This is a genomic window from Ferrimonas balearica (assembly GCF_019802085.1).
GTDB classification, from domain to species: Bacteria; Pseudomonadota; Gammaproteobacteria; order Enterobacterales; family Shewanellaceae; genus Ferrimonas; species Ferrimonas balearica_B.
Genome location: NZ_JAHVHV010000002.1, coordinates 111,244 through 222,939, shown reverse-complemented (window position 1 = coordinate 222,939; position 111,696 = coordinate 111,244). Strand labels below are relative to the sequence as shown.

Sequence of the window (111,696 nt, the reverse complement as noted above, 5' to 3'; positions counted from 1 at the left end):
ACCGACGCCGGTCGCTCGACCACTTCCCCGGCGGCGATCTGGTTGGCCAGCTGGGGGGGTAACACTTGAATCGCCATCTCGGCTCCTACAGGGTTGGAATCACCAGCTCTTGGCCGATGCGCACCGTGTCCGAGTTTAACCGGTTGGCCTGTTTAATGGCAGCCACCGTCACCTGGTAGCGGCGGGCGATCACCGACAGGGACTCACCCCGCTGCACCTTGTGGGTCTGCCGCTGTGCCAGCAGGGAATCCCGCGGCGGGTTGCTGCGAAAGTGCGCCGAGATCGCCTGGGAGAGGGCGTTGGCCAGGCGCTGCTGGTGGTTGCGATCCCGCAGCTGGCGTTCCTCCTTGGGATTGGAGATGAACCCGGTCTCCACCAGCAGTGAGGGGAAATCTGGCGACTTGAGCACCGCCAGGGAGGCGAACTGGGGCTTGGACTTGTGCAGCGAGGTGACCTTGCCCATCTCCTTGAGCATGCCGCTGGCCAGGGCCTGGCTCTCCATCATGGAGTTCTCCCGGGCCAGATCGAGGAAGGTGCGCTGCAGGTGGGGATCGTCCTGGCTGGACTGGGAGATCACCTCCCCGATCCCCCTAAGCTCCGACAGCTTGTCGTCCCGCTCCAGCCAACGACCCATCTCGGAGTTGGCCCGGCGCAGGGAGAGCACCCAGACGGAAGCCCCCCGGGGCTGGGGCGAGGTAAAGGCATCGGCGTGAATGGAGACCAGCAGATCGGCTCGCTTGCGCCGGGCCTTGGCACTGCGCTCATCGAGGCTGACAAAGTAGTCCCCATCGCGAATAAGAAAGGCTTCGAACCCCGGCAAGGCGTCGATACGGGCCTTGAGCTTCTGGGCGATGGGCAGCACCACGTGCTTTTCGTAGACGCCCGTGGGGCCGATGGAGCCCGGATCCTTGCCGCCGTGACCCGGATCGATGGCGATCACCACGTTGCGGCCCGGACGCGCCGTCGACTGCACCGGATTGCGACTGGTGGGCACCAGGTCCAGCACCAGGCGGTGGGAGTAGCGATCGTTGGGATCCAGGGTAAAGGTCTTGTGGCTGGCGGACTGCGTGAGATCCAGCACCAGGCGCAGCGCCCCGCCGCTTTGCGGGTTGCTGGTGCGGATGCGGCGGATCAGCGGCGACGCCTCCCCCAGTTTGTCCAGGTCCGCCTTCAGCGCGGTGTTGTTCAGGTCCACCACCAGGCGATCCGGACCGGTCAGGCGAAACGCCTTGTAGCTCGGCGCCGCGGTCAGATCCAGAACCACTCGGGTCTTGTCCTCCGAGTGACTGATGCGGATCCTGTCCACCTGGCTGGCCAGGGCGGGCAGGGTAAAGAGGGCCAGTAAAGCCCCCAGCAACCAGGTTTTCATCCAGGAAAATCGGTTCATTCTTCTCGCAGCGTTGCCAGCAGGGTGGCCCCCCGCTCACTGTGGCTGGTCAAGGTGACCTGCCGTCCCTCATCGTGGTACGCCAGCGTGATGCTCAGATCCGGTGCCGGCAGTACGCCCTCCCCTTTGCTGGGCCACTCCACCAACGCAAGGGTATTGTCGGCAAAATAATCACGGATACCCATAAATTCAAGTTCTTCCGCATCTGCCAGGCGGTAGAGATCGAAATGGTAGACCTGCCAGTCCCCCAGTTCATAGGGCTCAACCAGGGTATAGGTGGGGCTTTTCACCGCCCCGGTATGCCCCAACGCCTGAACAAGCCCCCGGGTCAGGGTGGTCTTGCCGGCGCCCAGATCCCCATGCAGGTGGATCACGAAGGGGGCCTGGAGCAGGCCAGCCAGGCGCTGGCCCAAAGCCAGGGTGTCGGACTCCCCGGCCAGAAAACAGTGATGAGACGTCATAGCACCTCTAGGGATTGACCAATCGACGGATGTGGGGCAGCAGATCCGAGGCCAGCATGCCCCGCTCACCCTGGACCGCCGCCTCATCCGCCGCTTCACCATGGACACAGACACCACAACACGCCGCGACGACCGGCGGCAGCCCCTGTGCCAACAGGCCGGCGATTATACCAGATAACAGATCGCCGCTGCCTCCGGTGGCCAACCCCGGGTTGCCCACCGGGGCCAGGTAGAGGGTTTCGCCGTCGTCGATCAACGTGCCCGCCCCCTTGAGCACCACCACACCGCCGTAGCGTTGCTGCAGGGCGCGGACCGCGGCAAAGCGATCCGCCTGCACTTCCTCGGTACTGCAACCGAGCAGGCGGGCCGCTTCTCCGGGGTGGGGGGTCAGGACCCAGTGGTCGAGGCGCTGCGGGTCCCGGGCCAACATGTTGAGGGCGTCGGCGTCCACCACCAGGGGCCGTTCACTCTTGACCGCCCCGATCAGCAGGTGGCGAGCCCAGTCGCTCTGTCCCATACCGGGCCCTAAGGCGATGGCGTGGGCCCAACCCAGTTGGGCGTACACCTCCATGTCGACGATCTCCACCCCCTTGGTCATCAGCTCCGGGCGCCCGGCCTGGATTTGGGCCAGGTTCTCCGGCCGCGATACGACGGAGACCAGGCCGGCCCCGGTACGCAGTGCCGCCTCGCCGGCCAGGCGCACCGCCCCCGCCATGCCTGGCTGGCCCCCCAGGATCACCACATGGCCATGGTCGCCCTTGTGGCTGTCGATGCGCCGGGGCCCCAGGTAATCGTGGTAGTCCTCCAGGGCGCACTTGCGCACCTGGGGTTGATCCTCGGCCAGCACCGCCCCCAACTGCAGCGGCGCCAGGGCCAACTCGCCGATGTGGGCCGGCGCAGCACCGGTCAGCAGCCCCGGCTTGGCCCCGACAAAGGTAAGGGTGGCGTCGGCCTTGACCGCCACCGGGCAGGCCTGGCCGGTGTTGCCGGCAATGCCGGAGGGGATGTCGAGGGCCAGCACCGGCAGGCGCAGGTCGTTGATGCGCTCGATAACGGACACCATCTCCTCGCTCAGCTCGCCCGCCAGGCCGGTGCCCAGCAGCCCGTCCACCAGCAGGTCCACCTGGGGCCAGGTTTCGGCCAGGTCGACCACGCTGCCACCGGCGTCGAAGAAGCGGTGCTGGGCTTCGGCGGCGTCACCACTTAAGGGCCGCTCCGGCTCCGCCTGGGCCACCCAGACGGTGCGCCCGGCGGCCTGGGCCAGCCGGGCCAGCACATAACCATCGCCGCCGTTGTTGCCCCGACCGCAGATCACCAAAAGCCGCGACGCCTCCGGCCAGCGCGCCTCGAGGCACTGCCAGGCGGCGGCACCGGCCGCCTCCATCACCTGGTAGAGCTCCAGCGACAACTGCGCCGCGATCTGCGGTTCCCGGGTGCGAATGTGGTCGGCGTCGTACAGGTGGGCAGGCAGTAGGGCAAGATCAGCGCGCATAGAGTGGGGTCCGGAGTCCAAAGTCAAATTGAGGAAAATTCAACTAGACTGTAGTTCCCGGATCGGAGGTCAGCATTGCGCTGGATCGGGTAAAAGCCGAAAACAACAAGGAATGTGTAACATTATGATGCTGATGACCTTGCTGTTGCTCTGCGTCACCGCGCTGCTGTTAACCCTGCCCATTCAGTCCACCCTGTTGATTCAGGCACTGATGGTGCTGGGGGTGGTGATGGTCACCCTCAACCTGGTGATGGTGATGTTGCCGCCGTCGGAGTCGGCCAACCGCAAAGAGCCCTGATGTCGAAACGGCGACCCTGAGGTCGCCGTTTTTGTTTACATGTCGTCCATTCGCATGGTGCTGTGCACGAACCGCTGCTGCCGCACCCGCTCCGCTTGAAGCAGGGACTCGATGGCGGATTTCACGTCCTGGGTGGGGGCCACTTCCAGCGCCGCGTGCAGCAGATCCAGCAGGCGGTTCTCCAGATCCAGCGCCTTACCCAGGATGTCCTGTTCGGTCATGGTGGCCGGCAGGGCCGTTTGCTGACACAGGGCGACGAAATCTTCGCCCTGGACGTTCTCAAACCAGGTGTCCAGCACCTTGATCGGCGCCTCGTCCAGGTAGGCGGTCAGCTTCTCGGTGACCTCTTTCTCATGGATCACCATGTACTCCAGCAACATCTTGGCCCGGGGGGAGTCGGCCTGGTGCTCCATCCGGCGATAGAGTTGCCCCAGCGCCTCGCGGCTGTCGATCAGATGTTCCAGGATCTCTTTTAACTGCTGAAAACGCATAGTCGGGCTCCAGAGAAGAACGGGAAATCACCCGTGATACAGAAAGTTTGATCTGATTATGGAAGCCTAGCCGAGGAAAAGATTTGAAGAGGGTCATCTTTTGGCGATAGCACCCGCCGCCTGGATCACAAAATCGCAACAGCGAGGATAAAGGCCGTTTCCTCTGAAAAGGCGATCCGGCAGGTGGGCAAAGCGCGGTTTCAGCCCGCGCCTGAACGCAAAAAAACCACCCGATGGGGTGGCTTTTTTGGCGATTTGGAGCGGCACACGAGGTTCGAACTCGTGACCTCAACCTTGGCAAGGTTGCGCTCTACCAGCTGAGCTAGTGCCGCTTAATTTTTTGCACTATTTAGTGTGCAGAGGGGCATCCCTTAGGTTGCGCTACGCTCTGTCACCACACTGAGCCAGTGCCGCTTCACAGGTGCTTCCCAGAGGAAGACTTGGAAATTGGAGCGGCACACGAGGTTCGAACTCGTGACCTCAACCTTGGCAAGGTTGCGCTCTACCAGCTGAGCTAGTGCCGCTTAATTCTTTGCACTATTTAGTGTGCAGAGGGGCATCCCTTAGGTTGCGCTACGCTCTGTCACCACACTGAGCCAGTGCCGCTTCACAGGTGCTTCCAGAGGAAGACTTGGAAATTGGAGCGGCACACGAGGTTCGAACTCGTGACCTCAACCTTGGCAAGGTTGCGCTCTACCAGCTGAGCTAGTGCCGCTTCACGGTGCTTCCAGAGGAAGACTTGGAAATTGGAGCGGCACACGAGGTTCGAACTCGTGACCTCAACCTTGGCAAGGTTGCGCTCTACCAGCTGAGCTAGTGCCGCTTCGAGGGTGCTTCCCAAAGGAAGGCTTGGAAACTGGAGCGGCACACGAGGTTCGAACTCGTGACCTCAACCTTGGCAAGGTTGCGCTCTACCAGCTGAGCTAGTGCCGCATCACAGGTGCCGGGACCATTTCGTCCCAAGCGAGGGCGCATTATAAGCAAAAACCTCTGCCCTGCAACCCCCCAATTTTTAATTTCAGCCCGACTGCTCAAATAGTGAAAACTTTGCGCCGATAAAACGCCAGTTCGGCAATGGATTCGCGAATATCCTCCAGTGCCTGGTGGGATCCGGACTTGCTGAACTCGTTCATCAGCGCCGGCTGCCAGCGCCGGACCAGCTCCTTGATGGTGCTGACATCCAGGTAGCGGTAATGGAAGTAGGCCTCCAGCTTTGGCATGTATTTGACCAGGAAGCGTCGGTCCTGACCCACGCTGTTGCCGCAGATGGGGGAGGCGCCCTCGGGCACCCACTGGGCCAGGAAGGCCAAAGTCTGGCGCTCCGCTTCGGCCAAGTCGACGGTGCTGGCCCGCACCCGCTCGACCAGCCCACTTTCACCGTGGGTGCGCTGGTTCCACTCGTCCATCTTGGCCAGTTCCGACTCCGGCTGGTGGACCGCCAGCACCGGTCCCTCCGCCAAGACATTCAGTTGGCTGTCGGTGACGATGGTGGCGATCTCGATGATGGTGTTCTCTTCCGGATCCAGACCGGTCATCTCCAGGTCGATCCAGATCAGATTGCTGGCATGCTGTGCCATCCAGGCCTCTCGCTACGGGCTTTTTGGTCAGAACGTAGTATCATACGGGTTTATTTGAGTGTCGACACAGGTTTCGCCAGGAGCGACGTGAGCAAAGGCAAGAAAAAGCTGACAAAAGGGCAGCTGAGACGGGTACGGGCCAACCAGAAAAAACGGCTCAAAGGGGAGAACGAGGTCGAGTGGGACAACGACGCCTTGGGCCCCCAGCTCAGCGGGCGCATCGTCAGCCGTTTCGGCCAGCACGCCGACGTCGAGGACCCCGAAGGGGCGATTTTCCGCTGTAACCTGCGCCGCGGCATCGACAGCCTGGTGGTGGGCGACGACGTGGCCTGGCGCAAGGGGGCCGAGCAGCTGGCCGGTATCGCCGGGGTGGTGGAAGCGGTCCACCCCCGTCGCAGTCAGCTCACCCGCCCCGATTACTACGATGGCCTCAAGGTGGTGGCCGCCAATGTCGACCAGATGTTGGTGGTGTCCGCCGTGGTGCCCGAGCTGTCGGCCCAGATCATCGACCGCTACCTGGTGGCCGCCGAGGACACCGGGATCCCGCCGGTGCTGGTGCTGAACAAGGTGGACCTGCTGGAGGAAGCCGACTGGCCCCAGGTGGAGGCCACTCTGGCCCCCTACCGGGCGATCGGCTACCCCATTTACCTGGTGAGCAGCCACAACGGTGAGGGGATGGCCGAGCTGGCCGAATGCCTCAAGGACAAGATCAGCATCTTTGTGGGTCAGTCCGGCGTCGGCAAGTCCTCGATGATCAACCAGCTGCTGCCGGACGCCGAGTTGCTCACCGGCGAGGTGTCCAGCAACTCCGGTCTGGGCCAGCACACCACCACCACCGCCCGGCTGCTGCACTTTACCGGCGGCGGCGACCTTATCGACTCCCCCGGGGTGCGCGAATTCGCCCTCTGGCACCTGGAGCCGGAGCGGGTCACCTGGGGCTTCAAGGAGTTTCGCGAGGTGCTGGGCAGTTGCAAGTTCCGCGACTGCAAGCACGGCGACGACCCCGGCTGTGCCCTGCGCGCCGCAGTGGAATCCGGCCAGATCAGCCGCCAACGATTTGACAATTACCACCGTATTCTGGACACCATGAATACGGACAAACCGAGCCGCCACTTCGGCAACCCGTTAACCGACAAGTAACTCCCAAGGTAACCCAGTGTCTCTGGACAAACTTAAAGTCAATCTGCAGTACATCCTGCCCAAGCACGCCCTGTCACGTCTGGTGGGCAAGTTTGCCGCGTCCGAAGCGGGCCCGGCGACCACCGCCTTCATCAAATGGTTCATCCGCCAGTACGACATCAAGATGGAAGAGGCGTTGATCGAAGATCCCAAGGCCTTCAAGACCTTCAACGACTTCTTTACCCGTGAGCTCAAGCCCGGGCTGCGGCCGCTGGCCGAGGGGGAGAATCTGCTGCTGCAACCGGTGGACGGCAAGGTCAGCCAGTGCGGTCCCATCCGGGACGAGCGCCTGTTCCAGGCCAAGGGCCACGATTTCGGCCTGAAGGAGCTGCTGGGCGGTTTCGAGCAGGACGCCGAGCCCTTCAAGGAGGGCCAGTTCGCCACCATCTACCTGTCGCCCCAGGATTACCATCGCATCCACATGCCGGTGGCCGGCACCCTGCGCCGCATGGTGTATGTCCCCGGCGATCTCTTCTCGGTCAACCCGCTGACCACCGAGAACGTTCCCGGCCTGTTTGCCCGCAATGAACGGGTGGTCACCATCTTCGACACCGAGCACGGCCCCTTGGCCATGGTGCTGGTGGGCGCCACCATCGTCGCCAGCATCGAGACTGTCTGGGCCGGCACCGTGACCCCGCCCACCGGTAGCCAGGTGTTTGCCTGGGATTACCCCGCCGAGGGCGATCAGGCGGTGCACCTGGCCAAGGGCGAGGAGATGGGCCGCTTCAAACTGGGCAGCACCGTGGTGGCCTGTTTCGGCCGCGACATGCTGGAGGCGTTCGACGACGACTTCGGTCCCGGCAGCACCACCCGCCTGGGCCGGGCCATGGCCAAGGTCAAGACCGACTGACCGGCCGCAACAGGGACGTTGCGATGACCCCAAGCCTGCAACTCCACCTGGCGGTGCTGCTGTTCAGCGGCACCGCCCTGTTCTCCAAGCTGATCCCCCTGCCCGCCACGGAGATCACCGCGCTGCGCTCGGTGCTCGCCGGCCTGGCCCTGTTCAGCCTGCTGCTGCTCACCCGCCAACGCACCCGCCTGCACCGCGCCCGGGACTACGGCATCGTGGTGGTGCTGGGCATGCTTATCGGTCTGCACTGGGCCACCTACTTTGCCGCCATGCAGTACTCCACGGTGGCCATCGGCATGATCGCCTTTTTCTGCTATCCGGTGATGACGGTGCTGGCCGAGCCCCTGCTGGCGGGTCAGCGGCCGGAAGGAGTAGACCTGCTCAGTGCCCTGACGGTGCTGCTGGGGGTGATCCTGCTGGTGCCCACCCCCAGCCTGGAGAGTGAGATCACCCGAGGGGTGCTGCTGGGGGTGCTCTCCGCCGCCCTGTTCACCGCCCGCAACCTGTTGCAGAAGCGCCACTTCAGCCACTACGGCGGCAGTCAGACCATGGCCTACCAGACCAGCGTGGCGGCGCTGATGCTGTTGCCCTGGTGCCAGTGGCCCGAGGGCAGCTTGAGTGGCGGCGATTGGGGCCTGTTGCTGCTGCTGGGGCTGGGCTTTACCGCCCTGCCCCATGCCCTGCTGTCCCAGTCGCTGAGGAGCTTAAGCGCCAAAACCATCAGCCTGGTCTCCTGCCTGCAACCCCTCTACGCCACCGCCCTGGCGGCGGCGCTTCTGGCGGAGTGGCCGGACTTCAAGACCCTGCTGGGGGGCACCCTGATCCTGGCCGCTGCCCTTTATGAGACCGCACGAGCACATCGACGCTAACGTCATAGGCACTCTAGGTTTTCTTGGTTACACTGAGCTAGCCTTGTAGCCAGTCCAGCAAAGTATTCATCACCATGCGGCGCCACCTTCTGCTCCTGCTTGCCCTGTTGTTCACCCTGAGCGCCCAAGCCAGCTCCCCCTTCTCGCTGGAGCGTCGCCTGGCGCCCTTCGGCAACCAGGAACCTACCCAGACCACGGCCCAGCAGTGGGCCGAGCAGCGCCGCCAGCTGGAGAACCAGCTCAGTCAGCATCAGGAGCTCATCGAGGAGTTCCCGGTGCTGCAGGCGCAGCTGCAGAGCCAGCTTAACCATGCGCTGCCCACCGCGGTGGACGACGACCAGCCGGTTACCCAGCAGATCTCCCTGGTCCACCTGGAGCTACAGGAGCTCAAATCCAGCGCCGCCGCCCTGGCCCAGATGCGCGCCCAATCCCGCAAGCGCATCGCCGATCTGCCGCAGATCGAGCAGCAGGCGGCCGCCCAGCTCAAGCTGGCCCTCAGCGCCGGCAAGGATCCCCTGGCCCGGGCCCGCCAGGCCTACTTCCAACAACTGGTGCAGACATTGCAGGCGGAGCAGAAGGCCCTGCCGCTGCAGCTGCAACTGGTGCAGCTGCGCGAACGCCTGGTGCACAACCAGCAGGGGGATCTGGAGCAGCGCCTGGCCAACCTCAACGACGCCGCCTCCGCCCAGCGCCAGGCCCAGAGCCGCACCGCCCTGACCACCACCCTGCCCCAGGCCAGTGCCGATCCCTCGCTTAGCAAACTCAGCGAAGAGAACGCCGAGTTGGCCCGAGCCCTGGCCCGGGTCAATGGACGACTGGAGCGTCTGGGTCGTCAGGTGGTGGACATTGAACAGCAATACCAGACACAGAGCACCCACCTGGTGGAAACCGAGGAGCAACTCCAGTGGGGGGTGGTCAGCGCCGCCTTCGGCGAGTCGCTGATCCGCAGGCTCAATCAGCTGGAACGCCAGAGCTTCGACACCGACACCGGTCGGCAACTGAGCCAGTCCCGACTGTCTCGTTACGACTACGAGCAGCAACGGGAGCAGCTGATGCGTCAGCTGCGTCGGGCGGACAACAACGAACCGCGCCGGGACCTGTGGGAGCGTCAGGCCCAGCTGCTGGAGCAGATCATCGCCGCCCACGAGGAGCTGGTGCTGGAGCTGACCCGCTACAAGCTGCAGCAGGATCAGCTGGAGCTTCAGTCGGATCGCTTCCGTCGCCTGATCACCGAGCACCTGTTCTGGCTGCCCAACAGCCGCCCGCTGGATCGCAACTGGAGCAAGGAGCTGGGGCTGAGCCTCGCCTGGCTGTTCGATACCCAACGGCTCAAGGAGCTGGCCGACGCGGTGGCTCAGAACCGCACCTGGTGGTCCCTCTACCTGGTGCTGCTGGTGCTGGTGGTGGTGCTCAGCGATCTGCTCAAGGGCCCCTACGCCCGGGCCCGGGCGCGCCAGGCCCGGCACATAGGTAACGTGACCCAGGACCGCTTCAGCGCCAGTTTCTTCGCCCTTTTGACCGCCGCCACCTACAGCCTGCTGGCCCCCCTGCCCCTGTGGGCCGCCGGGGGCCTGCTGAGCATGAGCACCGGCCACCTGTTCGCCCAGGCCCTGGGCAAGGCGCTGCTGTTCACCGCCCTGCTGGTGCAGATCTACTGGGTGATCCACCAGTTGGCCCGGGAGGACGGGTTGCTCATCGCCCACTTCCGTCGCCACCCACCGCTGGTGGCGCACATGCGCCGCTTCCTGCGCAAGTGCCTGATGGTGGTCTCCCCCATGGTGCTGCTGGTGGTGCTCACCGAGGCGCTGGACCTGGAGATGATCCGCGCCAGCCTGGGCCGGGGTGCCTTCCTGCTGCTCTGTCTGGCGCTGGCCTACTTCTACCGGCGCATGGCCCGCTTCGCCAGCCAGTACCACAAACACCACAGCCGCAACCGAACCAATCGGCGGCTGCTGGAGCGGCTGATCTGGCTGGTGCTGATCCTGGTGCCCCTGGTGGCCCTGGGGCTCGCCGCCCAGGGCTACTACTACAGCGCCATGCAGGTGCTCAGCCAGGCCCAACTGACGGTGCTGCTGGCCATCCTCTACCTGCTGGCCTACCTGATGGTAAAACGCTGGACCCTGATCGAGCGCCGCCGGCTGCAGTTCGAGCGGGCCAAGGCGCGCCGGGCCGACCTGCTGGCCCAGCGGGAGCGGGAGAAGGAGGAGGCGGTGCCGGCCAACAGCGCCGAGGGGCAGTTGGAGAGCATCGAGGAGCCGCAGATCGATCTGGACACCATCTCGACCCAGTCCCTGGGCCTGATGCGCAGCCTGATGATCCTCGCTTTCCTGCTGTCGCTCATCGCCCTGTGGAGCCAGACCCACTCCGCCATGTTCAGCTTCCTGGAGGGGATCACCCTGTGGTCCAGCACCCAGATGCTGGACGGGGTGGAGCAGGATCTGCCCATCACCCTGATGTCCTTCGCCACCGCCGCCCTGGTGGCGGTGTTCACCGGCATGATCGCCCGCAACCTGCCGGGCCTGTTGGAGCTGGTGCTGCTGCAGCGACTCGAGCTCAGCCCCGGCACCGGTTTTGCCATCACCACGGTCACCAAGTACCTGGTCTATATGGTCGGGGTGTTCATCACCTTCTCGCTGCTGGGGCTGGCCTGGAACAAGATGCAGTGGCTGATCGCCGCCCTCACCGTGGGCCTGGGCTTTGGCCTGCAGGAGATCTTCGCCAACTTCATCTCCGGCCTCATCATCCTGTTTGAGAAACCGATCCGCATCGGCGACACCGTCACCATCCGCGAGCTGACCGGCACCGTCTCCAAAATTCAGATCCGCGCCACCACCATCGTCGACTGGGACCGCAAGGAGATCATCGTCCCCAACAAGGCGTTCATCACCGAACAGCTGGTGAACTGGTCCCTCTCGGATCCCATCACCCGGGTCAGCATGCGGGTGGCGGTGGCCCGGGACTCGGATCCGGTGCTGGTGGAAGCCCTGCTGCACCAGGCCGTCAAGGAGTGCTCCCTGGCCCTGGAGCAGCCGGAGCCGGAGATCTACTTCGGTGGCTTTGGCAGCCACACCCAGGATTTCGAGCTGCGGGCCTACGCCGACGAGATGGGCAAACGCTGGCCCCTGCGCCACGATCTGCACATGCGCATCATCGCCAAGTTCCGCGAGGCCGGCGTGGTGCTGGCCTACCCGCAGATGGACCTGCACATCAAATCCGGCGACACCAAGGAGAGCGGACTCATCCGCTAAGGACGCGAGACCATGCTGATCTTTGCCCACCGGGGGGCCTCCGGGCAGGCCCCGGAGAACACCCTGGCGGCCATGGACCTGGCCCTGACCCAGGGCGCCGACGCCATCGAGCTGGACCTGCAACGGGTCGAGGACACCCTGGTGGTGCTCCACGACCGCTGGCTGCACAAGACCACCAATGGCCAGGGCCGGCTGCAGGATGCCTCCCTGGCCGCGCTGGCCCAACTGGATGCCGGCAACGGCGAGCCGGTGCCCACCCTGTGGCAGGTGCTCGAACGTGTCGCCGGGCGCTGCGATCTCAACCTGGAGCTCAAGGGCCACGACACCCTGGCGCCGCTGCTGGCCATCCTGGCCCGGGCCGAGCGGGAGCTGGGCTACCGGCCGGCGCAGTTTCTTATCTCCTCCTTCCACCACCCCCTGCTGGCCCAGCTCAAAGCCGAGCGGCCCGACCTGGCCATCGGCGCCCTCACCGCCAGCCTGCCGCAGGATTACGCGGCCTTTGGCAGCGCCCTGGGCGCCCACTCGGTGAACGTCGATGTGGATTTTGTCGATGCGGCTTTGGTGGCGGACGCCCACCGAAGGGGGCTCAAGGTGTACGTCTACACCGTGGATCAGCCCGAAGACATGAAGGCGATGCGGGCGCTGGGGGTGGATGGGATCTTCACCAACCACCCGGACCGGGCCCGGTCGGTGCTGGGGGGCGAGACCCGCCCCCCGGGAGGGTGCGGCTTCAGATCTGGCGGTGCCGCTCGGCCCACAGACCGATAAAGAGGAAGGTGGCCACCACCACCGCCAGCAGCCACTGGGCGGTCAGCAGCGCCAGCTTGCCCGCCAGCCAGGGGGCCGCGGCGGTGATCAGCAATCCGTAACCGAAGGCGATCAGCAGCACGTAGATCAGGGTGCGCATCACAAAGGGCCAGGTGCGGATCCGGGCACGCAGAAACCCCTGGAGATCGCCGTGCAGCACCACCAGGGTGCAGGCCACCATCGCGGTGGCGATGGAGCCCAGGTAGGGGTAGAGGGAGCCGCCCACCGCGGCAATCAAGTCGGACAACCAGGACATCCGTCCTCCTTTCACTTGTCAGCAATTGTTCGTATCTTACAGCGACAACAGGAACAAGAAGTTGGATTCCATGGAAAAAATTCTGCTGCTGACCGGTGATGACGCCGACTACCGGGCCCGGCTGTCCGGCTGTGAGATCAGCGAGGATCCCACACAGGCGAGCATTTGGCTGGCGGAGCCGGCCCGGGCTGCCACCCTGCTGCGCCAGGGGCACCGTCCCGCCTGGTTGGCCAGCACCTTTGCCGGGGTGGATCCGCTGATGGCGTCGGACCTGCCCAGGGACTACCGGCTCACCAACGTCCGGGGGATCTTCGGCCCCCTGATGGCCGAGTACGTCTTTGCCCACCTGCTGTCCCGACTGCGTCACCTGCCCCGCTACGCCGCCCAGCAGGACGCTGGCCAGTGGGCCCCCCACCCTTACGCCACCCTTGCCGGTCAAACCCTAGTGCTGCTGGGCACCGGCAGCATCGCCCAGAGCATCGCCCGGGTGGCCAATGCCTTCGGCATGACGGTGCTGGGAGTCAGCCGCAGCGGCGACGCCAAAGCGGGATTTGAGCGGGTGCATCCGGTGGCCGAGCTGACTGCAGCCCTGGGCCAGGCCGACGTGCTGGTGTCGGTGCTGCCCAACACGCCGCAAAGCCGGGGCCTGCTGGATGCGCACGCCCTGGCCGCCCTGCCGGCCCACGCCCTGCTGATCAACGTCGGCCGGGGCCACACCCTGGATCACCCGGCGTTGCTGGCCCAGCTGGATGCCGGGGCCCTGGGCCACGCGGTGCTGGACGTGTTCGAGCAGGAGCCACTGCCGCCGGCCTCCCCCCTGTGGTCACACCCGGGGATCACCCTGACGCCGCACATCGCCGCCACCAGTTTCGCCGAGCAGATCGCCCAGCAGTTTCTCGATAACCTGGCCCGCTACCGCCGGGGTGAGCCGCTGGCCCACCAGGTGGACTTCACTCGGGGCTATTGAGATCCAGGGTGCCGTCCAGCTTGTGCTCCAGCCCCAGCTCGGGGGCCTGCAGGGTCATGCTGACCTTGATGGGAGCCCCGGGCGCCAGCCGGCCCGCCTTCTCGGCTTCGGCGATCGCCTCGGCCAGGGCACGGTGGCTGGTGATCCCCACCTCCTTCAAAAAACGGCGAATCGCCATATCCATTTGTTCTTGCGTCATTTCTTCCTCCTGGGGCTTATCCCGGTCTGATCTAACTCACAGTTTTTTATAACCGCAACCCGCCCAACCGGCCAGAAATGCACTAAATTGCAATTAGACATGCGAATCGTTTGCATTTAGCATCAGCTTCACTGACAGGCAGTAATCTTCGAGGCAACGATGTACGTGTGTGTGTGCTACGGCGTGACGGACAAGCAGGTAAAACAGGCGGTGGACGACGGTGCCCTGGACCTGAAAACCCTGCAGAAGCGCCTGAACGTGGGCACCCAGTGCGGCAAGTGCATCAAGACCACCTTGGAGGTGATGCAGCAACAACTCGACGTGACGCCCAACTACTACGAAGTGGCCTGACGCCGATTGTCGTTTCCACCCACCCCCACTCCGGGGGAGGGCTTTTGGCGCGTTTCTCTCCCCTTGCCTAAGCTTGGCTAATCCCCACAGCCAAGGAACTGCGCCATGAAAGCGGACCCCAAAGTCATTGCCCACCTCAACAAGGTGCTGGGCAACGAACTGATCGCCATCAACCAGTACTTTCTTCACGCCCGGATGTACAAGGATTGGGGCTTGAAGCGGATCGCGGACAAGGAGTATCACGAGTCCATCGACGAGATGAACCACGCCGACCACCTGATCGAGCGCATCCTCTTCCTCGAAGGGCTGCCCAATCTTCAGAGCCTGGGTAAATTGCGGATCGGAGAGCACACCAAGGAGATGCTGGAGTGCGACCTCAGCCTGGAGATGGACGCCATTCCGGACCTGCGCGAAGGGATCGCCTACTGCGAATCGGTGCGGGATTTTGTCAGCCGCGACCTGATGCAGGACATCCTCGAAGACGAGGAGGAGCACGTGGATTGGCTGGAGACCCAGCTGGAGCTTATCGACAAGGTGGGCATTCAGAACTACCTGCAGACCCAGACCATCGACGAGGAGGAGGGTTAACCTCCGAACGCGTAAAAAAACAGGGACGCCTCGGCGTCCCTGTTTACGTTACCGGCCGGGCGGGGCAAGCACCCGCACCACCAAGGCGGTGACCGCCAGGGTACAGACGATGGTGGCCCCGGAGGGCAAGTCCAACCCGGCGGAGAGCCAGAGTCCGGCGCCGTAGCCCACCAGGCCGGTCAGGTAGCCCCAGACCAGGGCCCGGCGGCCGCTCAGGCGATTGACCGCGAGGGCCGGTAGGATCAGGCTGGAGAACACCAAGTAGACCCCCACCAGCTGCACCGACGCGGTGATCACCAGGGCAAAGAGCGCGTAGAAGGCGCTGCCGTTGAGCAGCCCCGGACGCCAGGCCAGCAGCCCCAGCACCACCAGGGTGATCAGCGCCGGCAGGCGCAGGCCCTCCCAGTCGGTCCAGAGTATCTGGCCCGAAAGCAGCTGCTTGAGCAGTTCACCGCCGTGGGGATCGTTGGCCAGCACCAGCATCGCCGCCACCGCGGAGAGCACGTAGAGGCAGCCGATCAGCGCCTCCAGCTCCGCCTTGTAGTGACGCTCCAGCACCGCGATCAGCGCCGCCCCGGCCAGGGCAAAGAGGGCCGGCAGCAGCCACTCCATCCCCGGCAGGTGCACCAGATCGTGCTGGGTGTGGGCCAGCACCGCCCCCAGCGCGGCGATCTGTGCCAGGGCCAGATCGATGAAGATGATGCCACGGGCCAGCACCTGGCGGCCCATCACCACGTGACTGGCCAGCACCAGGACACCGGCGGCCATGGCCGGCAAGAGGATACTGAGCAGGGTGGCATCAAACATCACTGGGCCTCCGCCACCGTCACCAGCTGAGCGATGACTCGGTCATAGAGAGCGAAGAGATCGGCGATCCCCTCCTCTCCTGGGCCAAACGGCAGACGAACCCGGGGCAGTGCTGCCCGGTCCGCCAGCCACTGGGCACCACGGCTGTCCTGGTAGCCGGTGTGGATCACCGCCATCAGGTCGCCCTCATCGGCCCGCTTGAGCAGGGTCGCCAGGTGACCGGTAGTGGGCGGCAGTCCGGGTTTGGGCTCCAGATCCCCCACCTGCTCCATCCCCAGCCAGTCGAACAGGTAACGGAAGCTGGTGTGGTAGGCGATCACCTTCTTACCCTTGAGCGGGGCCGCCTGAGCTTCCCAGCGTGGGATGGCGGCCTGCCAGCGGGCGCGGAAGTCCGCCAGGTTGGTCCGATAGGCCTCGGCGTTCTGCGGGTCGACCTGAGCCAGACGCTCGGTCAGCGCCTCGGCGATGGCCAGCATCCGACTCGGCGAGAACTGCAGATGGGGATTCCCGTCCGCGTGGACGTCCCCCATGGTGCGGTCCACCTGGGTCAGCTGGTCCAGGGTCTCCACCTGCTCGGCGGCGTAGAACATCCCCGGCTGGCCGTCGCGGGCCTTGGGGTTGTTGGCCTTCATCTGCAGCATCGGCAACCAGCCCACCTCCAGCTCGGCCCCGGCACAGACCAGCAGATCCGCCCGGCGCACCTTGGCGATGAGACTGGGCCGGGCCTGGATCTGGTGCGGGTCCTGCAGCGCCGTGGTGGCACTGTAGACCGACGCCTCCGGCGCCAATTCGCTCACCAGCGCCGCGTACTCCGGTTCGCAGGCGAACACCGACAGGGCCCAGCTGCGCGGGGCCCAGAGCAGCGCCACCGCCAGCAGGGCCAGCAGCGGCAGGGCGCTCAGTCGAGGCGAATCAGAATTGGTGTGCACCATGGGCCCCCAGGGTCATCACGTATTGCAGGGTAATGACGTGATCGTCGAAATCACCCAGCTCAGTCACGTCCTGATGGGTGTACTGCAGGCGCACCGCGGAGTAGTGGCTCGGGTGCCAGGCCACCATGGCTTCGGTTTCCTTCACCTTGGCGTCGTGGAAGTGGCCGTGGTCACCGTGCTCCTCCCACAGGGCCGCGCTCATCTCGCCGTAGCGCAGGCCGGCGGACCAGCTGGGGTTGAACTGGTAGACCCCGGACAGGTACCACCCATCGTAGTACTCCGGTGCGTGCTCGTCTTCGTCGTGGGCGTCATGGGCCTCTTCGAAGGGGGCATCCAGGTAGAAGTACTCGGCGCTCAGGGTCAGGTGGTTGTTCTTGTAGTTGCCTCCCGGGGCCCACTTGTACACCGCCGCGATGTTGTAGAGATCGCGACCGGTGAAGTTGGCGCCGTGGCCGTGGTCATGGTCGTGCTCGTTCAGGGCCTCGACATGGTCGTGATCATGCTCTTCCAGGTGGCCCTGACCGTTTTCATTGCGCAGCCAGGAGAGGCTGGCCTGCCAGCTGTGGGAGCGGCCGATGTCGCCACCGAGCTTGGTGTAGAGGTGGTAGACGCCCACGGTTTCGGCGTGCTCCAGATCTTCCGCCTGCAAGGGGTCGCCGCTGAACACCTCCCCCCCGAACTCGAGGTAGGTCTCGGTGGGGGCCACCCAATTCACCCGAATCCCGTCATCGAAGTAGTGGCCACCGAGGAAGGCGCGATAGGCGGCCGGACGCTCGACAAAGGCGTCGGTGTGCAGGTGCTGGTTGTTGAGGTAACCGATGTCGGAGAGGAAGCGACCGGCGCGAATGGAGAAGCCCGCCGGCATCGCCAGGGTCTGGATAAAGGCCTCTTCCAGGCCAATCTCGGTTTCGCCGTCGTGGGTTTCCAGCACGGCGGTCAGCTTGCCGTAGAACTTGTCGTCGATGGCGGCAGAGAGGGCCAGCTCGGTGTGCCCCAGGCCAAAGCCCTCTTCGCGCTCACCCATGGCACGCTCGCCGTCCTGGTAGTAGCCGTCCAGCACCACGGAGAGGTTGGGGTTGGTCAGGGTGCCCCTGGGGGCAGCGATGGCGGAGGTGGTCATGCCGCTCAGCACCAGGCCGACGGCAACAGCAATGCGGTTGTTCATTTTGTTGATCCTAAAACGGGGTCGAGTTCGGACACCGAGCAATCGGTGCCATTAGCAGTAGGGTTAAACTCGCGGATCAACAGGGGGGGCGCGGGCGCCGTAGAGGCGCTGCGGTAGGCGGGGCGAGGCTTCAGGCCGGACCGGGCCGGACCACGGCTCGGGAGCCAGAGAAGGCAGCGCCACATCGGCGTGACTCAGCAGCTGCTGCAGCTGGCTCTGATGGGCGAAGAAGTCACACTGCTCGGACAGGGTGACCTCGTCATGGACGTGACTGAGCTCGTGCGCCGGGGCCGCCAGCGATATCGCCAGCAGCCACAGGGCCATCAACAGTGCAAAAGCGCGCAGGCTCGAGGTCACGATCTCTCCATGGAAGTGCAAGCCGCCATCCGGGGCGGCCCCATACTACCTCAGGCGGAAAAAACTGGGAAGGGGATCACATCCTGTATCGATTCTGCGCCCAGGGCCAACATCAGCAGACGATCCACCCCCAGGGCCACGCCGGCGCAATCGGGCAGGCCGGCGGCCAGCGCGGCGATCAGCGCCTCGTCGATGGGACGCTCAGGCAGCCCCAGGGTCCGACGCTGCAGGTTGTCCTGCTCGAACCGGGCCCGCTGCTCGGCGGCGTCCGCCAGCTCGTGGAAACCGTTGGCCAGCTCCACCCCCTTGAAGTAGACCTCGAAGCGGCGGGCCACCCTGGGGTCGGCCTCATCAATGCGGGCCAGGGCCGCCTGGGAGGCGGGGAAGTGGTACACCATTGCCGGCACCCTCTGGCCGATCTTCGGCTCCACCACGGTGGCGAACAGCAGTTGCAGCAGGGTGTCGCCGTCGGTTTCCCGCTGCGCCAGATCGCCCATGCCGTGCTGCTGACACAGCTGACGTAAGGCATCCAGCGTGGCGGTCAGAGGATCCACCCCCAGCACCCCATAAAACGCCTCGGCATAGGTCATCCGCTGGGGCTCGCCGCAGTCGAGCACCCGCATCAGCAGCTCGGCCATCTCATCCATCAGGGCGTGATGGTCGAAGCCCACCCGGTACCACTCCAGCATGGTGAACTCCGGGTTGTGGAACCGCCCCGCCTCCTCGTTGCGGAAGCTGCGGCACAGCTGATAGATGGAACCGCTGCCGGCGCAGAGCAGCCGCTTCATGTGAAACTCCGGCGAGGTCATCAGGTAGAGGGGGATCCCCTGGGCCGCCCCCGGGCCCACAAAGCGGGTGTCGAAGTTGTGCAGGTGCACGTCGGTGACGGCCGCCTGGGACAGGCTGGGAGTGTCCACCTCCCACACGCCCCGCTCGGCAAAAAAGGCGCGGATCGTCGCGAGCAGTTCGGCGCGGCGTTGCAGATTGGCCATGGGCGCGGTCGGTTGCCAGCTCATTGCACCACCCCCGCCTCATCGCCACAGCGACAGGGCACCCCCACCGGGCTGTCCCCCCACAGGGGGCAATGCTGGCCGATGTGGGTACGGCATTCGCCCCCCACCGCCTGGGGTTGGCCCTGGGAGTCCAGGGTGCGGTTGGCGCCCTGCAGGGCGGCGGCTTCGGCCGCCATGCGGGCCTGGTGCTGCTCAGCCTGCTCCGGGGGCAGGCTCCCGGCGCAACCGGCCAGCAGGAGAATCAGTATCACGGGGCGCATTGCCGCTCCTTCAAAACGAAAAACAGTGGGCCGGGGCCCACTGTTTGTTGTCACTTGGCCACCCGGGGGGGCTTACTTGGCGCGCACGCGCTCGACGTACTCGCCGGTGCGGGTGTCCACCTTAACCACCTCACCGATGGCGATGAACAGGGGCACGCGCACCACGGCGCCGGTCACCAGGGTGGCAGGCTTGCCGCCGGTGCCCTGGGTGTCGCCCTTGAGGCCCGGATCGGTCTCGGTCACTTCCAGTTCCACGAAGTTCGGCGGAGTGACGGTGATGGGGTTGCCGTTCCACACGGTGATGGTGCAGACGTCCTGCTCCACCAGCCACTTCTCCGAGTCGCCCACCGCCTTGGCGTCGGCGGCGATCTGCTCGAAGGTGTCGTTGTTCATGAAGTGCCAGAACTCACCGTCGTTGTAGAGGTAGGCCAGCTCGTGGTCCATGACGTCCGCCGCTTCCACGGACTCACCGGATTTAAAGGTCTTTTCCAGCACCTTGCCGGTCAGCAGTTTGCGGATTTTCACTCGGTTAAAGGCTTGGCCTTTGCCCGGCTTAACGAACTCGTTCTCGATGATGTTGCACGGCTCGCCGTCCAGCATTATCTTTAGCCCGGAACGAAATTCGTTTGTTGCGTAAGAAGCCATCTTTACTCTCTTCCAGCCGTTCTGTTGAAGTTTAACCGCTCAATGATAACCCGAAATCCCGCCGCTGTGCAGGGTGTTGACCGTGCCTGGCAACGCGATCTGGCCGACGCCTACCGCACCCCCGAAGCCCTATTGGCCGATCTGGACCTGGATCCGGCCCAGTTTGGCGACGGCCTCAAGGCCCGTCGCCTGTTTCCCATGCTGGTGCCCCGGGCCTTTGCCGCCGCCATGACGCCGGGGGATCCCCAGGATCCCCTGCTGCGCCAGGTGCTGCCGGTGGGGGAGGAGTTCGCCCAGGTGGCCGGTTTTGGTGTCGACCCCATCGGCGAGCAGGACGGCCCCCAGCCGGGGCTGCTGCACAAGTACCAAAGCCGGGTGCTGCTGATGCTGCGCGGCGGCTGCGCGGTCAACTGCCGCTACTGTTTCCGCCGCCACTTCCCCTACGCCGATCACAAGGTGGGCCCGGCCGAGCTGGCCCAGGCCCGGGACTACATCGCCGCGGACCCGAACATCAACGAGCTGCTGCTCTCCGGGGGCGATCCCTTGATGGCACGGGACGACCAGCTGGCCGGCGTGCTGGAGTCGTTTCGAGACCTACCGCAGCTGAAACGGCTTAGGATCCACAGCCGATTGCCGGTGGTGCTGCCCAACCGAATCACCGACCAGCTGGTGCGGCTGTTGGCCAATGCTCCCTGGCAGGTGGTGCTGGTGCTGCACATCAACCACCCCAATGAGCTGCAGCCTGCCCTGGTGGCCGGGCTGGCGCGGCTAAAGGCCGCGGGGGTCACCCTGCTGAACCAATCGGTGCTGCTCAAGGGGATCAACGACGACGCCGACACCCAGGTGGCCCTGGCCGAAGCGCTGTTCGACGCCGGGGTGCTGCCCTACTACCTGCATCTGCTGGACCGGGTGCAGGGGGCCGCCCACTTCGAGGTGGCCGAAGCGCAGGCCCGAGATTTGATGGCCCAGCTGCTGACCCGGCTGCCGGGCTTCCTGGTGCCCCGACTGGTGCGGGAGATCGCCGGTCAGCCCAGCAAGACACCGGTGGATCTCAAACTGGTTTAACGGCGCGGGCTTGGGTAGGATTGGCGCCCGGATTGTTTGACCTGCAAGGAGGCCCCATGTCCCGCCATTGGCTGATCACCGACATCTGGGGGCAACACGCCACCCTGGATCCCTTCATTGAGCGCCTCGGGGCCGTTGCCCCCCATTGGCAGGTGCTGGATCCCTACAGCACCCAGCGTTTCCTCTTCGAGGATGAGGCTCAGGCCTACGACTATTTCCTGCGCCGCTGCAGCAAGGCCACCTACCAGAAGAAGGTGGAAGCTCTGCTGGAGCAGGCCGAGGAGCCCCTGACCCTGCTGGCCTGCAGCGCCGGGGCCAACGCCCTCTGGCCCCTGCTGTCCGGCCCCCTGGCCCACAAGGTGCGTAAGGCGGTGCTGGTTTACGGCAGCGCCCTGCCTGCCGAGCCGGTTCGTCCTCAGTGCGAGGTGGCGATGCTGCTGTGCGCCTCGGACCCAGGCGTCCAGGCCCAGCAGGCCACCTTGGGCCAATACGGCCCGCTGCAGACTGTTAAGGCCGACCACGGCTTTTTGAATCCCCGTGCCCCGGGCTACGACGCCCGGGCGGCGGCCGAAGCCGAGGCCTGGCTGCACCAGCAGCTGGCCTGAGCCGCACCGCTCAGCGGCAGCTGGCCTGCCAGCAATCGGTGACGGTGATCCCGGCGGCGCTCAGCTTGGCCGGGATCCCCTCTTCGCCCACCAGGTGGCCGGCGCCCACGGCGATGAAGATCTTGTCCTGCTGACCCAGCCAGTCACCGATCACCGAGGCCATCTGGTCGTTGCGCGACAGCATCAGTCGTTGCCACAGCTCCGGCGAGTCCGCCAGCCCCTCGCGCATCAAAGTGTCCAGCGCCGCGTGATCCCCGGCGCGCCAGGCGTCGATCAGCGCCCCGGCGTCTTCACCGGCCAGGGCCGCCTCCAGCATCTGGTGCTGCGCCTCGGTGGAGAGCTCGGTGAAGATCCCCAGTTGACGCTCCATCCCCTCCAGCTCCCACAGGGGGCGGGACTCCAGACGGGTCAGCAGGTGGGATTCCACCCCCATCTGCGGCTGGTAGCCGGCCTTGGCCATCTCAAACAGCGCCAGCTGGGCACTGAGCAGCCAGGCGCTGGCCCCCAGATCACAGTGGATCCCGAGACTCCGGCAGTGGCGCTGCACCCTAAGGGCCAGCTCCTCCGGCAGGGGCGCCTCGGCCCGGCCGTAGCGCTGCATCAAACCCGGCAGCTGGGGGTCGCTGGGGTTGGCTTCCAGGGCCAGCACCCGGGCGTCGCTCAGGGCCTGCTCCACCGGCGCGGGGAAGGGGTAGAAATCCGGCAAGCCGACGTGGATGCTGCCCAGCAGCCAGGCGGTGTGGCCCTGGTGATCCAGCCGGAAGAAGGGGGGGCGATCCTCGGGGGCGGCCGAGAGGGTGAGCGGGAAGAGCAGCAACAGGAGCAGGAGTCTGCGCATAGGGGCCTCACTTGGGGCCGACGGGGCATCGTCGGCCGGGTTGGGTTATAATCGGCGCCTTTCACAGGCCAAGGCACACAGGACAAACCATGTCATTTGACACCGTAATCGAGCAGTACCGCAACAGCTTGCAAACCGCCTACCGCCAAGCCGTCGATGCCGATGCCATGTTGGACGCCATGCAGCAGGAGGGCCAGGCCAAGTTCAGCGCCATCTTCCGCGAGGACGCCGGCTTCACCAGCCAGGCCAACCGCTTCGGCCCCTATGTCCAGGAGCTGGCCCAGGCCCTGACCCAGTTCGAGGCCGCCCCCGACGCCGAGGCCCTGCCCCAGATGGTGCAACAGCTCGAACTGCTGTTGACCACCTTGCATCAGCTGCGCCAGCAGCTCAAAGGCGCCTAACGAAAAAAGCCGCCCGAGGGCGGCTTTTCTGATCTGGGGTTAGAGCTGCGGGGCCAGGGTCTTGCTGACCCAGTCGTCCAGCATTCGCATCTCGAAGCGCAGGGCATCGTTGTGGTAACGGTTGGTGCTGCGGCTGTCGAAGCCAAGATCCGCCAGCTTCTCTTCGCCGGAGGCTTTAACGCTGCCGTCGGCGGCGGTGACCTCGTAGCTGAAGTTGATCCGCGGCGGGTAGACGCTCTTCACGATGCGGATGTCGTTGGGGGTGGCACCGAAGGAGGGGCGCACATCACCGGCCAGGTCCAGATCCGTCACCGTGATGGTGACCTTCTCCCCTTCGGCCAGCTTGGGCTCAATGCCCTTTTGCAGGTGCTTGCCCAGGGTGGCGAACACGTGGTTCTGGTATCGGGATTGCACCCCGGAACCGGTTTTTACGTCACGGTAGTTATCGGGCTCCTGCCAAATCACGGTCACATTGCCGTCCTGGGTCGGCCACTTGGGCGCATCCTCGGCCATCGCCGCGCCGCTAAACAGGGCCAACACCATCCACATCATTTTTTTCATTTGCCAACTCCTCAGTGCACAGCGTTTTGCTTTCATTGACTTAGAAGCAATAGAGCAAAAAAGATTCAAAAAATAATTGCACGAAACCGTGTCGATTCAAACTCCGTTCAGCCATGGAGTGGGCAAAAGCCACCGGAAAACAAAAACGGGCACCCAAGTGCCCGTTTTACTCATTCCCTTCAGAGCTGGGTGGCCGGCTCGTCCTGGGCCGCCTGCTCCGGTTCCGCCTCGGCGTCCAGCGCCTTCATCTGTTCCACCAGGGCCTCCTGCTGGGCCAGGATCCCCTCGACATCCAGCTGTCCGATCATCTGCCAGCTTTGCCCCAGGTCCTTGGACACCGCCAGCAGGCTGTCCTCGCAGCGCAGCACCAGCTTGTCCGCGGTGCTCAGTTCCGGCATCAGCAAGGTACACCCCTTGGGCACTTCACTGATGGGCTGCCAACGGCGATCGGCGCCGCGCTTCACCTCCCGGGGCCCGGACATCAGGTAGAGCTTCGGCAGCGTTTTGCGCTTGCGGGTTTTCTCGTTGAACTGGGTGGGGCTGACCAGGGCGTAGACCGAGGCCTCGTGCACCCACACCGGGCCGAACTTGGCGCGGTAGAAGTCCGAGTGCACCTTGCGCGAGACCGAGTGCCAGTTTTCGCCGCCGTCGGTGCTGAACTGGGGGTAACCGGCGCCGAAGAAGGTGTTCACCTTGGCCGCCACCAGGGTGCCATCGGGCTGATGCATCAGATAGGACCACTTCTGTCCCGACTCTGAGCGCCACTGCTGGCCGTCGAACTGCCAGTGCTGGTCGTTGTGGAACACCTCCAGGACCGCGCCTTTCATCCGGGCAAAGGTGCCGCCCTGGTAGGTCCAATAGCTCTCTTCCCGCTGGAAGCGTTTGAGCTCCTGCCAGGGGCGGTCGAAGCTGTCGATGCGGTAGAGGATGGACTCCTTGTCCGACAGGGCGACGGCGTAGCGGCCGCGGTCATCGTCTCCCAGCAGCAGCGAGACCGCCGCGTCCTTGTCCGGCCCGGGCAGGCTCTGCCAACCCTCGGCCCCCTGACGCAGTACCACGCCGCGCTCACCGCCCACCACCAGGCCCTGTTCGGTTTCGGTGACGGCCCCCAGCTCCACATAGGTGGGCAGCGACATCACCTGCCACTGGCCATCCTGCTCCAGGGTCAACTGCCCCAGCCGGCCCAGGCGCACCAGGCGACCATCGCTGAGCCGATGCTGTCGGCTGGCAAAGGCGTTGTCCCGCACCACCTCGAACATGCTCTGACGGAAGCTGTCCAGTTCGTCCGACTCCCAGCCCCGCGGCGTCTCCAGTTGCACCTTATCCGCCAGCTCACCGAAGTGGGCCCGGATAAAGGGGGCGATGGGGGTGCCCTGCTCACTGCGCACCACGGTGGCGCGCCGCTCGTAGCCGCTGGTCCAGAAGCCCGGTTCCGCCCGTTGATCGCCCAGCGGCTGGTAGACCAGGGTGCCCAGATCCGTCAGCTGGCCCGCGGCCACCTTGAACAGGCCCCCGTTCCAACCCACCGGCATTCTCAGGGTGGAGGTCAGATCCCCGTTGGAGTAGAAACTCCAGAGCAGGCCCACCACGTACTCCCCCTCCGGCACCACGCCCACAAAGGCCCGGCTATTGAGCACCCCGTGTTTCACCGCGCGCAAGCTATAGGCCTTCTCACCTTCCAGCGGCCAGAGGATCACCTCGGTCCAGTTGTCGTTGTGCTGCCCCAGGCGACCGACGTTGTTCACCACCTGGACGGCCACCATGCCGGAGTCCTCCTGCCACACCTGTGCCGGGGTCAGATCCGCGCTAACGATGTTGCTCGAGGCGCAGCCGGCCACCGATGCGATCAGCAGCAGGCCGGTAATCATGCGAAGCCAGTTCATAACTTTCCTTGTTATTCAGTGCATTAACCTTAACCCCTCATGTTGCCTGGGTTGCCCGACCAACGCCAGTTCGAGGCAATAAAAAACGGGCACCGAAGTGCCCGTTTTCTGTGCTTGGCGCGAGGCCGGCAGATTACATCATGCCGCCCATGCCGCCCATGCCACCCATACCACCCATGTCCGGGGCCGGCGCGGCCTCATCCTTGGGCAGTTCGGTCACCATGGCTTCGGTGGTGATCATCAGGCCCGCTACGGAAGCGGCGAACTGCAGGGCAGAGCGGGTCACCTTGGTCGGATCCAGGATGCCCATCTCCAGCATGTCACCGAACTCGCCGGTGCCGGCGTTGTAGCCGTAGTTGCCGGAACCGTCACGCACCTGGTTGGCGATCACGGAGGACTCAACACCGGCGTTGTAGGCGATCTGACGCAGCGGAGCTTCCATGGCGCGCAGAGCCAGCTTGATGCCGACGTTCTGCTCTTCGTTGTCGCCGGTCAGCTCCACGATCTTGGCCGCCACGCGCACCAGGGCGGTACCGCCACCGGCGACCACGCCCTCTTCCACCGCGGCGCGGGTGGCGTGCAGGGCGTCTTCAACGCGGGCTTTCTTCTCTTTCATCTCGACTTCGGTGGCAGCGCCCACCTTGATCACGGCAACACCGCCGGCCAGCTTGGCCATGCGCTCTTGCAGCTTCTCTTTGTCGTAGTCGGAGGTGGACTCTTCGATCTGCTGTTTGATCTGGGCCACGCGGCCTTTGATCTGATCCTCTTCACCCACACCGTCGATGATGGTGGTGTTGTCCTTGGAGATCACCACGCGCTTGGCGCTGCCCAGGTCTTCCAGGGTGGCCTTCTCCAGCTCCAGACCGATCTCCTCGGAGATCACGGTGCCGCCGGTCAGGATGGCGATGTCCTGCAGCATCGCCTTGCGACGGTCGCCGAAGCCCGGGGCTTTGACGGCGGCCACTTTCACGATGCCACGCATGTTGTTGACCACCAGGGTGGCCAGGGCTTCGCCTTCCACGTCCTCGGCCACGATCAGCAGCGGCTTGCCGGCCTTGGTCAGGCCTTCGAGGATCGGCAGCAGCTCACGGATGTTGGAAACCTTCTTGTCCACCAGCAGGATGAACGGGGAGTCCAGCTCAACGGTGCCGTTCTCGGCGTTGTTGATGAAGTAGGGAGACAGGTAGCCGCGGTCGAACTGCATGCCTTCAACCACGTCCAGCTCGTTCTCCAGGGCCTGACCTTCCTCAACGGTGATCACCCCTTCCTGGCCCACTTTCTCCATGGCGGTGGCGATGATCTCGCCCACGGCCACGTCGGAGTTGGCGGAGATGGTGCCCACCTGGGCGATCGCCTTGGAGTCGGTGCAGGGCACGGCCAGAGCCTTGAGCTCTTCAACGGCGGCCACAACGGCCTTGTCGATGCCGCGCTTCAGGTCCATGGGGTTCATGCCAGCGGCCACGGCCTTGAGGCCTTCGTTGACGATGGCCTGGGCCAGAACGGTGGCGGTGGTGGTGCCGTCACCGGCTTCGTCGTTGGCCTTGGAAGCCACTTCCTTCACCATCTGGGCGCCCATGTTCTCGAACTTGTCTTCCAGTTCGATCTCTTTGGCCACGGACACGCCGTCTTTGGTGATGGTGGGGGCACCGAAGGACTTGTCCAGTACCACGTTACGGCCTTTCGGGCCCAGGGTGACCTTTACCGCGTCCGCCAGGATGTTCACACCCTTGAGCATTTTTACGCGAGCGTCATTGCCAAACTTTACGTCTTTAGCTGCCATTAGCTTATCCCTCTAAAGAATTCGATAACGAATGAAATTACTCGACGATCGCCAGGATGTCGGACTCGGACATGATCAGCACTTCGTCGCCGTCAATCTTCTCGGACTTCACGCCGTAGCCTTCGTTGAAGATCACGGTGTCGCCCACTTTCACGTCCAGGGCTTTCACTTCGCCATTTTCCAGGATGCGGCCATTGCCTACGGCCAGCACTTCACCGCGGGTGGACTTTTCGGCGGCGCTGCCGGTCAGAACGATGCCACCGGCGGACTTGGATTCCACTTCGGTGCGCTTAACGATAACGCGATCGTGCAACGGACGGATGTTCATCTTTGAGCTCTCCTAAAAACGCTTCCGTGTTGGGTCTTTCAAACGAAATAGGTGCAGCTTGGGCTGCCGGTTGCTCATCTATATGGGGAAGCCCCTCCCCCTTTACAAGGGGGCCGGGCAAAATTTTTTTCTTTGGCGCGGCACAGGCCACTGTTACCCTACGCGCCTTGCAGTAGACTGGCGGCCTTCGTCAGTGAGTTGAACAGGAGTCAGGATGCATCGAGAGCACGATTTGCTCAGCGGATCCATCGCCGGCACCCTAGCCCGGTTGGCCCTGCCGAACCTGTTCGCCGTGCTGAGCCTGCTGCTCTATCACCTGACCGACACCTTCTTTATCAGCCGCCTGGGCACCCAGCCCCTGGCAGCCTTGAGCCTCACCTTCCCCGTCACCCTGGTGGTCTCCTCCGTGGCCCTGGGCCTGGGCGCCGCCATGAGCGCGCAACTGGGCCGCCTGCTGGGCGAGGGGGACCGCGCCCAGGGACGCCAGTTTGTCAGCCACGGTCTGCTGCTGACCATGGTGGTGGTGGGGGTGTTCGCCTTTGGCGGGGCGCTGACCATCGATCCCCTGTTCCGATTGCTGGGCGCCGACGAGGCGCTGATCGGCCTGGTCCACGACTACATGCTGATCTGGTACCTGGGGGTGGGCCTGCTGGTGCTGCCCATGGTGGGCAACCAGGCGCTGCGGGCCACCGGCAACACCTTTACTCCGGCACTGGTGACCGCGGTGGCGGCGTTGGTCAACGCCATCCTGGATCCTCTGCTGATCTTCGGCATCGGTCCCTTCCCTCGCCTGGAGATGCAGGGGGCGGCCATCGCCACGGTGATCTCCTGGATGCTCACCTTTGTGGTGGCCCTCTACATGCTGACCGGCCGACACCGCCTGCTGGCCCGGATCAACCCGGCGCGGCTGCGGGACCACTGGCGCAGGATGCTGCACATCGCCCGTCCGGCCACCCTCTCCAACCTGCTCAACCCGGTGGCCAACGGCGTGCTGATCGCCCTGCTGGCCCGGATGGACACCGACGCGGTGGCCGCCTTCGGCGCCGGCACCCGCATCGAGTCGCTGCTGCTGATCCTGGTCACCGCCCTGTGCGGCGCCCTGACCCCCTTTATCGCCCAGAATCTCGGCGCCGGTCAGCAGGTCCGGGCCGCCAAGGCGCTGATGGGCAGCATCCACGTGGTGCTGCTGGCCCAGCTGGGGATCTACCTGCTGCTGTGGCCCCTGGCGCCCCAGCTGGCGGCGCTGTTCAGCACCGATCCCAACGTGGTGCACTACCTCACCCTCTACCTGCGCTGGGTGCCCGCCGCTTACGGCACCCTGGGGGTGGTGATTCTGTTGGCGATGTCCCTCAACGCCTACCACCGCCCCATGAGCGCCCTGATGCTTAACCTGGCCCGACTGGCGCTGCTCCTGCTGCCCGGGGCCTGGCTCGGCAGCCAGTGGCTGGGTGTAGAGGGGGTCTTTATCGCCATCCCCCTGGCCAACCTGGCCATGGGCGGTGCCTGCTACCTGCTGGCTCGCCAGGTCGCCGAACCGGCCACCCTGCCCCAACAGCAGCGGGCCTGAACCCGGCCCTTAAAACAACACACCGGCGCCCTAGGGCGCCGGTGTGTTTTGCCTGCCAGCCGCGGGCTTACTCTTTGCGTTCGTAATCACCGTCGATGGTCTGCCCGCCCCGGTTGCTGCCCGGGGTCTGGGAGTCTTTCGGGGTAAAGCCGTCCTGGCCCTCGAAGCCGCCTTGGGGACCAAAACCGCCTTGGGCACCAAAGCCGCCGTGGAAACTTTGGCTGTGCACCACCTTGAGCTGCATCCGCTTGAGCAGCGCTGCGGCCATGGGCGCCCGGGTGGCGGGGGTGAGGATCAACAAGCCGATAAAGTCGGTGACAAAGCCCGGGGTCACCAGCAGTACCCCGGCCACCGCCAGCAGCATCCCCTCAACGATCTGCTGCCCCGGGATCTCGCCGCGGTTGAGGCGGGTCTGCACCGACATCAGGGTGCTCAGCCCCTGGCTGCGTACCAGGGAGGCACCGATGGCGGCGGTCAGCAGCACCAGGCCGATGGTGGTCAGGGCGCCGAAGGCGTTGCCCACCTGGATCAACACGTAGATCTCGACGATGGGCATCACCGCGAACAGGAGAAAGAGGTAAAACAGCACTGCGGCCTCACATTTTTGGCTGGGTATTGAAACTCTAATGGGGCAAAGGCGGTCTGTTTTCAAGCCGGGATCATGTCCTGTTACACAACCTTGTGCGCTTGACCACAAAGTCACGTACAGTAGTCACCCAGCGGAAAAGACGATCACCGGTGAGTGGGTTTCCCCACCGGAAATAAGCCTGTAAAGAGCCTGATGAGCGAACACCCCCTGGTGGTGCTCTGCACCTGCCCCGATAACGACAGCGCCGAGCGCCTGGCCCAACGTTTGTTGGCCGACCGCCTGGTGGCCTGCGCCAACCTGATCCCGGGGGTCACCTCCCTGTATCACTGGCAGGGCGAGCTGTGCCGGGACACCGAGGTGCAGCTGCTGCTCAAGACCCAGGCCGATTGTCTGCCCCGATTGGAAGCGACGCTTCGCGAGGCCCATCCTTATGATGTGCCTGAAATGATTGCCCTTCCCATAGAGTGGGGCCACCAACCCTACCTGGATTGGATGAAGTTACATTGCCAGCCATGACAAAAACACTGACTCGATTGCTGCTGCTCCCCTTGTTGGGGCTGTTCAGCCTGAACGCCGCCGCCACCTTCTCCTTTTTAAAGCAGGAGCCCCAGGTGCTGCCGGTGGACCAGGCCTACCTGTTCGATTTTGACCAAAAGGACAACGCCCTGGACCTCACCTGGACCATGGCGGGAGACCAGTACTACCTGTACCAGGAGAAGTTCGTTCTCCAGGTCGACGTCGAGGGGGAAGCCACCCTGGGGGCGATCCAGTTCCCGGCGCCGGTCAACCACTACGACGAGTTCTTCGGTGATCAGCCGGTGTACTTCAACGAGGTCACCCTCACCATCCCGGTACTGGAAGCCAAGAACAACGCGTCGGTGACGGTCACCTACCAGGGCTGCCTGGACAAGGTGCTCTGCTACCCGCCCACCAAGCAGACGGTGTTCCTCAGTGACGTGGCCGCCAACGACGGCTTCATCGCCCCCAGTGCCCCGGCGGCGCCGCAAACCCAGCAAGACGGCCTGGCGGCCCTGCTGGCCGGCGATGGCCTGCTGCTGCCGCTGATCACCTTCTTCGGCCTGGGGATCCTGCTGGCCTTCACCCCCTGCGTCTTCCCCATGTACCCCATTCTCACCGGCATCATCGGTGGCCAGGGCAAGCTCTCTACCGGTCGCGCCTTCGCCCTGTCGATGACCTACGTCCAGGGCATGGCGCTGACCTACACCGCCCTGGGCCTGGTGGTGGCCTCCGCCGGCATGAAGTACCAGGCGGCGCTGCAAAGCCCGGCGGTACTTATCGGCCTGGCGGTGCTGTTCGTGGTGCTCTCCCTGTCGATGTTCGGCCTCTATAACCTGCAGCTGCCCACCAGCTTGCAGGGCAAGCTGGCCAACGCCCAGAACAAGCAGAAGGGCGGCTCCTTCGTCGGCGTCTTCGTGATGGGCCTGATCTCCGGCCTGGTGGCCTCCCCCTGCACCACGGCACCCCTGTCCGGCGTGCTGATCTACGTGGCCCAAAGTGGCGACCTGGTGCTGGGCGGCGCCACCCTGTACGCCCTCTCCATGGGCATGGGCCTGCCCCTGCTGCTGCTGGGCACCTCCGGCGGCAAGCTGCTGCCCCGAGCCGGCGCCTGGATGGAAACCATCAAGCACGTGTTCGGCTTCCTGCTGATCGCCGTGGCCATCATGATGCTGGATCGCCTCTGGCCCGGCACCGTGCTGGATCTGCTGTGGGCCCTGTGGGGCGTCAGCCTGGCCGGCTACCTGCTGCACCAGAACAAGAAGACCCAGTTCAGCTGGATGCAGACGGTGCGCAACGTGGTGATCGTGCTGGGCCTGTTCGCCAGCGTCTCCTACGGCTTCCACTCGGTGATGAACCGCAACGAGTCCCTGGCCTCCAGCCAGCACGCCGTGGACTTTGTGAAGATCAAGACCCTGGCGGACCTGGAGCGCGAAGTGGCGGCGGCCAATGCCGCGGGCAAGCCGGTGATGCTGGATCTCTACGCCGACTGGTGTGTGGCCTGTAAGGAGTTCGAGCACAAGACCTTCCCGCAGCCCCAGGTGACCGAGCGCACCGACCGCATGGTGCTGTTGCAGGCGGACGTGACCCGCAACGACGCCCAGGACATCGAGCTGCTGGAAGCCTTCCAGGTACTGGGGCTGCCCACCCTGCTGTTCTTCGACGGCAACGGTGAGGAGCTCAGCCAGCTGCGGGTGACCGGCTTTATGGGGCCCAACCCCTTCGCCGAGCACCTGGACCTGGTGCTGGCCCAGTAACCCTCCCCACCCCGCCCGGCTTGTCCGGGCGGGGTTCGTTTTGGGGCAATGGCGCCCCCTGATGGGGCAGTCGTCCCGACGCGCTCCCCACTTCCCAACACGGCATCAATGGGTTAACCCCTGGCACGCTTCTGGCAGCACCGAACACGGAGGTGCGCCATGAAATACTACAGCCGCCGGGTGATCAAACCCGAGGATCTCAACCCCGGCCAGAGCCTGTTCGGTGGCCGGCTGCTCAGTTGGCTCGACGAGGAAGCGGGGATCTTCGCCGCCTGCCAGATGGGCAGCCAGCGTCTTGTGACCCGCCGCATCGGTGAGATCACCTTCCATCGGCCCGGACGCCAGGGCGAGGTGATCGAATTTGGCCTGGCACTCAGTCATTGGGGGCGCACCGCGGTGACCCTGCGCTGCGCGGTACGCAACAAGGCCGACCACAGCGTGCTGGCCACCGTGGAGGAGATGGTGTTCGTCAACCTCAATGACCGGGGCCGGCCCGCGCCCCACCGCCTGGCCCGACAGCCACTGCTGCCAATGCCGCGCCCGGGGGGCCGGTAATCACATTTGTGAGCCAGACCCGGCGCCCTGCCGGAATTAAGATTGGCAATCAAGGATCTGCAGCACGTAAAATGGAGGGAATTTGCCACCCCAAGATTCAGGATCTCCCCCGTCATGGACCCGATGCTGCTGTTGTTTCCCCTGCTGCTGGCCCTGCTGGCGACCCTGCTGGGCTTCCCTCCCCTGATCGGCTACCTGGCCGCCGGCTTCGCCCTCTATGGCAGCGGCGTCGAGGCCCTGCCCTTTCTGGAGCCCATCGCCGATCTGGGGGTGTTGCTGCTGCTGTTCGCCATCGGCTTGAAGCTGGATCTGCGCAGCCTGGCCCGGGCCGAGGTGTGGGCGGGCGCCAGCATCCACCTGCTGCTGACCATGGTGATCACCACCTCCGCCATCAAGCTGTTCGGCACCATGGGGATCGCCCTGTTCGGTGAGCTGGACCTGAACCAGGCCATACTGCTGGCCTTCGCCCTGGGCTTCTCCAGTACGGTGTTCGCCATCAAAGTGCTGGAGGAGCGCGGTGAAACCCAGTCTCTCTACGGGCGCACCGCCATCGGCATCCTCATCATGCAGGACCTGTTCGCGGTGCTGTACCTGACCGCCAGCAAGGGCGCCCTGCCCTCCCCCTGGGCCCTGCTGCTGCTGGGCCTGCCGCTGCTGCGGCCGCTGCTCTACCGTCTGCTGGACCGGGTGGGCCACGGCGAGATGCTGGTGCTGTTCGGGCTGGCGATGACCCTGGTGCTCGGCGCCGCCCTGTTTGAGGCCGTGGGGCTGAAACCGGATCTGGGCGCCCTGGTGCTGGGGCTCTTGCTGGCAGGCCACCCCAAGGCCTCGGAGCTGTCCAAGTCGCTGTTCCTGTTCAAGGAGCTGTTCCTGGTGGCCTTCTTCCTTACCATCGGCCAGCAGGGGCTGCCCTCCGGGGCCGAGGTGGTGACCGCCCTGGCGCTGCTGCTGTTGCTGCCCATCAAGCTGACCCTGTTCCTGGCCCTGCTGACCCGATTCCGGCTGCGCCTGCGCAGCGCCCTGATGGCCAGCCTCTCACTGGGCAACTTCAGTGAGTTCGGCCTCATTGTGCTGACCGCCGCCATCGCCGCCGGCAGCATGGATCCGAGCTGGTTGCGGGTGATGGCCCTGCTGGTGGCCTTCAGCTTCCTCATCGCCGCCCCCCTGTCCACCCACGGCCAGGGGATCTACCAGGCTCTGCGCAACCGGTTGCTGCGGCTTGAGCGCCACCCCCTGCACCCGGAAGATCAGCCCATTCGCCTGGGCCAGCCCCGGGTGCTGATCTTCGGCATGGGGCGCATCGGCTCCGGTGCCTACGACGATCTCATCCAGCACTACGGCGACAGCCTGCTGGGGATCGATCACAAGCAGGAGATCATCGAGCGGCATCAGAACGAGGGCCGCCGGGTGGTGCTCGGTGACGCCACCGACACCGATTTCTGGGACAAGCTGGAGCACTCCGATTCGGTGGAGCTGGTGATCCTGGCGATGCCGGCCCACCAGGGTAACCTGTTCACCGCCGAGCAGCTGGCGCGCATCGACTTCCCGGGCCGGGTGGCGGCGATCTCCCGTTGGCCGGAAGAGGCCGAGGCGTTGGAAGCGCTGGGGGTGACCTCGGTGTACAACATCTACCAGGCGGCCGGGGCCGGGGTGGCGGAGCAGGTGGTGGAGCTTATGGGCAAACAAACGCCCGCCAGTTAGGCGGGCGGCGTCACCGAGTCGACGGGGTTACTGGTGTGACAGGATGAGCGACAACACGTACTGCATCGTCTTGTCGCAATCCGGCTGTCCCATCAGACGCTGCTTCTCCTGCTCCACCAGGGGCAAGACTTCGAGCCAGCGCTGACTGACCCAGCAGGCGTCCTCCAGGTGGGGTTCGTGGTACAGGTGACCCAGCTCCGGCTGGGCCTCGTAAAGCCGGCGCAACGCTTCCCCCAGTACGGAGAAGGAGTGGTCCAGCGGTTGTGAGGGCCAGTTGCACATCTTCAACACGTCCCCCATCCAGACGCCATCAGGCGCGGCCCAGGTGTCGAGGATGCGGATCTTCTGCCGCCCCTCCACCACCACGGACAGGGTGTCGTCGTCCAGTTGAAAAAAGTCCACCACGTCCACCAGGGTCGCAATGGGGTAACAGGGCATGTCGCCTTCCTCGCGGCTCATGCAAACCGCAATGGAAGCCCCTTCCTTGAGGGATGCGGCCACCATCCTTAATTGCCCGGGAGTAACGATGCGCAACTCCTTTCGACCCTCCGGCAACACCGGATCGTCGATGGGGAGCAGCGCCGCCTCTATGCGTTTCATAGCGGCCTCCTCGGTGACGGTGTCTCCAACAGTTTAGCTCTGATTATTCAGACCGGTACCCCCTGCTGCGGCTTTCAACGGCAAAAAAGCGATTGAACTGATGCGTCTTTTGCGTTGGCCCGCCCGCGCCCGCTCGTGAGAGTCTTATCCCAAGTCAGGCGGGATATCGCGTCCTTCCCATCCGCGATACGCGTTCGAGTTAGCCCTGAGCCCCTGCCCGACCTTTCATCATCCTCCTTAGACAAAGCCAGCGCCCGTCGCTGGCTTTTCTTTTGCTACGTCCATTACCCCAGCCCTGGTTCAGTCAAAAAATCGATTAGCCAGATAGGGGGAACCCGTTGGCGCCGAACCCCCTCACCGTGGGACAGTGTCACCAGACCTAAGGGCACCGGCGGTGCCCACCCTCCCTGCAAACGGAAACGGTCTTTCATCATCATCCCTGCAAGACTGCCGACGCCCCCGCGTCGGCTTTTTTTTTGCCTGCCATTGGCCGGGCAAAAAAAGGGCCGCCCCAAGGGCGGCCCCGTAATCGTGCGGCGGCAGGCGAGCGAACCCGGTTCTTTTATGCCGCCATCGGCAGTTGGCCCGCTTCACGGCGTTGCTCAATCCGTTTCCACACCCGTTCGTGGACGGCGTACCCCAGGGTGTTGACCAGCGGCTCCAGCACCGCCAGCAATCCGCCGATCACCAGGCTGCCGGTGATGAGGTACGCCAGGGCAAAGGCGATGGAAAAGTGCATGATGGCGAAAGTGGTGGTCTTGAGCATGGTGGTGTCCTCCCGAACTGATGACTTAATGATAACGGTTATCATTTGCATTGCAATGGTGTTCGGTCGGTTGGCCTAATCGGTCAAAGCGAACGCAGGTGCGCCAGGGGATCCGCCCTCAACTCTTCGAGCGCCGGCACCAGCGCCTCCCCCAGGGCCACCGCCCGCTCCCAGTGGCGGATCCGGGTGTCGCTGTCGTAAGCGGAAAAGTCGGTCCGATCCGGCAGTTTGCCCCCCGGCAGGGTGGCGATGAACGCCGGTGACGGGGTGAGGATCACCACCTTGTTGAAGTTGTCCCGCGCCCGGCGCCAGCGCAGATTCTTGTCGAACCAACCCGGGGCGGCGTGGGGGTAGAAGTGGGGGTAGAGGGTCAGCCCGCCCCCTTTGAGTGCCGGCAGGTCCAGGTGGTAATCGGTCACCCCGCCATCGAAGTAGCGCCCCGGCGCCATCCCCGGCAACCCGGTGACCCCGGAGAGCACCAGGGGAATGGAGCCGGTGGCCAGCAGGGTGGGCAGCAGATTGTCCGCATCCAGGAGCCCCTGGACGCTGGCCAGATCCGTCATGCCGGAAAAGGGGCTGTCCGGCTGGGCGCTCATCAGGCAGCGTCGCCAGTGCCAGTCCAGGCTGCGACGGCTCAGCAGATTGGTCAGGGCCGTCACGGCCAGACCCGCCCCCTGCGCCGCCCGGTGACGGCGGCCGTTCAGGTGGCGTCCCCGGCAGACGATGATGTTGAGCCGCCGATGGGGGTTGCTGGTGATGGCGTGGGCGCGATCGCCCACCGCTGCGGCCAGAAGCGCCTCACACACGGCGTCCACCTCCGCCGGCGTGGGCGGTCGCTCGTAGCGCTGATGGATGTAGCCCTGTTGCAGGCGTCGATGCGCCTGGTCATCCTCGGGATCGCTCAGGGTGGCACAACGCCAGGCCCCGGAAGAGGTGCCCAGCAATGAGAGAGGGTGATCCGTGGGAAAGAAGCGGTACAGCAGATGGCGGTCCAGGGCGGCCAGGGGAAGCCACTTGGGCCCGCCACTGGCGGCGATCACCTTGTCGAACAGTTCGGGCAGCAGCCCCTCTCGACGGATCCGGGCCTCGGCCTCGGGGCCCGCCAGCAGTTGCAATGGCAGCATCACGGCGTCCTGAGTCAGCATGCGCTCGAGCGCAGCAATCGAAAAGCGCCATGCTACCACGAGGGCGCCAATGAAAAGCCCCGCGGGAGGCGGGGCTTTAACGGGATACTGATGTCACTGTCTGTTGAAACCGGGAGCACGGACTCCCGTCGCAGGCATGGGGGACTTTGGTTATTGGCTGCCTTTGTAGTCGCCCCGGGCCTTGGCTTCGATGACCTGCTGGTCAAACGGCTTGGGATCCAGCAGTACGTGCTTGGCCAGCACCGCGCGATCACCCTGGCGGCCTTCCACGACCACACCCAGATCTCGCATCACCTGCTGCTGTGCATTCAGCTCAGCGCCCTGGTACTGGTTGGCGGAAACGTAAGGCCGATCCGCTTCCCGGCTCATCGGAGTTTCAGCCACCGCGGAAAAGGCAATGACAGCTGACGTTAGCACGACACATTTGATTTTCATGGGGACTCTCCTTTGTTAACACCCGGTTATCATATTACATAGCCGGGTAACACAGGGCAACCATGCAGTCACGAGTGAGAGAGTAAACATTTTAAACATATGATTTATTTATTTTTAGGTTCGAATGAGGCCCCCCAAAACCGACCCATCCCCCGGCTTTTGACCCCCTTCGCCCCCGCCGGTTTTACAGGCGTAAACTCAGAACAACAGCGGGGCCGAAATGTTAATTTTCAGAGCATTGTCTCGCCCGAGGCTCATTTATCAGCCGTTATGTCATGCCGCACCCCGTTTTACTCACCGCTGAACTGAACAGAGATTCAAACGGAGTCGTATATTCCAAATCAGCGAGACTTGATCGTTCACTTCGTGATCGTTCGCGCATTTAATCCGCAGATTTGTTATTTTGGCGTTTGTCTTTTGTATTATTTTCGTTATTTCATATTCCGGCGGCCATTTATTTATTAACAATTGACACAGGCTGAAATAATTTCAAAGCAGATCAGCGAGTTTTGCTGTCAACCTGGGACAATCGGCCTGACCGGGGAACCGCTATACTCATAAAGAAGACCCGAAGGAGGGCGCGAGATGAACCGAGGGATTGTGGCCCTGCTGGCCCTGCTGATGCCGCTGTGTGCCTTAGGGGGCGAGTTGTGGCTGCCCGAGGGGATCTACGCCACCGCCGTCAACGGCGCCCGGGTCTCCCCCCATCAGGACCGCCTGCCCCTGACCGAGGGGAAGCAGGTGGTGACCCTGCGCTACGCCAATCCCTACCGATTCCACAAAGAGCATCATGAAGTGGTGATCTCCAAACCTTTCTACCTGGTGTTCACCGTCGACGACGCCGGCCCCTACCGGGTGCAGGCACAGCTGCCCACGGATCTGCAGCGGGCCAAACGCTTTGCCCGACAGCCCGAGGTCAGTCTGGTTCGCTCCGGCGAACCGGTGGCGTTCGAGGCCTACGTCGGCGATGAGGTGATCAACGCCCTGCTCAGTCGCCCCTAAACGGGTGAATTCCCCCGGCGTTGTCGCTACCATGGCGGCATGCTCACCCTTTCGCAGCGGGTCACCATACCGGCCCAGGAATTGGAATTTCAGATGATCCGGGCCAGTGGCCCCGGCGGTCAGCACGTCAACAAGACCAGCACCGCCATCATGCTGATCTTCGACGTTAAGCACTCCCCCAGCCTTCCGGAACATTACAAAAGCCGGATCCTCGCCCGCGCCCACCCCAACCTCACCCCCGGTGGCAAGATCATCATCAAGGCCCAGCAACACCGCAGCCAGGAGATGAACCGCCAGGACGCCCTGTCCCGGCTCAAGGCCATGATCGACGCCGCCATGGTGGTCCAGAAGAAGCGGATCGCCACCAAACCCACCCGCGCTTCCCAGAAACGACGCCTCGACAGCAAGAAGCGGCAAGGTCAGACCAAAAAGCTCCGACAAGGCAAACCAGGCAGTTACGACTGAACACTGGTCGGATTTTGCTGAGATTAGACCAGTATTATGCTGCCATGTACGGCTAAGTCGTTATAATGGCTCCCCAACAATGGATGAGTGGTAACTACTGGTCAGACTTTAGGCGCCTCGCGCAAATGTCGCCTGTTACCCCTTAAATCGCTGCGGATAGAAGCAATATGTCGAAACAAATCCAGATTCTGCTGGTCAACGGTCCGAACCTGAACCTGCTGGGACAGCGGGAACCGGGCCATTACGGCCACCAGAGCCTGTCGCAGATCGTGGAAGCCCTGACGGAGCAGGCCGCCCAGGCGGGTGCCCAGCTGACGCACGTCCAGAGCAACCACGAAGGCGCCCTGATCGACGCCATCCAGCAGAGCCAGGCGGACTTTGTGATCATCAATCCCGCCGCCTACACCCACACCAGCGTTGCCCTGCGGGATGCCCTGCTCGGCGTCGCCACCCCTTTTATCGAGGTTCACCTCTCCAACGTCCACGCCCGGGAGTCGTTTCGTCACAACTCCTACTTCTCCGACGTGGCCATCGGGGTGATCTGCGGCCTGGGAGCGGACGGTTACCGTTACGCCCTGGATGCCGCCCTCGCTTTTCTTGAACGCCAAGCAAACTGAATAGATAACAGGATTGAGCGCCCCTATGGACATTCGAAAAATTAAAAAACTGATTGAACTGGTACAGGAGTCCGGCATCGCCGAGCTGGAGATCACCGAGGGTGAAGAGAGCGTGCGCATCGCCAGCACCTCCGCCCCGGTTGCCGGCCCGGTCACCTACGCCGCCCCGGCCCCGATGGCTGCGCCCGCTGCCGTTGCCCCCGCCGCTGCCCCGGCACCGGCCGCTGCGGCTCCGGCTGCCGCGGACGACGGCCTGCCGGCCGGCCACAAGGTGCTCTCCCCCATGGTGGGCTCCTTCTACCGCGCCCCGGCCCCGGGCGCCAAGCCCTTCGTTGAGGTGGGCGACACCGTCAACGTGGGCGACACCCTGTGCATCATCGAAGCGATGAAGATGATGAACCAGATCGAAGCGGACAAAGCGGGTGTGGTGAAAGCCATCCTGGCCGATAACGGCGACCCGATCGAGTTCGACGAGCCCCTGTTTATCATCGAATAAAGGACGGCCACCATGTTGGATAAAGTGGTGATCGCCAACCGTGGCGAAATTGCCCTGCGGATCCTGCGCGCCTGTCGCGAACTGGGGATCAAGACCGTTGCGGTGCACTCCACCGCCGACCGCGAGCTCAAGCACGTGCTGCTGGCCGATGAGACCATCTGCATCGGTAACGCGCCGGCCACCGAGAGCTACCTGAACATCCCCGCCATCATCGCCGCCGCCGAGGTGACCGATGCCATCGCCATCCACCCCGGCTATGGCTTCCTGGCGGAGAACGCGGATTTTGCCGAGCAAGTGGAGCAAAGTGGCTTCATCTTTATCGGCCCGAAAGCCGACACCATTCGCCTGATGGGGGACAAGGTCTCCGCCATCGAGGCGATGAAAAAGGCCGGCGTACCCTGCGTACCGGGCTCCGACGGCCCGCTGACCGAAGACAGCAAGCGTAACCTGCAGATCGCCAAACGCATTGGCTACCCGGTGATCATCAAGGCCGCCGGTGGCGGTGGTGGTCGCGGCATGCGCGTGGTGCGTGAGGAGAGCGAACTGCTGGAAGCCATCGCCATCACCCAGTCCGAGGCCGGCGCCTTCTTCGGCAACTCAATGGTGTACATGGAGAAGTTTTTGGAGAACCCGCGCCACGTTGAGGTGCAGGTGCTGGCCGATGGCCAGGGCAACGCCATCCACCTGGGCGAGCGGGACTGCTCCATGCAGCGCCGTCACCAGAAAGTGGTGGAGGAGGCCCCGGCCCCCGGCATCACCGAGGAGATGCGTAAGTTCATCGGTGAGCGCTGTGCCCGCGCCTGCATCGAGATCGGCTACCGCGGTGCCGGAACCTTCGAGTTCCTGTACGAGAACGGCGAGTTCTACTTCATCGAGATGAACACCCGGATCCAGGTGGAGCACCCGGTAACCGAGATGGTGACCGGTGTGGATCTCATCAAGGAGCAGCTGCGCATCGCCGCCGGTCAGCCCCTGTCCATCACCCAGGACCAGGTGGTGATCCGCGGCCACGCCATCGAGTGCCGGATCAACGCCGAAGATCCCAACAGCTTTATCCCCTCTCCGGGGACCATCACCCACTTCCACCCGCCCGGTGGTATGGGGATCCGTTGGGACAGCCACATCTACGCTGGCTACAAGGTGCCGCCCCACTACGACTCCATGATCGGCAAGCTGATCACCTACGGGGAGAACCGCGGCATCGCCATCGCCCGGATGCGCAACGCCCTGCAGGAGCTGGTGGTCGACGGCATCAAGACCAATGGCCCGCTGCAGCAGCTGATCATGGCGGACGAGAACTTTCAGAACGGTGGCACCAACATCCACTACCTGGAGAAGAAGCTCGACGCCGAGCACTGAGTTGGCGCGCTTCGAACAAACCGGCCCCTGGGCCGGTTTTTTATTGCCGGCACGTGAGCGGGTCTCAGTGCAGCCGAGCCCAAGCGCTCTATAGAGCAGGGCCGTCGCCTCCGGATGGTGTACAGCAACCCTGTGCATATCCGTTTGGTCACCGGACATAAAAACGCCCCCGGTCCAGAGGGCCGGGGGCGTTGTCCCGCCCGGCGCTGCCCAGGATCCCTTCGCTTTCTGCTTGGCTGAACGCCCACTCCTCGGTGCGGCTCTTGCAATCGCCACCAGGCTCATGTTGATCACCATGTTTTCGCTGCCCTTGGCGGCTTTACACGCGTCCAGGGATGCCTGTAAAGCCGAAAGCGTACGCCCAGTTGTTGGCATCGAGCACCTTGATGATGTGCAGGTTGAGGTTGCCGCTGGGTAGCACCCCCACCACGCCCATACCGTTGCCGCCGATCCCGGCGATGGTGTCCGCCACGTTGGTGTCGGGGCGGTTTTCGCCGGTGTTCCAGTTGCCGGTGCCGGGATCGTTGGTGCCAGCCACTAGGACGCCCTGGTAGAGATCTTCATGACCGGCGTCGTAGCCGGAACCGATAATGCACACCTTGGTGTTGCCAGCCGCCGCTTCGCACAGCTGGTCCGTCTGAGCCATAGGGATGCCAAAGGGGGTGGTATCTGACAATTGGTAACGCTTCACGTCCTCCTACTCTACCTAGGGGTGGTTCTGCATCGCCTTCAGGGAGGCCGCATGGAGACTGGTTTTTCTGAGGAGTTCTAGGAAACAGGGGCAGAACAGGTAAGCCGGCTGTTGATTCGTTAACAAATCCAGATTTATCTAAAAACCTTCCTCCGATGGAAGAGCTCGAAATAACCGATTATTGCTCAGTCAAAACTGTGACGAGTTCAGATTCGGTTAAGGAAACCAATCGTTAGGATACTGCAACCGCCAAGGATGGCATTTATTAAAAGAATTGAGACGAGAAGAAATGAGAAAGCAAGCATTCGCGGCCCTGACCGCCCTTACCCTCTCCGGATGCACCGGGCTAAACATCCAGACCGCCGAGCAAGCGTTCAACGGACACCCGCCGGCAGGGGTCCCGCTCGACGTCAACTTCATTACGGTAAACATGAAACACCAAGGGCACCTGAGAAGGGGTTCAGAGTTCGAAGCAATGGCGGAGCACTGCGGGGGCCAATACGAGGTTTTGGATACCCGGACCGAGCGAGGCTCAACCCGTTACAGTGCCCTAGGGGACAGCGTTTACGCCGACACGAACACGATTAAGCGCATCGCCTTTCGGTGCGTTGGCGATAAGCGGGAGGCGGCAGAGTGAAGGTTTTCGCGCAAGTTCTAGGGGCTCTGATTGTGTTCGCTATCCTGTCCGCCGGCGTGTCTTGGGCAGCGAAAGCGGCGAAGAAAGGCAGCGACAAATATAGCCATTATGCGTCCGTGTATCGCGAAATCGACCGCGAACTAATTCGGATCTCTACGCAGTGTGACAGGTCGTCCGGTGGGCAAGAAATGGACCTAGAGACTTACCTCAAGTGCAAGGACGATAAGGCTATCGCCTCCACCTTGAACCCGGTCTCGATGGCGACAACGCTCCCGGGGATGCAGGGCAAGGGCAACTGGGAAGCCGCCGTCGCATGGAGCCACACGATTAAACAGTTCCGGGATGACAACTCGAAGTGGAACGACCTACACAGATTCTTGAGCAAGTTTTATTGACCACAGACCCGGCCACCGCGCCGGGCTTTGCACTGACTAAGGACGTTAAAGAATGACTAGAACGACAGGGATTGCGGTACTGCTGGGCGCGTTGATTGCTGGGCCTGCCTCCGCTTGGGAGATGAGCACAAGGGTTGACGGGATGACCGATGAGCGGACAACTCGTCTGTATATGAAATCCGAGGATGGCAGGGGGACCCTGACCCTGACCTGTGACCCTGACGGTTACGAGATAGGCATTTACTCGCCGGACTTCATTTCCCCTCAACCGTTTTCATGGGTTCAGTCGTCAGTGATGTTCAGGTATGACAGGGACGACGCTTTTACAAGGGAGTGGAGACATCAAGGCAATACCGTTTCCGTGAGAGGTTCAGAGGCAACGGCTTACATGCGGCGCATGCTGCGAAGCGGATACCAGCGCCTAAGGGTTCGAATGGCGAAGTCGTCAAGCGGTCACTTTGCGGAGTTCAACATCGGGCGCGGCGGTACAGATGCGACGATGTTCTACCAGATATGCAAACTCTGACACCGGACCCGGCCACCGCGCCGGTTTTTTTGTGCCTGAATCCTTTCACCTGGTGAACGTATCATTAGTCCTACCTAATGCGATTACCACTTGTGGTAATGCCCACAACGGACCGAAATCGCGGTCTGTCCCCTCTTTTTCCCCGTTGCGGGTCCTGTTGGGTCCTTTTTTGGTGGGTATCTTGCGCCCCGACGTCGGAGTTCTTACGAAAATTTTCGAGATAGGGTGGCAGGTCATGCTTTCTGATGCGTTTACGCTGAAAAGCCTAGTAACCCTGCGTTTGAGCGGTGTTTAGAGCCATCAACAAAGCCCATCACCCTATGACATAGCCGGGGGATTTTGTGTCCCCCAGTGAGTCCCCCAGCGAAGGAACAACAAGGCCAAGCCTTTAAGGATGCGCCTTGGAGAGCCCGTTCTAGTTTCTGGAGAAGAGGCTCGACGCCGAGCACTGAGTTGGCGCGCTTCGAACAAACCGGCCCCTGGGCCGGTTTTTTATTGCCGGCATGTGAGAGGCTCTCAGTGCGGCCGAGCCCAAGCGCTCCATGCCGACCACGGCAACTGCCGACGCCGCGCTGCAGGGACAGCCCACGTCGCCGGTGATTTGCTTACCCCATAAAAAACAACCCGGCACCAGTGCCGGGTTGTTTCGTTCGCAGGACGCTTAGCGGTTGGGCTTACCTTTGCCACCGCCATTGCCGCCACCGCCGCCACCGCCGGTGTCACCGCCACCGCAGCCGTTGCTGGCCAGGTGGTCACTGGCGGCCTTGGCCTGCACCAGGCCGTGGCCATAGGCGTTGTCTCGACCGGCAGTGCCCAGATCTTCCGCGGTGGCCACCAGGGCGCTGCGGATGTCGCTGTTGCTGCACTCGCTATGGTGGCTCCACACCAGGGCCGCCACACCCACCACGTGGGGGGTCGCCATGGAGGTGCCGTTGAAGTAGGCGTAGTTGTCCGCCGTAACGTCAATGCTGGCGGTGGCACCCAGTTGACCCAGCAGCGCCGCGCCGTCGGTGTCACTGATCCCCACCGAGGGGATGCTGGTGGCCACGCCACCCAGGGTGCCAAAGAGCATACCGGGCTCGTTGTTGTAGACGATGGCGCCCACGCCGCCCCCGGCCTCACAGGCCAGCACCTTGTCGGAGAAGGCGATGTTGCCTCGACTGATCAGGCACACCTTACCGGCAGCATTGGCACAGGCGGACTCGCCCAGGCCGCAGTCCACCAGATCCCCGCTGATGGAGCCGTTGGGGGAACCTTCCATCCCTGACGCATCCACCGGGCTGCCGGCCACGCTCAGGCTGGCCACGCTGGCGCTGCCCATGGGCACGGTGGAGAGCACCGCGACCCCGGGGCCGGCCAGTTCCACCTGGTCGGTCTGCTGGGAGAAGTCCGCGATCATCTTATTGCTGTCGATCGCCGCCACCGACACCACGGAGCTGTAGGAGGCCGGGTAGGAATGGCGGGTGTTGCCGTCGTTACCCGCCGCGGCGATGCTCAGGATCCCTTCGCTGTCCGCCTGGTTGAAGGCTCGCTCCTCGGTGCGGCTCTTGCGATCGCCCCCCAGGCTCATGTTGATCACCATGTTTTCGCTGCCCTTGGCGGCTTTACAGGCGTCCAGGGCCGCCACCAGGCCGGAGGAGTACGCCCAGCCGTCAGCACCGAACACCTTGATGATGTGCAGGTTGAGGTTGCCGCTGGGCAGTACCCCCACCACGCCCTTACCGTTGCCGCCAATCCCGGCGATGGTGCCCGCCACGTGGGTGCCGTGGCCGTTCTCGTCGGTGTTCCAGTTGCCGGTGCCGGGATCGTTGGTGCCCGCCACGACGGCGCCCTGTAAGAGATCTTCATGACCGCCGTCGTAGCCGGAGTCGATGATGCACACCTTGGTGTTGCCCGCCGCCGCATCGGACAGCTGGTCCGCCTGCACCATGGGGATCCCAAAGGGGGTGGACTCCGACAACAGGTAACGCTTCACGTCCTCCTCCACGTACTCCACGTGGGGGTGGTTCTGCATCGCCTTCAGAGCGCCGGGGGTCAAGGAGACCGCCATGGCGCGATGACCAGGCAGGTCGAGTTTGACCTTACCCTTCTCCGACTGCACCTGGGCACGCACCGCCTGCCCCTTGCCCTGCTGATATTTCACGATGTAACGGACGTCATCGCCCGCGATTGCTGTGGGGCTCAGCAGCATCGCAGCCGCGACGCCAGCCAAAGCCAAACCCTGGTTTTTCATGCTCATTGCCACTCCTGATGAGGTGCTCGTTGTTGTGTTATGAGCAGCACGATCCACTGATCGACCACCTAGCCGCAGGGTTTGAACCTAGCGATCTGATCGGCCAGTGGCAAAGGGGATGGGTCAACTGGGGCAGGGTCGGGGCAAGCCTGAGAATGTCTCTGTATTTCACTAACTTGCCGCCAACTCCCTATATGTAACAGCATGTTAACAATAACGGCGTGGAACGTGGTTCGATAAGGCCGCGTAACCACTGACTGACAGCCCACCACAAACAGATAAAATAAACCCATGTAATTTAAGGATTTTGTTGCTGTGGTCCGGCCAAATATACCTTTTCGCTATTAATATATGCACTTGTGACTGGTTTCGCTTGCGCTTTCCCGGTCCGATCCGCGTCCCCGGATCCCAACAATGCCACCGGGCTCACAGCACAGTCGCACCCATGCCCCCTATGCTGGCCGGATGACCCAAAAGCCGTAGGAGGGGGCATGAAAATCACCTTTGGACTGATCGTCGCAGGGATGGCAACGCTGCTGGGCTACCGGGGCTTTCGCCGATGGCGCACACAGCCACCGGCCGAGACGACGCCCGCGGAGAACGCCCGCCCCTGCCCGCGCTGCAAGTTTACCCTCGGCTACGCCGACACCCCCTGTCGGCACTGCACCCTCTATCCGTCCCAAGACGCCGTCACCGGAGACCGCCCGTGAGCCAAATCCAACGCATCGAGTCCCTGCTGGACACCCTGGGCCAGGGCCTGCACGAGCGGGAGGAGGCCCTGGCCGTGACCCTGCTGGCCACTCTGGCCGGCCAGCACAGCTTTCTGTTCGGCCCCCCGGGCACCGCCAAGAGCCTGTTGGCCCGTCGGGTGGCCGCCGCCTTCGAGCAGGCCAGCTACTTCGAGTGCCTGATGAATCGCTTCAGCACCCCGGATGACGTGTTCGGCCCGGTCAGCCTGCAGGCGCTCAAGGCCGACCGCTATGAGCGCCAGATAGCGGGCTACCTGCCCAGCGCCGAGCTGGCGTTCCTCGATGAGCTGTTCAAATCCAGTCCCGCCATCCTCAACACCCTGCTCACCCTCATCAACGAGCGACGCTTTCGCAACGGCGAGGCGGTGTTGCCGGTGCCCCTGATGGGGGTCCTGGCCGCCTCCAATGAGCTGCCGGAGCCGGACCAAGGGCTGGAGGCACTCTACGATCGCTTCCTGGTACGACTGGTCACCGCCCCCACCGAGCAGTGGGACCACTTCGCCGCCCTGCTGAGCCAGCCCCCCAGTGCCGGCGACATCACGCCTTGCCAGCCCATCGCCCGGGAGGAGTGGCAGGCCTGGCAGCAGGCCTACCCCAGGGTGCGCCTGGCCCCGGACAGCCTGGCGGCCCTGCGCCGCCTCAAAGCGTCGCTGCCGGACACCCTCTACGTCTCCGACCGGCGCTGGCACCAGGCCGCGGCGCTGCTCAAGGCCTCCGCCTTCCTGTGCGGTCGCGACCACACCAACCACAGCGACTTGCTGTTGCTGCGCCACTGCCTGTGGCAGGAACCGGACCAGCGCGGCGAGGTGCAGCAGTTGGTGGTGGCAGCCCTGGCCGAAGGCGGTGAGGCCCTGGCACTGCCGGATCTCGACATCCTGGAGTCGAGCCTGCACAGTCTGCTCTACTTCGATGAGGACGAGTACGACACCGTCGAATTCTTCCCCCAGCAGTTCTTCTTCGCCAATCAGGGGGAGCAGCGCCACGAACGGGGGGGCTTCTTCTACGTTAAGGCCACCGCGGTGCACGAGCATCGCCGCCGGGAGCCGGTGCACTTCGATTTCTACGTCCACCGCAGCCAGATGGCCAGCGACGCCCCCTTCCACCCCTTCGATCCGCTGGGCCCCCTGCGGGAGACCGTCCAGTGCCGTTTCACCGACTCCGGGGTGCTGAACATCCGCTACGACCCCCAGGGCCGCTTCGACCAGAGCGCCTTTCATGTCCCGGCCTATCAGCCGCCCCTGCGCCACCGCAAAGGTGCGCCCCGTCCGGCGCAGGATGCCGCCGCCCTGACCGCCCTGCTGGGCACCCTGGCCGAACACCGCCTGGCCCTGGAGCAGCGCCTCGACCATGCCCAGCAGGCCCTGACCCAATACCGGGCCGAGGCCCGCACCCCCTTCGTGCCCGATGCCCTGGTGGACCAGGTACTCAGCGGCCTGATGGGGCAGATTGACGAGCTGGAGCTGGCGCTGCTGCGCTGCGACAGCCTGGAGAGCCTGGCCAGCCCATGCTGCAACTTGAAAGCGGGCTGAGCGATTACGCCGAGCTGCTGAGCCACTCCCCCGCCCTGCAGCGCAAGCTGGCCGAGACCCTGGCTACGCTGGAGGCCCAGGCGCAGCAGACGTTGGTGGACACCACCCCCTTTGCCCCCTGGGAGCAACGGTTGGCGGCGCTGGAGGCGACCCCGGTCGAGCAGCTGAACCTGGCCGACGCCAGCCGCGCCTACCAGGGGTTTCGCCAGGCCTGTCGCCTGCCGGACAATCGCCTCTTCTGGCAGGCCCAGCTGAGCCGAAGCCACTCGGCCCGCCAGCATCTCGCCCTGGGGCGCTTGCTGCTGACCCAGTGGCGACGGGCGCTGGATGGCGAACACCAGCACTGGCGCCTGGCCCAGCTGCAGCGGATCCGCCAGGACTGCCTGGCCCAACTTCGTCCTTGGCTGGACCAGCTGCTGGCCCTGAGTCGCCGCTTCGCGCCCCTGGGGCTGGAGCCGGGCGTCCTGGTGGATTTCAGTGAGAGCCGCGGTGGGCGGCAGGCGGCACAGGAGCTGGAGCGCTGGGCGAGTTACCTGGAGGCGAACCCCGGGATTGCCGAGCTGTGCGAGCAGATCGGCCGACAGCGGCGTCCCACAGTGCAGACCCAGTACCACCCGGTGACCGTCACCGAGCGGGTGCCCGCCCAGTGCGCCAACGCCCCGGCGCCGGAGGCGCTGTTTGGCATACAGACGGGACGGGATCTGACCCTGGCTCTGCCGGCGGAGCTGGCCCAACTGGGGGATCCTGAGCTGGAGACCCTGTTCGACCTCAAGTACCTGGAGCATCGCCTGACCCAGTACCAGCGGCGCGGCTGGCATCGGGAGTGGCAGTGGCAATCGGTGACGCGGCTGCAAGCCAGCACCGTGACCCGGGCCCCGGGGCCGCTCATCCTCTGCATCGACACCAGCCTGTCGATGCAGGGGGCGCCGGAGCTGGCGGCCAAGGCGATCGCCCTGTGCCTGGCCAGCCAGGCCCTGGCCCAGGGACGCGAGTGCCACCTCATCAATTTCGCCACCGATCTGGCCCAGCTGGATCTGGGCCACTCCCCGGGGGCGCTCATCGAGTTTCTGTGCCAGAGCTTTCACGGCGGCACCGACGTGGCCCCGGCCCTAACGGCCGGGCTGGACCAACTGGCGGACCCCAGATACGCCCTGGGGGATCTGGTGCTGATCTCCGATTTCGTCCTGGCGGATCTGCCCAAGACGCTGCTGGCCCAGCTGGGCGCGCAGCGCCACCGGGGCCACCAGTGTTTCGGGGTGATGATTGGCGAGCAGGCGTGCGACACCAGCCTGGACAGCCAGATGGACCGCTACTGGCACTACGACGCCCGACGGGGCGACATCGAGGCGCAATCGGGCCGGTCGGTGCCCCTGCCTCAGGCAGAGACACCGGCCTGGCTGACCGCGCTCGAGGGCTCCGCCTAGAGGATCCGCGCCCCCAGCATCAGCTTGCGACGCAGGTAGGCGATCTGGGCCTGGTGGTTGAGATCCTTGGGGCAGTTGTCCTGGCAGCCCAGCAGCGTCATGCAACCGAACACCCCATCCTCGTCACCGATGACGTGATAGAAATCTTCCGGCTCCCGGGCGTCCCGGCTGTCCAGGGCAAAGCGCGCCACCTTGTTGAAGCCCACGGCGCCGACAAAGGTGTCCCGCATCTGGGCGGTGGCACAACCGGCCACGCAGCAGCCGCACTCCACGCAGCGGTCCGCTTCGTAGATGCTGTCCGCCAGCTGGGGATCCATGGGGGTCTCCAGGGCGTGGATGCTGTGGGCGGCGGCCTTGGGGTGCAGCCAGGCCCCCAGCCGCTCCGACAGGGCGCGCATAAAGGTGCCGGTGTTGACCGACAGATCGCCAATAAGCTCAAACCCGGGCAGGGGCATCAGGGTGATCACCGGACGGTTGGCCTTGGGGGAGAGGGTGCTGGTCAGGGTACGGCAGGCCAGGGTGGGCTTGCCGTCGATCACCATGGCGCAGCTGCCGCAGATCCCGGCGCGGCAGACGAAGTCGAACTGCAAGGAGCGGTCCTGCTCCTCCCGCAGGCGGTTGAGGGCGATGAACACCGTCATGCCGCTGGTCTCCTCCAGCTCGAACCGCTCCAGGCGGGGACTGTCCCCGGGCAGCTGGGGATCGAAGCGGAAAATCTCAAAGGTCAGGGTACGGGCGCTCATCAAGAGTCTCCTGTGCGGCGCTGGTTGCGCGGCCGGTAGGGGGTGGGCAGCTCATAGGGCATCAGCGCCTGCTGACGCTGGTGGCGGTCGGCGTCGGGGTGGTCGGCCTCCCAGGCGGCGATCGCCTCCAGGCGCCGCTCGGTGTCCGGGTGGGCGATGGCGTTGTCCTCGCCGTAACCCCGGTAGCCCGGCGGCAGCTCCATCGCCATCACGTCCAGGGCCTCGTAATCCAGTGCCGGCGCCGGCTGGCCCTCGGGCCAGCGCACCAGGGTGCGCTTGAGCCAGTCGCGGTCGTTACGCTGGGGGTAGTCCTCTCGGGCGTGGGCCCCGCGGCTCTCGGTGCGGGCCGCGGCGGCGGTGGCGATGCACAGGGCCAGCTTCAGCATCCGCGGCACCTTCATCGCTTCGGCCAGCTCCGGGTTGCTGTGGCGGCGCTTGTTCTGCACCTCGATCTGCTCGCTGCGACGCACCAGCTCGGTCAGCTCAGTCACCGCCTTGTCCAGCTCGGCGCCGGTGCGGAAGATCCCCACCTTGTCCATCATGATGGACTCCATCTCCCAGCGCAGGGCGTAGGGGTCTTCGCCGTTTTCCCGTGCCAGCAGGGCATCGATGGCCTGCTGCTCCTGGGCCAGGAAGGTCCTGGCCAGGGCGGTGTCCCCCATGGGGTTGGCCTCGGAGGCGTCCGCCACGTAGTCACCGACGATCATCCCCGCCACCACGGTCTCCGCCAGGGAGTTGCCCCCCAGGCGGTTAAAGCCGTGCATGTCCCAGCAGGCGGCCTCGCCCACGGCGTACAGCCCCTTGAGGCCGTCACTCTCCCCCTGCTCGTTGGTTCGAATGCCGCCCATGGAGTAGTGCTGGGTGGGGCGCACCGGGATCCAGTCCTTGACCGGATCAATGCCCAGGAAGTACTGGCAGATCTCCTGCACCTCCCGCAGGTTCTTCTCGATGTGGGCCTTGCCCAGCAGGGTGATGTCGAGCCAGAGGTGGTCGCCGTAGGGGCTGGGCACCCCCTTGCCCTTGCGCATGTGTTCGGTCATCCGTCGGGACACCACGTCCCGGGAGGCCAGCTCCTTCTTCTCCGGCTCGTAGTCCGGCATAAAGCGGTGCCCGTCCACGTCCCGCAGCAGGCCGCCGTCGCCGCGGCAGCCCTCAGTGGTGAGGATCCCCACCGGCACGATGGCGGTGGGGTGAAACTGCACCGCCTCCGGGTTGCCCAGGGCCACCTGGCCGGTTTCCAGGGCGATGGCGGCGCCGGTGCCCTCGCAGATGATGGCGTTGGTGGAGACCGACCAGAGCCGGCCGTAGCCGCCGGTGGCCACCGTGGTGGTGCGGGCCAGGTAGGCGATGAGTTCACCGGTCACCAGGCAGCGCACCACGGCACCGTGGCAGCGCTCGCCATCGTGAATAAGCCGCACCGCTTCCATCCGCTCGTGCACCTGGATCCCCAGGCCAATGGCCTGGTTGTCCATGGCGTAAAGCATGGAATGGCCGGTGCCGTCGGAGGTGTAGCAGGTACGCCACTTCTTGGTGCCGCCGAAATCCCGGGCGTTGATCAGGCCATGGGCCTCGTCCGGCTCGGTGATGGTGACCTTCTCGGCATTGACCACCACCTGGCGGTCCCCCGCCTGCACCCGGGTCCAGGGCACGCCCCAGGTGGCCGCTTCGCGCACCGCCTTGGGGGCCACCTGGGTGAACATCCGCGCCACTCGCTGGTCGCAGCCCCAGTCGGAGCCTTTGACGGTGTCGTGGAAGTGGACATCCTCGTTGTCCCCCTCCCCCTTGATGCTGTTGCCCAGGCTGGCCTGCATGCCGCCCTGGGCCGCCGCGGAGTGGGACCGCTTGGCGGGGATCAGTGACAGCACGGTGGTTTCCAGGCCACGCTGACGGCAGGCGATCGCCACCCGCAGTCCGGCCAGGCCGCCGCCGATCACCAGGGCGTCAGTGTATATGGTTTTCATCGCTTCCTTTTCTCTTCAACTTGCCAACTGGGCATAACGGACAAAGGCCAGCAAAGACGCCAGGCCGATGCCAATAAACAGGACGCTGAGCAGCGAACGCAGCCGCACCAGGGTGGCGCGTCGCTCGGGGCTCACCGGACACCACTTCATCACCAGGCGGTACACCCCCACCATGGCGTGCACCTCCACCGCCGCCAGCAGCGGCAGGTAGAGCCACAGCATCCGCTGGTCCCACACCCGGGCGGCGGAGCCCTCCGGGCCGATGGTTTCCGGCTGGTTGATCATCATCCAAAGGTGCGCCGGCAGCAGCAGGAACAGCACAAAACCGGTGACCACCTGCCAGCGCCACAACCGGGTCTCGCGGCTGTGCACCTGGCCCATCTGCCGGTTCAGTGCCCGCCACTGGCGAAGGTTCTGGGGAAACTTGCGCAGTGCGGTCACCGCGTGCAGCGCCACCAGCAACAGGATCCCCAGCCCCATCAGGCTGACCACCACCGGGTAGCCCTGCCCCGCCGGATCCAGGAACGCCAGCTCCATGTTGCGGGCCACAAAGCGCATCGCCTCGGGGCCAAACAGAATGGAGGAGACCAGCAGCAGGTGGACCCAGAGAAACAGGGCCAGCAGGCCGCCGGACAGGCTCTGGGCCAGATCCGCGGTGGCGGCCCAGCGGGAAAAACGGGGGGAGATCCGGTTGTTCATGGTGCATTCCTTGTTCTTGGTCTCGGCCACAGCCGGGGATCACTCCCTACTGTTTACCATCCGGCGTGGCCGCCAGACCCGATCCAGAACAAAGTTTCACCTTTTAGTTGCCCGCCATCACGGTTTTGCCCTGGTTGAGTGACAAACCATTACTGACGTGGGCCCCCAGGCTGAAGCCACCGAGCACCAGCAGGTAGACCACCACCGCCGCGGCCAGCCGGCGCAGGGTGCGGCGACGGCCGAAATTGGGCCACCACTTGAGCACCAGGCGCACCAGCCCCACCACCGCGTGCAGCACCGCCAGGGGCAGCAGCAGGCCGTAGAGCAGCCAGCCCCCCTCGTTGACGATGCGCAGGGCGGAGGGCTCGACGCCGATGTGGTGGGGTTGGGTCATCATGGTGATCAGGTGCACCGGCAGCACCAGCATCAAGGCGATGCCGGTCAGCAGCTGTGCGCCCCACAGCCAGGTGCCGCCGTGGCGGACGTGGCCCAGGTGGCGGCTCAGGGCCCGCCACTGGCGAAACTCGATGGGCACCCGGCGCAGGGCGGCCCAGACGTGCAGCCCCAGCAGGGAGAGCACGATCAGCGCCGCGGCCACCACCATGGCGGCGTAGCCGTGACCGGCGGGATCCGCCCAGCCGGCGTGGAGGAACCAGGCCACGGCGTCGAACGCCTCGGGGCCGATCAGGATGCTGGCCTCCAGGTGAAGGTGCATCAACAGGAACAGGGCCAGGAGGCCACCGCACAGACCCTGGATGAGATCCATCCGGGCGGGGCCGCGGCCAAAGGAGATCAGTTTGCGCATGGTTGGGCTTGGGGTATTGGGTGACGGTACAGCTTGTCACCATAGGCAGCCCAGGGAGGGAAGAACTTGATTTAAATCAATGTGAGAGCAGGATCACATTGGTCGGACCGCGGGGTGCGAAGCGGATCACACCGCCGCACCCCGCTGAATCAGAATCAATGACTGAACGGGGGCAAACGCTCCGCCAGGGTGAGCATGCCCGCCCCCAGCATCACCACCCCCAGCGGCGCCAGTCGTGCCAGCCAGTGCCGGGCGTGGGTCCGGGCCGGAGATTGCCACCAGCGGCGCGCGAATCGGCCCAGCCCCAGGCTGATGTGCAGGGCCAGCACCGGGAACAGCAGGGCGTAGAGCGACCAGCCGGCGTCCTTGGCCAGGTGCACCGCGGCGATCTCCGGATCCGCCATATGGGGGTGGGAGAAGATGGTGAACAGGTGCAGGCCCAACAGCGGTACCAGCATGACGCCGCTCATGATCCGCACCAGGTACATCCCCTTGCGCAGGCTGAGCTGAGACCGACCCAGCCGCGGCGGGCCGAAGTCGACCTTGGCCGCCCGGCGCAGCGCCAGGCTGGCGTGCACCGCCAGCAGGCCCAGCAGGGTCAGGCACAACAACAGCATGGTCACCAACGAGCCGTCCCAATGGCCGGCAAACAGCAGATCGCTGAGCCGGTGGAAGGACTGCGGCCCCACCAGATCCCCCTGGCGCCAGTGCAGGTTGGCCAGGAAAAAGATCCCCAGGGTGCCGCCGCAAAGGCCCATCACCCAGTCACGGGTGCGCAGGGAGTGGCTATGGCTGTGGCTATTGGTCATCGTCTGCCCTCAAGAAAGTGGGCGCGCATCATAGTGGAGGGGCCGGGGCCCAGTCCGTGACATCGGTCGAAATTTCGCCACATCATAATTTCGACCACACAGGCCCCGGGGCGAACATAAGTCACACCTATGCTTGTCGCGCACGCCCTTTAGGAGAGGGGTGCGGGGACGGAGCGCACCACGCTCAGCACCGAGGCCACCATCAGCACCAGGCTGGCGGAGCCCAGGGCCAGGGACCAGCGCCGGTGAAACAGGCCCTGGGCGTTGCCCGGGAACCAGCGACAGATCAGACGCCCCAGTCCCAGCAGGGCGTGCAGCAAGAGCACGGGCACCAGCATCACGTAGAGCATGCGGCTGCCCAGGGAGGTGAGGCGCTGATCCCAGCTCCCCGCGTCCAGGTTGGGTGGGGACTGGAACAGGGTATAGACGTAGAGCATCACCAAAGGCACCAGCAACACCCCGGTGGTGACCTGCACCTGCTGGTAGACCCGCAACCAGGCCAGCCGTGGCTTGCGGCCAAAGCCCGGCCGCTCGGTCAGCGGCGGCCTCTCGCGGGACTCGGCCAGGGCCAGGAAACCGTGCAGCATCAAAAGGCCGACCAGCACCGAGGTGGCCAGCCAGGAGGCCAGGCTGGTCTGTTCGGGCACCCCGAGGATGAGGTTCTGGATGGGCGCCAGCGGCCGGGGGCCAAACAGCTGGGTTGGGCCCCACTGCAGTGACAGCAGGGTGTCCAGGGCCAGAATGCCACCGGCCATCCCCTGGGCCCAGCGACGCCAGAGGGCGCGCTGCTCGGAAAGCGAAATGTCCATACCGTGTTAATAAGAGAGAATGTTCCTTAACATAGCGCCGCTTATCCTTTCCAGAATGTGATCCCACTCAAAATCACCCATCCACTCGCGCATCCAAGGGCCCCAAAGCCGTTCAACCGTCGAAAAAAGAAACGCTGGCGAAACCCACCGGAGTCATTACAATTCGCCCCCTATTCCCCACCACAGCAGAGAGAGTCATGGCCTGGATCCAACTGCGCCTCAACGCCACCAACGCCACCGCCGAAACCATCAGCGACACCCTGATGGAACTGGGGGCGGCGTCCGTCACCTTTGTCGACGCCCAGGACACCCCGGTGTTTGAACCTGCGCCCGGGGAAACCCGCCTGTGGGGGGACACCGACGTGATCGGCCTGTTCGATGCCATCACCGAGATGGCGCCGGTGATCGAGGCGCTCAAGGCACTGCCGGAGCTGGCCAACCAGATGACCTATAAAGTGGAGGCGCTGGAGGACAAGGACTGGGAGCGGGCCTGGATGGACAACTTCCACCCCATGCAGTTCGGCCGCCGGCTGTGGATCTGCCCCTCCTGGCGTGAAGCCCCGGAGCCGGACGCCGTCAATGTGCTGCTGGACCCCGGCCTGGCCTTCGGCACCGGCACCCACCCCACCACCGCCCTCTGCCTGACCTGGCTGGACGGCCTGGATCTGACCAGCAAGTCGGTGGTGGATTTTGGCTGCGGCTCCGGCATTCTGGCCATCGCTGCCATCAAGCTCGGCGCCGAGCGGGTGGTGGGGCTGGACATCGATCCCCAGGCCCTGACCGCCTCCGCCGACAACGCCCAGCGCAACGGGGTGGAGGAGAAGCTGACGGTGTACCTGCCCAAGGACCAGCCGGCGGACCTGCAGGCCGACGTGGTGGTGGCCAACATCCTGGCCGGCCCGCTGCGGGAGCTGGCGCCGGTGATCAGCGCCCTGGTCAAACCCGGCGGCCAGCTGGCCCTGTCCGGCCTGTTGGCGGAGCAGGCCGAAGAGCTTCGCGCCATCTACGGCCAGTGGTTTGATCTCAACCCCACCGCCGTCGAGGGGGACTGGTGTCGATTGGATGGCACCAAGCGCTGAGCGACGCTCAACGACCGAAACTTTTTACGGCCGCGCAATAATTAGCCAACTCAGGGGCGCCAACAGAAGTAAGTGACCGCTAACGTCACTATCCCCATGGCGCCCCGATCCTTGAAGGCGATGTCAAGCAAAAAAATTTGCGCCGCGTTCATTTTCTAACCTTCCCAGGCCCGGAAAAAAGGAGTAATATTCGCCCCCTCGTAAACGAGCGGGACGGAAAAGTGACCTTGAAAATTGGACCCTATCGACTGGACAACCAGCTGATCGTGGCGCCGATGGCCGGAGTCACGGATCTCCCCTTTCGCCAGCTGTGCCGACGCCTCGGCGCCGGTCTGGCCGTGTCAGAGATGCTGTCGTCCAACCCCAAGGTGTGGGCGACGGAAAAATCGATGGCGCGGATGGATCACAGCGGTGAAACCGGCATTCGTTCCGTCCAAATCGCCGGCAGCGAGCCCGAGTTGATGGCTCAGGCCGCCCAGTTCAACGTTGAACGGGGCGCCCAGATCATCGACATCAATATGGGCTGCCCGGCCAAAAAAGTTAACAAGAAGCTGGCTGGCTCAGCCTTGCTGCGCCACCCGGATCTGGTGCGCCAAATCGTCGAAACCGTGGTTAACGCGGTGGACGTGCCGGTGACCTTGAAGATCCGTACCGGTTGGGACCCGGAGCACCGCAATGGCGTCGAGATCGCCCGGATTGCCGAGCAGTCCGGCATCGCCGCCCTCGCCGTACATGGCCGCACCAAGCAGTGCATGTACAAGGGCGAGGCGGAGTACGACACCATTGCCGCCATCAAGCAGGCCGTCAGCCTGCCGGTGATCGCCAACGGCGACATCGACAGCCCGGAGAAGGCCAGGTTCGTCCTGGATTACACCGGGGTCGACGGCTTGATGATCGGTCGTCCCGCCCAGGGTCGTCCCTGGATCTTTCGCGAGATCCAGCACTACCTGGAAACCGGTGACCACCTGCCGCCCCCGTCACGGGAGGAGCGGAAGGCCCTGATGCTGGAGCATCTGGAACAGTTGCACGCCTTCTACGGCGACGAGCGCGGCATGCGCATCGCCCGGAAGCACGTGGGCTGGTACCTGGAGCACCAGCAGCAGATGGAACTTCGCCGCCAGTTTAATGGGCTGGATAGCGCCGCTGCACAGCGCCAAGCCCTAGCCGGCTTCTTTGAATTGCATTGATTGTAAACAGACAGAGCAAAGACAGTATGTTTGACCAGCAGAACTCCTTTTCTGAAGCGCACCAACTGACCGTAGGCCAGATCGAAACCCCCAATGGCACTGTGAAGCCCCAGTTACTGCGCGACTCCGTGAAGCGTGCCGTAAGCAACTACTTTGCTCAACTGGATGGCCAAGAAGCCTCCGAAGTGTATGAGATGGTACTGTGCGAAGTGGAACAGCCCCTGCTGGACATCGTGATGCAGTACACCCGCGGCAACCAGACCCGCGCCGCCAACATCCTCGGCATCAACCGCGGCACCCTGCGTAAGAAGCTGAAGAAGTACGGCATGAACTAAGAGCGCTGCTCGAAGTTGCCAAAAACCGAGTCCCCGGACTCGGTTTTTTTGTGCCTGGACGCCGGGCGGAGCCGCCAAGGGGGGCCCGCCATTGGCCCTCTCCCGCGCAACTGGTACACTCTTGCCCCGTTATCGTTAGAACCTAGACAGAGCGAGATTCCCGATGGGTCGCAGTTTCGAAGTCCGTAAGGCCTCCATGGCCAAGACCGCCGGTCAGAAGACCAAGGTCTACTCCAAGTACAGTAAAGAGATCTACGTGGTGGCGAAAAACGGCAGCCCGGATCCCGACGCCAACCTGGCTCTGCGCAGCCTGATCGACCGCGCCAAGAAGGATCAGGTGCCCGGCCACGTGATCGACAAGGCCATCGACAAGGCCAAAGGCGGCGCAGGGGAGGACTACACCCCGGCACGCTACGAAGGCTTCGGCCCCGGCAACTGCATGGTGATCGTCGACTGTCTGACCGACAACAACAAGCGCACCTTCACCGACGTGCGCCAGTGCTTCGTCAAGACCGACGCCAAGATCGGCTCCCCCGGTGTGGTGGCCCACATGTTCGATCACCAGGCGATCTTCTCCTTCGCCGGTGACGACGAGGATGCCGTACTCGAGGCCCTGATGATGGCCGACGTGGACGTCACCGACGTGGAAGCCGAAGAGGGCGCCATCACCGTATTCGCCCCCAACACCGAGTACTTCAAGGCCAAAACCGCCCTGCAGGAAGCCTTCGAGGGGATCGAGTTCGACGTCGAAGAGATCACCTTCGTGCCCCAGACCTACACCAAGATCGAGGGTGACGACGTGGCGATGTTCGAGAAGTTCCTGGCGATGCTGGAAGATTGCGACGACGTGCAGAACGTCTACCACAACGCCGAACTCTGAGCGTGGTAGATAAGAAAAAAGCCGGTCAGTGACCGGCTTTTTTTGTGTCCTCAGAGGGCGTCCACCAGGCGGCCATAGTGGTAATAGCCCCACTGGCCGAGCCGTCGCAGCGGCGCCAGGGGAAACCTGGGCAGGGGGCCCTGATACAGCGGCAGTGCCGCCTCTTCCAGGCCGATGATGCGCTCCGCCAGCCGCTTGCCCGCCTGGGCGCTGAAAGCCACCCCGCTGCCGCAATAGCCCAGGGCGTAGTGCAGGTTGTCCTCGCTGTGCACCCGGGGCAGATCGTCCAGCGCCACGCTGATCCAGCCGCTCCAGGCGTAATCGATGCGCGGCGCCGGCAACCCCGGGTAGGCCTGCTTAAGCGCCGCCAGCAGACGCAGGCGAAACACCGCTTTGTCGGCGTGCTTGCCGCTGATCGCCCCGCGGCCGCCGAACAGCACCCGGCCATCGGGCAGGCGACGGTAATAGTACTTGAGCGCCCGGGTGTCCATCACCACCGAAGTCGTGTGCAGCCCCGCCGCCGCCAGTTCGGCATTGCTGAACGGCTGGGTGACGATGACGCTGGAGAGCACCGGCAGCTGCCGCCCCTCCACCACCGGGTGCAGCCCCTTCGGGGTGTAGCCGCCACCGGCCAGCACCAGGTGGCGGGCGGTAACCTGGCCACCGGGGGTGATCAGACGATGACGCCGTCCGGCGGACTCGATGGCCACCACCGGCGTGGCGCCAAACAGCCGCGCGCCCCGGGCCTGGGCCAGCCGGGCGTAGCCCTGGGCCAGCTTCAGCGGGTTCACACCGAAGTTGTCGTCGAAACGCAGGGCCCCGTGGGCCCCCTGGTGCCCCAGGTGACTGGCGGCCAGCTCGTCCGGGGCCAGCCAGCGCACCGGCACCCCGGCCTGCTCCCGCAGCAAGGTGGCCTGGGCCTGAAGCGGCGCCACCCAGCGGGCGCTGTGGGCCACCTTGTAGTAGCCGGGGGCCTGAGCCTCACAGTCGATCTCCCCCTCCTCAATCAGCTGGGCCACGGTGGTCACCGCCGCCTGGTACTCGGCAAACACCGCCCGCCCCTGCGCCTCTCCGAAACGCTTTTGCAGCTGGGCCAGCCCCAGCCGACCGGTGCCGGTGAGGACAAAGCCGGCGTTGCGGCCGCTGCAGCCCCAGGCCAGCTGGTTGGCTTCCAGCAGCGCCACCCCCACCCCGAGACGGGCCAGGTGCAGCGCAGTGGACAAGCCGGTGTAGCCGCCGCCGACGATGGCCACCTCCACGTCCAGGGATTCGGAAAGCGTCGGTAGGGTCAGGGGGGGCACCGTCTGGGCCCAGTAGCTGTCGGGATAGGGCTCACCCTGGCCCGGGTGGCGCTGATGAAGGGGGTCGTACATGGGTCGCGTCCGTGCGGTTCAGGCCCCGGGGGCCGTGCGAAAATCGATGATCATCTCGGCGGCGGTGCAGCTGCAGGGGATCCCGCAGATCACGCAGTCGTAGCCCTCCAGGCTGTCCTGCCGCCACTTGCCCGGGTGGTCTGCCACCAACTGCCCACCGCACTTGCTGAAGTAGAGAAAGGCACTGTTGCCCGGGCTGGCGCGCCAGATGTGCGCCAGCCCGGCTTCGGCCCCCTGGGCCCGGGCGGCGTCGATGGAGCGGCGCAGCAGCGCGGCCCCCAGTCCCTCGCCCCGGTGGGCCTCGTCCACGGTGTTGCACTTGAAGTAACACACCTTGTCCGGCGAGACCGGCCACTTGTCGGGGGTGCACCACTGGTCCGGTTGCCAGTGGCCGGCTGCGAAGGTGAGGCGAAAGCCCACCACGGTGTCCCCCTCCAGGGCGACGAAGCTGCAGTTGATGCCGTTATGAAAGGATTTGGCGGCGTGGGCGCGCAGGCCCTCGTCAGTGAGGTAGCCGTCGCCGTGGACGAGGTTGCCCAGGGCCACCACACCGGCAAAGTGGGCCGGGGCCAGCGGCTCGATGCGCCAGCGGCCGTGTTGCTCTGTCATGAATGCGTTCCTGCTTGTAGTAACCCGGTGCTCTTTGGACACCGTTGCGAACCGGGCGATTCCCGGTCGAAGGGAACAAGCTACCCCAGCGCCCCAACAAATTCGACCCCGACGGTGAACCGGGGTCGCCAATGGGCAAAAAAAGGGGAGCCCCTGGGGGCTCCCTCGGGAGGCCGACTGCCCATCAGGACAGCCGGGAGCGCAAGCTCAGAAGCTGTGCACGTCGGCGTGGCACACCGCGCAGCTTTCCACCGGCGGGTTGGGCACGGCGTTGGCCGGATCCACGATGGCGCCCTGGGAGGCGGCGTGGGCCGCAACCGCATCGGACTCGTGGCAGGCCAGGCAGGTGGCCGCTACCGGGGAGACCCGATCGACGTTATCCAGATCCAGGCTGACGCGGAAGCCGGTCTTGCCGGATTGCAGGGCACCGCTGCCGTCGAACCACTGGTCGCTGACGTGGCAGGCCTGGCAGTCGGTCAGCAGGTTCGGGTAGCCGATGCTCTCACCTTCGCCAAAGTACTCGCTGTGGCCGGCGTGGAACTTGTGGGTGTTGAGCCCCAGGTCCCGGGCACTGCCTTTGAAGAAGATGACATTCTCGTTGTGGCAATGGACGCACTGCTCAATCTTGTCCACCCCGTGGTGGCCGCGCTTACCGTAGGCGATGTCGCCGTGGCAGTCGTTGCACTTGGCAATGGAGACCACGCCGCCCTCGTCGGTGGCATAGCGGGACATCACCACGTCCGGGTTGGCCGGGTTGGCGGTATCGAAGTAGACCGCGTCGGACTTCATCGCCAGCGAGATAGTGTCGTCAATCTCGGCGCCACAGGTGGTCAGGGCCCCGTCGTTGGCGCACAGGCGCACGTCACCGATGATCACCCCGCTGCCGGTCACGATGCTGGTGGGCGCCGTGGTGCTGGTCGCGTAGTGGGTGCCGTTGTACAGCGCTTCCTGGAAGGGGGCGCTGCCGGTGCCGTAGGCGGTGTAGGCCAGGGCGTAGCCGCTGTCGGCCTGGAAGTTCACCAACCACTTCTGGGCGGAGGAGATGAAGTCCAGGGTGGCCAGATCACCGGTGAACTCGGCGCCGTTCAGGTAGGCCTTGAAGCCGAAACTGACGGTGGTCAGGGTCGGATCCAGCGGGTCCGGAGTCACCATGATGGTGGCCGGGTCGACCTCGGCGTAGAAGGCGTCCCGCAGGGTGTCGCGGATGCCGATCTCGTGGGCCGCCATCACCCCCAGTGCCCCGCTGCCGTGGCAGTTGATGCAGGCCGCGTCGGTGCTGATGACGATGCCACCGTGGTTTTCCCCGGTGCGGGGATCGGTGTCGATGTGGCAGGCCACACAGGCGTCGCGGTAGAGGTTGTCGGTAAAGGCGGTGTTCCCCTCGTGGCAGGTCAGGCAGTTGTTGAGCTCACCCGGGTAGTGAATGTGGCCCATAAACTCCAGTGCCTCACCGCTCAAGCTGTCGGCGATGTGGCTGCCGGCGTGGAGCCGGTGCACCAGTACCGTCAGGTCCCAGTTGCCCTCATTCCAGCCTTCCGCCACCTGCTCTTCGCTGGCTTCCCAGAAGGGGTTGTGACAGTTCACGCAGTTGCCCACGCTCTGGTAGTTGTGGTGGGCGTGGATGTTGCTGATGATGCCGCCCTCTTCGCCGCCGTGGCACCCTTGGCAGGCGGTGTCACTGACGATGTCGCGGCCGCTGTCCTCCAGCACCTCGCCGGTGGCGGGGATGAAGTCCATCCGCTCGGAGAGCACCTTGTCGGACACGCCGTTGCCGGTGGCATCGACGATGTTGTAGGCCCGCAGCCAGAGGCGGTGGGTCAAATCCATATCGTCGCCTTCGAGGATCACCGGGGCCGGGGTGTCGGCGTGTTCCCAGGTGCCGGTGTAGTGGCCCGGCTCACCCTCGACCAGGGTGCAGGCCTTGTAGGTGTTGCCCCGCACGGTGATCTCGCCGCCACCGATGGCGCAGTACATGGAGCTGGCGCCGGCACTGAGGTAGCTGTGGCTGGCCCAGGCGGTCGGCGCACCGATGTCCTCCTGGTTGATGGTCAGGTGGGAGAGGTAGATGGCGATGCGGTCCAGCCCGACGAAGGGCACGGTGTCGCCCTGGGGGTTCAGCCCGGCCAGTTCGAACTCGATGCCGAACTCGTCGGTAAAGGCGATCCCTTCGGGCGTTAGGGTGAAGGTCAGATCGCTCGCGTTTTCTGCGGTAGTAGCAAAACTGCCGGCTGGCAGACCAGGGGCTCCGGGGTCACCGGGAGGACCCGGAGGTCCGGCTTCGCCTGGAGCACCGTCTTTGCCATCGTCACCACAGGCCGAGAGTGCCATTGCGCTGGCCAGGGCCAGGGCAAGCAGATGAAGATGATGAGTGCGCATGATTATCCGTCCTTAGAGTTGTATAACCCGCTGCATTTACAAAATCGCAACACTGGTTGCCCTTTGGGTGTAACACAGATAACCCTGCCTTTGTTAAGGGTTTAGACGCTATTCGAACCTTGTTTAACCTGGATCAATTTTGACCAATCTGATGGCATTTTGAGCAACCCCGAAGCGTGATCCAGGTCACTTTCGGCGGGGGTTTCGGCCCTTTGAGGAGCAAGGCCAGTCCAAGGGGCTGGATCCATCCCTTTTGCCCATCTGGCTCTATCCGGCCAGGCCATTTCGGGTAAGGTGAGATCAGACCCTTAGCGCAAGGAGCGCTCATGACCCAGATGGACACCGCCCAGGCCAGCGCGCCCAACCGACGCCCCAAGGCGGCCGCCGATGGCCTTGTCGCCCGGGTGCTGCTGGCGTTTCTGGCCACCGCCGGCCTCTTCTACGTCAACATCATGCCGGCCCTGGTGGACGGCCTGGTCACCGGGCTGGACTTCAGCAAGCGGGACGCCGGCCTGGTGGGTTCGCTCAACGTCTACGGCGCGGCCCTGGGGGCCTTTGCCATTGTGCTGGTGGTCAAACGCCTGGCCTGGCGCCGCGCCGCCTACGCCATGCTGCTGACCCTGCTGGCCCTGGACGCCCTCTCCATCCTGGTGACCACCCCGATGGCGCTGATGGCCCTGCGCTTTGTCCACGGCGTGGTGGGCGGTGCCCTGGTGGGGGTCGGCTTTGCGGTGATCGCCCGGGCCAGCGATCCGGACAAGACTTTCGGCATGCTGTTGCTGGTGCAGTTCGGCCTCGGCGGCCTTGGGGTGATGTACCTTCCCCGGCTGGTGCCGGAGTACGGCACCGCGGTGCTCTTTCTCTCCCTTATCGCCTTTACCCTGGTGACCCTGGCGATGGTGCCCTTTCTCGACGACTACCCGGTGGCCCGGCCCCATGCCGAGCAGGACTCGGCGGCCGGCATCGAGAAACGCCCCCTGGCCCTGACCCTGGCGGCGCTGTTCCTGTTCCAGGGCGCCAACATGGGGCTCTACGCCTACATCCTGCCCCTGGCCGAGGCCGCGGGGCTGGGCACCGAGTTCACCTCCCGCACTCTGGGCCAGGCGGCCTGGGTGGGGATCTTGGGCTCCGGCCTGGTGGTGCTGTTCTCCGTCCGGTTCGGTCGCACCTGGCCGCTGCTGCTGGCCATCGGCCTGACCGCGGTGGGCACCTGGGGCCTGCACCTGAGCGAACGGGAGTGGGTGTTCTGGCTCGCCAACGTGGGGATCGGTGTGACCTGGGCCTTTGTGATCCCCTACCTGCTGGGGATGGCCGCCGCCTTCGACCGCCACGGCCAGATGGCGGCCCTGGGGGGCTTCGCCTCCAAGATGGGGCTGGCCTCCGGCCCCATGGTCGCGGCGCTGCTGGTGGGCGAGGGCAACTACACCCTGCTCATCAACCTGGCAGTGGGGGCACTGCTGCTGTGCATCGCCGTCATGCTGCCCCCTGCCCGCCGGCTGGATCGCCGCTGATCACCGCCTGGGCCAACGTGGTGCGCAACCAGCGATGGGCCGGGCTCTGCTGCTGACGCTCGTGCCACACCGCCTTCAGGGTTAACGCGGGCAGCGGCAGCGGCGCGGGCAACACCGCCAGGGGCCAGTGACGGGCCGCCTGGCGGGCGAAGGACTCCGGCACCAGGGCCACCCTCTCGCTGGCCACCAGCAGCGGCGGGATCATCCCCAGGTTCCCCACCTGCATCGCCAAAGGCGGCTCCGCCAGCCGGTGCACCCGGGCGTACTGGCGCAGCGGATCGTCCCGCTCGCTGAGCAGACTCAGTCGCACCTGGGGCAACCGAAACAGCGCCTCGCTCCCCCACGCCTCCCGGGCCGGATGGCCCGCATCCAGCAGGCACACCAGGGCCTCCTCCCTCAGCCGCTGCTGGTAGAAGCGCGGTTTGGCCGCCAGGGCGCCGGCGATGATGAGATCCACCCGCTGATCGTCCAGCTGCTCATACCCCGCCTCCCCCAGGGTATCCACCGTCAGATTGAGCCCCGGCGCTTCGGCCTGCACTTGGTTGAGCGCCGGGGCCAGGTAGGCGCTGAGCAGGAAATCGTGGGTCAGCAGGGTGACGTCGCCGCTCAGCTGAGCCGGGTCAAACCGGGCGGGGGTGATCAGCGCGTCGAGCTCCCCCACCACCCGGCCCAGCCCGGCCGCCATCGCCAGCGCCCGGGGGGTGGGCTCCAGCCCCTGGGCGGTGCGCACAAACAGGGGATCGTCCAGGGCCAGTCGCAGCCGGCCCAGGGCATGACTGACCGCCGACTGGCTCAGGTGCAGCCGCTTGGCGGCGCGCCCCACGTGGCGCTCCTCCAGAAGTATCGTAAGGGTTTTCAACAGGTTGAGGTCCAGCCCCAACAAATTATCAATTTGCTGCATATTGCTAATGAGCCAACATCACTTCTGCTCATGATGGCCCAGGGGTAGGCTTCAGGCCAATCCCTAATCGCCCGGAGGCCTTATGATCCTCACCGTCACAGCCCTGCTCTCCCTGTTCTTTGCCCTGGCTGGCTCCATCAAGCTCACCGGCTGGCAAAAGACCGTCTTCGCCGCCCAGCTCGAGTTCTTCCACCTCTACGGCCTCAACCGTGGCCTGATGGCCGTGGTCGGCGCCATCGAGGTGTTCGGCGCCCTCGCCGTCTGGTTTCCCGACCGCCCCCTGGGCGTGGCCGGCATCGCCGCATTGCTGCTCACCTCCCTTGGCGCCCTGTTCTGCCATCTGCGCTTCGACAGCTGGCGCAACGGCATCCCGGCGATGATCACCGCCGCCCTGTCGGCCCTGGTGCTGACCCCGGCGCTGATCCCCTACCTCTGACGCCCATCTGGCCCCATCCGGGCAGGCCAACTGGTGCTACGCCCAACCAGTTGGCTGACCTAGGGTGGGCAGGTGAACCGATTTCATTCGACACCGCGGTCCGGACAGGGAGGTTCGGGAGATGGGGCCCCACAAGGAGTGGGTCTGGGTTCACCTGGACAACATTCCATGATGGAGCACACCATGAAAGGACTGATCTCCGTGGCCCTGTTAACCGCCAGCTTCAGCTGCGCCACCCAGGCCGCCACCCTCTTTAGCGACGATTTCGAAGACCACGACGCCAACGGCTGGACCCTGGTGGGCAACGCCCAGACCAGCGGCACCCAGGCCATCGGCAACTACGCCCTGCGCCTGAAACAGACCGCCTCGGCCACCACCAGCGTGGACGCCAGCGGCCACTCGGCCGTCACCATCACCATGCACCTGGCGGCCACCGGCCTGGAGAGCGGCGACAACTGCTACGCCGAGTTCTCCACCGACGGCGGCAGCAACTGGACCACCCTGGTGCACCTGGTGGACGGCCAGGACGACGCCACCTTCCACAACGCCAGCGCCAGCCCCACCGAGGCGGAGGACAACGCCGATCTGCGCCTGCGCTTTCGCAGCACCGGCAACCTGCTGGGGGACTACTGCTGGGGCGACAACGTCACCGTTACCGGCACCGCCGGCGGCGTCACCCCCAAACCGCAGCTGAGCGTCAGCGGCGCCACTCACCTGGGAAGCGTCGATCTCGGCGACAGCGCCCAGAGCGCCCTCTCCCTGAGTAACGCCGGCACCGCGGATCTGAATCTCGGCACGCTCTCCGCCCTGGCCTCGCCCTTTGCCCTGGCCAGCGACGCCTGCTCCGGCCAGACCCTGGCCCCCGGGGCCGACTGCGCCGTGACCGCCCAGTTCAGCCCCAACGCCACCGGCTACCAGAGCGCCAGCCTGAGCATCCCCTCCAATGACGCCAACAGCCCGCTGACCCTGACCCTCTCCGGCACCGGCGTCGAGCCCGGCTCCGTGGTGGACGATTTCGACCCCCTCTCTGGCAGCGGCGCGGTCAGTCGCAGCCTGCTGAGCTACGCCACCCTCACCGGTGGCAGCGCCGCTTTGGTGGCCACCGACGGCTACGCCCTGCCCGCCGAGGCCGCCCACCCCAGCAACCAGTTCGAGGGACGGCTGGAGCTGTTCGGCGAGGCCAGCGGCGGCAGCTTTGACGAGCACAAGGACAGCTTCCGCTACACCGGCAATGGCGACACCACCCGCAAACACCTGCCGGAGTTCGACTTCGAGTTTGTCCAGACCGGCAGCCACCTGGTGCCCACCCAGCGGGGCAACATTCCCGCCAGTCACCCGGAGTGGGAGTACATCCTGGAGCCGGGCCGGGTGTGGGATGAGAACGGCGACAACGGCTACAGCCGCGCCGTGCTGCCCTTCACCCTGCACCAGAAAAACGCCAACTGTCAGCACAACGGCCTGATGAGCTTCCTGTTCAAGGACGACGGCAGCGTCTCCAAGGTGAGCTACCAGATCGCCTCGGAAACCTGCCTCTACTTCCAGTTCGACATGTGGGGCCTGCTGGACGCCAGCTACACCCCCCAGGCCGTGGCCGGTGCCAGCACGCTAAAGGCCGATCACCAGGCCGAGGAGGCCGGCCGCCTGCCCACCAAGCCCATCAGCGCCCTGGCCACCGACCACCCCGGCGCCGATCCCAGCCAGTTCGGCTCGGCAGCGGAGACGGATCCGGCCTACATGACCCTGTTCGGCTTCGTCATCGACGGCGTCAACTACGTCGGCGGCTGCCAGACCCGCCAGGGGCCGCACCCCTACTGCCACCGCATCACGGTGCCCTCCTACTCCACCGCCAAGACGGTGTTCGCCGGCGCCGCCCTGATGCGCCTGGAGAAGCTCTACAGCGGGGTGAAGGATGAGCCCATCGCCGACTACGTCAGCGACTGCGCCGCCGACGGCAACTGGGGCGACGTGCGGCTCGAGGACAACCTGGACATGGGCACCGGCAACTACAACCTCTCCGGCTACATGAGCGACGAAGGGGCCAGCCACACCAACGACCTCTTCCTGCCGGAGGACCACGCCTCCAAGATCGCCTACAGCTGCACCGAGTACAGCCGCAAGGCCCAGCCCGGCACCCGGTGGGTGTACCACACCTCGGACACCTACATCCTGGGCACCGCCATGGACGCCTACCTCAAGCAGCAGCAGGGCAGCAGCGCCGACCTGTTTGATGATCTGGTGGTGCAGGACCTCTACGCCCCCCTGGGGCTGTCGCCGGCGGCCAAGGTCAGCCGTCGTACCTACGACGCCAAGGCCCAGCCCTTCGCCGGCTGGGGGCTGACCTTCCTGCAGGACGACGTGGCCAAGCTGGCCAAGTTCCTGGCGGACGACGACGGGACGATCGGCGGCCAGGCGATGTTCGACAGCGCCCTGTTCGAAGCGGCGATGCAGCGCGACGGCAGCGACCGCGGCCTGGACCCCCTGACGGACTACAAGTACAACAACGGCTTCTGGGCCCATGAGGTGAAGGCCAAAGTCGGCTGCAGCAGCGACACCTGGGTGCCCTTCATGTCCGGTTACGGCGGGATCTCCGTACTCCTGCTGCCCAACGGCACCGCCTACTACGTGTTCAGCGACAACGACACCTACCTGTGGTCCATGGCGGCCGCCGAGTCCAACCGGATCCGGCCCTACTGCCAGTAACCCCCAGTTCGGCTGTGTCGGGCGACACACCGCGGGGCCTTCGGGCCCCGTTTTTTGTCCGGCAACCTTTGCAATTCTGTCCATAATTACAGCCAGATACCGACTTTTTTGGGGCCAATATGGGCAGGATGCGATGGGCAGCGCTGGGGCTGACGCTGGTGACGCCGGCCCTGATGGCCGCCTCCCTGGTGACGGAAACCCCCATGGCGGACGCGCCCCCCGGCACCGTCGGCCTGGGCTTCGGCCTGCGCTTTGGCGAGTCCCCCTACCAGGGGATCGACAACGTCTCCAGCATCAACAACGACAACGGCACCGATCTCATCCCCCTCTACCTCTACGAAGGGAAATACCTCTTCGCCCACGGCACCTCCGCCGGGGTGCACCTGGTGCGCAACGACTGGCTCAAACTGGACCTGATTGGCCGCTACCGCTTCGACCGCCTGGAGCCGGACGCCGATCCCGCCTTTATCGGCCTGGAGCCCCGTCGCCAGACGGTGGACGGCGGCCTGGAGGCCACCTTGAAATCCGACTACGGCCACCTGCGCCTCGGCGCCCTGTGGGACTTGCTCGGCCGCCACCAGGGGGGCGAGATGGAGGTGACCTACCTCAACACCTTCAGCCCCGCCCGCTGGCGCATCACCCCCTATGTCAGCTACCTCTACCAGACCGAAGACCTGCTGGATTACTACTACTCGGTGCCCAGCGAGATCCCCCTGCCCCCCATCGAGCCGCCGCCCCCCACCTTCCCGGAGTACGCCGTCAACGGCGGTGACCACTTCTGGCGCGTAGGGGTGAACACCAGCTACCAGCTCAGCGCCGGCTGGCACCTCTACGCCAACCTGGCCTGGGAGACGGTGCCGGACAAGGCCAAGGCCAGCCCCATGGTGGAGCGGGACCAGCTGGTTACCGGCCTGGTGGGGGCCACCTACTACTTCGGCGATCTGCAGCAGAGCCAGGTGGGGGAGCAGCGCAGCGGCGAGTGGAGCCTGCGCATCAACGGCGGCTACACCGCCGAGGAGACCTTCCACAAGGTGCACCGGGGCTACGTGCGTGAAAGCGAGGACGTGGAAACCTACCTGGTGGGGCTGACGGTGGGGCGGCTGCTCAACGACGGCGAGACGCTGGACGCCTGGGGCCGCTTCTCACTGAACCGACGGCTGGAGAACGACTACCAGGACGACTTTTTCGAGTACGTGGCCTACGTGATGCTGATGGGCACCGGCTACAGCCCCTGGAGCGAGCAGGAGTGGTTCCGCTACGGCTTCGGCTTTGGCTTCTCCTACGCTGATCAGGTGCCCATCATCGAGCAGGTCAAGCAGGCCGAGCGCGGCCGTGAGACCGCCCACTTCCTCAACTACCTCGAAGCCACCGTCGACTTCCCCACCAATCTGCTGCTGGGCAACCTCGGCAGCAAGGACTGCTACATCGGCCTCACCATCGTCCACCGCTCCGGGATCTTCGCCAACTCCGACATCCTCGGCAACGTCTCCGGCGGCTCCGACGTACTGACAGGACACCTGGAATGCAGACTCTGATCCCCCTGCTTCTGCTGCTGGCCCTGACCGGCTGCAGCTTAAGCCCGACCCCCAGCGACACCGCCCTGACCGACAGCCGGGCCGCCCTCAGCGCCTTTCAGGCCGACGACCGACTGACCCGGTTTTTCGACGAGGCCAAAATCGTGGTGGTGTTCCCCAGCGCCTGGCGGGCGGGCATGGGCTTTGGCGGCGGCTACGCACTGGGCACCGTCTACCGCGACAACGCGCCGGTGGGCGTGGCGCGGATGTGGCAGTTCAGCGCCGGGGCCAACGTCGGCGGCCAGCGCTACCGGCAGATAGTGTTTTTCAAAACCGACGCCGCCTTCGAGGCGATGGGTCAGGCCAGCAACGAGTTCGCCGGCCAGGCCCACGCGGCGCTGATCACCGCCGGCGGCGCCACCAACCCCGGCTACAACCCCGAGGTGGCGGTGTTCAGCCAATTGCGCGGTGGGTTGCTGCTGGAAGCCTCCGTGGGGCTGCACCGGTATGAGTTCGCGGTTGGGGAGTAGGTAACGGGTAGCCCTTAACTTCCGTTATCACTCGAAGGTCTAATTCAAGCGTTCGTACTCGAACACATCCCGGATCGCTTGATGGAAGTAACGCCCCTTGGATTCCGCCTCATGCAAACCCGACACAATGCTATGAGGCACATCGTAGTATCGGTAGATCCCACCACTGACAAACTCAATATCCAGCATGCGGTTGATCTTGGAGTACCCAAAACTGTCCATTGCTGAGGAGGTTACTGCATGTTGATCATGCATCGGCCAAGGGACCATGCTATAGGCAATACCAACAATGCGATTGGCAATAGCTTCGGACTGCCCAGGCTGTCCGACATAGGAGTCGTAGAATCCATGACCAGTCCAATCATGGATGTTGAACTCTGCGCTAAAGGTTGCCGGAAGCGCTCCCACGGTGGCACGTACCCCGGCCATCACCAGGTCCGTATCGTTAGTCACGTTGCCAAGTAGGTCTGCGTAATCACCCCCACGATGACCACCCACGCGGTAGGACGGTGTCGCTATCGCCATTTGCCCTAACATGGGGTAGTCCGCCAAAGGCCAGTCAGCGTCGAACACGAACCCTTCTGCCATTTCGGAGAAAAGGCCGTCTCCATAGAAGTTTCCTTGAGAGTGGCTAACCAAAATCGTGCGAGCACACCCCCTCAGGTGTGAAGACAGCGCATTAGCCATTCCTGCATAGTCTTCATCCGTACCTAACTGGTAATACTCTGAGACTGCTTCTGACCATAAATGGAAAAAAGGCGTGGCTTCAAAGCTTCCAATACCTTCACCATTGATGAAACGCCAAAACAATTCCTCCCATGACATCTCTCCAGCACTATCCAACTTCTGAAGAAATACCTGAATCAATTGTTCAACGGTGCCTTCATCTCGATTCTGGTAACCCATGACCAAGTTCTTCTTGGGAATGTATAGCGATACTTTCTGATTTTGAAGTTGATCCAAATCGTTAGCATTGCTCCAAAAACCGCTTAGGTCCGTGAACATGCCATTGATGTAAATAAGCTGAAGGGAGTCCACTTCTTCACCACAAGAGCTCTTTGCATAACCCGGTCCCATCCAAACCAACAGGAATAAGAAGACAGATACCAATTTCATGATTTTTCTCCTATTGCTGAACAGCTTGCATCGCTGACTCACAAGGGGAGTCACTCACAGGAAACTGCGTATCCCAGCCGATTCGCTCGCCTAATACCTCTTGATTTTGCCGGTCTACACGAATTCGCTCAGGGGTGTTGAAATAGATGTGAAACAACCCCGAAAACTCCGGTTCTTCCTGCCGTAACTCTACCTGGCAGTCCATCAAGTCAATCAAGGAGCCCATCAGAATGTAGGATTCGGATTGCGGCCACTGCGATGCCGTCGCAGCATCGGCAAGCAACACTTTATGAAACGAGTCCGCAACACCCAAAGCCACTTCGCGGGTACGTCCAGCAAATCGCATGACGACTCTGACTTCGTAATCATCACGTACCCCATTGTCATTGCTGTCCACACCCAGCAATGTGGCTTGGGCCTGAGCCTCGTCGGTGACCGGCAAGTCGTACCCCAGCGCGGGGTGGTCAAAGGGAATCCACCTATTAGAACCGTCAGCATGATTAGGACGAGACCGATTGGCCTGCCGAGCCAGGTAAGGGATACCTTTATGGATGACGGTTACCCCGACTGGATACCAGCGGTGCTCATGCCATTCAGGCAAGTCGACCAACTTTGCTCGCGCCCATAACGGGTATTCATGCGGTGGTCGGCCTGCGTTTGGCAAACGGGCAACCCAAAGGTGCGATAGGTGCTGGACGACAGTACCGCGCTTATAGCGACTTTCATTGTCCCATTCGGGAAAGGCGTCGAAGGGCTGCGCCCATAAACTGGAAGACACCAGCATTATGAGCTGTACATGAGAAAATGAAGTGGCGGCTTGCAGTAAATTAATCATATTGCCCCCTCAGAAAAGCGCTATTTGAGGCGACATACCCACACGGGTCTTGGTTATCAAACGTCGGACGATACCCTTCTCCCAGCAGGTCATACAGTATCTGCTGGCTCCTTCGGTGGGCCATAAAGCGGTCCACGGTGTTGAACTGCTTAAACTCAAACCCCTGAAATTCGCCATCCTGGCGCCGAAGCTCTCTTTTACATGGGATCAGGTTTGCCAAAGTGTCGACTATGGCAACGACTTCAGACTCGGGCCATGAAGCGGCAACGCCCTGCTCCGCTTTTAAGGCGAGCTGATATGAGCGCCCCGCAAGCAATCCCATATCTCGAGTTTTTCCGGTGTAACTCATGACGACGAAAACTTCATAATCATCGCGTATGCCGTTGTCATTGCTGTCCACCCCTAGCAAGGTGGCTTGGGCCTGAGTCTCGTCGATGACCGGCAAGTCGTACCCCAGCGCGGGGTGGTCAAAGGGAATCCATTTTTTAGTGCCTGCCGGATGGTCAGGGTGATGGCGGGTGACCTGTCGAGCCAGGTAGGGGGTTCCTTCGTATATGACGGTTGCGCCAAGTGGGTACCAACGTCGCTCTTGCCATTCAGGCAAATCGACCAGCTCGGCTCGCGCCCATAATGGGTATTCATGGGGTGGTCGGCCGGCGTTGGGCAAACGGGCAACCCAAAGGTGCGATAGGTGCTGAACGACAGTACCGCGCTTGTAGCGGGTTTCGTTGTCCCATTCGGGAAAGGCGTCGAAGGGCTGCGCCCACAACGCCGTCGAGGCCGAGAAGAGCACGGCCAATAGGAGAGTTCTCATAACAAGTCCCTTTGTCGATTGCGGCCAATACATCCGTGTATCAGCGCGAGCCATATGGCTCTTTTAGAACCCTAGACCCGAATGGCCGAACTGCCTGCCAAATCAGGCACTATTGAGCCAACTGGTAGAAATGAGTGGGAGAAATCTATTCATTTGATTGGGGGTACAGATACGGAAGCGCCGAAGGTTATTGGCCTTCGGCGCGACTTCTGTCTTGGGCTGAGAGGGACTCTCAGTGGCTTATTACAAGCTCAGGTGCAGGATGGGAAAGGGTTTACCCATGCTATCGGTGGGCGAACGGGACACCACCTTAAACCCCATTCGCTGGTAGAACCCAACGGCCTGGGGATTTTGCTCATTGACGTCCACTTGAGTGGCGCCGAGCTGCTTCATCGCCAGCTGCAGCAGGCGTTTTCCAATGCCCTGGCCCCGGGCGGCATTCAACACAAACAGCATCTCGATGCGCTGTTCGGCGGTGCCGATAAAGCCCAGGATCCGGCCCTGGTCGCTTAACGCGATCTTCAGGGTCACGTTGGGAAACCCATGCTCAAGAATGACGGGTTTGAAAAACGCGATGTCCGCTTCACTGATGAAGTCATGGGTTGCCCTGACGGAGTCTTCCCAGACCGCCAGCATCTCGGCGTAGTGTTCGGGAAGGGCGTTCTCTATCTTCATGGCATACCTATAGCCGGGCGCAACGCGAGGCGTCTGGCCCGGTGGAGCACGGCAGCAACAGTGCTACGGCACCCCGACAGGGGAGCCTGCCGAAGGGCGCACTATAGCGACCGGTGGCCAAAGTTCAACCACTGGCCCTCTAGGGTGTGAGGGTTGTCGGGGCGCTTAGGAATAAGCCCCGCTGGAGTAGTGCAACTCGTAACTGTGGGAGTAGATCTCCAGGATGTTGCCGAAGGGGTCTTCCATGTAGATCATCCGGTAGGGCTTCTCCCCCGGGTAGTAGTAGCGCGGGGCCGGCATTCGTTTCTTGCCCCCCGCCGCGACGATTTTCTCCGCCAGTCCCTCGACGTCCGGGTCCTGCACGCAGAAGTGGAACACCCCGGTTTTCCAGTACTCGAAGTTGTCCTCGGGGTTGGTCTGGTTCTTAAACTGGAACAACTCCACGCCGACTCGGTCGCCGGTGGACATGTGGGCGATGCGAAAGCGTTCCCAGCCGGGGCCGAACACGTCGGTGCACATCTGGCCGATGGCGGAGTCGTCCTCGGTGATGGTGGTGGGCTGCATGATGACGTACCAGCCGAGCACTTCACTGTAGAATTTCACGGCGGCGTCGAGATCCGGCACGGAGATCCCGATGTGGGAGAAGGTTCTGGGGTAAGGGTTCATGGGCTTGCCTCGCAGGTGATGGCCAAAGTTGTGGGACTCAGGGGCGCGGCCCACCCTCGGCGACGCACCCGAACCCAACCTGCTTGGTACTGCACCCCAACCTAAGTGGATCATCCCCCTGGACTGACTCGGCGAACCATTACCAGTAAGGGTTTGATTGGCATGGCTTTCCCTTTCATAGTGAGGATTCCAGTGATCCCACAAGGAGCGCCCATGCACCTTTACCCTGCCACCGAAGCCGACCTGCCGGAGCTGGCCCGGCTGTTCGACGCCTATCGCCAGTTCTACGATTGCCCGCCGGATGAGGCCGGGGCCGGGACCTTCCTGGCCGAGCGCCTGGCCCGGGGGGAATCGCGGGTGTTCCTGGCCCGTCGGGAGGGCGTGGCGGCGGGCTTTGTCCAGCTCTACCCCTCGTTCTGCTCGGTGGAGATGGTGAAGATCCTCATCCTCTACGATCTCTACGTGGCCGCCGAGCACCGGGGCCAGGGGGTGGCCGAGGCGCTGATGCACCGGGCCACCGACTGTGCCCGGGAAGTGGGGGCCGCCAGACTGGACTTGCTCACCGCCATCGACAACCATGGCGCCCAGCGACTCTACGAGAAGCTGGGCTACCGGCGCAGCAACCAGGGCTTTGTCAGCTACAGCCTGACGCTGTGATTCACCAATAAAAAGGGAGGCCGAAACCTCCCTCTTTCTGCTCAATCGAGCCTGTTATCAGCCCAGTTCGGCGAAGATCGCCTCCAGCTTGTCCGCCCCTTCGCCCAGCTGGGCCTGGGGGATGGTCAGCGGCGCCAGGATGCGGATGACGTTGGCCCGCACCCCGCAGCTGAGCAGGATAAGGCCGTGCTCCTGGGCCTTGGCGATGACGGCCTTGGTCAGCTCCGGGTTGGGGCGGTTGGCGTCCCCCTCCTGCACCAGCTCCATGGCCACCATGGCGCCGGTGATGCGGATCTCCCCCACCCACTGGGGGTAACGGGCCTTGAGGCGGTTCAGCCGGCCCTCCAGGTACTCGCCAATGGCCAGCGCCTTGTGGCACAGCTGCTCCTGCTCAATCACCTCCAGTACGGCGTTGGCGGCCACGCAGCCCAGCGGTGAGGCGGCGTAGGTGCCCCCCAGGCCGCCGGGGTTGGCGGCGTCCATGATCGCCGCCTTGCCGGTCACCGCCGCCAGGGGGAAGCCCCCCGCCAGCCCCTTGGCCAGGGTGATGAGATCCGGCTCGATGCCGGCGTACTCGGTGGCAAACAGCTTGCCGGTGCGGGCAAAACCGGTCTGGATCTCGTCGCAGATCAGCACGATGCCATGCTCGTCGCACACCCGGCGCAGGGCCTGCATAAAGCTGGCCGGGGCCGGGTAGAAGCCCCCCTCCCCCTGCACCGGCTCGATGACGATGGCCGCTACCCGGCCCGGCTCGATGTCGCAGTGGAACAGCTGGTTGAGCGCTTCCAGGCAGGCCTCTTCACTGCGGCCGTGGTAGGCGATGGGGAAGGGAAGATGGTAGATCTCGCCGGGAAAGGGGCCGAACCCCGCTTTATAGGGGGCGATCTTACCGGTCAGTCCCATGGTCAGGTTGGTGCGGCCGTGGAAGCCCCCCTGAAAGGCGATCACCCCGGGGCGCCCGGTGTGGGCGCGGGCGATCTTCACCGCGTTCTCCACCGCTTCGGCACCAGTGGTCACCAGGATGGAGCGCTTGGGGCTGTTGCCGGGGGCCAGACGGTTGAGGCTCTCCGCCAGGGTCACCATGGAGGCATAGGGGGTCACCATGGCGCAGGTGTGGCTGAAGGCGTCCAGCTGGGCCGCCACCGCCGCCTTCACCTTGGGGTGCATGTGGCCGGTGTTAGTCACCGCGATGCCGGCGGCGAAATCCACGTAGCGGTTGCCCTCCACGTCCCAGATCTCGGCGTTCTCCGCCTTGGCCACGTAGAAGGGGTAGAGGTTGCCCATGCCCCGGGCAAAAGCCTGCTCCTTGCGGGCCTGAAGTTCGGCGTTGTTCATCTTGTACTCCTTACTTGTCCATGCCACCGAGGCAGAGGTATTTGATGTCGAGGTAGTCGTCCAGGCCGTACCTGGAGCCCTCACGGCCGTGGCCGGAGGCCTTGACCCCACCGAAGGGGGCCGCGGCGTTGGAGAGGATCCCCTCGTTCACCGCCACCATGCCGTACTCCAGCGCTTCGCTGACCCGGAACACCCGGCCGATGTCGCGGCTGTAGAGGTAGGCGGCCAGACCGTACTCGCTGTCGTTGGCCTGGGCGATGACGTCGGATTCGTCGTCGAAGGGGATGAGCGGCGCCACCGGGCCGAAGATCTCGTTGCGGGACACCGCCATGGCGTTGCTGACCCCGGTCAGCACCGTCGGCGGGTAGTAGTGGCCCTCGGTGGGCACCGGCGCGCTGCCGCGGCACTGGGCGCCCTGGGCCAGGGACTGGTTCACCAGCTCGGCCACCTTGTCCACCGCCCCCTGGCTGATGAGCGGGCCGATTTGGGTGCCCTCGGCCAGGCCATCGCCGATCCCCAGCCCCGCCACGGCGCTCACCAGCTTGTCGGCGAAGGCGTCGTACACCTTGCTGTGCACGAAGATGCGGTTGCTGCAGACGCAGGTCTGGCCGGCGTTGCGGAACTTGGCCGCCAGCAGCCCGGTGATGGCCGCGTCCAGATCGGCGTCGTCGAAGACGATAAAGGGCGCGTTGCCCCCCAGCTCCATGGAGGTGCGCTTGACCCCCTCGGCGCACTGGGCCAGCAGGCGCTTGCCGGTGGCGGTGGAGCCGGTGAAGGAGAACTTGCGGATGTGGGGGTGCTGGGTCAGCACCTTGCCGATGGCCGGGGCGTCGGTGCCCACCACCACATTGAACAGGCCGGCGGGCAGCCCCACCCGTTGGGCCAGCTCCGCTACCGCCAGGGCGGACAGCGGGGTTTCCGCCGCCGGTTTGGCGACAAAGGCGCAGCCGGCGGCCAGGGCCGGCGCGGCCTTGCGCACCATCATGGCGTTGGGAAAATTCCAGGGGGTGATGGAGCCCACCACGCCCACAGGCTGTTTGACCACCAGCACCCGCTTGTCGGCGGAGGGGGCCGGGATGGTGTCGCCGTAGACCCGCACCGCCTCCTCGGCGAACCACTTCACGTAGCTGGCGCCGTAGGCGATCTCCCCCTTGGCCTCCGCCAGCGGCTTGCCCTGCTCCAAGGTCAGCAGCCGGGCCAGGTCCTCCTGGTGGGCCAGCATGGCGTCGTGCCAGGCCATCAGCAGCGCCGCGCGCTGGGCCGCCGGGGTGGCCGCCCAGGCTTTTTGCGCCTGGTAGGCCGCTTCCACCGCCGCGGTGGCCTCATCGGCGCCGGCGTTGCCCACCTCGGCCAGCAGCTGGCCGTTGGCGGGGTTGCGCACCTCGAAGGTGTCGGCGGCATCCTGCCACTGGCCATTGATGAATGAGGTCTTGCGGATCAGTTGCTTATCCAAGATCCCTTGCATGGGTCGCTCCGTGATGATGACGCTATGAGGGTTCCCATTTGAATCCGCCGCCCAACCCGGGTAAAGATAAAACTTTAAACAGTTTGTTTGAGTAAATTAAAACTATGTACCGCGCCCCCTCCCTGCCCCGCCCCACCAGCGACTACGACATCAAGCTGCTGCGGATCTTCCGCACCGTGGCGGAATGCGGCGGCTTTGCCGCGGCGGAGTCGAGCCTCAACCTGACCCGCTCCACCATCAGCATCCACATCAAGAACCTGGAGCAGCGCCTGGGGCTGGTGCTCTGCCAGCGGGGCCGGCGCGGCTTTATGCTCACCGAGCAGGGGCAGAAGACCTACCAGGCCACCCTGGAGCTGCTGGCGGCGCTGGACCACTTCAGCCACCAGATCCACGATCTGGACCAGACCCTGCGGGGGGATCTGGTGCTCTGGTGCTCCGACGAACTGGCCCTGGCCCCCCAGTTGAACCTGCCCGGCACCATCGCCGAGCTGGCCCGCCGCGAGCCCCAGCTGCAGTTTGCCCTGCAATCCGCCACCATCCCGGAGATCGAGCAGGCGGTGCTCAACGAGCAGGCCCACGTCGGGGTGCTGCCCCACTACCGCAACATCGACGGCCTGGTCTACTACCCCCTCTACCAGGAGCGGATGTACCTGGCCTGTGGCCGGGGCCACCCCCTGTACGAACGCCCCGATGAGGCCATCGAGGAGGGCGAGATCCACGCCTCGGCCACGGTGCACCCGGGGGTGGAACTCAACGAGGCGGGCCGCAAGGCGCTGCGCAAGATGCACCTGACTGCCCGGGCCTACCACTACGAAACCCGCACGGCGCTGGTGCTCTCCGGGGTCTACCTGGGTTTCTTCCCCAAGGCCTACCTGGCCCCCTACCTGGCGGACGGTCGCATGCGATTGCTGCAGCCCAAGCGCTGGGGCTACCCGGTGCAGCTGTCGCTGGTGTGCAAGGCGGGCGCCCGGGAGAAGCAGAAGGCGGCGCTGCTCAAGGAGATGCTGCTCGAAGGGCGGGTCAGTGGCGAAAACGAAGCCGCCAGCTGAAGCTCATACAGGCGTTTAAACTGCGGCCAAAGCGGGGCTTGGCCGGGCGCTGTGCTGGCCGGGCTGCCTGGGATGGATGCCTGCACTTTTGCCGCCTTTTCCATAAAAATCAACGACGTTGCCGGAGTAGAAAAAAGCCGATAGGTTAACAATCGCACAACAATAACGACATCCTGGTGCGCTATGCAGAATCACCTGTTCCAGTTGGACAGCGAGGGCGGCCTCAGCCTTCAGCAGCAGATCAAGCAGAAGCTGATCACCGCCATCGGCAATGGGTTCTACCCGCCGGGCAGCCGCATGCCCTCCTCCCGCAAGCTGGCGGACCAGCTGGACGTGGCGCGCAACACCGTGGTGCACGTGTTCGCCGCCCTGGTGGACGAGGGCTACCTGGAGAGCAGGGAGCGCAGCGGCTTTTTCGTCTGTGACGCCCCGGCGCCGGCCACGGTGGCCGCGCCGCCGCGCCAGGATCAACATCAGCTGGACTGGGGCCGCTATCTCAAGCGCACCCCGCCCCAGCCCCTGGCCCGCAGCTACCCGGACAACTGGCACAAGTACCCCTACCCCTTTATCGACGGCCAGTTTGATCCCTCATTGTTTCCCACCAACCCCTGGCGGGAGTGCTCCCGACTGAGCCTTGGGGTGGACGCCATCCACGATTGGGCCAGCGACGGCGCCAACCGGGACGACCCCCTACTGGTGGAGGAGATCCGCACCAAGGTGCTGCCCCGAAGGGGGATCCAGGCCAACCCGGAGGAGATCCTGATCACCGTCGGCTCCCAGCAGGCGCTCTACCTGCTGATGCGCCTGCTGGCGGACGAGTCCACCCTGGTGGCCATGGAGGAGCCGGGCTTTCCCGGCATGCGCCAGCTGGTGCAGCTGATGGGCAGCAAGCTGGCCCTGGTGGAGGTGGATCAGAAGGGGATCGAGGTGGACAGCATCCCCCGGGGGGCGGACCTGGTGTACGTCACCCCCAGCCACCAGGTGCCCACCGCCGTCACCCTGTCGATGGAGCGGCGCCAGGCGCTGCTGGCCCAGGCGGAGGCGGAGGATTTCCTCATCATCGAGGACGACTACGAGTCGGAGAGCAACTTCGTCAGCAACCCCCACCCAGCGCTGAAAAGCCTCGACGGCAGCGGCCGGGTGCTCTACTTCTCCAGCTTCTCCAAGGTGCTGGCCCCGGGGCTGCGGCTGGGCTACCTGGTGGGGCCGGCGCCGCTCATCGCCCGGGCCCGGGCCCTGCGCAGCCAGATTTTGCGCCACCCGCCCACCAACAACCAGCGCACCCTGGGGCTGTTCCTCTCCCTGGGCCACTACGACACCATGATGCGCAAGCTCAACGCCGAGCTGTCGGAGCGCTGGACCGAGCTGCGCGAAGCCCTCAACCACTACCTGCCCACCGCGGTGGTCACCTCCCGCACCGTCGGCGGCAGCAGCTGCTGGATCCAGGGTCCGGCGGAGCTGGGCAGCCAGGAGCTGGCGGACGAGGCGGCCAAACGGGGGATCCTGATGGAGCCGGTGCAGCGCTTCTTCGGCGATCCCCGCACCCCGCAGAACGCCCTGCGACTGGGGGTCTCCAGCATCCCCACCGAGCAGATCCGTCCCGGCATTGCCGAGCTGGCGACGCTGTTCTGGGCGCTGTCCGACGCCCCCCGCCAGCAACTGGACCAAAGCACCGGCCAGAAGCTGGACGCCCACACCCTCAAGGAGCACCTGGCCAACTGCGAGTTTCTCGGCCGCACCGTGTTCGGCGATCCCTACCGCATCCGCCTCTACCCCGACGGCACCATGGAGGGCTGGGAGGGGCGGCGGGACGAGCGCAGCGACACCGGCCAGTGGTGGCTGGAGGGGGACCGCTGGTACCGCCAGTGGCAGTCCTGGTCCTACGGCGAGGTGGCGGGCTTCGAGGTGGTGCTGGACCACAACCGCATCCTCTGGTTTCGCGACGGCAACCTGGTGGACTCGGCGTTCTTCAGCCGCCTGGGCTGAACTGGCCCAGTGTCCTGTTGGGATCTGGTACTACAGCGGGCCAGTGGCCTTGCCTAGGGTGAACCCTGTCGCCCCAGCACTCGGGGCGGGATCTCAGGGAGCGAGCCTATGAGTACATTCACCGTTGCCGGGTTGCAGTTGGCCCTCGGCAATCATCAGGACAACTTCGCCACCATCCGCCAGCAGGTGATCCTGGCCAAGAAGCGGTTCCCCCACCTGGACATGGTGCTGCTGCCGGAGCTGTGCACCTTTGGCAGCGCCCCGCGCTTTGCCCAGCCCATGCCCGGTGCCGCGGAGCAGCGCTACTGCGAGCTGGCGGCGGAGCTGGGGATCTGGCTGCTGCCGGGCTCCCTCTACGAGCGGGACGGCGAGGCGATCTACAACACCGCCCCGGCAATCAATCCCGACGGCGAGGTGGTGGCCCGCTATCGCAAGATGTTCCCCTTCCTGCCCTACGAAACCGGGGTCAGCAGCGGTCGGGAGTGCGTCAGCTTCGAGGTGCCCGGGGTGGCCCGTTTCGGCATCGCCATCTGCTACGACATGTGGTTTCCCGAGGTGTGCCGCACCCTGGCCTGGCAGGGCGCCGAGGTGGTGCTGCACCCCACCCTGACCAACACCATCGACCGGGACGCCGAGCTGGCCCTGAGCCGGGCCAACGCCACCATGAACCAGATCTACATGGTGGACATCAACGCCGCCGGCGAGCTGGGGGTGGGCCAGTCCATCGTCGCCGGTCCCGGGGGCGAGGTGCTGCACCAGGCCAGCACCCACCACGAGGTGATCCTGGTGGAGCTGGATCTCGCCTACCTGCGCCGCTGCCGCGAGCAAGGCTGGCACGGACTGGGCCAGCCGCTGAAAAGCTTCCGCGACCACCCCCTGGCCTACCCCCCCTACCAGAGCGGGGCGCGCTCCGAAGCGCTGGACCAACTGGGTCCCCTGGCCAAGCCCAAAGGGCGCAACTGGAACCATACCGACTGAGCCACTGGCTCTAACACCGGTCCAGCGGCGCTGTTTAGGTTGGACCCAGCGAACCACATTCTTGAGGGACGACAGATGGCAGTTAAGGCAAACACTCCGAAGCGCTTCACGCGCTCCCAACTGGCGCTGGCCATCAGCGCCGCCACCCTGAGCACCCTGGGCACCGGCGCCATGGCCGAGGAGGCCCCGGGCACCCGCGACATCGAGCGCATCGAGGTGACCGCCACCCGTCGGGTGCAGTCCATCCATGAGATCCCCTACAACATCTCCGCCGTCAGCGGCGAGGATCTGGAAGCCCAGCAGATCGTCGACTCCGTGGATCTGCTGCGCAGCGTGGCCGGCATCACCGTCATCGACCGCGGCTACCGCAACTCCGGCACCGTCAACAGCATCATGATCCGCGGCATGAACGTGGACTCCGCCACCCAGGGGGACGTGGCCCTCTCCGCGGTGCCCACGGTGGCCACCTACATCGACGACACCCCGCTGTACGCCAACTTCATCATCAAGGACATCGCCCAGGTGGAGGTGCTGCGGGGCCCCCAGGGCACCTTGTACGGCTCCGGCTCCCTGGCGGGCACCGTCCGCTACATCATGAACCGGCCCCAGCTGGAGGAGCTCTCCGGTCAGGTCAGCGCCAACTTCGGCCAGACCGACGGCTCCGAGGGGTTCAACCTCAACTACGATGGCCTGATCAACCTGCCGATGGGGGAGAACTTCGCCTTCCGCGCCAACATCGGCAAGATCGATAACGACGGCATCGTCGACTACCCCAACGTCTACGTGCTGGACGGCAACGGCGCCCCCACGGCGGTCAGCGGGGACATCGCCGCCGGTGGCCCGGAGTTTCGCTTCGTCGAGGACGCCGACACCGTGGACATCACCTACGGCCGTGCGGCGCTGCTGTTCGAGCCCAATGAGCGTTTCAGCGCCCTGCTGAGCTACCAGCGCCAGGAGGACGACATCGGCGGTCGCCGCCAGGTCACCACCGGCACCAACTGGGTGGACGGCAGCGAGCAGCCCTACGGCGAATACGAGAACGGCGCCGTGGTGCTGGAACCCTCCGAGCGGGAGGTGGATCTGGCCGCCCTGGAGCTGGACCTGGACCTGGGCTTCGCCACCTTGAGCTCCTCCAGCTCCGTCTACAGCCACAAGGGCAGCGCCATCAGCGACAACACCGGCTTTTACGCCAAGAACGCCTGGTTCAGCGGCCTCTACGCCGGCACCCCCCGCCCCCTGGCGGTGGCCGAGCGGGGCTACGAGGATGAGGCCTTCGTCCAGGAGCTGCGCCTGGTGTCCAACGCCACCGACGCCTTTATCGACTGGGTGGTGGGCGCCTACTACATGGACCAGGATCTGCACGCCTTCCAGAACAGCTACATGCCCGGCTGGGCCGAGTGGATGGAAGCCACCGATCAGGCGGATCTGTGGATCAGCTGGGGCGCCGACATCCAGGACCAGGACTTCCTCTATCGGCGGGACCAGAACTTCAAGGACATGGCGCTGTTCGGTGAGCTGACCTTCCACTTCACCGACGATCTGCGCGCCACCATCGGCGCCCGCTGGTTCGACAACGAGTTCACCAACAACACCATCATGGCCTTCCCGGTCTGGCCCGGCTTCGAGAGCGAGCCCAACTTCAAGACCGAGGACGACGACGTGCTGTTCAAGGCCAACGTCGCCTGGGACATGACCGACCGCCACATGCTCTACGCCACCGTGTCCGAAGGCTACCGTCGCGGCGGGGCCAACGCCGTGCCCCTGGAGGGCTTCCTGGCCGAAGATCCCGCCTACCAGCAGTACGACTCCGACTCGGTGATCAACTACGAGGCGGGGATCAAGGGCGCCACCGCGGATCACAGCTACACCCTGTCCGCCTTCTACATGGACTGGAGCGATCCCCAGCTCAACATCGCCACCGCCAACTGGGGCTTCTTCGCCGCGGTCAACGGCGATTCGGCCCGCACCCAGGGGCTGGAGCTGGAGGCCCGGGGCTACCTCACCGACACCATCACCTACAACTTCGGTTACGCCTACGTGGACGCCGAGCTGACCGAGGACTTCATCGTCCTGCCGGGCACCGGCGGCGAGTACCTCTACGCCGAGAAGGGCAGCCGCCTGCCGGGTCAGGCGGAGCACGCGGTGAACCTGCAGCTGGACTACAACCACGAGATGCAAAGCGGGATCTACTGGATCACCACCGTCAGCGGCTACTACCAGTCGGAGACGGAGAACTCCCTGAGCATGAACCCCAAGTTCAACCGCACCCTGGACGGCTTCTCACTGTGGAACCTGCAGACCCGATTCTCCGCCGAGACCTGGGACCTGTCCGTTTACGTGAAGAACCTGTTCAACGAGGAGGGGGTCACCGGCGCCCTGCTTGAAGACCATATGGGCACCGAGACCAGCGAAGGCTTCCTCGGCAACAGCTCCAAGGATTACATCAGTCTCCCACGCACCATCGGTGCCGCCCTGACCTGGCGTTTCTAGGTCACCCCCCCAGTAAAAAAGCCGGGCCCCACCCGGCTTTTTTCTTTATATTCATAGCCTAATGGTTAAACAGGGATGACAGTGACCATGGCCAATCCGGACTTCAACCCCGCCGGGGTGGCCCACCTGGTGCGCACCGCACTGGAGAAGGGCGACCTGGCCGGCGCGGTGGATCTGTGCCGCACCCTCAACCAGCAGGCCCCGGAGTACGCCCCCGGCTGGCTGCTGGCCAGCGAGATCGCCCTGGCCCTGGGCAACGGCGACAACGCCCTGGCCCTGGCCCAGCGGGCGGCGCGGTTGGGCCCGGACACCCGCATCGGCTTGCAGATGGTGCGCTGCCTGCGCCAGCTGAGCCGCTACCAGGAGGGGCGGGAAGCCGCCCTGGCCATCGGCACTTTGGATCAGCGCGGTCCTGGCAGCGACCGGGCCTGGCTGCTGACCGAGCTGGGCTGCTACGAGGCCGCCGCCGGCCAGTACCGCCACCTGCTCTCCCTCTACCCGGAGGACGCCGGCCTGCACTACAGCCTGGCCACGGTGCTGCGCTACCTGGGGGAGCTGGACGGGGCGGAGCAGGCCCTGGACACAGCCATCGCCCTGGACCCGGAGGATGACGACGCCTGGTACCTGCGATCCAGCCTGCGCCGCCAGAGCGAAGCCCGACACCACATCGACACCCTGCAACTGACCATCGCCAAGCGCGACCGCCCCTGCCCCGCCCTGCACTACGCCCTGGCCAAGGAGTGGGAGGACTTGGGCTGCCACGACGCCGCCTTCGAGTCCCTGGCCACCGGCGCCGCCCAGCGCCGGGCCCAGATCCCCTACCAGGTGGAACAGGATCTGGAGATCATGGCCGCCATTGCCGAGCAGTTCGGCCCCGACACCCAGCCCCGGCCCACCCCATCCGGCCCGGTGCCCATCTTCGTCCTCGGCCTGCCCCGCACCGGCAGCACCCTGGTGGAGCGGATCCTCGACGCCCACCCCGGCTGCCACGGCGCCGGCGAGCTCAACGACTTTGCCCAGCTAATGAGCCGCCAGGCCCGCCAGCAGGCCCGGCAACAGGGGCGCGCCCTGCGGAGCACCAAGGCACTGGTGGCGCAAAGCGCCCAGCTGGATTTCGCCGCCCTGGGCCAGGCCTACCTGGCCAGCCTGCCGCCGGAGGCGGCCGCCGCGCCGATGTTCGTCGACAAGATGCCCCTCAACTTCCTCTACGTGGGCCTCATCCTGCGCGCCCTGCCCCAGGCCCGCATCGTCCACGTCCGCCGCCACCCGGTGGCCACCGGCTACGCCATCTACAAGCAGTGGTTCGATCGCGCCTACCCCTTCTCCTACGATCTGACGGAGCTGGGCCGCTACTACCAGGGCTACCACGAACTCATGGCCCACTGGGCCCGCTGCCACCCCGGGCGAATTCACCACCTGGACTACGAGGCCCTGGTGGACGAACCCCAGGAGACGGTGCGCGCCCTGCTGGGCCACTGCGGCCTGCCCTGGGACGAACAGGTGCTGGCCTTCAACCGCAACCCCAGCGCCAGCACCACCGCCAGCGCCGCCCAGGTGCGCCAGCCCCTCTACCGGGACGCCCGGGACCTGTGGCGCCACTACGAAGGCCAGCTGGCGCCGCTGATCCAAACGCTGGAAAAGGCGGGTCTGCTGGGCCAAGGGGCCACAAAGCCGGTATAATGTCGGACGATTTTTCCTATACCCAGAGGCAGGCATGGCCACCGACATCCTCGAGCTGCACCCCGGCGACGACTTTATCGAGCTGTTCAAGGTGCTCAAGATCCAGGGCTGGGTGGGCGCCGGCAGTGAAGCCAAGATGCTGATCGCCGACGGCCACGTGCTGGTGAACCACGAAGTGGAGACCCGCAAGCGACGCAAGCTGGTGCCCGGCGACAACGTGATCTTCGGTGAGGAAGCGGTGCTGATCCAGGCCAGCGACCGGGCCGCCCCCAAGGTCGAGCCCGAACCCCAGGTGACCAAGCCCAAACGCCGACCCAGTTTGAAATTTTAAGGAGCCCCCATGGCTTTTCCCAACGACGCCAACGGCGAACTGCTCTCCCTGATGCAGGGCGAAGGCATCGATCTGTCCCAGTCCTACATGCTGGATTTCTACGTGGTTTTCGGCAGCGAGAAACAGGGCCAGCTGGCCGCCGAAGCGGTGGCCGCCGCCTTTGAGGGCGCCGGGCTGTTCCTCAACCTGGCGGAGGAGACCGGCCAGTGGGAGCTGCGCCTGCAGCAGGAGATGGTGCCCGAGTACGACGCCATCAGCGCCATCGAGGCCCAGTTGGCGGCCCTGGCCAAGCCCTTCAAGGGCAAAACCGACGGCTGGGGCATGCTTGAACCGGAAGAGGAAGAGGAATAAGGTTCGCCTCTGCCAAGCGGGCGCCGGTGGGCGCCCTTATTTTTCCGTTCGGTAAAACAATGTATAGGGCATGGTCTGGCCGGCAATGAACTGGCAGACTGAAGTCCCGAATTCCGTTTTGACCCCAGTTTTCAGTACTAAGGAGTGGTCCTAATGCAAACCCGCTTGATCCCGGCCCTGTTGGCCGCCCTGCTGGCCTCCGGCTGCGCCAGCACCGATCCCTACACCGGCGAACAGAAAACCTCCAACGCCACCTCCGGCGCCATCATCGGTGCCGTGGGCGGAGCCCTGATCGGCGCCGCCAGCTCCTCCAAGAGCGACCGGGGCAAGGGGATCCTGATCGGCGCCGCTTCCGGCGCGGCGGTGGGCGGCGGCATCGGCCACTACATGGACCGCCAGGAAGCGGCCCTGCGGGAGAAGCTGGCGGGCACCGGGGTGTCGGTCAAGCGCGACGGCGACAACATCCAGCTGGTGATGCCCAACAGCCTGACCTTCGACGTCAACAGCACCCAGCTGAAGCTGCCGGCCATCAACGCCCTGTCCGGGGTGGCCATGGTGGTGACCGAGTTCGACCAGACCAACCTGATGATCACCGGCCACACCGACAGCACCGGCGGTCGTGACCTCAACATGCGCCTGTCCCGGGAGCGCGCCGAGTCCGTCGCTTCCGAGCTGGTGCGCCACCAGGTCAGCGTGGGCCGCATGAGCACTCACGGCTACGGCCCGGACCGCCCCATCGCCACTAACCAGACCGACGCGGGCCGGGCGGAAAACCGCCGGGTGGAGATCTTCCTCACCCCCCGCACCTGAGGCGGGCCGTCCAATAAAAAACCGCGCCGAGGCGCGGTTTTTTTTGTGGCCGGGGATCAGCTCTGCCGGACCCCGAAGGTGCGGATGTAGTAGACGTTGGGCTTGGTGCCCGCCTCCGGCTTGAGCTGACGCGGGGCGTGCAGCTTGATGAGCCTGGATACCTCGGACTGAGGATCGTCCAGGTCCCCCACCACCCGCGCTCCGGAGGGGCAGGCGGTGACGCAGGCCGGTGACAGCCCTACATTGAGTCGGTGGTCGCACAGGGTGCACTTCTCCACGGTCCGTCGGGGGCGGGTCACCGGGTAGGTGTCGCCCCGCTCCGGGTTCTCCAGCGGCGAGTGCTTGGCCCCGGTGCGATCCAGCACCATCTTGGGCGAGGCCGTACCGCCGGGCACCAGCTCGCTGTCGTCCTGCCACTGACGGTGGGGCACCGTGCGGTTAAAGCCGATCGCCTGGTAGGGGCAGGCTTTCACGCAGCGCTGGCAGCCGATGCAGTCCTCGCTGTGGTGCAGGGTCAGCCCATTGTCCGCCTTGTACATCGCCCCGGTGGGGCACACCTCGACGCAGGCGGCGTTATCGCAGTGGTTGCACAACGTCGGGGTGTAGCTGTAACGCACATTGGGGAAGGTCCCCTGGGTCTCGGTGATGTGATGAGACCAATGGATGTCGTCCGGGGTGTTGTTCTCCGTCTTACAGGCCAGATCACAGCCGCCGCAGCCGACGCACTTTTGCAAATCAATAACCATGCCTAGTTTCATGTCACGGCTCCTCAGGCTTTCTCAATACGGATGCGGATGTGGCCGTAGTAAGCGGACGCGCCACTCAAACGATCGAACCGGCTGGGAATGATGTCGTTGTTGTTGCCCCCCCGCGGGCGCTTGCCGAAGGTCTCGGCGGCCACCCGACCGTAGGCGTAATGGCCGTGGCCGAAGCACTTGGCCACGGAGCCGGGGCGGACCCCCTCCCACAGCTTGGCCACACAGTCGATGCTGCCCACCGGGCTGACCAGGCGGATGGCGTCGCCATCCTTGAGGCCCAGCTTGCGGGCGTCCACCGGGTTGATCTTGGCGGTGTCCTGGCCCACCTCGTCACCGGGATTCACGTCGTTGAAGGCGTGGGTCCAGGTTACGTTGGCAGAGCGCCCCTCGTGGTTGAGCCGCGACTTCTGGTCCACCAGCAGCAGCGGGAAGGCCTTGGCGTCGCCGTCGCGCACCGGCGCCTCGTAGTGCGGCACGTAGGCCAGTTCGCCCTGACCGCTGTACTCGCTGGCCGCCATCACCTCGTCGACGCTCACCTGGTGCTTCTCGGCATGGCCCTTAAGCGCCTTCTTCAGGGTTTCGCTGTAGAACTCGAACCGGCCGGTGGCGGTTTTGAACTTGCCCCAGCGCGCCTGGTAGACGTAGGGCTTGGAGTTCCAGACCCCCTTGTCCACAAACTCCTGCCAGCCACTGAGCTTGTCGCCGTATTGACTGGCGTCCTGGTGCCACAGCGGCGCGGTGACGTACTTCACCGCCACTTCGGCAAACTCTGCAGCGTTCTTGGCGGGTTGGCCGGTTTCCGGGTCCAGCACCTGCTCGTTGATGTAGCGCCAGGGGGCGTCGAAGCCCTTCTCCGCCAGCTTCTTCGCCAGCAGGTAGGGCACCTCGGTTTCGTCCTGGCGGGTGTCGTACAACCGCTGGATGGAGGGGCGCTGCAAGGAAACGTGGCTGTGGCCGTTACCGGCGGCGGAGAGCACGCCCCACTTCTCGAACATGTGGTGGTTGGCCGGCAGCAGCAGATCGGAGAACCAACTGAACTCGGAGATGTTGGTGGTGACGTGGGCGATAAAGTCCACCTTGGACAGGGCCGCCTCCCAGCGCTGGGTTTCCGGCGCCGAGTACACGAAGTTGTTGAAGTAGGCCAGCATCACCTCGATGTTGTAGGGATCGGCGCTGTTGATGGCGTTGGCCACGTTGTCGGTGATCACCCCGCCACCGGACTTGCCCTTCTTCAGGGCCGGAAAGCCCAGGCGACCGCGCTGATCGATCTTCTCCATCTTGACCCCGGCCTGGGCCACCGCGTCCAGGTAGGGCTTGGCGCTGGGGAAGCTCTTGTTGAGCGGCGCCTTGTTGTAGGGGAACAGCCCGCCCTGGCTGTCGATGGCGCCAAACAGGCCGTTGAGCCCGTGGCAGGCCAGGGAGGTGTAGCTGCCGCGCACCTGCATGGTGGGGCCGCGGGAGGTCCACACCTGCACTGCCGGGGCCGCCGCGCCCATCTCCCGGGCGATGGTCTTGATGGTCTGAGCCTCGATGCCGGTGATCCCTTCGGCCCACTCGGCACTGCAGGTTTTCAGCGCCAGGTTCCACCAGCTCACCAGGCCGTGGGTGTGGCGCTCCTCAAACAGCTTAGCGTCCACCTCCTGGCCCGCCTTGAAGCGGTTCTGGCCGTCTTTGAAGTCGCCGACAAAGGGCTTGTGCCAGAGGCCGGCCACCATCGCCTCGTGGGCAATGGCCAGGGCCAGCGCCGCGTCCTGGCCGGTTTCCACCGGAACCCAGAGGTGGGCTTTAGCGGCGGAGGCGGACAGGCGCGGATCCACCACCACCACCTTGGCGCGGTCCAGGGTGTCCCCCCACTGGCTGGAGTAGTGGCTCACCTGGCGGTTGCTGGCGATGGGGTCGGCACCGAAGGAGAGGATGTACTTGGTGTTGCTGACGTCGTACTGGTTGTAGCCCCAGTTGCCGTCCTGGAAGTAGGGCCCCATCTTGTGGGACTCGGCGCAGATGGCGCTGTGGGAGATGTTGTTGGGGGAGCCGATCAGGTTGGTCATCTGCTTGTAGAGCAGGTCGTTGACCAGGGAGTAACGGCCGCGCAGCAGGGCGTACTTGTGGCTCTCATTCTTGGCCCGCAGCGCCAGGATGCGATCCGCCAGCATCTCCATCGCCTGGTCCCAGCTGATGGGGACAAACTTGGGATCCTCGTCCCGCCCCTTCTTGGGGTTGGTGCGCATCATCGGCGTACGCAGGCGGTCCGGATCGTAGACCATCTGCAGCCCCAGGTGCTGGCGAGGGCAGCTGGCGGTGTCGTGGATCTTGGAGTGGGGGTTGCCTCGAACCTTGATGGCCCGACCGTCCATGATGTAGACCTGCTTGGCACACCAGGAGGTGCAGCCCTGGCAGGTGGTCGGCACCCACTGGCCGGTGCCGGTGCGCAGGTCCACCTTGGGCAGCACCTGCTCCATGGCCTGCACCACGGGCTGGAAGAGATAGCCGCCGCCCAGGCCCAGCAGCGCGGTACCCACCGCGGTGCCTTTAAGCAGGTGTCGGCGGGAGAGATCGACCGGTTTATCGTTGTTCATGGCTCACACTCATATATGCATATGCGGTTCACCATATATTAGGGATAATTCCCTCCCGGAGGGTGACGGGCCTCACAGGCAAAAACTCTTTGCTCCCCGGTGCATCAAGGTGGTGAGTGCAGCGACAAAAGCGGGCGTTCTGCGAAGCCCTGGGCGAACCCCGCTCCTTGGTGAGTAACCCTCTGCTTGGCATGGGGTTTTCGCCACTTTTGTCCCATCGAACGGCACAGGGCCTCGGGGAAAACGGGCCCCGGAGTGTGAGCCGACCCACAAAGCCGGGTGGCCGCACCCTTGGGTCAGACGCGAATCACTCGCAACTGTGACGCCACCCTCATCCCTGTGTCACAATACTGCGCTTCAGTCGCCCACCCAGCCCAATGCCCACAGAGGAGCCCCATGATTGCCCCGGTAACCGCCTTGAAAAGCCTGGCCGACGACACCCGGCTGAGCCTCATGCTGCTTATCCAGCAACAGGGGGAGCTATGCGTCTGCGAACTGACCACCGCGCTGGACCAGAACCAGCCCAAGATCTCCCGCCACCTGGCCAGACTGCGCAGCGACGGCCTGCTGATCGACACCCGCCAGGGGCAGTGGGTGTTCTACGATCTGGCGCCGCTGCCGCCCTGGCTCGCCCGCACCCTGACGGACATCGCCGAGGCCCAGCCGGAGCTGTTGGCGCCCCACAGCGCCCGGCTTGAAGCCATGGGGGATCGCCCCCAGCGCCAGGCCGCGATGTGCTGAGACAAGAAACCGCGCCAAGGCGCGGTTTTTTTGTGCCCCTTACCGGCGTCGCCGGTAGTGGGATTTGACCAGAGCACCCAGCAGCACCTCGCTGTGCACCAGCTCGAAGGCCTGAGGCTCGGCCAGCGCGCCGAACAGCGGCACGCCTCCCCCCAGCAGGATGGGGATCTGGGTCAGAATGAGCTCATCAATCAGCTCCGCCGCCAAAAATCCCTGGATGGTGCGTCCGCCATCCACGTAGAGCCGCTGGTGACCGAGCTCCGCCAGGCGGTCACTGAGCCCCCTGGGATCGTCCGCGGCCAGGGCAAACACCTTCCCCTCGAGCGCCGCCGGTACCGTCACCGGTTGACGGCTGACCACGTAGACCGGCTTGGGGTAGGGCCACTGGGCCGGCAACTCCAGGTCAAAATCCAGCAGGGTCTGGTAGGTGTTGCGCCCCATCACCAGGGCATCGACGCCGGCGATGAACTCGGCGAAGCCAAGATCATCCCCCTCGGGATTGGGCACACTGTGCAGCCAATCCAGTCCACCGTCGCGATCGGCGATGTAGCCATCCAAACTGGTGGCAATGTAAACGACGTGACCCATAACCCCTCCTCAATGCCCCCCGGCGGCTTGCTCCGGGGAAAAAACAGATTTAATCTACACCGTAGAATTATTAAATCGTAGAGGGGGCAGCGGATGACTGTCAAGGCGAAAAAGCGGGGCCGGCCGAGCCAGCTCAGCAGCGAAGGGATCCTGGATTGCGCCAAAACCTTGCTGCGTCAGGAGGGTAAGGTGCCCAGCGTGCGGGCGATCAGCGGCGCCCTGGGGGTGGACCCCATGGCGATCTACCACTACTTCGGCAACAAGGCGGCGCTGTTGGACGCCCTGTGCCGCTCCCTGGTGGCCGACATTCATCAACCCGATGGCGGCGACTGGCGGATTGAGATTGAGGCCCTGTGTCGCAGCTACCTGGGGCTGCTGGAGGCCCACCCGGGGCTGTTGGGCACCCTGCTTGGGCTGACCAGCACCGGTCCGGCCCAGGTGTTCATCGAACGGTTCGAACAGGCCCTGGCGCCGCTGGCGCTGCCGCCGATCACCCTGGCCCACTGTCGGGATCTGCTGGTGGATTACCTGCACGGCTACGCCCTGGCCCAGGAGGCGGCCGCCGGGGCGCTCACCCAGGAGGCCCTGTCCGGCCCCCTCGAGTTCTGGATGACGGCGGTGGCCCAGGCCGCCAAGGCCTGAAGGGCGTCGGCGTTATTGGGGTGCGGAGGGGGACTCTGGGGTTAAGGGAGCCGTTCGGCGCAGGCTCCAGCGCCAATAGCCCAGCAGATAGAGGCCGGCCAGGGCAAAGGCCAGCAGGGTGCCCAACCCCAGCCCCAGTCGCGGGTAACCCACCCACACCGCCAGGGTGTAGACCACCAGGCTGCCGACGCCGTAGGGGTAGTGCTTGGTGAGGGTCTGCACCACCGCGCTGCCGTAGCTCCACTGCAACAGCAGCATCAGCGGAAACAGGGTGATGGGGAAAGAGGCCATCACCCCCGCCCACTGGGGAGGCACGGCGCCGGCCAGGGCGGTGATCGCCACCACCAAGGCCGCCGCCAGGGCCGCCCGGGCCCAGAGCAGCCCCCAACCGGCGCGGACGGCGACAAACTCCGGCTCCGGCAGGCGTCGGGTCAGGCGAATCGCCAGAGCCGCCCCGCCCAGGGCCAGCAGCGCGCCCCAGGGGCCAAGATTGGGGCTGGCCTGCCCCAGGGTGGCCAGACCCAACAGGGCCAGCAGCGCCAGTACCAGGGGCCACCAGGAGCGGCGGGCAAAACGGGGGGCGGTCAGGGTGTAGGTCAGCGCAAAGCCGGTGGTGGCCACCAGACCCAGCAAACCGTAGGGCGCGGCCTCGGCGGCAAACTGAGGGCCCTGCTCCAGGCCGTAGAAGAACAGCAGTATCGCGGTGCCCAGGGGGAAACCGGTCAGTACCCCCGCCCAGCGCGGTCCCACCCGCTCCGTCAACCAGGCCAATCCCACCACGGTCACCACCGCCGCGGCGATCTTCGCTGCCACCACCATGCCACTGCCCCTTACTGCTAGGCCTAAAGAAGCCGCACTCTACCAGAAGCGACGGCGCTTAGGGGGCGATTTTAGGGGGCAAAGAAGCTGGCCAGGGCGGTGAAGTACTCCGGGTAGCGGGAGAGGGTGTTGTGATCCGCCTGGGGCAGCTCCACCACGGTGAGCCCGGCGGGCTCCAGGGCCTGGATCAGCGCCTGGCTTCGGGCCTTGGGGATCACCTGGTCCCAACGGGCCAGCACCACCAGCCGGGGCTGGGTCAACTCCGGGGCCACCGCCAGGTTGTCGAAGGGGTCTTTGACCAGCCAGGTCACCGGGTAGATGGGCATCTGCTGTTGGGCCAGGGCGGTGATGCTGTCGAAGGGGGTCACCAGGGCCAGCCGGGCCAGGGGCCGCTGGTCCGCCAGCTGCACCACCACCGCCGAGCCCAGGCTGCGGCCGATGGCCCCCACCTGCTGATGGCGGGGGGCCACCACATCAAACACCGCCACGGCGGCGCCCACCAGGCTGGCCTGGCTGGGGCTGCCTTCGCTGTGGCCGTAGCCGGGGTAGTTGACCAGGTAGAGGGTGTGATCCGGCAGCGCCGCCGCCAGCTCGGCCCCACTCCAGCCCACCAGCTCGGCATTGCCACCGAAATAGAGCAGGGCCCGAGCACGGTCCGGATTCAGGGGGTGCACCTGAACTCGACCCCAGGCGGTGTCCACCCACTCGCTGGGCAGCGACGGGGGGTCCAGCGGGGAGGGCAGGTAGATCAGCTGACGCTGGAACAGGGTAAGCAGGGCCCCCATCGCCAGGTAGCCGGTCAGAAACAGGGCCAGCAGTTTCACGGGTTCGCCTCGACGGATTCTCCCCCAAGGGTAGCCACAAAAAAGGCCGCACGAGGTGCGGCCGGGATTCACTCCTGCTCGGGGGCAGCGCTGGGTTTCTTGCGCACCACCATGGGGGCGTCGCCGATGTCCCGCAGCCCGCCGGCAGCGCGCTTGACCTTCTTCGGCGCCCGCTTGGGAGCCGGCCCCTTGCGCCCTTTACTGGCCGTTTTTTTGGCCTTGACGGGCGCCCGCTTGGGCTTGTCGGCAAAGCCCTTGAACTGGGCCTCCAGCCCCTCCAGCGCCTCGAAGGCCAGGCTCTGGTTGAGGAAGGCTTCGAGCTTTTTGAAGCTGACCCAGTCCTTGGGGCCCACCAGGGAGAAGGCGTCCCCCTTGGCCCCGGCCCGGCCGGTGCGGCCCACCCGGTGGACGTACTCCTCCGGGTGCTTGGGCAGGTCGAAGTTGACCACATGGGAGACCTGGGGGATGTCCAGGCCCCGGCTGGCCACGTCGGTGGTGATCAGCACCTGGGCCTTGCCACCGGCAAAGTCCTGCATGATCTGGTTGCGGGCGGACTGGTTCAGATCCCCGGACAGGGCCAGGGTGGTGAAGCCCCACTGGCTGACCAGGCCCGCCAGGCGGTCGGTGTCGGAGCGGGTGGCGGTAAAGAGGATCAGCTGCTTGAACGCCTGCTTCTCCAGCAGGGCCTTGAGCTGGGCCTCCTTGTGATCCAGGTGATCGGAGAACAGCATCCGGTGGTGGATGTCGCTGTGGATCTCGGCCTCGGAGTCGATGCGGATGCGAATGGGGTTGTTCAGCAGCTCGGCGCCGAAGCGATTGACCGCGGCGTGATCCAGGGTGGCGGAGAACATCAGGGTCTGGCGCTTGCGGTGATCCGCGGCCTTATGGATCGCCTGGAGCTGATCGGCAAAGCCCAGATCCAGCATCCGATCCGCCTCGTCCAGGATCAGCAGCTCCAGTCCGTTCAGGTAGAGGTGGCCGTGCTCCAGGTGGTCCGCCAGGCGGCCAGGGGTGGCCACCACGAAGTGGGGATCCCGGGCCAGGGCCTTGCTCTGCTGGTTGAAGTCTTCGCCGCCGAGGATCAACAGCGACTTGAACTGGGTGTTGGCCACCACCAGGCGCAGCTGGCCGTAAACCTGCTTGGCCAGCTCCCGGGTGGGCGCCAGGATCACCACCCGCGGATCGCGCTTGGTCAGGGCCTTGGATTTCATCAGCCGCTGCATTGCCGGCAGCAGGAACGCCAGGGTCTTGCCCGAGCCGGTGCGGGAGCTGGCCAGCAGATCCTTGCCGGCGATGGCGGCGGGGATCGCCTTTTGCTGGATCTCGGTCGCCTCGGCAAAGCCCAGGTGCTCAACGGTGGCTAACAGACGCTTATCCAGCGCCAGCTCGGAAAACTGCAAGGCGGACTCCAGGGAGTTGGGGGTAAAGGGGAGAGTATACCCTGTTCGCTCAAGCGACAGGGGGCGCTATTTTGCCCTGTGTCCGCCCCCGACTCAAATGGCGTCAAATTCCCGCCGGCTCACAAAACGGGAATTGGCTTGAATTGCCTGGCTTGCAAAAGTGCCCCCGCCCCCTCAATATTGTTGCCATCTCGTTAATTTTTGCGAAGAAAATGAGTAATCTAAACGGCAGCAATCCGGCTGTACACGCCCCTCAACGCCAGATTGTTGACAGGGAGGCCAGGGTGGCAAACGACACGGTGACGGTGCTCTTTTTCGATGGTGACGAGTCCTTGGTGATGAAAAAGGCGGTGCTCAACGGCCTGGCCCGCGGCACCAGCGGGCGGGTGATGCTGCCCGACGCCTTCCGCCAGGGCAAGGTGATCGTCGCCGTTCTCGGCGGCGACGTCGAGGTGCTCAGCCTCGCCGGCGACCGACTCTGACCCCTACTTCTCCAGCCTCGCCAGTAACCGATCCAGCTCCGCCGGCGAATGGCCGCGGATCACCCGACCGTCGATCAGCACCAGCGGGATCCCGTGGCCGCCGAACTGGGCAAACTCCCGGGCCGCTTGAGGGTCATTCTCCATGTCGAGCTCCAAAAAGGGCTGGTTCCGGGCATTAAGAAACTCCCGGGTGGCGGCGCAGGCCGGACACCAACTGGCCCCGTACATCAGCACCTCACTCTTATGGGCCTGGTTCAGCGACAGCGCCAATCGATTGCCGGCACCCAGCTGGTAGAGGGAAAACCCCATCAGGCCCAACAGCAAGATAACGGCCCCGAAGACCGCACTGCGTTTACTCATCATCACCTCCTCTTAGGCCTCTGGGACCACCACAGGGCCCGCGAGTTCCGTGACTTGTGGATGGTATACCATCTTGCTAACCTTGCCGCGCCTTTTGTTAACGCGGACAACACCTTGGACACCCTGGTCATTCTCTCCCCCCTGGTGCTGGGCTACCTCATCAAGCTCAGTCACCTGCCCAGCCTGCGCCTGATCGACCGCGCCCTGACCGCCCTGGTCTACCTGATCCTGGGGCTGATGGGCATGGGCCTCGGGGGACTGGACAACCTGGCCGGGGAGATCGGGGAGATCGCCCGGCTGACCGGCACCCTGATCGGTCTGACCCTGGTGGCCAACCTGGCACTGCTGCCCCTGGTGGACCGCCGCTGGCCCCTGAGCCTGGGCCAGGAGCAGGGCCGGGTGCGCACCCTTGCCATGGTGATGGAGTCGCTGCAGCTGGCGGGGGTGGTGCTGGCCGGCTTTATGCTGGGGATGCTGATGCCCCTGCCGGGCCACCTGATCGAGAGCTGGGCCAACGCCATCCTGATGCTGCTGCTGTTGCTTATCGGCATCCAGCTGCGGGCCAGCAACATGAGCCTGCGCCAGATCCTGTTGAACCCCCGGGGGCTGGCCATCGCCGCCCTGGTGCTGGGCACCAGCCTGCTGGCCGGTGCCGCCACCGCACTGCTGTGGCAGATGCCGGTGCACCATGGTTTGGCCCTGGCCGCCGGCACCGGCTGGTACTCCCTCTCCGGTGCCCTGGTGAGCGCCAAGCTGGGCCCGGCCCTGGGCTCGGTGGCCTTCCTGGCCGACCTGTGCCGTGAGCTCATTGCCATCGTGCTGATCCCCATCCTGATGCGCCGCACTCCGGCCTCGGCCATCGGTTACGGCGGCGCCACGGCGATGGATTTCACCCTGCCGGTGATCCAGAAAAGCGGCGGCCCGCAGACCGTGCCCATCGCCATCGTCAGCGGCTTTGTCCTGACCCTGGCCGGGCCGATACTGATCCCCTTCTTCCTCTCCCTGGGGGGATAAAAAAACGCCGGCGGATGCCGGCGTTTTTTTTCGGTCCAGGCTTACTCCACCTGGGCCTCGGGCTCGGTGGCCGGTGCCGGCTCCACGGCCTCAAGCTCGCAGCTCCAGCCCCAGCCCCGCTGCTTCTCGACGAAGTTCTCCGCCCGCTGCTCACAGTAGCCGGCGGTGTTGGCGGCGCTCCACAGCATCTGGCTGCCTTCGGCCTTGGTGTAGTGCACCTCACAGGGCAGCGGCGCCTCGGCGGGGTAGCGCACCTCGATAAGGCGCTCGGCGTTGCCGTGGTTGCAACGGTAAACCAGGGGGTCCGCCGCCAGGGCGGAAGTGGAGGCCAGCAGGGCGGCCAGCAGGGTGATCCCTTTCATCAGATGTCTCCTAAACGGTTCCTGCGGTAGTCAACCAGAACGGGCGACCGAAGTCGCCCACTTCTTGACCTCGAGGGCATCAGGCCAGGGCGGCTTTCGCCGGCACCCACTTGTCCCACAGCGCTTTGGCCATCAGCACGGCCAGCAGCACGCCACTGCCGTACACCAGGGCGTGGGGCAGCATGCGGTGCTCCTCGCCCACCAGGGGCATCACCTTGAAGCCAAACTCGGCCACGGCAAAGTCCACTGCGAATCCGAACAGCATGGCGGTGCCGATCACCCCGGTCAGGTAGGCCCACAGGGCCCGCTTGCCCAGCTCGTTGCGCACCACGCCCAGGGTGGCGATGTTGGTGGCCGGCCCCGCCATCATGAACACCAGCACCGCACCGGGGGAGACCCCCGCCAGCAGCAGACCGGCGGCGATGGGGGTGGAGGCGGTAGCACAGATGTACATGGGAATGCTGACCAGCACCATCACCGTCATCGCCAGGATCCCATCCCCCCACTGGGAGAGGAAGGAGGCGGGCACAAAGGTGTTCACCAGGGCGGCGAAGAACAGTCCCACCAGCAGCCACACCGTGGTATCCCGCACCAGGTCCGTGGCGGCGTAGTGCACCCCCTTGATCAGCTTGGCCACCACACCGGGGGCCGCCGGCGCCTCGGTTTTACCGCCGCAGCAGCCGCTTTTGGCGCTGGCCTGGGCTTTACTGGAACAACAGCCGGTCGCCTCAGCCTTCACCGCCGGGGCCGCTTTGCTGCCGCAGCAGCCGGATTGTTGCGCCGGTTGCGCCACTGCCGCCTGGCTGGCGCAACAGCCGGATTTCGCTGGCGTCACCGAAGACACCGCATCAGGGGCGCGCATCATCGAGCCGCCCGCGGCCATCGGCGTCATCTTGGGGGCGGGTTTTGGCTGGGGCTCGGCGTCCTGATCCCGCCCCACCAGCAGGCCGGCGACAATGGCGGAGACCACCGCAGTGATGGGACGCACCACCGCCATAAAGGGCCCGAGCAGCACGTAGGAGACTGACACCGAATCCACCCCGGTTTCCGGGGTGGCCACCAGGAACGCCGTGGTGGCGCTTTTCGAGGCACCGGAGCGGCGTAGGCCCACCGCCGCCGGGATCACCCCGCAGGAGCACAGCGGCAGGGGGGCGCCGAACACCGCAGCCTTCACCGTGGGCTTGATGCCGTGGCCCCCCAGCTGCTTCTGCATCCAGCTCATGGGCACGAACATCTTGATCATCCCCGCCATAAAGAGGCCCAGCAGCAGCCAGGGGGCGGAGTCGAGGAAGAGATCCCAGAAGTTGAGGGCCAGCTCGGTCAGGGTGCTCATGAGCGCACCTCCAGCGCATCCAGGATGGAGCAGTGCTCGGCGCTCTCCGGCCCGCCGCAGCAGGCGTCCGCCAGTTGCTGCAGCGAGTCACGAAACTGCTTGAGCTCGGCCATCTTGCGCTCCAGCTCCACCACCTTGTTCTCGACGATCGCCTTGACGTCCTGGCAGGCCCAACTGGCCCGGCTGGCGTCGATCATCAAAAGCTCCTGGATCTGGGCCAGGGTGAAGCCCACCCCCTTGGCCCGCAGGATAAAGCGCAGCTTCACCTCGTCGGCCTCGTCGTAGAGGCGGTAGCCGCTGTCGCTGCGCCCACTGGGGGCCAGCAGACCGTGTTTCTCGTAGTAGCGCAGGGTGTCGGTTTTGATCTCGTAGCGCTGCGCCAATTCCCCAATGCGATACATGGGTGCTCCATTGTGTTCACCGAATTCGACCAGTATAAACCTTGGAGTTTGGTCAAAGGTCAAAGGAAAAAGCGGGGTCTGGGCACCCGGGAGGGAAAAAAAGTGATCCGAGTCGGAAACGGCGCTGATCTGGCCGGCATTTTTTCGTAGAATACGCGCGCATCAGCGGGCGCGACGCAACGAGGGTATTTCGCCAAGCTTCCCCCCAATACCGGCATCGTCGGCTGGGGCCATTTCGGGAGCGGCACACCGCCTCCCCAAATCGGTTTGGCGAAATATCTTCAACATAATAATGCGCCATCAATCCGGGGCATCCCGGTGGAATGGCCAAACCGCTAAAAGGACTCTGTACCCTATGAACGCACCCCGCCCGATCCGTCGAGCCCTGCTGAGCGTCTCCGACAAAACCGGCATTGTCGACTTTGCCCGTGCCCTGTCCGAGCGCGGCGTTGAACTGCTCTCCACCGGCGGCACCGCACGCCTGCTGGCCGAGGCCGGCCTCAGCGTGACCGAAGTGTCCGACTACACCGGCTTCCCCGAGATGATGGATGGCCGGGTCAAGACCCTGCATCCCAAGGTGCACGGTGGCATCCTCGGCCGCCGTGAGCAGGACGAGTCCGTGATGGACACCCACGGCATCCGCCCCATCGACATGGTGGTGGTCAACCTCTACCCCTTCGCCCAGACCGTAGCCAAGCCGGGCTGCACCCTGGAGGACGCGGTGGAGAACATCGACATCGGTGGCCCCACCATGGTGCGCTCCGCCGCCAAAAACCACAAAGACGTCACCATCGTGGTCAACGCCCACGACTACGACCGCGTCATTGCCGAGATCGACGCAGGTTCCGGCTCTTTGACCCTCAAGACCCGCTTCGATCTGGCCATTGCCGCCTTCGAGCACACCGCCGGCTACGACGGCATGATCGCCAACTACTTTGGCACCATGGTGCCCAGCCACGGCGACAACAAAGAGGGCGACGAGGAGTCCGTCTTCCCCCGCACCTTCAACCAGCAGTTCACCAAGAAGCAGGACATGCGCTACGGCGAGAACAGCCACCAGCGTGCCGCCTTCTACGTGGAAAACAACGTGCAGGAAGCCTCCGTGGCCACCGCCGTTCAGCTGCAGGGCAAGGCGCTCTCCTACAACAACATCGCCGACACCGATGCGGCGCTGGAGTGCGTGAAGGAGTTCGACGCCCCGGCCTGTGTCATCGTTAAGCACGCCAACCCCTGTGGTGTAGCCCTGGGTGACGACATCCTGGAAGCCTACGACCGCGCCTTTAAGACCGATCCCACCTCCGCGTTTGGCGGCATCATCGCCTTTAACCGCGCGTTGGACGGCAAGACCGCCGAATCCATCGTGGCGCGCCAGTTTGTCGAGGTGATCATCGCCCCGAGCATCAGCGCCGAGGCCAAGGCCGCCGTGGCTGAGAAGAAAAACGTCCGCCTGCTGGAGTGTGGCCAGTGGCAGGCCAAGACCGCCGAGTTCGACACCAAGCGGGTCAACGGCGGCCTGCTGGTGCAGGATCGCGACCAGGGCATGGTGAGCCTGGACGACATCAAGGTGGTGTCCAAGCGTCAGCCCACCGAGGAGCAGCTCAAAGATCTGATGTTCTGCTGGAAGGTGGCCAAGTACGTCAAATCCAACGCCATCGTCTACGCCAAAGACGGCATGACCGTGGGCGTCGGCGCCGGCCAGATGAGCCGCGTCTACTCCGCCAAGATCGCCGGCATCAAGGCCGCCGACGAGGGCCTGACCGTACCGGGTTCCGTGATGGCTTCCGACGCCTTCTTCCCCTTCCGCGACGGTATCGACGCCGCGGCGGAGGCGGGGATCAGCTGCGTCATTCAGCCGGGCGGCTCCATGCGCGACCAGGAAGTGATTGATGCGGCGGACGAGCATGACATGGTCATGGTGTTTACCGGCATGCGCCACTTCAAGCACTAAGCGCTATTGGTGTCGCTGGTCCAAACGGCGAATTGCGGCGTTGCCCGCGGTCCTCGGCCTCCTCATTTGCATCAGCAAACTCGGAGGCCTGTGGAGCGGGCGCCTGGCACTTCATCCGTTTGGCCTGCGCTTGAGAAGCAGGGCCTGTCCTGCTGCGAGAATTTGAGCGTGTGGTGAGGGACCCCTCCCACGCTTCCTTGGACCCGGGCCTGAGCGCCCGGCAACCGGAAAGGAAAGACAATGAACATTTTGGTAATTGGCAGTGGTGGTCGTGAGCACGCCCTGGCCTGGAAAGCAGCCCAGAACCCGGCGGTAGAGACCGTCTTCGTGGCACCGGGCAACGCCGGTACCGCCACCGAGCCCAAGCTGAAGAACGTGGCCGTGGCCGGCAACGACGCCCTGGTGCAGTTCGCCAAGGACAACGCCGTGGCCCTGACCATCGTCGGCCCGGAACAGCCGCTGGTGGACGGTGTGGTGGACGCCTTCGAAGCGGCGGGCCTCACCATCTTCGGCCCCAGCGCCGCCGCGGCCCAGCTGGAGGGTTCCAAGGCCTTCACCAAGGACTTCCTGGCCCGCCATAATATCCCCACCGCCGCCTACCAGAACTTCACCGAGATTGAGCCGGCGCTGGCGTATCTTCAGGAGATGGGCGCCCCCATCGTGGTCAAGGCCGATGGCCTGGCCGCCGGTAAAGGCGTGATCGTGGCCATGACCCTGGATGAGGCGGAAGCCGCCGTTAAAGACATGCTCGCCGGCAACGCCTTCGGCGATGCCGGTCACCGGGTGGTGATCGAGGAGTTTCTGGATGGCGAAGAGGCCTCCTTCATCGTCATGGTGGACGGCGACCACATCCTGCCCATGGCCACCAGCCAGGACCACAAGCGCGTTGGCGACGGCGACACCGGCCCCAACACCGGTGGCATGGGCGCCTACTCTCCCGCCCCGGTGGTGACCCAGGCGATCCACGACCGCATCATGCGCGAGGTGATCCGCCCCACGGTGGATGGCATGAAGGCCGAAGGCCACCCCTACAAGGGCTTCCTCTACGCCGGCCTGATGATCGACGCCGAAGGCACCCCCAAGGTGATCGAGTACAACTGCCGCTTCGGCGATCCGGAAACCCAGCCCATCATGCTGCGCATGCAGTCGGACCTGGTTGAGCTGTGCCTGGCCGCCTGCGACGGCAAGCTGGACGGCAAAACCGCCCAGTTCGACCCCCGCGCCGCCGTGGGCGTGGTGCTGGCCTCCGGCGGCTACCCGGCCAGCTACGAGAAGGGCTTCGCTATCTCTGGCCTGCGCAGCGACTACGCCGAGGGTGAGAAGGTGTTCCACGCTGGCACCAGCGACAAAGAGGGCGCCATCGTCAACACCGGCGGCCGGGTGCTCTGTGCCACGGCCCTGGGCGCCACCGTGACCGAGGCCCAGCAGCGCGCCTACCAACTGGCCGATGAGATCAGCTGGCAGGGGATGTTCACCCGTCGTGACATCGCCTACCGCGCCATTGCCCGGGAACAGCAAGACTGAGTCCACTTACTCGAATAAAAAAGGGTCGCTTTCGCGACCCTTTTTTTATTTCTCAGAATAATTGAGCAGAAAATATAAAGCGCTTCGCCTCATACCATAAATTCAAAAATATTAGATAAACAGCAATAGCCGACATACTGGCGAACCTTATTCATAAGTGAGCACTTTTCGAGCGCGCCTGTAAGCGATTTCCCACAGCCTTGCTGCCCATTCAACCCAACGACTCAAGGTGCTGAAAAACCACTAGTTTGATACGGAAAAGTCGGGCTAAAATCGCCAATTCATTCAGTTCAGGTCAAGGCTGTCATCCAGGCTGTGGCCCGCAAAACAGGACAGGCTCCGTTATGGAAAAAACGCATCGGCTCTCCCTGGAAGCCAAGGGACGCAGCTACCCTATTGAGCTGCGCACCATTACAGGTATTTACTCCGGTGGAAAAAGAGAAAAGGGTGAAAACCACTTTCAACAGACCATCTATTTGGAAAAAGCCGATGGCAAAGTCCTGACTCTCTATTCCGATTTCAACGTCAATATTCCCCCGGGCAGCCACATCACCCTGATCCGCGGCATCGACGAGCGCAAGGATCTGATCTTCAGCTTTGCCCTCTACGTGCACGCCACCGACGAGATCAAGTGGCTCAGCAAACAGGGGGAGCACGACACCGTCCGCCGCCTTATCACCCTGACCAAGGGGCAGAGCCGACGCTACCACCTGCGCGGCCTGTGGACCCTGCTGGGTGCGGCGCTGTTTGGCTGGCTCGGCCTGTGGCTGGGCAACATGCTGCAAAACGGCTACCTGCTCGATGCCCTGACCAGCCTGCCCTACGTGCTGACCTCCCCGCTGGAACTGTGGGAGTACCACAGCCGCAACATGAACCTGACCGCCGGCGGCATTGGCGCGGCGCTGGGCTACTTCGGCGCCAAGGCGCTGTTCAAGTGGCCGCTGGACTGGATGTTCAACAAGGCCAACAGCCAGCTGGTGGACGAGTTGCTGGCGATGCGGCCGGCGCTGGACAAGATCAACCTGCTGCAACCCCACTCCGGCCTGTCGGAGTCGGTGGACGACGGCTACCGCGACATGTTTGAAACGGCATAACGGCCCAGGATTAACCAAAAGGACTGACAAACAATGGCTTATGAACACGGCTCGTTGGATCTGGGGATCCGTAATCCGTTCCGATTCGAAGGGGTGGTGCGCACCACCCGCGGCGTGGTGGTGGCCCTGCTGGGGCTGGTGCTGCTGCTCCAGGTGGCCGAGGCGGTGAAGGCCGACCCGACCACCGGTTGGATCACCGCCGGCATCGGCTTCCTCCTGCTGGCCCAGGGGCTGTGGACCTGCGGCAGCGGCCTGATGCAGGTGCTGCGCTTCTTCGTGGGCCGCTCCGTGCCCACCTCCCTGGCCTACAACCACGCCAAGTCGGAGAGCGACACCGCCGCCCGGGAGAAGCACGATCTGGCCTACGACGCCGACCAGATCGAGCAGATGATGGTGGGCCGCAAGAACGTCACCTTCGCCGAACCTCAGGGGCTGATTGCCCGGGTGGTGCACACCCTGTTCCCCAAGCTGACCTTCGTCCCCTACCCCATCCGTAACCTGGCCCAACGCCTGGCCGGGGCCCTGACCCAGACTCTGGTGGGCCTGCTGTGCTTTGTCCTGGCCTGGTTCACCACCAGCACCGGGCTGGCCGGCAGCGTCGGACCGCTGATGATGCCGGTGTTCACCACGGTGCTGCTGCTCTACCTGGCCTGGGTGTGGTTCCGAGCGGGCACGCCGGTCAATCGGGCGGTCTCCCGTGCCATGGAGAGCGCCGGCTCCGCCAGCCTGGCCAAGATCCTGGCGATCTCCATCCTGGGCCCCGTCCTGATCGGCTACGGCATCAACCAGCTGCTGAGCGCCGAGCCGAACCTGGCCCGGGCGGTGGCGGAGTTCAACGGTCAGACCGAGCCAGTGAGCGAGATGACCACCCAGTTCCTCACCATCTGGGGCGCCTACACCGACGCGTACAGCAACGGCCTGTGGCTGGGGCTGCTCTGCCTGATGGCGGTACTGAGCTGCGCCCTGCTGATGGTGCTGATCGCCCAGCGCAGCCAGCAGGCCACCCCGGTCACCGAGGTGGCGGAGCTGCGGGACAACTGGCAGGAGTCAGTGCACCCCCGGGAGATCTTCATCAACATCGACTCCATGGTGATGGCCAACCGTCGCCACAAGGAGGTGCCCAACCGCATCTACCGCGCCCTGCAGCCTAAGCTGCGGGAGCAGACCGACGGCAAGGGCTCCTTCTACGGGGAGATGATCCAGGAAACTCAGCCGGTGGTGCAGCAACAAGGCGTTGAGGGGATCGCCAAGCCGGTGCGCCTCGGTGCCACCCTGGCGGGCCAACTCCTGCTGTTACTGGCCGCGGTGATGCTCTTTATGGCGGTGACCCCGCTGAACCAGGTGATCACCCTGGTGCGCGTCCTGCCCACCAACGGCGCCGACGCCGAAGTGGTGGCCCACCTGACCGAACTGGCGGGTCTGGCAGGACACCTGGCCACCCTGGCCATGGGTTTGCTGCTGCTGGGCGCCTTCGGTCGCCTACTGGCCAATTTCGCCCACGTGTTCTGGGGCGAGATCCGTTTCGAGTCGCTGCTGGTGTACTTCAAGTGCGAAGGCACCTTCACCGAGTCGCGCATCTCCACCGGCACCAGCGTCTACGACTCCACCCAGTCGGAGAACACCGTGGTGCGCTCCTCCATGACACCCTGGGTGATCGTCACCCGCATCGTCAGCTCCACTTTTGCCGGCATTGGCGCCCGCAACCTGGAGTACCCTCGCCACATCCTGGAGATGCGGGCCGACGACAAGGAGCTGACCGGCATCGTCGACGATCTGCGCAGCTTCCTGCGCGACCGGGAGACCATCGCCAGCATCAACAATGAGAAGGACTTGGCGGCGGCCTCCAAGATCTACCAGGTCAACGAGCAGACCCGGGCCGCGCCCCAGGTGGCCCCGGCGGACAACACGCCGCAGCTGAGCCAGCATGCCGACAACCGCCTGGAGGTGCAGGAGTAATCCCGCTCCCAGTAAGAAAAAAGGCCGCAGATTGCGGCCTTTTTTGTCAGCTCATAAAGCCCAGCGTCGGACGGTTGAAGGCGTTCAAGGTGGGGAACAGCTGGTACAGCTGATCGTCGGTGGCCCCCATCCAGCGGCTTAAGGTGGCCGAGACCTGGTCCACCGACGTGGTGGGGATCATCCGGCCCAGGCTCAGGCTGTCCGTGCCATTGGGCACCAGGGAGGGCCACAGGCCATAGGCGCCGGATTTCACCGCACCGCCGAACACCAACTGGTGGCCGCCCCAACCGTGGTCGGTGCCGCTGCCGTTGCTGGTCAGCCGGCGACCGAAGTCGGACATGGTAAAGGTGGTCACCTGACCGCCCAGCCCCATCTCGTCCAGCGCCCCCAGGAAGGCACCGATGGCCTGGCTGAGCAAACCCATCAGGCGGTCGTGGGTGCTTAACAGGTTCGAGTGGGTGTCGAAGCCCCCCATCCCCACCAGGAAGATCTGCCGGCCATGGCCCAGCTCCGCATTGGCCTGGATCAGCGACTCCACGGTTTTCAGCTGGTTGGCCAGGCCGTTGCCGGCGGGGTAGCGGCCGGTGGCGGGGTAGCGCTCCAGCACCCCGGCCAGGGTGGCACTGGTGTCCACCGCCCGGGCCATCACCGCTCGAAGCTCGGTGCTCATGGGGTCCCGTCCCGGCAGTGCCAGCAGCCGCTGGTAGGCGTTGGCCAGGGGCTCTTCGGCCAGGGCGTCAAATTCCGGCACGCTGCCGGCGGAGAGGCGGTTTTGACCGACATCCGCCCTCAGCCACTTGCGGTTGCCCAGCAAGGAGAACAGGGGGGTGACCGGCTCACTGCCGTCGCTCAACAGGTCCATCAAACGGCCGCCCCAGCCCCGGGCCTGCCCGGGCGCGTCGGTGCCACTCTCCGTGGCGATCTGCTGGCTGTTGTGGGAGAAGAGGAACGCCGGCAACGGAGTGGTGCCGAATCGGATGTCGTCTTTGCTGGTGGGCGACAGCAGGGTGCCGCTGTTCAGCACCGCCGCCCCCTTGCCTTGGGCAAACAGCTGGGCAATCTCCGGCATCTGGGCGTGGAATCGCAGCGGGTAACCCCACTGGTCCTGCAACCCGCTGGGGTGCAGTCCCGCCTCGGACAGGGCCATGTCGGAGCGGGCCATCTGGTACTCGCCGTAGCCGTCGGCTCCGCCGGGCAAAATCATATTGAAAGCGTCGTTGCCGCCGAGCAGGAAGACCCCCACCAGGGCCCGGTAATCGCCAAAGTCCTGGGTATTGGCCTGCCCCCAGCGGGGCAGCATCAGGGTGCCCGCACCGGCGGCCAGCCCTTTGAGTACGCGTCTGCGGTCCATGGGTCACTCCTGATAGAGGTATTCGGGGGCGGTCAGGGCCAGATAAAGCGGCTCCTGCACACGGCGCTCAAGCTCGGAGGGGGGGATCCCCGCCAGGTGGTCCAGCAGCAGATCCTTAAGCCCCTGGCTCATCCGGTAGGCAAACAGCCGCTCATCCAACCAGTCCACGTAGCGCTGGGCGGGCATGCCGGCCAGCGTCTCGGCACCGAAAAACAGGGTGCCATCGAGTCCCTCGGTCAGACTGCCGCTGATGCCCCACAGGCGGTTGTTAAAGCCGATGTAGGTGTTCCAGCCCAGGATGGAGAGCTCCGGTGCCACCAGGCCCATCTGGGCCACGGCGCCCTGGCTGTAGTCCGGACTGAAGAAGTTGAACACCGAGGGGGCCGCCAGGGGAGCCTGGCCATAGCTGGAATAACTCTTGAAATAATCCACCATGCGATCGCCGGCCAACTGCATCTCCAGTGCCCGGGCCAGGGCAGCGGTGGCAACCAGCGGCTCACGCACCTTGCGGGGCGACCGGCGGGGGTAATACTGCAGGTTTTCCGGGTCCATCAGGATGGCACTGACCACGGCGAAGAGATCGCCCCGCTCGCCAAAACCGTTGTTTCGAAAGACATCCGCCACCCGCTTGACGTAGGCGGGGCTGGGATTGGAGTGGGTCAGCCGCTGGATCAACTGCTGGCTGATAAAGGCCGGGGTGTTGGGGTGGTGGACCAGCAGATCCATCGCCTGGTCGAGATCCGCTTCCATCCCCTGGCCAGCGGGGAAGTACTCCCCCATTACCCACTTTTCGCCGTCGTCGTGACGCTCCGGCGTCCCGGCCATAGGCACCATGGAGTCACACACCAGGCGGCAAAACTGGCCATCGATGTCCCACCCGGTAAAGACCCGCGCCAGATTCTCGATGTCGGTCTGGGTGTAGGTGGGCACCAGCTCGCCGTTAGCATCGTATACCGGTGTGCCGTCGTCGTTCAGCTGGTGCAATCCGATGCTGAACAGCTGCATCACCTCCCGGGCGTAGTTCTCATCGGGAAAGCGGTTGCTTGTCTCATCGGCCAGGAGATTGCCCCGCATCGACAGGTAGATCCCCATGGCCGGATGCAAGGTGACCCCTTTGAGCAGGTCCCGATAGTTGCCCAGGGCATGCTCCGACAGCATGTCGTAGTAGTGGGCCATGGAGAGGGGTTGGTAGAAGAGCACCGCATCCTGGCGGGAGATCACCAGAATTTCACTCAGGGCAAAGGCCATCCGCTGACGCAGCTGGTCCTCGCCATAGAGGGCGTGCTGCCACCACACGTCGGCCCTGTCCTGCTGACGCTGCTCGTACTGCGTCCGGTAGTAGGTCTCCAACAGGGGCAGATGCTCACTTCGGGGCAGGTCCCGCTGCCACTGCAGCCAGCTTTTCAGTCCCATCTTCTGCAGTCTCTGGACGTCCCCGGCCCGGGGGCCAAAGGTGGCCTGCTGCAACAGGCGCGCCGCCTCGGGTTTGCCCATGCGATGGTGCTGGGTCTTGATGGGGCGAAAACCGGCATCGATGGGGCCACCGACCCGGATGGGGCCCTCGGCAGGGGGCGGCTCAGGATCATCGGTAATGGGGGGCGGGTCGATGATGATGATCTCCCCCTCCCCCTTTTGTGGGCTTGGCGGTGCGCTCTGGGCCGGCTCGGACTCCACCTGGGGCGCCGAGGGCGCTGGGGCCAAAGCGGGGACCGGCGCCCGGTAACGGGTCACCAACAGGGTGTGGGCAGTGGGCTTGACCCTGCTGATCCGGGTTAAGGAAGTGACCGCAGTGGCATACTCAAAATCTCGGTAAACCAAGGGGCTGTCGACGGAGACCGGTGCCCAGTGAGCGTTGGCCAGGGAAAAGGGGTTGCGGGTCAAATCCAGTGGGGTGTCCGATGCCTGCGCACCGGCGGCCGACACCGCCAATAGGGCCCCCATCAGATAGGATACTGTCGCCATACTTCAGACTCCTCACTACAGGAGAAACACGCTTGGTGACGGCGACAAGCGGGGGCTTCGACACTTCAGGAAGCCACAAATACGTGAGGATCAGAGAGTTGAAAGCCATGCAGCCCGGATGCCCACGATTCGCTCGTCATCGTCAATCGACGATTGCCTGGCACCCCGCCCCTGCACATCTTCCTTGGAGACTGGATTTGAAGTATAGACAGGATTTCCCGGCCGCAAGGGCCGGCTCTATGACAAAAATGTGATAACGAACTTGGAAGTTTGCATAGGAATCCGTGCTTTGTGAGGGAAAACCGGACGGGGCCCGGAACCGGGCTAGAGGAGAAGGGAAACGCCCCTGCGCTGCAGGGCTGGCCGTCCCGAACCGCAAATGTTACCCTGCGCCCACTTTTGCCCCGTTCGTGAGGTCAGTCATGTTTGTCATTCGCTGGATCCTGGGTCGCCTGGTGCTGCTGGTCAACGCCCTGACCGCGCCCAAACCCCCACAGCGCCCCGCCGAAGTTCAGGCCAAGCTGGACGCCACCCTGAGCCGTTACAGCCTCTACCAGTACGACGCCTGTCCGTTTTGCGTCAAGGTGCGCCGCTCGCTGCGCCGCCAGGGCTTCAACATCGAACTGCGGGACGCCAAGCAGGAGCCCCACCGCAGCGAACTCGAAAGCGGCGGAGGCCGCCTGATGGTGCCCTGCCTACGCATCGAAGAGGGCGACCAGGTGCGCTGGATGTACGAGTCCAGTGACATCATCGCCTACCTGGAAGCCGCCTACGGCGACCAACCCCAGGCCGCCTGAGTTTTCGGGACTGGGGCCCAACTCCTCTGGGCTCCGGTCCCCCCTCTATCAGGGATCCAGGGGGCGATCCTCCCCCTCCACCACCTTGGCGCCGTCTGCCCGCTGCTGCATCCGCACCGTCTCCATCCGCTCCTTGGCCGCGCTCACCATGCCCGCCGTGCTGATCATCATCAGGCCCATCATGATGAGCTTGATCCCCACCAGGATGCCGATGACGTAGCGCCCCGATGCGGGCCACTGCCAGAGGATCACCGCCGCCAGCGCCAGGGTCACGGCGCCGTTGGCGAACATCAGCACCCAGTTGCGTTGCGCCCGGTACTGGAAACTGGCCAGCAACGTCGCCAGCCCATCCACCAGGAAGTAGATCCCGAGGATCAAGGTGATGGCCACCACCCCGGCGGTGGGATTGAACAGCAGATAGAGCCCGGCCAGGCTGGTGATCAGGCCAAACACCAGGCGCAGGGGAAAGCCGCTCATCCCGCGGGTGCGGTAAGCAAAAAACAGCTGGGCCAGGCCGGCAAACAGCAGCAACGCCCCCAGCAGCATCTCCAGGGCCAATCCGGTGGCCCAAGGCATGGCCACCGACAGTACGCCCAGAATCAGCAGGAAGATCCCGCTGCGTCGGCCCAGGGTCAGGGCCGCGTCCAAGGTGGTTTTGATCATGGCAATCTCCCGCTCGAGGGTTCTGTAACAGTAGGTGAAAACCAGCGCGCCTCCTGCCACTGGACGGACTCCGCCACCATGTTGTCGGTCAGCACGGTCACGATCTGGCCCCAGCGCGCCACCATCGACAGGCGGGCCGGAGGGGGCAGCGACAGGGTGTCCACGACAAAGGGGGAGAGGGGCGCTGGGATT

The 111,696-nt window shown here is 64.7% G+C and carries 110 protein-coding genes, 5 tRNA genes and 1 pseudogene (2 of these 116 cut by a window edge); 53 read left to right on the top strand and 63 right to left on the bottom strand.

Annotation, left to right across the window (positions count from 1 at the left end; translation table 11 throughout):
- The 4 genes in view from mutL to KUV81_RS09245 are tightly spaced (at most 14 nt apart) and all read right to left on the bottom strand, a layout consistent with a single transcriptional unit that may run on beyond the window.
- Nucleotides 1-77, bottom strand: the 5' portion of a protein-coding gene (gene mutL / locus KUV81_RS09260) for a DNA mismatch repair endonuclease MutL (RefSeq protein ID WP_222543580.1). The gene continues 1,723 nt to the left of window position 1, outside the view; only the first 77 of its 1,800 coding nucleotides appear in the window; the start codon lies at nt 75-77; the stop codon falls past the left edge of the window.
- Between the two features lie 8 nt (nt 78-85).
- Nucleotides 86-1,369 carry an N-acetylmuramoyl-L-alanine amidase gene (locus KUV81_RS09255; RefSeq protein WP_261389331.1) on the bottom strand — a complete coding sequence of 428 codons (1,284 nt, stop codon included), beginning with the start codon at nt 1,367-1,369 and terminating at the stop codon, nt 86-88.
- Nucleotides 1,370-1,383: 14 nt separating this feature from the next.
- Nucleotides 1,384-1,848, bottom strand: coding sequence for a tRNA (adenosine(37)-N6)-threonylcarbamoyltransferase complex ATPase subunit type 1 TsaE (tsaE, locus tag KUV81_RS09250; RefSeq protein WP_222543578.1), 465 nt, complete (start codon nt 1,846-1,848; stop codon nt 1,384-1,386).
- 7 nt (nt 1,849-1,855) lie between these two features.
- Entirely contained in the window at nt 1,856-3,340 is a 1,485-nt protein-coding gene (locus KUV81_RS09245) for an NAD(P)H-hydrate dehydratase (RefSeq protein ID WP_222543577.1), read from the bottom strand.
- Between the two features lie 124 nt (nt 3,341-3,464).
- Here KUV81_RS09245 and KUV81_RS09240 point away from each other — a divergent pair, with 124 nt between their 5' ends.
- On the top strand, nt 3,465-3,638 hold the full coding sequence (locus KUV81_RS09240) for a hypothetical protein (RefSeq protein ID WP_222543576.1): 174 nt from the start codon (nt 3,465-3,467) through the stop codon (nt 3,636-3,638).
- A gap of 35 nt (nt 3,639-3,673) precedes the next feature.
- Here KUV81_RS09240 and KUV81_RS09235 read toward each other — a convergent pair whose 3' ends face one another.
- The 7 genes from KUV81_RS09235 to orn form a co-directional block, all read right to left on the bottom strand.
- Nucleotides 3,674-4,129, bottom strand: a complete 456-nt coding sequence (locus KUV81_RS09235; RefSeq protein WP_222543575.1) for a hypothetical protein — start codon at nt 4,127-4,129, stop codon at nt 3,674-3,676.
- A gap of 256 nt (nt 4,130-4,385) precedes the next feature.
- Nucleotides 4,386-4,461: transfer RNA gene (locus KUV81_RS09230), tRNA-Gly, on the bottom strand.
- 116 nt (nt 4,462-4,577) lie between these two features.
- Nucleotides 4,578-4,653: transfer RNA gene (locus KUV81_RS09225), tRNA-Gly, on the bottom strand.
- Between the two features lie 115 nt (nt 4,654-4,768).
- Nucleotides 4,769-4,844: transfer RNA gene (locus KUV81_RS09220), tRNA-Gly, on the bottom strand.
- Nucleotides 4,845-4,876: 32 nt separating this feature from the next.
- Nucleotides 4,877-4,952, bottom strand: a tRNA-Gly gene (locus tag KUV81_RS09215).
- Nucleotides 4,953-4,986: 34 nt separating this feature from the next.
- Nucleotides 4,987-5,062: transfer RNA gene (locus KUV81_RS09210), tRNA-Gly, on the bottom strand.
- A 98-nt stretch (nt 5,063-5,160) separates the two neighbouring features.
- A complete protein-coding gene (gene orn / locus KUV81_RS09205; protein ID WP_222543574.1) occupies nt 5,161-5,706 on the bottom strand; it encodes an oligoribonuclease in 546 nt (181 codons plus the stop codon).
- 87 nt (nt 5,707-5,793) lie between these two features.
- Here orn and rsgA point away from each other — a divergent pair, with 87 nt between their 5' ends.
- From rsgA to KUV81_RS09180, 5 genes are all read left to right on the top strand, one after another.
- Nucleotides 5,794-6,846, top strand: coding sequence for a small ribosomal subunit biogenesis GTPase RsgA (gene rsgA / locus KUV81_RS09200; protein ID WP_222543573.1), 1,053 nt, complete (start codon nt 5,794-5,796; stop codon nt 6,844-6,846).
- Between the two features lie 22 nt (nt 6,847-6,868).
- A complete protein-coding gene (gene asd, locus KUV81_RS09195; RefSeq protein ID WP_222544231.1) occupies nt 6,869-7,735 on the top strand; it encodes an archaetidylserine decarboxylase in 867 nt (288 codons plus the stop codon).
- Between the two features lie 23 nt (nt 7,736-7,758).
- Nucleotides 7,759-8,604: a DMT family transporter gene (locus KUV81_RS09190; protein ID WP_222543572.1), complete on the top strand. Its 846-nt coding sequence runs from the start codon at nt 7,759-7,761 to the stop codon at nt 8,602-8,604.
- A 74-nt stretch (nt 8,605-8,678) separates the two neighbouring features.
- Entirely contained in the window at nt 8,679-11,852 is a 3,174-nt protein-coding gene (locus KUV81_RS09185) for a mechanosensitive ion channel domain-containing protein (protein WP_222543571.1), read from the top strand.
- 12 nt (nt 11,853-11,864) lie between these two features.
- A complete protein-coding gene (locus KUV81_RS09180; protein ID WP_222543570.1) occupies nt 11,865-12,620 on the top strand; it encodes a glycerophosphodiester phosphodiesterase in 756 nt (251 codons plus the stop codon).
- On the opposite strand, the gene KUV81_RS09175 is transcribed toward KUV81_RS09180, so the two are convergent.
- Nucleotides 12,583-12,915: a DUF3392 domain-containing protein gene (locus KUV81_RS09175; RefSeq protein WP_222543569.1), complete on the bottom strand. Its 333-nt coding sequence runs from the start codon at nt 12,913-12,915 to the stop codon at nt 12,583-12,585. The two genes, KUV81_RS09180 and KUV81_RS09175, sit on opposite strands and share 38 nt — an antisense overlap.
- 70 nt (nt 12,916-12,985) lie before the next feature.
- Here KUV81_RS09175 and KUV81_RS09170 point away from each other — a divergent pair, with 70 nt between their 5' ends.
- The gene (locus tag KUV81_RS09170; RefSeq protein WP_222543568.1) at nt 12,986-13,882 is read left to right on the top strand and encodes a D-2-hydroxyacid dehydrogenase; all 897 of its coding nucleotides are present in this window, start codon (nt 12,986-12,988) and stop codon (nt 13,880-13,882) included.
- On the opposite strand, the gene KUV81_RS09165 is transcribed toward KUV81_RS09170, so the two are convergent.
- The gene (locus tag KUV81_RS09165; RefSeq protein WP_222543567.1) at nt 13,866-14,081 is read right to left on the bottom strand and encodes a DUF6494 family protein; all 216 of its coding nucleotides are present in this window, start codon (nt 14,079-14,081) and stop codon (nt 13,866-13,868) included. The genes KUV81_RS09170 and KUV81_RS09165 overlap by 17 nt on opposite strands.
- A 159-nt stretch (nt 14,082-14,240) precedes the next feature.
- On the opposite strand from KUV81_RS09165, the gene KUV81_RS09160 reads away from it, so the two are divergent.
- Both KUV81_RS09160 and bfr read left to right on the top strand, forming a co-directional pair.
- On the top strand, nt 14,241-14,432 hold the full coding sequence (locus tag KUV81_RS09160; protein ID WP_222543566.1) for a bacterioferritin-associated ferredoxin: 192 nt from the start codon (nt 14,241-14,243) through the stop codon (nt 14,430-14,432).
- A gap of 105 nt (nt 14,433-14,537) precedes the next feature.
- Nucleotides 14,538-15,020, top strand: coding sequence for a bacterioferritin (gene bfr, locus KUV81_RS09155; protein WP_222543565.1), 483 nt, complete (start codon nt 14,538-14,540; stop codon nt 15,018-15,020).
- A gap of 48 nt (nt 15,021-15,068) precedes the next feature.
- Here bfr and KUV81_RS09150 read toward each other — a convergent pair whose 3' ends face one another.
- From KUV81_RS09150 to efp, 7 genes are all read right to left on the bottom strand, one after another.
- Nucleotides 15,069-15,827, bottom strand: a complete 759-nt coding sequence (locus KUV81_RS09150) for a metal ABC transporter permease (protein ID WP_222543564.1) — start codon at nt 15,825-15,827, stop codon at nt 15,069-15,071.
- Nucleotides 15,827-16,756 carry a metal ABC transporter solute-binding protein, Zn/Mn family gene (locus tag KUV81_RS09145; RefSeq protein WP_222543563.1) on the bottom strand — a complete coding sequence of 310 codons (930 nt, stop codon included), beginning with the start codon at nt 16,754-16,756 and terminating at the stop codon, nt 15,827-15,829. The genes KUV81_RS09150 and KUV81_RS09145 overlap by 1 nt, the downstream gene beginning before the upstream one ends.
- Complete coding sequence (locus tag KUV81_RS09140; RefSeq protein ID WP_409995569.1) at nt 16,740-17,933, bottom strand: hypothetical protein; 1,194 nt, start codon at nt 17,931-17,933, stop codon at nt 16,740-16,742. The genes KUV81_RS09145 and KUV81_RS09140 overlap by 17 nt, the downstream gene beginning before the upstream one ends.
- Before the next feature lie 54 nt (nt 17,934-17,987).
- Nucleotides 17,988-18,281 (bottom strand): hypothetical protein, encoded by a 294-nt coding sequence (locus tag KUV81_RS09135; RefSeq protein ID WP_222543561.1) that lies wholly within the window; start codon nt 18,279-18,281, stop codon nt 17,988-17,990.
- A gap of 50 nt (nt 18,282-18,331) precedes the next feature.
- The gene (gene epmA, locus KUV81_RS09130) at nt 18,332-19,297 is read right to left on the bottom strand and encodes an elongation factor P--(R)-beta-lysine ligase (RefSeq protein WP_222543560.1); all 966 of its coding nucleotides are present in this window, start codon (nt 19,295-19,297) and stop codon (nt 18,332-18,334) included.
- Entirely contained in the window at nt 19,294-19,554 is a 261-nt protein-coding gene (locus tag KUV81_RS09125; RefSeq protein ID WP_222543559.1) for a hypothetical protein, read from the bottom strand. Before KUV81_RS09125 ends, epmA begins: the two co-directional genes overlap by 4 nt.
- A 72-nt stretch (nt 19,555-19,626) precedes the next feature.
- Nucleotides 19,627-20,199, bottom strand: coding sequence for an elongation factor P (gene efp / locus KUV81_RS09120; protein ID WP_222543558.1), 573 nt, complete (start codon nt 20,197-20,199; stop codon nt 19,627-19,629).
- Nucleotides 20,200-20,241: 42 nt separating this feature from the next.
- Between efp and epmB the strand changes: the two genes are divergently transcribed.
- Entirely contained in the window at nt 20,242-21,264 is a 1,023-nt protein-coding gene (gene epmB, locus KUV81_RS09115; protein ID WP_222543557.1) for an EF-P beta-lysylation protein EpmB, read from the top strand.
- 56 nt (nt 21,265-21,320) lie between these two features.
- Complete coding sequence (locus tag KUV81_RS09110; RefSeq protein WP_222543556.1) at nt 21,321-21,869, top strand: hypothetical protein; 549 nt, start codon at nt 21,321-21,323, stop codon at nt 21,867-21,869.
- A 10-nt stretch (nt 21,870-21,879) separates the two neighbouring features.
- Here KUV81_RS09110 and KUV81_RS09105 read toward each other — a convergent pair whose 3' ends face one another.
- Nucleotides 21,880-22,707 (bottom strand): TraB/GumN family protein, encoded by an 828-nt coding sequence (locus tag KUV81_RS09105; RefSeq protein WP_222543555.1) that lies wholly within the window; start codon nt 22,705-22,707, stop codon nt 21,880-21,882.
- Nucleotides 22,708-22,796: 89 nt separating this feature from the next.
- Here KUV81_RS09105 and KUV81_RS09100 point away from each other — a divergent pair, with 89 nt between their 5' ends.
- Nucleotides 22,797-23,108 (top strand): prephenate dehydrogenase, encoded by a 312-nt coding sequence (locus KUV81_RS09100; RefSeq protein WP_222543554.1) that lies wholly within the window; start codon nt 22,797-22,799, stop codon nt 23,106-23,108.
- 39 nt (nt 23,109-23,147) lie between these two features.
- Here KUV81_RS09100 and KUV81_RS09095 read toward each other — a convergent pair whose 3' ends face one another.
- The 4 genes from KUV81_RS09095 to KUV81_RS09080 form a co-directional block, all read right to left on the bottom strand.
- On the bottom strand, nt 23,148-23,669 hold the full coding sequence (locus KUV81_RS09095; RefSeq protein ID WP_222543553.1) for a DUF3016 domain-containing protein: 522 nt from the start codon (nt 23,667-23,669) through the stop codon (nt 23,148-23,150).
- Nucleotides 23,670-23,848: 179 nt separating this feature from the next.
- Entirely contained in the window at nt 23,849-25,552 is a 1,704-nt protein-coding gene (locus KUV81_RS09090; protein WP_222543552.1) for a hypothetical protein, read from the bottom strand.
- 133 nt (nt 25,553-25,685) lie between these two features.
- Complete coding sequence (groL, locus tag KUV81_RS09085; RefSeq protein WP_222543551.1) at nt 25,686-27,332, bottom strand: chaperonin GroEL; 1,647 nt, start codon at nt 27,330-27,332, stop codon at nt 25,686-25,688.
- Between the two features lie 37 nt (nt 27,333-27,369).
- Nucleotides 27,370-27,660, bottom strand: coding sequence for a co-chaperone GroES (locus KUV81_RS09080; RefSeq protein ID WP_222543550.1), 291 nt, complete (start codon nt 27,658-27,660; stop codon nt 27,370-27,372).
- A gap of 214 nt (nt 27,661-27,874) precedes the next feature.
- Here KUV81_RS09080 and KUV81_RS09075 point away from each other — a divergent pair, with 214 nt between their 5' ends.
- Nucleotides 27,875-29,227, top strand: a complete 1,353-nt coding sequence (locus KUV81_RS09075) for an MATE family efflux transporter (RefSeq protein ID WP_222543549.1) — start codon at nt 27,875-27,877, stop codon at nt 29,225-29,227.
- Between the two features lie 67 nt (nt 29,228-29,294).
- On the opposite strand, the gene KUV81_RS09070 is transcribed toward KUV81_RS09075, so the two are convergent.
- Nucleotides 29,295-29,816: an FxsA family protein gene (locus KUV81_RS09070; RefSeq protein WP_315900063.1), complete on the bottom strand. Its 522-nt coding sequence runs from the start codon at nt 29,814-29,816 to the stop codon at nt 29,295-29,297.
- A gap of 192 nt (nt 29,817-30,008) precedes the next feature.
- Here KUV81_RS09070 and cutA point away from each other — a divergent pair, with 192 nt between their 5' ends.
- The 4 genes from cutA to KUV81_RS09050 all read left to right on the top strand — a co-directional run bounded on the left by cutA (nt 30,009) and on the right by KUV81_RS09050 (nt 34,345).
- Nucleotides 30,009-30,332, top strand: a complete 324-nt coding sequence (gene cutA / locus KUV81_RS09065; protein ID WP_222543548.1) for a divalent-cation tolerance protein CutA — start codon at nt 30,009-30,011, stop codon at nt 30,330-30,332.
- The gene (locus KUV81_RS09060) at nt 30,329-32,089 is read left to right on the top strand and encodes a protein-disulfide reductase DsbD (RefSeq protein ID WP_222543547.1); all 1,761 of its coding nucleotides are present in this window, start codon (nt 30,329-30,331) and stop codon (nt 32,087-32,089) included. Before cutA ends, KUV81_RS09060 begins: the two co-directional genes overlap by 4 nt.
- A 159-nt stretch (nt 32,090-32,248) precedes the next feature.
- The gene (locus KUV81_RS09055; RefSeq protein ID WP_222543546.1) at nt 32,249-32,644 is read left to right on the top strand and encodes an acyl-CoA thioesterase; all 396 of its coding nucleotides are present in this window, start codon (nt 32,249-32,251) and stop codon (nt 32,642-32,644) included.
- Between the two features lie 114 nt (nt 32,645-32,758).
- Nucleotides 32,759-34,345, top strand: a complete 1,587-nt coding sequence (locus KUV81_RS09050) for a cation:proton antiporter family protein (protein ID WP_222543545.1) — start codon at nt 32,759-32,761, stop codon at nt 34,343-34,345.
- A 27-nt stretch (nt 34,346-34,372) separates the two neighbouring features.
- Here KUV81_RS09050 and KUV81_RS09045 read toward each other — a convergent pair whose 3' ends face one another.
- The 4 genes from KUV81_RS09045 to KUV81_RS09030 all read right to left on the bottom strand — a co-directional run bounded on the left by KUV81_RS09045 (nt 34,373) and on the right by KUV81_RS09030 (nt 37,291).
- A complete protein-coding gene (locus KUV81_RS09045) occupies nt 34,373-34,945 on the bottom strand; it encodes an LON peptidase substrate-binding domain-containing protein (protein WP_222543544.1) in 573 nt (190 codons plus the stop codon).
- 562 nt (nt 34,946-35,507) lie between these two features.
- A complete protein-coding gene (locus KUV81_RS09040; RefSeq protein ID WP_222543543.1) occupies nt 35,508-35,711 on the bottom strand; it encodes a DUF2061 domain-containing protein in 204 nt (67 codons plus the stop codon).
- 83 nt (nt 35,712-35,794) lie between these two features.
- Complete coding sequence (locus tag KUV81_RS09035; protein ID WP_222543542.1) at nt 35,795-36,835, bottom strand: alpha/beta hydrolase; 1,041 nt, start codon at nt 36,833-36,835, stop codon at nt 35,795-35,797.
- 171 nt (nt 36,836-37,006) lie between these two features.
- Nucleotides 37,007-37,291, bottom strand: a complete 285-nt coding sequence (locus KUV81_RS09030; protein WP_222543541.1) for a hypothetical protein — start codon at nt 37,289-37,291, stop codon at nt 37,007-37,009.
- A gap of 585 nt (nt 37,292-37,876) precedes the next feature.
- On the opposite strand from KUV81_RS09030, the gene KUV81_RS09025 reads away from it, so the two are divergent.
- The 5 genes from KUV81_RS09025 (at nt 37,877) to accC (ending at nt 41,230) form a co-directional block, all read left to right on the top strand.
- Entirely contained in the window at nt 37,877-38,293 is a 417-nt protein-coding gene (locus KUV81_RS09025) for a DUF2057 family protein (RefSeq protein ID WP_222543540.1), read from the top strand.
- A gap of 39 nt (nt 38,294-38,332) precedes the next feature.
- A complete protein-coding gene (gene arfB, locus KUV81_RS09020; protein ID WP_222543539.1) occupies nt 38,333-38,758 on the top strand; it encodes an alternative ribosome rescue aminoacyl-tRNA hydrolase ArfB in 426 nt (141 codons plus the stop codon).
- A 167-nt stretch (nt 38,759-38,925) separates the two neighbouring features.
- Nucleotides 38,926-39,375 carry a type II 3-dehydroquinate dehydratase gene (aroQ, locus tag KUV81_RS09015; RefSeq protein WP_222543538.1) on the top strand — a complete coding sequence of 150 codons (450 nt, stop codon included), beginning with the start codon at nt 38,926-38,928 and terminating at the stop codon, nt 39,373-39,375.
- Nucleotides 39,376-39,400: 25 nt separating this feature from the next.
- Complete coding sequence (gene accB / locus KUV81_RS09010) at nt 39,401-39,871, top strand: acetyl-CoA carboxylase biotin carboxyl carrier protein (RefSeq protein ID WP_222543537.1); 471 nt, start codon at nt 39,401-39,403, stop codon at nt 39,869-39,871.
- A gap of 12 nt (nt 39,872-39,883) precedes the next feature.
- Complete coding sequence (accC, locus tag KUV81_RS09005; protein WP_222543536.1) at nt 39,884-41,230, top strand: acetyl-CoA carboxylase biotin carboxylase subunit; 1,347 nt, start codon at nt 39,884-39,886, stop codon at nt 41,228-41,230.
- A 319-nt stretch (nt 41,231-41,549) separates the two neighbouring features.
- Here accC and KUV81_RS09000 read toward each other — a convergent pair whose 3' ends face one another.
- Nucleotides 41,550-41,876, bottom strand: coding sequence for a hypothetical protein (locus KUV81_RS09000; protein WP_222543535.1), 327 nt, complete (start codon nt 41,874-41,876; stop codon nt 41,550-41,552).
- A 678-nt stretch (nt 41,877-42,554) separates the two neighbouring features.
- On the opposite strand from KUV81_RS09000, the gene KUV81_RS08995 reads away from it, so the two are divergent.
- A complete protein-coding gene (locus tag KUV81_RS08995; RefSeq protein WP_222543534.1) occupies nt 42,555-42,953 on the top strand; it encodes a hypothetical protein in 399 nt (132 codons plus the stop codon).
- A gap of 1,187 nt (nt 42,954-44,140) precedes the next feature.
- Here KUV81_RS08995 and KUV81_RS08990 read toward each other — a convergent pair.
- Nucleotides 44,141-45,718, bottom strand: coding sequence for a S8 family serine peptidase (locus KUV81_RS08990; protein ID WP_222543533.1), 1,578 nt, complete (start codon nt 45,716-45,718; stop codon nt 44,141-44,143).
- Nucleotides 45,719-46,203: 485 nt separating this feature from the next.
- On the opposite strand from KUV81_RS08990, the gene KUV81_RS08985 reads away from it, so the two are divergent.
- Genes KUV81_RS08985 through KUV81_RS08975 form a run of 3 tightly spaced genes read left to right on the top strand, consistent with a single transcriptional unit; the run spans nt 46,204 to nt 49,414 of the window.
- Nucleotides 46,204-46,422, top strand: coding sequence for a hypothetical protein (locus tag KUV81_RS08985; protein WP_222543532.1), 219 nt, complete (start codon nt 46,204-46,206; stop codon nt 46,420-46,422).
- Complete coding sequence (locus tag KUV81_RS08980) at nt 46,419-47,990, top strand: AAA family ATPase (protein WP_222543531.1); 1,572 nt, start codon at nt 46,419-46,421, stop codon at nt 47,988-47,990. The genes KUV81_RS08985 and KUV81_RS08980 overlap by 4 nt, the downstream gene beginning before the upstream one ends.
- Entirely contained in the window at nt 47,966-49,414 is a 1,449-nt protein-coding gene (locus tag KUV81_RS08975) for a VWA domain-containing protein (RefSeq protein WP_222543530.1), read from the top strand. The genes KUV81_RS08980 and KUV81_RS08975 overlap by 25 nt, the downstream gene beginning before the upstream one ends.
- Here the strand turns inward: KUV81_RS08975 and KUV81_RS08970 are convergent.
- The 6 genes from KUV81_RS08970 to KUV81_RS08945 form a co-directional block, all read right to left on the bottom strand.
- Nucleotides 49,411-50,157, bottom strand: a complete 747-nt coding sequence (locus KUV81_RS08970; RefSeq protein ID WP_409995564.1) for a fumarate reductase iron-sulfur subunit — start codon at nt 50,155-50,157, stop codon at nt 49,411-49,413. The genes KUV81_RS08975 and KUV81_RS08970 overlap by 4 nt on opposite strands.
- Nucleotides 50,157-52,118 carry a fumarate reductase flavoprotein subunit gene (locus tag KUV81_RS08965; protein WP_222543528.1) on the bottom strand — a complete coding sequence of 654 codons (1,962 nt, stop codon included), beginning with the start codon at nt 52,116-52,118 and terminating at the stop codon, nt 50,157-50,159. The genes KUV81_RS08970 and KUV81_RS08965 overlap by 1 nt, the downstream gene beginning before the upstream one ends.
- A gap of 15 nt (nt 52,119-52,133) precedes the next feature.
- Nucleotides 52,134-52,817, bottom strand: a complete 684-nt coding sequence (locus tag KUV81_RS08960) for a fumarate reductase cytochrome b subunit (RefSeq protein WP_222543527.1) — start codon at nt 52,815-52,817, stop codon at nt 52,134-52,136.
- 103 nt (nt 52,818-52,920) lie between these two features.
- Nucleotides 52,921-53,622: a succinate dehydrogenase/fumarate reductase cytochrome b subunit gene (locus KUV81_RS08955; RefSeq protein WP_222543526.1), complete on the bottom strand. Its 702-nt coding sequence runs from the start codon at nt 53,620-53,622 to the stop codon at nt 52,921-52,923.
- 155 nt (nt 53,623-53,777) lie between these two features.
- The gene (locus KUV81_RS08950; protein WP_222543525.1) at nt 53,778-54,431 is read right to left on the bottom strand and encodes a hypothetical protein; all 654 of its coding nucleotides are present in this window, start codon (nt 54,429-54,431) and stop codon (nt 53,778-53,780) included.
- A gap of 149 nt (nt 54,432-54,580) precedes the next feature.
- Nucleotides 54,581-55,240: a hypothetical protein gene (locus KUV81_RS08945; protein ID WP_222543524.1), complete on the bottom strand. Its 660-nt coding sequence runs from the start codon at nt 55,238-55,240 to the stop codon at nt 54,581-54,583.
- 197 nt (nt 55,241-55,437) lie between these two features.
- Between KUV81_RS08945 and prmA the strand changes: the two genes are divergently transcribed.
- The 4 genes from prmA to KUV81_RS08925 all read left to right on the top strand — a co-directional run bounded on the left by prmA (nt 55,438) and on the right by KUV81_RS08925 (nt 58,721).
- On the top strand, nt 55,438-56,319 hold the full coding sequence (gene prmA, locus KUV81_RS08940) for a 50S ribosomal protein L11 methyltransferase (protein ID WP_222543523.1): 882 nt from the start codon (nt 55,438-55,440) through the stop codon (nt 56,317-56,319).
- 227 nt (nt 56,320-56,546) lie between these two features.
- Nucleotides 56,547-57,506, top strand: a complete 960-nt coding sequence (dusB, locus tag KUV81_RS08935; protein WP_222543522.1) for a tRNA dihydrouridine synthase DusB — start codon at nt 56,547-56,549, stop codon at nt 57,504-57,506.
- A gap of 26 nt (nt 57,507-57,532) precedes the next feature.
- Nucleotides 57,533-57,841: a DNA-binding transcriptional regulator Fis gene (gene fis, locus KUV81_RS08930; protein ID WP_013343972.1), complete on the top strand. Its 309-nt coding sequence runs from the start codon at nt 57,533-57,535 to the stop codon at nt 57,839-57,841.
- Between the two features lie 163 nt (nt 57,842-58,004).
- The gene (locus KUV81_RS08925) at nt 58,005-58,721 is read left to right on the top strand and encodes a YebC/PmpR family DNA-binding transcriptional regulator (RefSeq protein WP_222543521.1); all 717 of its coding nucleotides are present in this window, start codon (nt 58,005-58,007) and stop codon (nt 58,719-58,721) included.
- Nucleotides 58,722-58,771: 50 nt separating this feature from the next.
- Here KUV81_RS08925 and KUV81_RS08920 read toward each other — a convergent pair whose 3' ends face one another.
- The 3 genes from KUV81_RS08920 to KUV81_RS08910 form a co-directional block, all read right to left on the bottom strand.
- Entirely contained in the window at nt 58,772-60,094 is a 1,323-nt protein-coding gene (locus tag KUV81_RS08920; protein ID WP_222543520.1) for an NAD(P)/FAD-dependent oxidoreductase, read from the bottom strand.
- 18 nt (nt 60,095-60,112) lie between these two features.
- On the bottom strand, nt 60,113-60,703 hold the full coding sequence (locus KUV81_RS08915) for a GNAT family N-acetyltransferase (protein WP_222543519.1): 591 nt from the start codon (nt 60,701-60,703) through the stop codon (nt 60,113-60,115).
- A 207-nt stretch (nt 60,704-60,910) separates the two neighbouring features.
- Complete coding sequence (locus tag KUV81_RS08910) at nt 60,911-63,079, bottom strand: OmcA/MtrC family decaheme c-type cytochrome (RefSeq protein ID WP_222543518.1); 2,169 nt, start codon at nt 63,077-63,079, stop codon at nt 60,911-60,913.
- 326 nt (nt 63,080-63,405) lie between these two features.
- Here KUV81_RS08910 and KUV81_RS08905 point away from each other — a divergent pair, with 326 nt between their 5' ends.
- Nucleotides 63,406-64,590 carry an MFS transporter gene (locus tag KUV81_RS08905; RefSeq protein WP_261389330.1) on the top strand — a complete coding sequence of 395 codons (1,185 nt, stop codon included), beginning with the start codon at nt 63,406-63,408 and terminating at the stop codon, nt 64,588-64,590.
- On the opposite strand, the gene KUV81_RS08900 is transcribed toward KUV81_RS08905, so the two are convergent.
- Complete coding sequence (locus tag KUV81_RS08900) at nt 64,553-65,449, bottom strand: LysR family transcriptional regulator (RefSeq protein ID WP_222543517.1); 897 nt, start codon at nt 65,447-65,449, stop codon at nt 64,553-64,555. The genes KUV81_RS08905 and KUV81_RS08900 overlap by 38 nt on opposite strands.
- Before the next feature lie 124 nt (nt 65,450-65,573).
- Here KUV81_RS08900 and KUV81_RS08895 point away from each other — a divergent pair, with 124 nt between their 5' ends.
- The 4 genes from KUV81_RS08895 (at nt 65,574) to KUV81_RS08880 (ending at nt 70,671) form a co-directional block, all read left to right on the top strand.
- A complete protein-coding gene (locus tag KUV81_RS08895) occupies nt 65,574-65,927 on the top strand; it encodes a DoxX family protein (RefSeq protein WP_222543516.1) in 354 nt (117 codons plus the stop codon).
- A 183-nt stretch (nt 65,928-66,110) separates the two neighbouring features.
- The gene (locus KUV81_RS08890) at nt 66,111-68,627 is read left to right on the top strand and encodes a choice-of-anchor D domain-containing protein (protein ID WP_222543515.1); all 2,517 of its coding nucleotides are present in this window, start codon (nt 66,111-66,113) and stop codon (nt 68,625-68,627) included.
- A 128-nt stretch (nt 68,628-68,755) separates the two neighbouring features.
- Nucleotides 68,756-70,162, top strand: a complete 1,407-nt coding sequence (locus KUV81_RS08885) for a MipA/OmpV family protein (RefSeq protein WP_222543514.1) — start codon at nt 68,756-68,758, stop codon at nt 70,160-70,162.
- Nucleotides 70,150-70,671 (top strand): hypothetical protein, encoded by a 522-nt coding sequence (locus tag KUV81_RS08880; RefSeq protein ID WP_222543513.1) that lies wholly within the window; start codon nt 70,150-70,152, stop codon nt 70,669-70,671. The genes KUV81_RS08885 and KUV81_RS08880 overlap by 13 nt, the downstream gene beginning before the upstream one ends.
- A 39-nt stretch (nt 70,672-70,710) precedes the next feature.
- Here KUV81_RS08880 and KUV81_RS08875 read toward each other — a convergent pair whose 3' ends face one another.
- From KUV81_RS08875 to KUV81_RS08855, 5 genes are all read right to left on the bottom strand, one after another.
- Nucleotides 70,711-71,787 carry a KTSC domain-containing protein gene (locus KUV81_RS08875; protein ID WP_222543512.1) on the bottom strand — a complete coding sequence of 359 codons (1,077 nt, stop codon included), beginning with the start codon at nt 71,785-71,787 and terminating at the stop codon, nt 70,711-70,713.
- 10 nt (nt 71,788-71,797) lie between these two features.
- Nucleotides 71,798-72,622 carry a hypothetical protein gene (locus KUV81_RS08870; protein ID WP_222543511.1) on the bottom strand — a complete coding sequence of 275 codons (825 nt, stop codon included), beginning with the start codon at nt 72,620-72,622 and terminating at the stop codon, nt 71,798-71,800.
- A complete protein-coding gene (locus KUV81_RS08865) occupies nt 72,615-73,436 on the bottom strand; it encodes a hypothetical protein (RefSeq protein WP_222543510.1) in 822 nt (273 codons plus the stop codon). The genes KUV81_RS08870 and KUV81_RS08865 overlap by 8 nt, the downstream gene beginning before the upstream one ends.
- A gap of 243 nt (nt 73,437-73,679) precedes the next feature.
- Complete coding sequence (locus tag KUV81_RS08860) at nt 73,680-74,111, bottom strand: GNAT family N-acetyltransferase (protein ID WP_222543509.1); 432 nt, start codon at nt 74,109-74,111, stop codon at nt 73,680-73,682.
- A gap of 165 nt (nt 74,112-74,276) precedes the next feature.
- On the bottom strand, nt 74,277-74,777 hold the full coding sequence (locus tag KUV81_RS08855) for a lactoylglutathione lyase family protein (RefSeq protein ID WP_222543508.1): 501 nt from the start codon (nt 74,775-74,777) through the stop codon (nt 74,277-74,279).
- Nucleotides 74,778-74,990: 213 nt separating this feature from the next.
- Between KUV81_RS08855 and KUV81_RS08850 the strand changes: the two genes are divergently transcribed.
- On the top strand, nt 74,991-75,434 hold the full coding sequence (locus KUV81_RS08850) for a GNAT family N-acetyltransferase (protein WP_222543507.1): 444 nt from the start codon (nt 74,991-74,993) through the stop codon (nt 75,432-75,434).
- A 57-nt stretch (nt 75,435-75,491) separates the two neighbouring features.
- Here KUV81_RS08850 and gabT read toward each other — a convergent pair whose 3' ends face one another.
- A complete protein-coding gene (gabT, locus tag KUV81_RS08845) occupies nt 75,492-76,769 on the bottom strand; it encodes a 4-aminobutyrate--2-oxoglutarate transaminase (protein ID WP_222543506.1) in 1,278 nt (425 codons plus the stop codon).
- A 10-nt stretch (nt 76,770-76,779) separates the two neighbouring features.
- Nucleotides 76,780-78,234: an NAD-dependent succinate-semialdehyde dehydrogenase gene (locus tag KUV81_RS08840; RefSeq protein ID WP_222543505.1), complete on the bottom strand. Its 1,455-nt coding sequence runs from the start codon at nt 78,232-78,234 to the stop codon at nt 76,780-76,782.
- A gap of 104 nt (nt 78,235-78,338) precedes the next feature.
- Here KUV81_RS08840 and KUV81_RS08835 point away from each other — a divergent pair, with 104 nt between their 5' ends.
- The 8 genes and pseudogenes from KUV81_RS08835 (at nt 78,339) to KUV81_RS08800 (ending at nt 87,909) form a co-directional block, all read left to right on the top strand.
- Nucleotides 78,339-79,283, top strand: coding sequence for a LysR family transcriptional regulator (locus KUV81_RS08835; RefSeq protein WP_222543504.1), 945 nt, complete (start codon nt 78,339-78,341; stop codon nt 79,281-79,283).
- Between the two features lie 183 nt (nt 79,284-79,466).
- Nucleotides 79,467-81,269, top strand: a complete 1,803-nt coding sequence (locus KUV81_RS08830; protein WP_222543503.1) for a PLP-dependent aminotransferase family protein — start codon at nt 79,467-79,469, stop codon at nt 81,267-81,269.
- Between the two features lie 108 nt (nt 81,270-81,377).
- Nucleotides 81,378-82,247, top strand: coding sequence for a carbon-nitrogen hydrolase family protein (locus KUV81_RS08825; RefSeq protein ID WP_222543502.1), 870 nt, complete (start codon nt 81,378-81,380; stop codon nt 82,245-82,247).
- A 75-nt stretch (nt 82,248-82,322) separates the two neighbouring features.
- A complete protein-coding gene (locus KUV81_RS08820) occupies nt 82,323-84,737 on the top strand; it encodes a TonB-dependent receptor (RefSeq protein WP_222543501.1) in 2,415 nt (804 codons plus the stop codon).
- 75 nt (nt 84,738-84,812) lie between these two features.
- Nucleotides 84,813-86,417, top strand: coding sequence for a tetratricopeptide repeat-containing sulfotransferase family protein (locus KUV81_RS08815; protein ID WP_222543500.1), 1,605 nt, complete (start codon nt 84,813-84,815; stop codon nt 86,415-86,417).
- 34 nt (nt 86,418-86,451) lie between these two features.
- Nucleotides 86,452-86,676 (top strand): annotated as a pseudogene (locus tag KUV81_RS08810) (RNA-binding S4 domain-containing protein); the annotation flags it as partial.
- A gap of 81 nt (nt 86,677-86,757) precedes the next feature.
- The gene (locus KUV81_RS08805) at nt 86,758-87,099 is read left to right on the top strand and encodes a ribonuclease E inhibitor RraB (RefSeq protein ID WP_222543498.1); all 342 of its coding nucleotides are present in this window, start codon (nt 86,758-86,760) and stop codon (nt 87,097-87,099) included.
- 153 nt (nt 87,100-87,252) lie between these two features.
- Nucleotides 87,253-87,909 (top strand): OmpA family protein, encoded by a 657-nt coding sequence (locus tag KUV81_RS08800; RefSeq protein WP_222543497.1) that lies wholly within the window; start codon nt 87,253-87,255, stop codon nt 87,907-87,909.
- 56 nt (nt 87,910-87,965) lie between these two features.
- Here the strand turns inward: KUV81_RS08800 and arrB are convergent, their stop codons facing one another.
- The gene (gene arrB, locus KUV81_RS08795; protein ID WP_222543496.1) at nt 87,966-88,667 is read right to left on the bottom strand and encodes an arsenate respiratory reductase iron-sulfur subunit ArrB; all 702 of its coding nucleotides are present in this window, start codon (nt 88,665-88,667) and stop codon (nt 87,966-87,968) included.
- An 11-nt stretch (nt 88,668-88,678) separates the two neighbouring features.
- Nucleotides 88,679-91,243, bottom strand: coding sequence for an arsenate respiratory reductase molybdopterin-containing subunit ArrA (gene arrA, locus KUV81_RS08790; protein ID WP_222543495.1), 2,565 nt, complete (start codon nt 91,241-91,243; stop codon nt 88,679-88,681).
- A gap of 396 nt (nt 91,244-91,639) precedes the next feature.
- Here arrA and KUV81_RS08785 point away from each other — a divergent pair, with 396 nt between their 5' ends.
- Nucleotides 91,640-91,984: a metalloregulator ArsR/SmtB family transcription factor gene (locus KUV81_RS08785; RefSeq protein ID WP_222543494.1), complete on the top strand. Its 345-nt coding sequence runs from the start codon at nt 91,640-91,642 to the stop codon at nt 91,982-91,984.
- A 39-nt stretch (nt 91,985-92,023) separates the two neighbouring features.
- Here the strand turns inward: KUV81_RS08785 and KUV81_RS08780 are convergent, their stop codons facing one another.
- Nucleotides 92,024-92,572, bottom strand: coding sequence for a dihydrofolate reductase family protein (locus KUV81_RS08780; RefSeq protein ID WP_222543493.1), 549 nt, complete (start codon nt 92,570-92,572; stop codon nt 92,024-92,026).
- Nucleotides 92,573-92,665: 93 nt separating this feature from the next.
- Here KUV81_RS08780 and KUV81_RS08775 point away from each other — a divergent pair, with 93 nt between their 5' ends.
- Nucleotides 92,666-93,214, top strand: a complete 549-nt coding sequence (locus KUV81_RS08775) for a TetR/AcrR family transcriptional regulator (protein ID WP_222543492.1) — start codon at nt 92,666-92,668, stop codon at nt 93,212-93,214.
- 12 nt (nt 93,215-93,226) lie between these two features.
- Here the strand turns inward: KUV81_RS08775 and KUV81_RS08770 are convergent, their stop codons facing one another.
- The 3 genes from KUV81_RS08770 to KUV81_RS08760 form a co-directional block, all read right to left on the bottom strand.
- A complete protein-coding gene (locus KUV81_RS08770) occupies nt 93,227-94,033 on the bottom strand; it encodes a hypothetical protein (RefSeq protein WP_222543491.1) in 807 nt (268 codons plus the stop codon).
- A gap of 71 nt (nt 94,034-94,104) precedes the next feature.
- A complete protein-coding gene (locus KUV81_RS08765; protein ID WP_222543490.1) occupies nt 94,105-94,857 on the bottom strand; it encodes an alpha/beta hydrolase in 753 nt (250 codons plus the stop codon).
- A gap of 68 nt (nt 94,858-94,925) precedes the next feature.
- A complete protein-coding gene (locus KUV81_RS08760) occupies nt 94,926-96,257 on the bottom strand; it encodes a DEAD/DEAH box helicase (RefSeq protein ID WP_222543489.1) in 1,332 nt (443 codons plus the stop codon).
- 284 nt (nt 96,258-96,541) lie between these two features.
- Here KUV81_RS08760 and KUV81_RS08755 point away from each other — a divergent pair, with 284 nt between their 5' ends.
- Nucleotides 96,542-96,739, top strand: coding sequence for a DUF2375 family protein (locus tag KUV81_RS08755; protein ID WP_315900060.1), 198 nt, complete (start codon nt 96,542-96,544; stop codon nt 96,737-96,739).
- A 3-nt stretch (nt 96,740-96,742) separates the two neighbouring features.
- On the opposite strand, the gene KUV81_RS08750 is transcribed toward KUV81_RS08755, so the two are convergent.
- Nucleotides 96,743-97,099 (bottom strand): glutaredoxin family protein, encoded by a 357-nt coding sequence (locus KUV81_RS08750; protein ID WP_222543487.1) that lies wholly within the window; start codon nt 97,097-97,099, stop codon nt 96,743-96,745.
- A 114-nt stretch (nt 97,100-97,213) separates the two neighbouring features.
- Between KUV81_RS08750 and KUV81_RS08745 the strand changes: the two genes are divergently transcribed.
- On the top strand, nt 97,214-98,113 hold the full coding sequence (locus tag KUV81_RS08745; protein ID WP_222543486.1) for a lysine exporter LysO family protein: 900 nt from the start codon (nt 97,214-97,216) through the stop codon (nt 98,111-98,113).
- A gap of 41 nt (nt 98,114-98,154) precedes the next feature.
- On the opposite strand, the gene KUV81_RS08740 is transcribed toward KUV81_RS08745, so the two are convergent.
- From KUV81_RS08740 to zntR, 3 genes are all read right to left on the bottom strand, one after another.
- Nucleotides 98,155-98,475 carry a hypothetical protein gene (locus tag KUV81_RS08740; protein WP_222543485.1) on the bottom strand — a complete coding sequence of 107 codons (321 nt, stop codon included), beginning with the start codon at nt 98,473-98,475 and terminating at the stop codon, nt 98,155-98,157.
- A gap of 79 nt (nt 98,476-98,554) precedes the next feature.
- On the bottom strand, nt 98,555-99,808 hold the full coding sequence (locus tag KUV81_RS08735) for an SO_0444 family Cu/Zn efflux transporter (protein WP_222543484.1): 1,254 nt from the start codon (nt 99,806-99,808) through the stop codon (nt 98,555-98,557).
- Complete coding sequence (zntR, locus tag KUV81_RS08730; RefSeq protein ID WP_222543483.1) at nt 99,805-100,209, bottom strand: Zn(2+)-responsive transcriptional regulator; 405 nt, start codon at nt 100,207-100,209, stop codon at nt 99,805-99,807. Before zntR ends, KUV81_RS08735 begins: the two co-directional genes overlap by 4 nt.
- A 355-nt stretch (nt 100,210-100,564) precedes the next feature.
- Between zntR and purH the strand changes: the two genes are divergently transcribed.
- From purH to KUV81_RS08710, 4 genes are all read left to right on the top strand, one after another.
- Complete coding sequence (gene purH, locus KUV81_RS08725) at nt 100,565-102,157, top strand: bifunctional phosphoribosylaminoimidazolecarboxamide formyltransferase/IMP cyclohydrolase (RefSeq protein ID WP_222543482.1); 1,593 nt, start codon at nt 100,565-100,567, stop codon at nt 102,155-102,157.
- 240 nt (nt 102,158-102,397) lie between these two features.
- On the top strand, nt 102,398-103,681 hold the full coding sequence (gene purD, locus KUV81_RS08720; RefSeq protein WP_222543481.1) for a phosphoribosylamine--glycine ligase: 1,284 nt from the start codon (nt 102,398-102,400) through the stop codon (nt 103,679-103,681).
- Between the two features lie 344 nt (nt 103,682-104,025).
- Nucleotides 104,026-104,775 carry a hypothetical protein gene (locus KUV81_RS08715; RefSeq protein ID WP_222543480.1) on the top strand — a complete coding sequence of 250 codons (750 nt, stop codon included), beginning with the start codon at nt 104,026-104,028 and terminating at the stop codon, nt 104,773-104,775.
- 33 nt (nt 104,776-104,808) lie between these two features.
- Entirely contained in the window at nt 104,809-106,731 is a 1,923-nt protein-coding gene (locus tag KUV81_RS08710) for a hypothetical protein (RefSeq protein WP_222543479.1), read from the top strand.
- Nucleotides 106,732-106,777: 46 nt separating this feature from the next.
- On the opposite strand, the gene KUV81_RS08705 is transcribed toward KUV81_RS08710, so the two are convergent.
- Together KUV81_RS08705 and KUV81_RS08700 are read right to left on the bottom strand one after the other, a co-directional pair.
- On the bottom strand, nt 106,778-108,082 hold the full coding sequence (locus KUV81_RS08705) for a DUF1501 domain-containing protein (RefSeq protein WP_222543478.1): 1,305 nt from the start codon (nt 108,080-108,082) through the stop codon (nt 106,778-106,780).
- 3 nt (nt 108,083-108,085) lie between these two features.
- Nucleotides 108,086-110,044, bottom strand: coding sequence for a DUF1800 family protein (locus tag KUV81_RS08700; protein ID WP_222543477.1), 1,959 nt, complete (start codon nt 110,042-110,044; stop codon nt 108,086-108,088).
- 422 nt (nt 110,045-110,466) lie between these two features.
- On the opposite strand from KUV81_RS08700, the gene KUV81_RS08695 reads away from it, so the two are divergent.
- Complete coding sequence (locus KUV81_RS08695) at nt 110,467-110,841, top strand: glutaredoxin family protein (protein WP_222543476.1); 375 nt, start codon at nt 110,467-110,469, stop codon at nt 110,839-110,841.
- Nucleotides 110,842-110,889: 48 nt separating this feature from the next.
- On the opposite strand, the gene KUV81_RS08690 is transcribed toward KUV81_RS08695, so the two are convergent.
- Together KUV81_RS08690 and KUV81_RS08685 are read right to left on the bottom strand one after the other, a co-directional pair.
- A complete protein-coding gene (locus KUV81_RS08690; protein WP_222543475.1) occupies nt 110,890-111,504 on the bottom strand; it encodes an HdeD family acid-resistance protein in 615 nt (204 codons plus the stop codon).
- Nucleotides 111,501-111,696, bottom strand: the final stretch of a protein-coding gene (locus KUV81_RS08685) for a hypothetical protein (protein ID WP_222543474.1). The gene runs 374 nt beyond the window's last position; only the last 196 of its 570 coding nucleotides appear in the window; the start codon falls outside the window, past its right edge; the stop codon is at nt 111,501-111,503. Before KUV81_RS08685 ends, KUV81_RS08690 begins: the two co-directional genes overlap by 4 nt.

Coding starts and splice junctions, on each gene's coding strand:
- KUV81_RS09255 (WP_261389331.1), bottom strand. CDS start 1,369: ATGAAAACCTGGTTGCTGGGGGCTTTACTGGCCCTCTTTACCCTGCCC.
- tsaE (WP_222543578.1), bottom strand. CDS start 1,848: ATGACGTCTCATCACTGTTTTCTGGCCGGGGAGTCCGACACCCTGGCT.
- KUV81_RS09245 (WP_222543577.1), bottom strand. CDS start 3,340: ATGCGCGCTGATCTTGCCCTACTGCCTGCCCACCTGTACGACGCCGAC.
- KUV81_RS09240 (WP_222543576.1), top strand. CDS start 3,465: ATGATGCTGATGACCTTGCTGTTGCTCTGCGTCACCGCGCTGCTGTTA.
- KUV81_RS09235 (WP_222543575.1), bottom strand. CDS start 4,129: ATGCGTTTTCAGCAGTTAAAAGAGATCCTGGAACATCTGATCGACAGC.
- orn (WP_222543574.1), bottom strand. CDS start 5,706: ATGGCACAGCATGCCAGCAATCTGATCTGGATCGACCTGGAGATGACC.
- KUV81_RS09190 (WP_222543572.1), top strand. CDS start 7,759: ATGACCCCAAGCCTGCAACTCCACCTGGCGGTGCTGCTGTTCAGCGGC.
- KUV81_RS09185 (WP_222543571.1), top strand. CDS start 8,679: ATGCGGCGCCACCTTCTGCTCCTGCTTGCCCTGTTGTTCACCCTGAGC.
- KUV81_RS09180 (WP_222543570.1), top strand. CDS start 11,865: ATGCTGATCTTTGCCCACCGGGGGGCCTCCGGGCAGGCCCCGGAGAAC.
- KUV81_RS09175 (WP_222543569.1), bottom strand. CDS start 12,915: ATGTCCTGGTTGTCCGACTTGATTGCCGCGGTGGGCGGCTCCCTCTAC.
- KUV81_RS09170 (WP_222543568.1), top strand. CDS start 12,986: ATGGAAAAAATTCTGCTGCTGACCGGTGATGACGCCGACTACCGGGCC.
- KUV81_RS09165 (WP_222543567.1), bottom strand. CDS start 14,081: ATGACGCAAGAACAAATGGATATGGCGATTCGCCGTTTTTTGAAGGAG.
- KUV81_RS09160 (WP_222543566.1), top strand. CDS start 14,241: ATGTACGTGTGTGTGTGCTACGGCGTGACGGACAAGCAGGTAAAACAG.
- bfr (WP_222543565.1), top strand. CDS start 14,538: ATGAAAGCGGACCCCAAAGTCATTGCCCACCTCAACAAGGTGCTGGGC.
- KUV81_RS09150 (WP_222543564.1), bottom strand. CDS start 15,827: ATGTTTGATGCCACCCTGCTCAGTATCCTCTTGCCGGCCATGGCCGCC.
- epmA (WP_222543560.1), bottom strand. CDS start 19,297: ATGAGCTGGCAACCGACCGCGCCCATGGCCAATCTGCAACGCCGCGCC.
- KUV81_RS09125 (WP_222543559.1), bottom strand. CDS start 19,554: ATGCGCCCCGTGATACTGATTCTCCTGCTGGCCGGTTGCGCCGGGAGC.
- efp (WP_222543558.1), bottom strand. CDS start 20,199: ATGGCTTCTTACGCAACAAACGAATTTCGTTCCGGGCTAAAGATAATG.
- epmB (WP_222543557.1), top strand. CDS start 20,242: ATGATAACCCGAAATCCCGCCGCTGTGCAGGGTGTTGACCGTGCCTGG.
- KUV81_RS09110 (WP_222543556.1), top strand. CDS start 21,321: ATGTCCCGCCATTGGCTGATCACCGACATCTGGGGGCAACACGCCACC.
- KUV81_RS09105 (WP_222543555.1), bottom strand. CDS start 22,707: ATGCGCAGACTCCTGCTCCTGTTGCTGCTCTTCCCGCTCACCCTCTCG.
- KUV81_RS09100 (WP_222543554.1), top strand. CDS start 22,797: ATGTCATTTGACACCGTAATCGAGCAGTACCGCAACAGCTTGCAAACC.
- KUV81_RS09095 (WP_222543553.1), bottom strand. CDS start 23,669: ATGAAAAAAATGATGTGGATGGTGTTGGCCCTGTTTAGCGGCGCGGCG.
- KUV81_RS09090 (WP_222543552.1), bottom strand. CDS start 25,552: ATGAACTGGCTTCGCATGATTACCGGCCTGCTGCTGATCGCATCGGTG.
- groL (WP_222543551.1), bottom strand. CDS start 27,332: ATGGCAGCTAAAGACGTAAAGTTTGGCAATGACGCTCGCGTAAAAATG.
- KUV81_RS09080 (WP_222543550.1), bottom strand. CDS start 27,660: ATGAACATCCGTCCGTTGCACGATCGCGTTATCGTTAAGCGCACCGAA.
- KUV81_RS09075 (WP_222543549.1), top strand. CDS start 27,875: ATGCATCGAGAGCACGATTTGCTCAGCGGATCCATCGCCGGCACCCTA.
- cutA (WP_222543548.1), top strand. CDS start 30,009: ATGAGCGAACACCCCCTGGTGGTGCTCTGCACCTGCCCCGATAACGAC.
- KUV81_RS09060 (WP_222543547.1), top strand. CDS start 30,329: ATGACAAAAACACTGACTCGATTGCTGCTGCTCCCCTTGTTGGGGCTG.
- KUV81_RS09055 (WP_222543546.1), top strand. CDS start 32,249: ATGAAATACTACAGCCGCCGGGTGATCAAACCCGAGGATCTCAACCCC.
- KUV81_RS09050 (WP_222543545.1), top strand. CDS start 32,759: ATGGACCCGATGCTGCTGTTGTTTCCCCTGCTGCTGGCCCTGCTGGCG.
- KUV81_RS09045 (WP_222543544.1), bottom strand. CDS start 34,945: ATGAAACGCATAGAGGCGGCGCTGCTCCCCATCGACGATCCGGTGTTG.
- KUV81_RS09040 (WP_222543543.1), bottom strand. CDS start 35,711: ATGCTCAAGACCACCACTTTCGCCATCATGCACTTTTCCATCGCCTTT.
- KUV81_RS09035 (WP_222543542.1), bottom strand. CDS start 36,835: ATGCTGCCATTGCAACTGCTGGCGGGCCCCGAGGCCGAGGCCCGGATC.
- KUV81_RS09030 (WP_222543541.1), bottom strand. CDS start 37,291: ATGAAAATCAAATGTGTCGTGCTAACGTCAGCTGTCATTGCCTTTTCC.
- KUV81_RS09025 (WP_222543540.1), top strand. CDS start 37,877: ATGAACCGAGGGATTGTGGCCCTGCTGGCCCTGCTGATGCCGCTGTGT.
- arfB (WP_222543539.1), top strand. CDS start 38,333: ATGCTCACCCTTTCGCAGCGGGTCACCATACCGGCCCAGGAATTGGAA.
- aroQ (WP_222543538.1), top strand. CDS start 38,926: ATGTCGAAACAAATCCAGATTCTGCTGGTCAACGGTCCGAACCTGAAC.
- accB (WP_222543537.1), top strand. CDS start 39,401: ATGGACATTCGAAAAATTAAAAAACTGATTGAACTGGTACAGGAGTCC.
- accC (WP_222543536.1), top strand. CDS start 39,884: ATGTTGGATAAAGTGGTGATCGCCAACCGTGGCGAAATTGCCCTGCGG.
- KUV81_RS09000 (WP_222543535.1), bottom strand. CDS start 41,876: ATGGCTCAGACGGACCAGCTGTGCGAAGCGGCGGCTGGCAACACCAAG.
- KUV81_RS08990 (WP_222543533.1), bottom strand. CDS start 45,718: ATGAGCATGAAAAACCAGGGTTTGGCTTTGGCTGGCGTCGCGGCTGCG.
- KUV81_RS08985 (WP_222543532.1), top strand. CDS start 46,204: ATGAAAATCACCTTTGGACTGATCGTCGCAGGGATGGCAACGCTGCTG.
- KUV81_RS08975 (WP_222543530.1), top strand. CDS start 47,966: ATGCTGCAACTTGAAAGCGGGCTGAGCGATTACGCCGAGCTGCTGAGC.
- KUV81_RS08970 (WP_409995564.1), bottom strand. CDS start 50,157: ATGAGCGCCCGTACCCTGACCTTTGAGATTTTCCGCTTCGATCCCCAG.
- KUV81_RS08965 (WP_222543528.1), bottom strand. CDS start 52,118: ATGAAAACCATATACACTGACGCCCTGGTGATCGGCGGCGGCCTGGCC.
- KUV81_RS08960 (WP_222543527.1), bottom strand. CDS start 52,817: ATGAACAACCGGATCTCCCCCCGTTTTTCCCGCTGGGCCGCCACCGCG.
- KUV81_RS08955 (WP_222543526.1), bottom strand. CDS start 53,622: ATGCGCAAACTGATCTCCTTTGGCCGCGGCCCCGCCCGGATGGATCTC.
- KUV81_RS08950 (WP_222543525.1), bottom strand. CDS start 54,431: ATGACCAATAGCCACAGCCATAGCCACTCCCTGCGCACCCGTGACTGG.
- KUV81_RS08945 (WP_222543524.1), bottom strand. CDS start 55,240: ATGGACATTTCGCTTTCCGAGCAGCGCGCCCTCTGGCGTCGCTGGGCC.
- prmA (WP_222543523.1), top strand. CDS start 55,438: ATGGCCTGGATCCAACTGCGCCTCAACGCCACCAACGCCACCGCCGAA.
- fis (WP_013343972.1), top strand. CDS start 57,533: ATGTTTGACCAGCAGAACTCCTTTTCTGAAGCGCACCAACTGACCGTA.
- KUV81_RS08925 (WP_222543521.1), top strand. CDS start 58,005: ATGGGTCGCAGTTTCGAAGTCCGTAAGGCCTCCATGGCCAAGACCGCC.
- KUV81_RS08920 (WP_222543520.1), bottom strand. CDS start 60,094: ATGTACGACCCCCTTCATCAGCGCCACCCGGGCCAGGGTGAGCCCTAT.
- KUV81_RS08915 (WP_222543519.1), bottom strand. CDS start 60,703: ATGACAGAGCAACACGGCCGCTGGCGCATCGAGCCGCTGGCCCCGGCC.
- KUV81_RS08910 (WP_222543518.1), bottom strand. CDS start 63,079: ATGCGCACTCATCATCTTCATCTGCTTGCCCTGGCCCTGGCCAGCGCA.
- KUV81_RS08905 (WP_261389330.1), top strand. CDS start 63,406: ATGACCCAGATGGACACCGCCCAGGCCAGCGCGCCCAACCGACGCCCC.
- KUV81_RS08895 (WP_222543516.1), top strand. CDS start 65,574: ATGATCCTCACCGTCACAGCCCTGCTCTCCCTGTTCTTTGCCCTGGCT.
- KUV81_RS08890 (WP_222543515.1), top strand. CDS start 66,111: ATGAAAGGACTGATCTCCGTGGCCCTGTTAACCGCCAGCTTCAGCTGC.
- KUV81_RS08885 (WP_222543514.1), top strand. CDS start 68,756: ATGCGATGGGCAGCGCTGGGGCTGACGCTGGTGACGCCGGCCCTGATG.
- KUV81_RS08880 (WP_222543513.1), top strand. CDS start 70,150: ATGCAGACTCTGATCCCCCTGCTTCTGCTGCTGGCCCTGACCGGCTGC.
- KUV81_RS08875 (WP_222543512.1), bottom strand. CDS start 71,787: ATGAAATTGGTATCTGTCTTCTTATTCCTGTTGGTTTGGATGGGACCG.
- KUV81_RS08870 (WP_222543511.1), bottom strand. CDS start 72,622: ATGATTAATTTACTGCAAGCCGCCACTTCATTTTCTCATGTACAGCTC.
- KUV81_RS08865 (WP_222543510.1), bottom strand. CDS start 73,436: ATGAGAACTCTCCTATTGGCCGTGCTCTTCTCGGCCTCGACGGCGTTG.
- KUV81_RS08860 (WP_222543509.1), bottom strand. CDS start 74,111: ATGAAGATAGAGAACGCCCTTCCCGAACACTACGCCGAGATGCTGGCG.
- KUV81_RS08855 (WP_222543508.1), bottom strand. CDS start 74,777: ATGAACCCTTACCCCAGAACCTTCTCCCACATCGGGATCTCCGTGCCG.
- KUV81_RS08850 (WP_222543507.1), top strand. CDS start 74,991: ATGCACCTTTACCCTGCCACCGAAGCCGACCTGCCGGAGCTGGCCCGG.
- gabT (WP_222543506.1), bottom strand. CDS start 76,769: ATGAACAACGCCGAACTTCAGGCCCGCAAGGAGCAGGCTTTTGCCCGG.
- KUV81_RS08840 (WP_222543505.1), bottom strand. CDS start 78,234: ATGCAAGGGATCTTGGATAAGCAACTGATCCGCAAGACCTCATTCATC.
- KUV81_RS08835 (WP_222543504.1), top strand. CDS start 78,339: ATGTACCGCGCCCCCTCCCTGCCCCGCCCCACCAGCGACTACGACATC.
- KUV81_RS08830 (WP_222543503.1), top strand. CDS start 79,467: ATGCAGAATCACCTGTTCCAGTTGGACAGCGAGGGCGGCCTCAGCCTT.
- KUV81_RS08825 (WP_222543502.1), top strand. CDS start 81,378: ATGAGTACATTCACCGTTGCCGGGTTGCAGTTGGCCCTCGGCAATCAT.
- KUV81_RS08820 (WP_222543501.1), top strand. CDS start 82,323: ATGGCAGTTAAGGCAAACACTCCGAAGCGCTTCACGCGCTCCCAACTG.
- KUV81_RS08815 (WP_222543500.1), top strand. CDS start 84,813: ATGACAGTGACCATGGCCAATCCGGACTTCAACCCCGCCGGGGTGGCC.
- KUV81_RS08805 (WP_222543498.1), top strand. CDS start 86,758: ATGGCTTTTCCCAACGACGCCAACGGCGAACTGCTCTCCCTGATGCAG.
- KUV81_RS08800 (WP_222543497.1), top strand. CDS start 87,253: ATGCAAACCCGCTTGATCCCGGCCCTGTTGGCCGCCCTGCTGGCCTCC.
- arrB (WP_222543496.1), bottom strand. CDS start 88,667: ATGAAACTAGGCATGGTTATTGATTTGCAAAAGTGCGTCGGCTGCGGC.
- arrA (WP_222543495.1), bottom strand. CDS start 91,243: ATGAACAACGATAAACCGGTCGATCTCTCCCGCCGACACCTGCTTAAA.
- KUV81_RS08785 (WP_222543494.1), top strand. CDS start 91,640: ATGATTGCCCCGGTAACCGCCTTGAAAAGCCTGGCCGACGACACCCGG.
- KUV81_RS08780 (WP_222543493.1), bottom strand. CDS start 92,572: ATGGGTCACGTCGTTTACATTGCCACCAGTTTGGATGGCTACATCGCC.
- KUV81_RS08775 (WP_222543492.1), top strand. CDS start 92,666: ATGACTGTCAAGGCGAAAAAGCGGGGCCGGCCGAGCCAGCTCAGCAGC.
- KUV81_RS08770 (WP_222543491.1), bottom strand. CDS start 94,033: ATGGTGGTGGCAGCGAAGATCGCCGCGGCGGTGGTGACCGTGGTGGGA.
- KUV81_RS08750 (WP_222543487.1), bottom strand. CDS start 97,099: ATGAGTAAACGCAGTGCGGTCTTCGGGGCCGTTATCTTGCTGTTGGGC.
- KUV81_RS08740 (WP_222543485.1), bottom strand. CDS start 98,475: ATGAAAGGGATCACCCTGCTGGCCGCCCTGCTGGCCTCCACTTCCGCC.
- KUV81_RS08735 (WP_222543484.1), bottom strand. CDS start 99,808: ATGAGCACCCTGACCGAGCTGGCCCTCAACTTCTGGGATCTCTTCCTC.
- zntR (WP_222543483.1), bottom strand. CDS start 100,209: ATGTATCGCATTGGGGAATTGGCGCAGCGCTACGAGATCAAAACCGAC.
- purH (WP_222543482.1), top strand. CDS start 100,565: ATGAACGCACCCCGCCCGATCCGTCGAGCCCTGCTGAGCGTCTCCGAC.
- purD (WP_222543481.1), top strand. CDS start 102,398: ATGAACATTTTGGTAATTGGCAGTGGTGGTCGTGAGCACGCCCTGGCC.
- KUV81_RS08715 (WP_222543480.1), top strand. CDS start 104,026: ATGGAAAAAACGCATCGGCTCTCCCTGGAAGCCAAGGGACGCAGCTAC.
- KUV81_RS08710 (WP_222543479.1), top strand. CDS start 104,809: ATGGCTTATGAACACGGCTCGTTGGATCTGGGGATCCGTAATCCGTTC.
- KUV81_RS08705 (WP_222543478.1), bottom strand. CDS start 108,082: ATGGACCGCAGACGCGTACTCAAAGGGCTGGCCGCCGGTGCGGGCACC.
- KUV81_RS08700 (WP_222543477.1), bottom strand. CDS start 110,044: ATGGCGACAGTATCCTATCTGATGGGGGCCCTATTGGCGGTGTCGGCC.
- KUV81_RS08695 (WP_222543476.1), top strand. CDS start 110,467: ATGTTTGTCATTCGCTGGATCCTGGGTCGCCTGGTGCTGCTGGTCAAC.
- KUV81_RS08690 (WP_222543475.1), bottom strand. CDS start 111,504: ATGATCAAAACCACCTTGGACGCGGCCCTGACCCTGGGCCGACGCAGC.